This window comes from Actinomadura nitritigenes (genome assembly GCF_017573545.1).
In the GTDB taxonomy this organism is placed as follows: Bacteria; Actinomycetota; Actinomycetes; order Streptosporangiales; family Streptosporangiaceae; genus Spirillospora; species Spirillospora nitritigenes.
The window spans coordinates 56,819-169,537 of sequence record NZ_JAGEOK010000025.1; the positions used below are offsets into that span (position 1 = coordinate 56,819).

The following is a 112,719-nucleotide window of genomic DNA, read 5'->3' on the forward strand; positions in this document are numbered from 1 at the left end:
GGCCGACGGGTACGCCTGGCACATGACCGACCACCCGTACCCGGGGACCCCGAAGCACCAGGTGCTGATGCACGTCGCGTTCGGCGACCACCAGGTCGCGACCGTCGCCGCCGAGGTCGAGGCCCGCACGATCGGCGCCCGGATCCACGCCCCGACCGTCCGGGCCGGGCGCAGCCTCGACGTCGTCCCGTACTGGAACATCCCGGCGTTCGGCGCGTCCACCGGCGGGTCGGCGATGGTCGTGTGGGACAGCGGCTCCACCGCGCCACCGACCACGAACACGCCGCCGACCGAGGGCCGCGACCCCCACTCCGACCCGCGCAGCAACGTGGACGCGCGCAGGCAGAAGGCGATCTTCCTGACCACCGGGCAGACCGTCGACGTCTGCGGCGGAGGCCCCTGCGTGATAGCCCCCTGACGGGCGCTTGAGAGAATGGGGGGCATGCTCCAGGTCTGCCCGAACGGGAGCCGGGCGCAGGGCGTCCCGGTCACCCCGGACGAACTCGCGGCGGCCGTCCGCGCGGCGGTGGACGTCGGCGCGCAGGACGTCCACCTCCATCCCCGCGACGCCGCCGGCGCCGACACCATGGACCCCCGCCACGTCGCCGCCGCGCTCTCCGCGGTCCGCGCGGCCGCGCCGGGCGTGCCCGTCGGCGTCACCACCGGTGCCTGGACCGCCGAGGACCCCGCCGAGCGCGCCGCGCTGATCCGGGCCTGGACCGTCCTGCCCGACCACGCGTCGGTCAACTTCCACGAGGACGGCGCCGAACGGGTCGCCGAGACCCTCCTCGACCGCGGCGTCGCCGTCGAGGCCGGGATCTTCTCCGGCACCGAGGCCGCCGCGCGGTTCCTGCGCTGGCCGCGCGCCCGCGAGGTGCTGCGCGTCCTCGCCGAGGTCACCGACACCGACCCGGAGACGTCGACCGGCACCGCGAAGGACCTCCTGCACGCCGTCGGCACCGGCCACGAGCGGCCCGTGCTGCTGCACGGCGAGGACGGCGGCGCCTGGCCCGTCCTCCGCCTCGCCGTCCGGTTCAACCTCGACGTCCGCGTCGGCCTGGAGGACGTCCTCACCCTCCCGGACGGCACCGCCGCGGTCGACAACACCGCCCTCGTCCAGACCGCCGGGACGCTCCTCCAGGCATAACGGCCGGATCCGGCCCGGCCGCCGGGGGACGCGCGTGCGTATCCCCCAGCATGAACCGACGCCCCATCGCCGCCGCGGCCCTCGCCGCCGCGATGACGCTCACCGGCGCCTGCGAGTACACCGCCGCGGCCCGGACGGCCGGTCCCGCCGGTCCCGCCGCGAAGAGCCCCCGGGCCACCGGCTCGCCCACCGCCGCACCGCGGCAACCGGCACCGGCCCGCTCGTTCGACGAGACGGGATTCGAGGAGGACCTCCGCACCGCCACCGCGATCACCGACGGCTACTGGCGCCGGCACTGGACGCGGTTCTTCACCGGCTCCTACCGGTCGCCGCGCGTCGTCGGCCTCTACGACGGCTCCGACCCCGCCGCCACGCCCACCTGCGGCGGCGAGCCCCTCGAACGCGACAACGCCGAGTACTGCCCCGCCGGCGACTTCCTCGCGTGGGACGCGCACCTGATGCGGACCGGCTACGCGCACGGCGACGCCTGGGTGTACCTCGTCGTCGCCCACGAATGGGGCCACGCGGTCCAGAACCGCCTGCAGCGCCGCCTCGTCTCCGCCGCCGCCGAACTCCAGGCCGACTGCCTCGCCGGCGCCGTCCTCTACGGATCCGCCGCCGACGGCGACCTGAGGTTCGAGGCCGGCGACGCGCGGGAGATCGTCGACTCCTTCCAGGTCATCGGCGACCGCACGCCCTGGACGAGGCCCGGCGACCACGGCACCGCCTCGCAGCGGCTGCAGAGCTTCTCCCGCGGCGGCGCCCACGGCGTCCCCGCCTGCTTCACCTGACCGGACGGAACGGAACGAACAGGCCGATCCGGCCCGGCGGCCGGCCTCGACCCCGTCAGCCCTCGGACAGGTAGCGCTCGACGGACTCCACCTTCGCGTCCATCGCGCCCGTCACCCCCGGCCGCAGGTCCGCCTTCACCACCAGGCTCACCCGGGGCGCCCGCGCCGCCACCGCGTCCGTGGCGGCCTTCACCACCGCCATCACCTCGTCCCACTCCCCCTCCACCGTCGTGAACATCGCATCGGTGCGGTTCGGCAGGCCGCTGGCCCGCACCACCCGCACCGCCTCCGCGACAAGTTCACCGACGTCCTCCCCCGTCCCGAGCGGGGTCACCGAGAACGCAACGAGCACAACGCACCTCCTGGTCAGGGCTGCACGACCTGCCTGACCACGATCTCATCCAGCCGCCGCTCCACGATCGCCCCCACCGGCCAGTCGCGCACCAGGCAGCGCAGCAGCGCCGCGTCGTGCTCGGCGAACGACGGATCGCACCCCTGCTGCTCCAGGCTGGAGCGGATCGCCTCCACGTAGTCCTCATCGGTGAACCCCGGCACCTCCCGCACCATCGCCGTCGTCGTCGCACGGTGCGAGTTCAGCCCGGCGAACGAGCGGCCGCACCCGCAGCCGCCGTCCGGGTCGTCCCGGTCGCGGGCGCACACCACGCCGATGTGCACCAGTTCCCCCTCGACGCACCAGTCGAAGTCGTTGTCGCGCAAACCCTGGCTGGAGTTGGTGGCAGTGAGCAGCTTCAAGGCCATACCCCCTCGGCGTCCGTGGACGAGCCCACCGTACGACGAGGGTCTGACGTAACGTCAGGAGCATGAGCGAAAACACCGATGTCCTCGTCGAACGCGACGGCGCCTTCACCACCGTCACCATGAACCGCCCGCGCCGCCGCAACGCTCTGTCCCGCACCTTCCTGCTGCGGCTCACCGACGCGTTCACCGAGGTCGCGGACACCGACGCCCGCGGGGTGATCCTCGCCGCGAACGGGCCCGTCTTCTCCGCCGGGCACGACTTCGCCGACATGGCCGGCGCGTCCCACGCCGACGTCCGCGACCTGCTGCGCGTCTGCACCGACCTCATGCGGACGATCCAGTCCGTCCCGCAGGTGGTGATCGCCCGCGTGCACGGCCTCGCCACCGCCGCCGGCTGCCAGCTCGTCGCGTCCTGCGACCTCGCCGTCGCCGCCGAGAGCGCCGCGTTCGCCGCCCCCGGCGGCAAGGGCGGCTGGTTCTGCCACACCCCCCTCGTCGCGATCTCCCGCAACGTCGGCCGCAAACGCGCCGCCGAGATGGCCCTCACCGGCGACACCGTCGACGCCGCCACCGCGGCCGACTGGGGCCTCGTCAACTACGCCGTCCCCGACGACGACCTCGACAAGGCCACCCTCGCCCTCCTCCAGCGCGCCACCCAGGGCAGCCCGCGCAGCAAGGCCCTCGGCAAGCAGGCCATGTACGCCCAGCTCGACCGTCCCGAAGCCGACGCCTACGCCTACGCCGTCGAGGTCATGGCCGCCTCCAGCCAGACCCCCGAAGCCCAGGAGGGCATGCGGGCCTTCCTGGACAAGCGCCGCCCCACCTGGCCCGCCTGACCCCGCCCCGGCCGCTTCTCGCTGGCCCCCGCCGACGACCCGCCGCTAAGATGGCACCCGGCACGCCCCCGACCGCAGCGTCACGACGGGGCGCCGCCCCCGGGGTGGTAGCTCAGCTGGTCAGAGCAGGAGACTCATAATCTCCCGGTCGCGGGTTCGAGTCCCGCCCGCCCTACGAGCTCGGCTCACATGCTCATCGGCCTACGGCCGATTTCGCCCGGGCCGCCGTTTCTTCTGGGGGGCGACCCCCAGACCCCGGCCTGGGCTGTTCGGCGACCTTCGGTCGCCTTCCCGCCAGCGTGGTCTCCTTCTGGGGGGCGACCCCCAGACCCCCGGTGTAGGGGCTCCGCCCCCACGCCCCCTCCCGGTACAGGCTGGCGCACACCGACCGCTGCAGCCGCCGGTGAGCCGTCCTGCAAAGCGGCACACGCGCCTCGGGCGGTACGAGCACCGATCGGACCGCCCGCACGGGTGCGCTGCTTTGGCCCCGGCCACGCTGCGACCGGAACCGTCGCGATCGCGAGCGAAGCCGGATTCGAGCTTGCGAGAATCCGATCGCGCAGCGAGCCCCCAGGGCGAGTCGGAGCGATGCAGCGATCGCACGCATTGCCCGTTGAAGGGAGGGCCCCCAGGGCCCGACCGCCGAGGGCGGTGCAATCAACACAGCGATCGCCCGCATCGCCCGTTGAAGGGAGGGCCCCAGGGCCCGACCGCCGAGGGCGGTGCAATCAACACAGCGATCAACTCGTACCCGAGGACTACGGGAAGTCAGACCTGGTACCGAGTGACTGGCGGGGTGACCGGTCGGTAGGGTCCGCGTATGTCCAGACGATTCCTCGGTCTTGTCCCGCTGTCGCTCGTGCTGCTGGCCGGTGCGTGCGGGGGCGGCGGGTCCGGCAAGCCGGCGCCGAAGGCGGACTTCGACGGGGCGCAGACGCTGAAGCGGTCGGCCGGCGCCATGGCGGACCTGAAGAGCGTCGCGTTCACGGTGACGTCGGACGGCAAGACGCCGATCATGGTCAAGGGCGGCGACATGAAGCTGCTCCGGGACGGCGACGCGCAGGGGACGCTGACCCTGGAGCAGTCGGGCCAGAACGTCGAGGCGAAGGTCGTCGCGAAGGGCGACACGTTCTACCTGGACGCGGGGACGGGCGGCTGGCGGAAGCTGCCGAAGTCGATGGCGTCGGCGGTGTACGACCCGTCGGCGGTGCTGGACCCGAACCGGGGCATCGCCAAGCTGCTGGGCTCGCTGCAGGCGCCGAAGGCCGAGGCCGTGGAGAAGGTGGACGGCAAGGAGGCCTACCGGGTCGCGGCGACGCTGCCGCAGGACCAGGTCGGGGGGCTGATCCCGGGGATCGATGACGACCTCGCCGGGCAGGTGTGGGTGAGCAAGGCCGACGGGCGGCTGCTGAAGGTGCGGGGCGCGTTCCCGAAGGGGCAGGGCGCCGTCGTGATCACGTTCACCGACTTCAACGCCCCCTACAAGATCAGCGCACCGAAGTGACCGCGCGGCGCGGGATCGCGATCGGGGCCGGCGGCGCGGTGGTGCTGCTGGCCGCGCTGGACGCCTACGTCGTGACGACGATCCTGATGCCGGTGGTGAAGGACCTGGGCGTCCCGGTGAACCGGCTGGAGCGGATCACGCCGGTCCTCACCGGGTTCCTGCTCGGGTATGTGGCGGCGATGCCGCTGCTCGGGCAGCTGTCGGACCGGTTCGGGAGGCGGCCGCTGCTGCAGGCGTGCCTGGTGTTCTTCGCGGCCGGGTCGGTGGTGACGGCGCTGGCGCAGGACGTGCCGGTGCTGACGGCGGGACGGGTCGTGCAGGGCGTGGCGGGCGGTGCGCTGCTGCCGGTGACGATGGCGCTGGCCGGGGACCTGTGGGACGAGCGGCGCCGGCCGGTGGTGCTGGGCGCGGTGGGCGCGGCGCAGGAGCTGGGGAGCGTGCTCGGGCCGCTGTACGGGGCGGGGATCGCGGCGGCGCTGGAGTGGCGCGCGATCTTCTGGATCAACGTGCCGCTGGCGGTGCTCGCGATCGTGGCGGTGCAGGTCACGGTGCCGGGCGGGCGTCCGGAGGGGCCGCGCCCGGGGGTCGACGTGGTGGGCGGGCTGCTGCTGGCGGCGGGCCTGGCCCTGCTGGTCGTGGGGGTCTACAACCCGGATCCGGAGAGGTCGGCGCTGCCGTCGTGGGGGCTGCCCGTGATGGCCGCGGGCGCCGTGGTGCTCGTGGTGTTCGTGGTGTGGGAGGTCAGGGCCCGGACGAGGCTGCTGGACCTCGGCGGTGTGCGGCGCGGGCCGCTGCTGGCGACGCTGGGCGTGAGCTTCCTGTCGGGGGCGGCGCTGATGGTGACGCTGGTGGACGTGGTGCTGGTCGCGCAGACCGTCCTGAACAAGGACGAGACCGAGGGCGCGCTGCTGCTGACGCGGTTCCTGGTGGCGCTGCCGGTCGCGGCGGTGGCGGGCGGGATCGTCGCGCGGCGCGTCGGCGAGCGGTGGCCGATGGCGGCGGGGATGCTCGTCTCGGCGGTGGGGTACGTGCTGATCGCGGGATGGCCGGCGGACCTGGCGCACGCGTCGTACGGGCCGCTTCCGCGGATGGACGTCGACCTCGTCGTGACGGGGCTCGGGCTGGGCCTGGTGATCGCGCCGGTGTCGTCGGCGGTGCTGGCGTTCGTGCCGCCGGCGCGGCACGGGGTGGCGTCGGCGGCCGTGGTGGTCGCGCGGATGATGGGGATGCTGCTCGGGGTCTCGGCGCTGTCGGCGTGGGGTTTCCACCGGTTCCACGTGCTGACGGCGCATCTGCAGCCGCCGCTGCCGTTCCTGATGTCGAAGGCGGAGTTCGCGAAGGAGATGACCGCGTACAAGGCGGCGGTGCGGGACGCGCTGCGGGCGGAGTACCGGGAGATCTTCTGGATCACGGCGGGGATGTGCGTGCTGGGCGCCGTGCTGGCGCTCGTGGCGGGGGCGCGGCGGGCCGGCGCGGAGCCCGCGCCGGAACCGGCGGAGAGCCTGGCCGCCCGCTGACCTCGCGGTTCGCGCGAGAAGCAAGGGTCGGAGAAGAAATGGCCGGATCCGGCCATGCTCGGCTGCCACATCGCTCACACCGGCCCCATTCTCCCCGTGGTTCGCGCGGCGCCTGGTTAGCGTGGCGTGCCGCCGCCCGCGCGCCGCCCGGCCGGGCGGTGGCGCACATTCCCCCGACCCCGCGGAACCGCGGCAGAAAGACGGTGAGCCCGTGCATCGGATGAGCGGACTGGACGCCAGCTTCTACCTCCTGGAGGACGAGAACACGCCCCTGCACGTCGCGTCGGTGGTCGTCTTCGAGGGGCCCGCGCCCTCGTACGGCGACGTGGTGAGGACGATCGCCGCGAAGCTGCCGCTCGTCCCCCGGTACCGGCAGCGCGTGCGGGGCGTCCCCTTGCACCTCGGGCGGCCCGTCTGGGTGGACGATCCGCATTTCAACATCCTGTACCACGTCCGCCACACCGCCCTCCCGGCGCCGGGCAACGACGAGCAGCTGCGCAACCTGTCCGGCCGGGTCCTCGCGCAGCGCCTCGACCCGGCGAAGCCGCTGTGGGAGATCTGGCTGGTCGAGGGCCTGACCGGCGGGCGCTGGGCGCTGATCGCGAAGGTGCACCACTGCATGGTGGACGGCATCGCCGGCATGGACCTCGCGACCGTGCTGTTCGACCTGTCCCCCGAGTTCGAGCAGCCCCGCGAGGTCGAGCCGTGGGAGCCGGACGCCGAGCCGTCCGGCCTGGCGCTGCTCGCGGACGCCGCGCACCGCACCGTCACCCGCCCGCTGCGCCAGCTCACGGACGTGGCCCGCAGCGCGGGCGCGGTCCGGGAGGCGCACCGGCTGCGCGAGTTCGCGTCCGGACTGACCCGCGCGACCGCCCGGTTCGTCAGCCCGTCGGCGGGCTGCCTGAACGGGCCGATCGGCCCGCACCGGCGCTGGTGCTGGCAGCGGGTGCCGCTGGACGAGGTGAAGGCGGCCCGCAAGGCGCTCGGCGGGACGGTCAACGACATCGTGCTGACCGCGGTGTCCGCCGGGTACCGCGACCTGCTGAACGCGCGCGGGCGGCTGGAGGACGACACCGTCGTGCGGACGGCGGTGCCGGTGTCGCACCGCGGCGCGGACGAGCGCGGCGAGCTGAACAACCGGGTCGCGGCCGTGTTCGTGAACCTGCCGGTGGGCGTGGCGGACCCGCTCGAGCGGCTGCGCCGCGTCCGGGAGCAGACCGACGACGTCAAGCGCAGCAACCAGGCCGCCGGGACGCAGGCGATCACGCGGCTCACCGACACGGCCGTGGCGCCGGCGCTGCTGTCGCTGGCCGCGCGGATCCCGGTGCGGCTGCGCCAGGACCTCGTGCAGACGGTCACGACGAACGTGCCGGGCCCGGACTTCCCGCTGTACGTGATGGGGCGCCGCGTCCTGGAGATGCACCCGTACGTGCCGCTGACCGGCGGCATCCGGGTCGCGTCCGCGATCGTGTCCTACTGCGGGACGCTCCATTTCGGGATCACCGGGGACTTCGACGCGATGCCGGACCTGGACGTCCTGGCGAAGGGCGTGCAGGCCGGGCTGGACGAGCTGGTGCGGGCCGCGGACGGCGCCCGTCCCGCGGCGCCGCGGACCCGCTGAGGAACGGCGGGAGGGCCCGTCGATGGGGTGGCCGGATCCGGCCACCCCATCGACGGGCCGTGCCTCATCTGGGAAAGGATTCGGTGACCGGTCATGTGCCGATCTTCGAACTCGGGAATATCCTGGGGACGGAGGGTCCAGGACCCCCTGCCGGGTGGGCACGCCCCGGGGAGGTGACGTAGATGCGCGGGTCCCGCGCCGGACGTGGCGGCGGGCCGGCCGTCAGGCTGCGCCGCAGGCTCGGCCTGGAGCACAACGAGCTGCGCAGGCACATCGACCGCGTCCAGCGGACGATCGCGCTGGGGCTGCTCCTGCTCATGCTCGCGGTGGCGCCGCCGCTGGCGTTCTGGGCCGGAACGTGGTCGTACCACGCCGGCAGCGCCGCCGAGCGCGCCGAACGGGCGCAGCGGCACCAGGTGGTCGCCACCGTCGTCTCGACGGGCGGCATCGGCTCCTCCGGCGACCGCTACATCCACGAGACCGTGCAGGCGACCTGGCCCGGCGCCGGCGGCGCGACCCGCACCGGCACGCTGCCGAGCTGGAAGAACGCGAAGGTCGGCGCGCACCGGACGATCTGGATCGACGCCAAGGGCGATCCGACGGTCCGCCCGCGCCCGCACAGCCGGACGGTCACCGACGCGGCCTACGCCTCGACGGCCGCGGTCCTCGGTGTGGCGATGCCGATCCTGCTGGCGTACCTGCTGGTCCGCCGGCGCTGCGACCGCCGCCGCGACGAGATGTGGGAGGCGGACTGGGCCCGCATGGACGCGGCCGGCCAGCGGTGAGGACCGGCTACTCGTCCTCGACCAGCCGGGCGGCCACCCGGTCGAGGACGGCCAGCTCCTCCGGCGGGAGCTCGTAGAGGGCGGCCGGCGGGGTGCTGAGGATCCGCTCGGCCTCGGCGGCGACGGCGCGGCCGGCGTCGGTGACGGTCACGAGCTTGGAGCGCCGGTCGGCCGGGTTCGCGGCGCGCTCGACGAGGCCGCGCTCGACCAGGTCGTCCACCACGAGGGTGACGTAGGGCCGGTCTGAGAGGAGCCGGTCGGCGAGGCCGCGCAGGGTGAGCGGCTCGGGCGCGGCGGCCAGCCGGCGCAGCGCCTTGACCCGGAAGAAGCTCATGCCGAGCGCCTCGGTGACCTCGGCGCGCCGGTCGCTGCGCTCGTGCATCAGGGTGGAGAGGTTGCGCCAGGCGCGGGCGGCCAGGTCCGGCGGGCCGCCCGCCGCGGGGGCGGACGGTCTGCCGGACGCGGGGCCGGGCTGGTTCATCGGGTGCTCGCTCCCGTCACGTGGCGTCCGCCGGGGGCCGGCTCGGCGGTCTCGAACAGCGCGGCCGTCCGCTCCGCGCTGCGGGCCGCGCGGCGCCCGGTGGTGAGCACGCCGAGCACCAGCACGACGGCGGCGCAGCCGGCCAGCACCCAGTATGCCGGGCGGGCGGCCGCCACGAAGGCGGTGCCGTCGGAACGCGCGCCGGCGGTGCCGGCGGCGAGGATCGCGCCGATCACCGCGACGCCGAGGGCCTGGCCGACCTGCCGGCTGGTGGACGCGACGGCGGCGGCGACGCCGGCCTGCGCGCGCGGCATCCCGGACACCGCGGTGTTGGTGATCGGCGAGTTGACCATTCCGAACCCGATGCCGAACAGGACGTACGCGATGAACAGCGTGACGTCGTGGGTCTCGGCGTCGAACGCGGCGATGAGCACGGCGCTGGCGAGCGTGGCGGCGCCCGCGGCGACGAGCGACGGACGGGGCCCGCGGCTGCCGACGAGGCGTCCGGACAGCGGCGCGAACACCGCGCTCATCGCGGCCATCGGCAGCAGGTAGAGGCCGGCGTGCAGGGCCGACATCCCCCGCACGTCCTGCAGGTAGAGGGCGTTGAGGAACATGAACCCGCCGAGCGCGGCGAACTCCGACACCGCGATGACGGTCGCGCCGGCGAACGGGACGCTGCGGAAGAAGCGCAGGTCGATCAGCGGTTCGGGGGCGCGCAGCGCGTGCCGGACGAACCCGGCGAGGCTGAGCGCGGCGACGGCGGCGGCGCCGAGGACGGCGGGGTCGCCCCAGCCGCGGCCCGGCCCCTCGATGATCGCGTAGGTCAGGGTGGCGAGAAGCAGGATCATGAAGACCTGGCCGGCCGGGTCGGCGCGGCGCGGCCGCTCGGCGCGGGACTCCGGCACGTACAGCGCGGTCAGCGCGAGCGCGGCCAGCCCGATCGGCACGTTCAGCCAGAAGATGGACCGCCAGCCGACCGAGTCGACGAGGACGCCGCCGACGAGCGGTCCCATCGCCATGCTGAGCCCGACGACGGCGCCCCACACGCCGATGGCGCGGGCGCGCTCGCGGGGCTCGGTGAACACGTTGGTGATGATCGACATGGCGACCGGGTTGAGCATCGAGCCGCCGACGGCCTGCACGACCCGGGCGCCGACGAGCCAGCCGAGGGACGGGGCGAGGCTGCACAGCACCGAGCCGAGCACGAACAGCGCGAGCCCGGCCTGGAAGACGCGGCGGCGGCCGATCCGGTCGGCGGTGGAGCCGGCCAGGATGAGCAGTGAGGCGAGGACGATGAGGTAGGCGTCGATGGTCCACTGCAGGCCGGACACCGAGCTGTGGAACTCGCGCCGCAGCGTGGGCAGCGCGACGTTCAGGATGGTGTTGTCCAGGCTGACGATGAGCAGGCTCATGCAGCAGATGGCCAGCACCAGCATCCGGCGGCGGGGGGTGAGGTCGGTCAAGCGGACTCCAATCGTTGTACGCCTACAACCGTTATAAGAGTACAACTATTTCGGGATCCGGCGCCTGTGTCCCCCGTCACCCCGCGCGGGCCGCACGGGCGGCGCGCGCGGCCGGGACGACGAGCGGCGTCCCGGTCTCCGGGCACTCGATCACCCGGCACGGCAGCCGGAACACCTCCTCGACCAGCTCGGCCGTGACCACGGCCCCCGGCTCGCCCTCCGCCACGATCGCCCCGTCCCGCATCGCGATCATGTGGGTGGCGTACCGCGCGGCGTGGTTCAGGTCGTGCAGGACGGCGACGACGGTGCGGCCCTCCTCGTGCAGCCGCGCGCACAGGTCCAGCACCTCGATCTGGTGGGCGATGTCCAGGTAGGTGGTCGGCTCGTCCAGCAGCAGCAGCGGCGTCTGCTGCGCCAGCGCCATCGCGATCCACACCCGCTGCCGCTGGCCGCCGGACAGCTCGTCCACCGGGCGGTCCGCCAGCGCGGCGACGCCGGTCGCCTCCATCGACTCGGTGACGACCCGCTCGTCCTCGCGCGACCACTGCCGCAGCAGCCCCTGGTGGGGGTACCGGCCGCGCGAGACCAGGTCGGCGACCGTGATCCCCTCCGGCGCGATCGACGACTGCGGCAGCAGCCCGACGGTGCGGGCGAGCTTCTTGGCGGGCCAGGCCGCGATCGGCTCGCCGTCCAGGACGACGGTGCCGGACGCCGGCCTGAGGATGCGCGCGAGCGCCCGCAGCAGGGTCGACTTGCCGCACGCGTTCGGCCCGACGATCACGGTGAACGAGCCGTTCGGCACCGTGACGTCGAGGTCGCGCGTGATGGTGCGCCTGTCGTAGGCCAGGGTGAGGCCCGTGGCGTTCAGCCGCGCGTTCGCGTCCTTCATTCAGATCCGTCCCGTCTTGCGTTGGGTCACGAGGAGCCAGACCAGGTAGCCGCCGCCGAGCAGGCCGGTCACCACGCCGACCGGGAGCTGGTGGCCGGTGAACGCGCGCTGCGCGGCCCAGTCGGCCGCGACCAGCAGCGCCGCGCCCATGCACATGGACGGCAGCAGGTTCGGGCCGGGCGTGCGGGTCAGCCGGCGGGCGAGCTGCGGCGCGGTCAGCGCCACGAACGACACCGGCCCCGCGGCCGCCGCGGCGAACGAGGTGAGCAGCACGGCCGCGCCCAGCATGACCAGCCGCGCCCGCTCGATCGGGACGCCGAGGCCGTGCGCCGCGTCGTCGCCCATCTCCAGCATCCGCAGCGCGCGCCCGCAGCCGATCACCACCAGCGGCCCGAGGACGGCGAGGGCGACGAGGACGGGCGCCGCGTCGGACCAGTCCCGGCCGTCCAGGCTGCCGGTGAGCCACAGCACGGCGCGCGCCGCGTCGGTGATCTGCGCCTGGGTGAGCAGGTAGCCGTTCACGCCGGTGAGGATCGCGGCGACGCCGATGCCGACGAGGACCAGCCGCTGCCCGTGCGCGCCGTGCCGGCCGGCCACCGCGTACACGAGGGCGCCGGTGAGCAGCCCGCCGCCGGCGGCGCCCGCCGCGACGGCCGCGCTGCCGCCGCCGGTCAGCACGATCACGCCGAGCACGCCGGTCGCCGCGCCCTGGGTGAAGCCGAGCACGTCCGGGCTGCCGAGCGGGTTGCGGGTCAGCGACTGGAAGATCGCGCCGGCGAGCCCGAGCGCGGCGCCGACCGCGAGCCCGGCCGCCGCGCGGGGCAGCCGGATCTCGTTCACGATCAGGGAGTCGGCGGGCGTGCCGTTCCCCAGCAGCGTCCGGACGACGTCGGCGGGGCCCATCGGGAAGTCGCCGCTGCCGATCAGCAGCACGCTGACGCCCAGTGCGACGACCAGGCAGAGGACGGCGACCGCGAGCGCGCGCGGGCTGAAGCGCAGCGACAACCCGTTCGGCGTCCTGATGACGGCGGGCCTCATGCCGCGACCGCCTTGCTGCGCGGACGCCGGACGAGATAGAGGAACACCGGCCCGCCGGCGACCACCATCACGATCCCGACCTGGAGTTCGGACGGCCGGACGACGACGCGTCCGAGCACGTCCGCAGCCAGCATCAGCGCGGGCGAGAGAACCGCGCAGTACGGCAGCAGCCAGCGCAGGTCGGGCCCGGTCAGCGCGCGGACGAGGTGCGGGACCATCAGCCCGACGAAGATGATCGGCCCGCAGGCCGCGGTCGCGGCGCCGCACAGCAGCGTGACGGCGGCGATCCCCAGGATCTTGGCGCGTCCGGGGCGAGCGCCGAGCGCGCGCGCCGCGTCCTCACCCATCGCCATGGCGTTCAGCGGGCGGGCCAGCACCAGCGCCAGCACGAGGCCGACCGCGACGAACGGCGCGACCTTCTCGACCGTGGACGCCTGCGCGGCGGCGAGGGAGCCGACCGTCCAGAACCGCATCCGGTCGAGGGACGCGGTGTCGAGCAGCTGGACGGCGTTGACGTAGGAGTACAGCGCGGCGTTGAGCGCGGACCCGGCGAGCGCCAGCCGCGCGGGCGTCGCGCCGCGCCCGCCGCCGACCGCGTACAGCAGGACGGCCACCGCCCCGGCGCCCGCGAACGCGAACCACACGAACCCGGCGAACGACACGATGCCGAGGAACGAGATCGCGGAGACGACGGCGGCGGACGCGCCCGCGTTGATGCCGAGGAGGCCGGGGTCGGCGAGCGGGTTCCGGGTGAGCGCCTGCATCACCGCGCCGGCCAGTCCGAGCGCGATGCCGGCGAGCAGCCCGAGCAGGGTGCGCGGCAGCCGCATCTGGTGGACGACGGTGTAGGAGTCCGAGCCGCGGTGCAGGAGCCCGTCCCACGCCTGCCCGATCGACAGCGGTTTCGCGCCGACCGCGAGGCTCAGCACGAGGACGGCCAGAAGCAGCAGCACCGCCGCGACCAGCCCTGACGCGCGGGCGGATCGGCGGCGCGCCGGTGCCGGCGGGAGTGCGGCGGGCGCGGGCGCTGGGGCCGTCGGTGGCGCGGTTCTGGTCAACGGCACGGGCTGGCTCCGGGGGGGACGGACGGGGGCGACGACCCGCCCCCTGCCACTGGACAACGACTTAGGTTAGGTTAACCTAAGCGCCCATCGGGCCGGAATCCGGCCATAGCGTTCGATGAGAGATGAGCAGCCGAAAATGTGGACATCCCCCTCCCCCTCCCTCACCCGCCGCGGCCTTCTCGGCGCCGGGGGCGCCGTCGCCCTCGGCGCCCTGATCAGCGCGTGCGGCGGAGGCGGCGACGGGAAGAGCGCGGCGTCCCCGTCCGGCGGCGCCTGGACCTTCACCGACGACCGCGGCACCGCCGTGAGGCTCAAGTCGCGCCCGACGCGCGTCGTCGGCTACGTCGGCGTCCTCGCCGCCCTCTACGACTTCGGCGTGGACCGGCAGCTCGTCGGCGTCTACGGGCCGACGAAGCTGAAGGACGGCAAGCCCGACCCCCAGGCCGGGAACCTGCCCGTCGACCGGCTGACGATCATCGGCAACGCCTACGGCGAGTTCAACATCGAGAAGTACGCCTCGCTCCGCCCCGAGCTGCTCGTGGACAACATGTTCGTGCGGGACGAGCTGTTCTACGTCCCGGCCGAGAGCAAGGACAAGATCTACGCGCTGGCGCCGCAGGCCGCCATCTCCGCCGGCTCCGTCGCGCTGCCGAAGCCGATCGAGCGGACCGCCGCGCTCGCCGCCGCGCTCGGTGCCGACCTGAAGTCCGCCAAGGTCACCGCCGCCAAGGCCCGCTTCGACAAGGCCGTCGAGTCGCTGCGCGCCGCCGCGAAGGCCAACGCCGGGCTGAAGGTGCTCGCCGCGTCCGCCAGCCCCGACCTGTTCTACGCCTCCAGCCCGGGCAAGAACACCGACCTCATCTACTTCAAGGAACTCGGCGTCGACCTCGTCGTGCCGGACAAGCTCGGGCAGGACGGCTACTTCGAGGATCTGAGCTGGGAGAACGCCGGCAAGTACAAGGCCGACGTCATCATGCTCGACAGCCGCACGCAGGCCCTGCAGCCGAAGGACCTCGGCTCGAAGCCGTCCTGGAAGGACCTGCCCGCGGTGAAGGCGGGCCAGGTCATCGCCTGGCAGCCCGAGCCGCGCTTCTCCTACGAGGGCTGCGCGCCGATCATCGAGGCCCTCGCCCAGACCATCCGCACCGCGAAGAGGACCGGCTGACGCCGCGGCCGCGACCGCCGGCCCGCGTTCACCGAAAGGCACAGCGATGAGGACCCCCAGCCACCCGTACGCCTTCTTCGACCTGCACGTCCTGCGGTCCGCGCCGCTCGGGCCCTCGATGGTCCGCGTCACCTTCGGCGGCGCGTGCCTGGACGGCCGGCCCGGCGGCTTCGCCACCGGCGGGCGCGACCAGCGGTTCAAGATCTTCCTGCCGCACCCGCACCAGGACGCGCCCGTCATGCCGGACGCCCCGTCGGCCGAGACCTGGTTCGCCGACTGGCGCGCGCTCGACCCGGCCGAGCGCGGCATCATGCGGTCCTACACCGTGCGGGCGCAGCGCCCCGGCGAACTGGACGTCGACTTCGCGCTGCACCCCGGCGGGACGTCCGGCCCAGCGTCCCGCTGGGCGTCGGCCGCCGCCCCCGGCGACCGCGTCGTCGTGCTCGGCCCGACCGGGCCCGACAACGGCGGCTGCGACTTCCGCCCGCCGCCCGGGCGGCCCGTCGTCATCGCGGGCGACCTCACCGCGCTGCCCGCCATCGCCGGGAACCTCGCCTGGCTGCCCGCCGGGACGCCCGCGCGGGTGTTCGTCGAGACCCCCCACCCGGACGACCGGCAGGACCTGCCGAGCGACGCCGACGCGGAGATCGGCTGGGTCTCCGCGGGCGGCCTCCTCGACGCCGTGCGCGGCGCGTCCGTTCCGGACGGCGCGTACGCGTGGATCGCGGGCGAGTCCGCCACCGTGAAGGCGCTGCGCCGGCACCTGGTGAACGAGCGGGGCCTGCACCGCCGCGACGTCACCTTCACCGGCTACTGGCGGCGCGGCGCCACCGAGGAGGACCTGCTCGCCGAGGTCGTCGCGGGCGGCAGCCCCGCCACCGAGGAGTGACCCCGCTCCGGGTGACGGGGGTCAGGGCGGCGGCAGGACGCCCCGCTCGATCGCGGCCATCACCGCCGCCGTCCGGTCCGACACCCCGAGCTTGGCGAACACCCGCAGCAGGTGCGTCTTCACCGTCGCCTGCCCGATGAAGAGCCGCGCCCCGATCTCGGCGTTCGTCAGCCCCCGCGCGACCAGCGCGAGGACCTCCGTCTCCCGCGCCGACAGCACGGCGGGCGCGGACGCCGCGCTCGCCTCGCGCTCCTCGCCCGCCCGCACGGCGGCCAGCCGCGCCGACACCGACGGCGACAGCACCGTCCGGCCCGCCGCGACGTCCCGGATCGCGGCGGCCAGGTCCGTGCGGGACGCGTCCTTCAGCAGGTAGCCGGCCGCCCCCGACCGGACGGCGCGGACGATGTCCGCGTCGTCCTCGAACGTCGTCAGCACCAGCACCCGGTGCCCCGGACCGAGCCGCTCGATCGCGCTCACCCCGTCCCCGCCGGGCATTCGCAGGTCCATCAGGATCACGTCGGGCCGCACCCGCGCCGCCAGCACGACCGCCTCGTCCCCGCTCGCCGCCTCCGCCGCCACCTCCATCCCGGGCTCGGCCGCCAGCATCCGGCGCAGCCCCTCCCGGACGATCGGATGGTCGTCCACGATCATCACGCGGAGCACGGCAGCACCGCCTCGACCACGGCGCCCTCGCCGGCGCCGCTGCGCACGGCCAGGCCGCCGCCCGCCTGCTCGACCCGCCCGCGCATGCCGCGCAGCCCGAACCCGGACGCGACCGCCTCCGGGTCGAAGCCCCGGCCGTCGTCGGCGACCGTCAGCCGCGCCGCGTCCGGCCCGTACTCCAGCGACATCCACACCGACCGCGCGCCCGCGTGCTTGCGGACGTTCGCGAGCGACTCCTGCGCGACCCGCAGCAGCACCACCTCCGCCGCCGGGCCGAGCGGCCGCTGCTCCCCCTCCACGTCCAGGTCGACGGGCAGCGCGAAGTCCGCGGCCAGCCGCCGCAGCGCCTCCACCAGCGACCCCGCCGCCAGCGCGGGCGGCGCCAGCGCCGCGACCAGCCCCCGCGTCTCGGCGAGGTTCTCCCGCGCCGTCCGCGCCACCAGCTCCAGGTTCCGGTTCGGCCCGACCTCCGCCTCCGCCGCCTGCGCCAGCATCACGATGCTGGTGAACCCCTGCGCGATCGTGTCGTGGATGTCGCGGGCGAGCCGCTCCCGCTCGGCGAGCACGCCCGCCTCCCGGCTCACCTCCGCCAGCTCGTCCCGGGTGCGGTCCAGCTCGTCGATCAGCCGGGCCCGCTCCCGGTTCTGCGCGCTGAGCCGGCCGATGAACGTGGCGAGCAGTGCGCTGCACGCGATGGCCACCAGCATCATCACCAGCGTCAGCGTCACGCCCGCTCCGGACGCCACCATCGCCGACCCGATCGCCCCGGAGAACAGCACCACTATCAGCACGAAACCGCGGGCCGTGCCGTACAGCATGTAGACCTGCGGGGCCAGCGCGGCCAGCCCCGTCGACGTCACCGGCGCCAGCAGCGTCGCCGGCACGAACATCAGCAGCAGCGCCGCCGCGTACAGCCGGCGCCCGGGACGCCGCTCCTCCCGGGACCGCAGCGCCTTCCGCCCCACCGCGACGTACGCGGTGCTCAGCAGCACCAGCAGCACGATCGCCGCCGCCTGCCGGCCCGGCGGCAGCCCGTCCGCCGCCGTCGCCGCGATCGTGCCGACCAGCACCAGCGCGAAGTAGGCGTCCCAGAACGGGTACGACCGGTACCAGACGTTCTCCGCCCGCGCCACCGCCGGGTCGACACCGCTCATGACCTGTCCGCTCCCCCGGCGTGCCGCGCGGCCCGCTCTGTCCACCGACCGGTGGATAGTACTGCCGCGCCGCCGCCGGAAGCATTGCGGACATGAACAACAACCCGGTCCGGGCCGCCCTGTTCGCCCTCACGATCCTCTACGGGCTCCTCATCGCCCTCCTCGCCGTGCTCGACACCCCCGCCCTCGGCCTCGTCGCCGCGATCGGCGGCGTGCTGCTCGGCCTCGGCTGGGCGTTCTCCGGCCGCTTCACCCGCGGCCGCGCCTGACCGCGAGCCCGACGGCCCTCCGCGCGGACGCCATCGCAGGGGCGGCGTCCGCGCCGGTCAGGGCCACCGGCCCTCGGCGTACGCCCCGATCAGCGCCGCGTGCGACAGCGGCCTGGACAGGTCGTCCACGTCCCCGTTGACGGTGTAGTCGAGCAGCACCACCTCGCCGAGGCGCCGCACCTCCTCGACCAGGTCCGCGACCCTGTTCTCCAGGACCCACCGGTACGCGGGCAGGTAGATGTCCCGGCGCGCCCGCCCGTACGGCAGCAGCTCGTCCCCGCCGAGCCCCGCCCGGTGCCCGCGCACCGGCCCGTGCTTGCGGACCGTCCGCTTGATGCCCTTCATCGACGTGATCGCCAGCCGGGACGGGTCGACGTCGGTGCCCTCGAACACCTTGAGCGCCTGCCAGATCCCCTCGACCGACGCGCCCGTCTCCCCGTCCGAGAACGGCACCGGTATGCCGCCGTGCGGGTAGAACGGGCTGAACCGCACCCACGGCTGAGGGCCCCGCGACGTCACGTCCAGCACCACCGCCCCCGGCCACTCCGCCTCCACCGACGCCGGCGCGCGACGCCGGCTCGCCACATGAATCCCCACGCCCCGCAGGCTCCCACCCGCCACCGACATTCCCCGCCGGGCGCGGACGGACCCCCCGCTGGAACGCCGCCGACAGGCACGGGAGCCCGGACGGCCCGACGAGGGCGCATCCGGCCATAAACGGCCAGCTCCAGCGCCCAAGATCATCGCTACGCTCGGGGCGGGAGGTGCCGGTGGACCCGTTGAACAGCATCGTGGGCGCGGCGAAGATGGCGCAGGGACGGCTCTCCTTCTACGTCTCCCTGCAGCTCACCAGCGTTCTCGCACCGGGTGTGTGCATCGTCGCCGAGACCGCCTTCCTCGTCGCGCGGACGGCGGAGGTGAAGGTCGCCAAGGGTCTCGGCCAGTCCAACGTGATCGTCTCGCTGATCGTGGCCCTGGCGGTCCTCGCCGTCGGGTACGTGGTCGGCTACGTGTGCCGCGAACTGGGGTTCAAGGTCGTCGGCCTCCTCGAGAGGCTCCCTCCCCTCCGGCTGCGGGACGGCTCCTCCGCGGCGCTCGCGGAGCTGGTCGGCCCGGCCCGGTACGAGGAGTTCCTCGAAGCGCACCCCTACCTCGCGGCTCTCGAGGAGGAGGGCCGGCGGCTCGGCGAGCGCGGGGTGATCGGCGGCTACCACGGCTACTCGCTGCCCTACGAGCGCTTCGTCTACGCCAAGACGTGGCTCAGGAACCACGCCACCGGTTTCAGCGTCGACTCCGCCGAAGCAGAGATCAACATCTTGACCGCGACGCTGATCCCCATCGGGCTCGCCGCCGCGGACCTCACGGTCTCGGCCTCTCCCCGGGCCTGGCTCTTCGTGCTCGCGGCGCTGCTGGCCGCCGCCCTCTGGACGGTCGTCCTGGGCTCCGTCCTGAGGCTCCGCCGCTCCGAGCGCTTCGAGTCGCTGCGGAACCTGCTGCTCGACCACTCCATGCGCCGGGCGCTGGCGGGGTACGCGCCCCCGCCGGAGAACACCGGCACCGGTACCTCCGCCTGAGCTCCTACCGATGGTGCCCGAGATCCGGGAGCATCTGCGGATCGACCGGCCCGTCCAGCACGAAGAGCATGACGCGGACCTCCACGCCCGCCAGGCTCGCCGCGACGGCCCGGTGGGTGCCGTCGAGCAGCACGGCCTCGTCCCCGCCCACCGCATAGGCCGGCAGGACGAGCCGCACCGGCGCGTCCTCTCCGCGGAACGCCTCCGTGAACCGGAGGATCCGGCGCCGCCGGTCGGCCGGGAGGACGTCGATCGCGTCCGCGCACTCCGCCACTCTGAGGGGCCGGTCTCCGGGGTTCCGCCAGTCCCCGTCGGTGCCGTCCGCGCTCCGGTACCACACGGTGAACAGGCCGCCGAGGACGTCGGGCGACCGGCTGAACCGCTCGCGCACCACGCAACCGGCGGCCTCGAGAGCGTCCCAGGCGAGCCAGGCCCGGACACCGCCGTCCTTGAAGACGGTGATGAACTCGCCGATGTCCATCCCCGGACACTAACGGCACCGCCTTCGGACGGCCGAGTTCAGCCCGACCCGGACGGCGCGCGGCTGAGGTCGACGACGCAGAAGACGTTGCCGTCGGGGTCGGCGAGGACGACGAAGTCCGGGTCCGGCGGGTACAGGTCCCAGTCGACGCGGCTCGCGCCGAGCGCGACCAGCCGCTCGACCTCGGCCTCCTGCTCGGCGGCGCTGTCCACGAACAGGTCGAGGTGCAGGCGCGGGCGTGGCTCGGGGGGCGACTCGCTGCGCATCAGCCCGAGGGCCCGTCCCGACCCGTCCGCGTGGTCCAGCGTCCGCCAGTTCGGACTCTCCCAATCGGAAACGACCACGAGGTCCAGCGCCGCCGTCCAGAACGCAACGGCGCGCGCGAGGTCGGTCACACCGATCACCGGAAAGCCCAGACGCAGCATGAACGCGAGTCTAGGGCCGGTGCCGTGGCGCCGCCCGCCGCGGCGGTGTATGCATGAGGGCCAAATGGATATCGAGGATCTGTCGGACGCGGAACGAGCGCTCTGGGACGCGTTCCCGAACGCGGGCAAGGTCGATCTGACGGGTACCGGGGAGGCGGTGCGCGGCGAGGTCGTCTCGGCGCTGCTGCTGGGCGCCCGCCCGGCCGACGCGGGGCGGGTCCCGGCTTTGCGGCTCACCGGCGCGCGGATCACCGGCGTGCTCGACCTGTCCTTCGCCGAGGTCCGGTACGCGGTGCTGATGCGCGACTGCGTGTTCGACGAGCCGCCCGCCCTCTACGCGAGCCGGATACGGCAGTTCAGCCTGACCGGCTCCCGGCTGCCCGGCCTCTCCGCCTCGGACTCGCAGGTCGACGGCCTGCTGTGGCTGCGCGGCTGCCGCCTGGACGGCCCGCTGCAGCTCGTCGGCACCCGGATCGACGGGACGCTGTCGCTGCGCGCGGCCCGCCTCGCCGGCGTCGAGGCCTACGCGCTGACCGTCGCCCGCAACATCGACGCCACCGACGCGGAGATCACCGGCGAGCTGATGCTGCAGGGCGCGCACGTCAGCGGGACCTGCGTCCTCGACGGCGCGCGCCTGTCCAACCCCGGCGCGGTCGCGCTCGACGCCGAGGGGATCGAGCTGCCGTCCGGGCTGCACGCGCGGGGCCTCACCGCCGACGGCGAGGTGCGCCTGCCGGACGCGCGGATCGGCCGCCGTCTCGTCCTGACCGCCGCCCGGCTGTCCAACCCGGGCGGTACCGCCCTCGACGCCGACCGCGCCCGGATCGACGGGGCCGCCGTCCTGGACGGAGGGTTCCGCGCCGAGGGCAAGGTCGGTATGCGCTCCGCGGCGATCGGCGGCACCCTCCTGCTCAGCGGCGCCGACCTCGACGCCCCCGGCGGCACCGCGCTGAACGCGCGGCTCATCACCGTGGGCAGCAGCCTGCGCGCCGCGAACGGGTTCCGGACCCGCGGCCGGGTCTGCCTGGACTCGGCGACCGTCCAGGGCACGGCCGACTTCGCCGGCGCGCACCTCAGCGACCCCGGCGGCGAGGCGCTCAGCCTGTGCCGCGCCGAGGTCACCGGCGGCCTCGCCGGCGAGGGCCTGCGCGCCGAGGGCGAGATCCGCCTGATCGACACGGTGATCGGCGCGAGCGTCGAGCTGGACGGCGCGCAGCTGTCCAACCCCGGCGGACGGTCGCTCATCGGGTACGGCCTGACCATCAGCGGCGTCCTGAACTGCCGCGACGGGTTCACCGCGGCCGGGCGCATCTCCCTCGCCGGCGCCCGCGTCGGCGAGCTCGGCTTCGACGACGCGACGATCAGCGGCTACGGCGACCTCGCGCTCGGCCTCCGGCGCGTACGGGCGGAGATGCTGTGGCTCTCCCGCTGCACCCTCACCGAGGGGACGGTCGACCTGCGGCACGCCCGCATCAGCATCCTCCGCGACGACCCCGCCCACTGGCCCGCCCGCCCCCACCTCGACGGGTTCGTCTACGAGACCATCGACAAGCCCGGCCCGCTCGCCGCCCGCCTCGCCTGGCTGAACGCCGCCGACGGCTACCACCCTCAGCCGTACGAGCAGCTCGCAGCCGTCTTCCAGGGCATGGGCCGCGATGTCGAAGCCCGGACCGTCCGCCTGGCGAAGCAACGCCGCCGCCGGCACACCCTCCCGCCCATCGCCCGCGCCTGGGGCGTCGCCCAGGACTGGACCGTCGGCTACGGCTACCGTCCGCTCCGCGCTGGGATCCTCCTGGCCGCTCTCCTCGCGATCGGGACCGCGCTCTTCGCCGCTCACCACCCCGTCCCCCTCAAGAAGGACGAGGCGCCCGCCTTCAATCCGTTCCTCTACACCCTGGACCTGCTCCTGCCGATCATCAGTTTCGGCCAGGAGCCGGCCTTCAACCCGCGCGGCCCGTACCAGTGGCTGGCCGCCGCCCTGATCGCGTCGGGCTGGATCCTCGCCACCACGATCGCCGCCGGCATCACCCGAGTCCTCTCCCGCCAGTAACGAAAAAGACCCCGCCAAGGAGCAGAGCTCCTCGACAGGGCCTCCGACCGAACCGACCGCGACCGGGAGGGGGCGTGGGGGCGGAGCCCCCACATCGGGAGTCCGGGGGTCGCCCCCCGGGTGAACACAGCGGGCAAAGGCGAAGGTGGGCACAACCCACCGAGCAGCCCTCGCCACCTCGGCTCCCGCGATTGGACTCGAACCAATAACCTGCCGGTTAACAGCCGGCTGCTCTGCCGATTGAGCTACGCGGGATCGTGCGTCCGGCGGGGCCTCGGCCCCTGCCAGCGCGTCTAGGTTAGCGCATGTCCGGGGCTGTTCGCGCACGCGTTACGGGTGGCGGCGGCGTTCGCGGGTATAGGGGGTGGATCGAACGGCCCCGACAGGGAGTTGATCATGAAAGCGCGCATGATGTTCATGGCAGGCGCAGCGATCGGCTACGTCCTCGGGACGAAGGCCGGGCGGGAACGCTACGAGCAGATCAAGCGGGTCTCGCGGCAGGTGTCGGAGAACCCGAACGTGCAGGAGGCCGCGGGCATGCTGCGCGCCAAGGGCGGCGAGTTCGCCGGGGCGGCGCGCGGGAAGGCCGGCGAGATGGCCTCGACCGCGAAGGAGAAGGTGCCGCAGCAGAAGATGCCCGGCCGGCACCAGGCCGAGGACGAGCCGAAGGTCTACCCGGGCTAGAGGCCCGTCTGGCGGCGCAGGTCCTCGAGAACCTGCTCGGCCTGGGCGCGCAGGCCCGGGTCGTCGGGGTCGAGGCCGGCGTCGAAGACGAACGTCCAGCGCACGTCGCCGCCGGCGGCGGGGCGCCGGCCCGCGATGCGCACCTTCCCTCCGCCGGGCAGTCTCGCCTGGTGGGTGACCGCGATGGTGGCGGTGACGCGTTCCCGGACGGTCTCGGGGACGGAGCCGGGCTCGGTGAGGCGGACGTGGTGCTCCGCGCCGCCGGAGGTCTCCTCGACGTGCAGCCAGCCGTCCTTCCAGGTGGCCTGGTCGACGCGCTCCCACGGGACGCGGGTGAAGCCGCCGGACGGGGCCGGGACGTGCAGGGCGGCGGTGGTGGCGACCACGTGGGAGCCGCCGCGGGTGGGGGCGGACGCGAGGACGCGTTCGCCCCGCTCGATCGTGAGCGCGTCGCGGACCGCGGAGGGCAGGTGGCCCCGGAGTAGGCGCATGCCCCAACGGTAGGCGATCAGGCGGCCTGCGGCGCGCGGCGGGCCCCGAGCAGGTCCAGGACGAGGGCGGCGGACCATGAGTAGTCGTGGCTGCCGCGTCCGGTGCCGTCGAAGGGGTCGAAGAACTCGCGGAACCCGGACTGCCGGACGAGCCGCATCGTGGAGCCGTACAGCAGGTCGGCGACGACGGGCAGGCCGTGGGCGAGGGCGCCGTACCAGATCAGCCAGTTCGTGCTGATCCAGGTGGGGCCGCGCCAGTAGCCGCCGCGGTCGAAGGCGGGCGCCTGGATGTCGCAGGTGGGGACGGGGTATCCGGCGGCGCCCGCGAACCGGGCGGACAGCAGCAGGTCGACGAGGTTGCGGACGTGCGCGGCGGGCAGCTCGGGGTCGAGGAGGGGGCCGAAGGAGCCGGCGGTGATGACGGGGAGGAGCCGGTCGTCGCGCAGGTCGCGGGCGCGGAAGCAGCCGGTGTCGGCGTCCCAGAGGCGGTCGAGGAGGGCGGCGTGGACGCGCTGCGCGGACTCCAGGTGCGGGGCGGGGTCGGCGCCGACGATGCGGGCGACCTCGGCGAGGGCGTGGGCGGAGGCGAGGAAGGTGGCGTTGACGAGCGGGTCCTCGACCGCGAACGGGTGGGAGTCGCGCAGGTAGCCGGGCCGGTACCCGGCCTCGCGCATGAGGGCGACGAGCCGGACGTAGCGGTCGTAGTCCTCGCCGGTGGGCAGGGCGCGGGAGCGGTGGGCGGGCGCGTAGGCGCTCGGCGGGAGCTGGAGGGCGCCGAGGGGGCGGTCCCAGGCGGGGCTGTTGTCGAGGCCGGACTCCCACGGGTGGCAGATCGCGATGAGGCCGCTGGAGCCGAGGTCGCGGGCGGTGGTGAGGTAGCGGTGCTGGGCGGCGAGCATCGGGTAGAGGCGCGCGAGGAAGCCGCGGCTGCTCTCCCCGTCGGTGGCGCATTCGTGCAGGCGGAGGGCGACGAGGGCGTGCACGGGCGGCTGGGTGAGCCCGGAGGTCTGGACGCCGCGGGGCGCCGCGGGCTGCTCGGTGCTGCGCCACAGCTCCGGGCCGGGGAAGAAGGCGTGCCGGGCGAGGGAGGTGTTGAACACGATGTGCGGGAGCATGCCGTCGGACCACTGGCCGCGGAACAGCGACAGCAGCTCGGTCTGGGCGCGCTCGGGGCGGTGCCGGGCCAGGCCGAGGCTGATGAAGGCGGAGTCCCAGCTCCACTGGTGGGGGTAGAGGCCGGGCGACGCGGCGGTCGCGGTCCCGGTCCAGTTCGCGTCCAGAACGCGGGCCGCGGCCTTCCACAGGGCGGTCTCGTCGCCGGAGAGACGGGAGCTCATGCGGGCAGGGGTACCTCCTCGCGGCGGCGGGAGCGGGGTCCTAGTGTGATTGTGACCCGCGATCGCGGCCCCGGCGAGCCCCCGCGCGGCGTCGTTTCCCGACGGCCGGGTCCGGTCAGCGGTGATTTTCCGCCCGGTGCAGCAGCCAGTTCGTGATCTCCTGGCCGGCGGCGATGCCGCGGGACGCGGTGACGGCGGTGGCCGGGGACGTCCAGCCGGCGTCGTGGAGCTCGCCGTGCGCGGGACGGACCGACGCGCGGGCGGCTTCGAGGAGTTCGGCGTCCAGCAGCGAGTCGCCGGCGGCGAGCATCGCGGACGCGCCGGTGCGGCGGGCGACCTCGGCCGCGGCGGCGGCCTTGGTGAGGCAGGCGGGCAGGCAGTAGACCTTGCGGCCCTGCAGGGACGTCCGCCAGCCGCGTTCGGCGCACCAGCCGGCGAGGTCGTCGACCCAGCCGGGCGGGAGCGCGGCGCGGTCGACGACCGTGTAGGCGAACAGGTCGGACGCGGTACGCCTTTTCAGCACGAACTCCCCGCCGGTCCGGACGAGGCGGTCGTTGATCTCGGCGAGCGGCGCGCATCCGTCCGCGATGCGGGCCCGCACGGACGCCGACCATGACGGGTCGTCCTCGCCGTCCACGAGGAGGTGGCCGCCGTTCGCGCAGATCGCGTAGGCGGGCTGTTTCTCCAGCAGGTGGACGCGCCGGTACTGCTCCGGTGTCCGCGTCGTCGTGGGGACGAACACGGCGGACGCGGCGAGGGTCTCCAGTGTGCGCGCGGCCGCCTCCGTCATGTAGGAGAGGGGAGCGCCCTGGTAGAACTCGACGCAGACGAGGCGCGGCATGGCCTCGTCCGGGCCGTCCAACGCGAACGCGGCCTGCGAGTAGATGAGCGTACGGTCCAGGTCCGAGCACACCAGCACGGTCACTGGACGGCCCCCTTGCCGAAGCGCGGGTGGATGAGCCCCATGCACGCGTAGGGGAACGCGTCCGGCTCGACGTCCACGACGGGCACGCCGCGTTCGTTTGCCAGAAGCCTGATGTGCGCCAGTTCGGGGCCCGCGTCCGCGCGCGCGAGGACCTTCCATGGGACGCGGCGCAGCAGCACCCGTGTCGTCTCCCCGATGCCCGGCTTGACCAGGTTGAGGTCGTCGATGCCGTGCTCCGCCGCCACCCCGCGGACCGCCTCCCATCCCGACCAGTCCGGCTCGCGGTCGGACGCCCGCAGGTCCGGCGCGTCCTTCGCGACCCGCTCCGCCACGTCCGCGAAGCGCGCGCAGACGGTGTCGAGGAACAGAGCGGACACGTCGTCGGCGGCGAGATCGGCGTAGGACTTGGCGCCGTGGAAGTCGCCGGGGCCGATCAGCTCGGCGTTCAGGACGGTCCGGCTGACCAGCCCGGACACGGTGGAGTTCAGGCACGCGGACGGGATCAGGAAGTCGTCGCGGGTGCCGTACAGCGGGGTGCAGCGGCCGGGATCCGCGAGGACGGCCAGGTCGGCGGGGAACCCGGTCCCGTCGAGCGCCGCGGTCAGCTCGCGCGTGATGGCGCCCTTGCCCGTCCACCCGTCCACGAACATCACCGCGGACGGGTCGTGCCGGGCGGCCAGGTACCGCAGCGCGACGGTGTCGATGCCCCGGCCCCGGACGATGCTGATCGCGTAGTGCGGAAGGTCCAGCCCGTGCGCGAAACGGGCCCAGCGCCGCACCAGGATCCCGACGGGGGTGCCCGCGCGCGCGAGCGAGACCACGACGGCGTCCGGGCCGCGCTCGGCGATGATCTGCTCGGCGACCAGTCCGGTCGCGTAGGCGAGCCGTTCCGCGGACGCCTCCAGCGCCTCCTCGAACAGCCGCCGGTACTCGGGGCCCGGCTGGTACTCGACGGGCAGCGACTCGGCGTAGTGGGCGCGGCCCGCCTGGATCGCGGCCTCGCGCTCCTCCGTGGGCGCCTCCAGCCGCGCGTCCGACAGGTCCTTCAGCAGCCACGCGACGTCCTCCGCCCGGTAGCTGCCGAAGTCCGGCCCGTACAACGGCCTCACTTGTCACCCCTATGGGACGGGACGGTGACGACCACCACGGGCGCGAGCGCGCGCAGGCGCGCCACCAGACCACCGGCGAGCATCTGGGTGTCGCCCACGTCGTCCACCACGAACACGATGCGGTCGAACGGCGGGCGGGAGGCGGCCGGAGCGACGTTGTAGGCGTACCGCTCCCCCGGGCCGTCCGCCGGGTCGTCGTGCGCCGGGAACGCGAGCCGGGTGCGGATCGCGTACCCCGGGTCGTCCACGGCCAGGACGGGTGAGCGGGTCGTCGTGGAGTACCGGACGTCCAGGCCCGGGAACGCGTCGGCGAGCGCCTCCGCCAGCCGCAGCGGCGCGTACATCAGCTCCTCGAACCCCAGCACGAGCACGCGGGACGCGCCTTCCCCGAGTTCCGCGGCCACGGCGTCGGCCATGCGCGGCACGTCCTTCTCCAGGGCCGTGCGATGGCCGGGCAGGAACCCGTGGCGACCGCCGTCGGGCACGCCGCTCGGCCAATCGAGCCGGACGCGCGCGACACCGAGCGCCGCGTCCCCAACGGCCGGCACGGCGGCGGCGGACAGCTCGGAGACGATCCGCGTTCCCTTCTCCAGGACGCCGTCCGGCAGCTCCACCCGCCCCCCGGCAAGGGAGACGGCGTCGATGCGCGTGCCCAGCCGTGCGGCGAGCTCGTCCACGCGCGCGCGGTCGGACGCGCCGCGCAGGTCGACCAGGGCCGCCAGGACGTAGTGCCTCCGGGGGCGCAGCGCGTGCAGCGCGGAGATCGTGTTCAGGACCGTCTGCCCCGTGGAGAGCTCGTCGTCCACCAGCACGACCGGGACGTCCCGGTCGAGCGCCGCCGGGTCGGACGGCAGCAGCAGATGGCTCGTCGCGTGGCTGTGCTCCTCCTCGAACCCGCCGTACGCGGCGAAACCCGGCACCGGCCGGCGGGTGGAGTGCAGGTAGTAGGCGCCGCCCAGGGCGTCCGCCACCGAATGCCCCAGAGCCGTCGCGGTCTCGGCATAGCCGAGCACGATGGCGTCCACGGGCGGACGCGGCTCCCGCAACGCGTCGCGCAACGAAGCGGCCGCGCCAGGCGCGCCCGCCAAGGCGTCCTTGAGCGGACCCGACGGAACGGACGGCGCCTCGTCGCGCAGGCGCGCGCGCACGAGCTCGCCCAGCAGCAGCCCCGACCCGTACACCAGCCGGGGATCGGTCGGGACGTGCTTGCCGAGCACCGCGGAGACCAGCAGATGCGCACGCCGCGGGTTGCGGCGGACCGCGAGTCCCACCATCGACGCCAGCCCGGCCCCCACCGGACGGTCGCCGTCGACCAGACGCACGCCGAGCCGGGACGTCACCCACGCCCCCGGCCACACCGGAGGCTCGGACCGCACGGCGCCGACGCCCCTCACCGCCTCATCGAGCCGCTCCGTCATCGGCTGTCCGCCGCTTCCAGGAGCTCGACGAACGTCACGTCCCGCGCCGCGACGCCGAACACGCGCGCGCGCAGCATGAGCCGTTCCGCCCAGGCGCGATGCGGTTTCGCCTCGTTCATCTTGTTCGCGTACGAGCTGGCCATCGCGCCGCCGCCCGCGTACCCGAGGATGTCGGCGGCGTCGCAGTACTCCTCGTGCGTCACGACGGACAGGGCGTGCACGGCCGCCACGTGGGTCGGGTGGATGACCGTCTTGCCCGTCAGTCCGTTGGCCTTGTCCAGATGCACTTCGCGGATCAGCCCGTCCAGGTCGGAGGTGATGAGGCGCTGCCGCAGCGGCGCGGCCCGCAGCGCCTCGAACGGCGACTGCCGCAGCTGCGGCTTGAACATCCGCTCCCCCGCCGAGAAGTACTCCCAGACCGGGCCGGTCACCACGAAGCCGCTGCCGTCCGCGCGGCCGAGCACGTTGACGATGTCGGTGATCGCCGCGGCGACCGGCCGGATGTCGTAGATCGTCAGGTCCGGCGGGCGGCGCAGCCCGTACGCCGCCGACATGTCGGTCGCGCCGATCCGGACCGCGAGGACCCGGTCGCGGTGCTTGGCCAGCAGCCGCGCCACGTCGTGCAGCACCTCGGTGCGGCTCTCGCTGTGCACCGTCTCCGGGCTCTCGAGCACCGGCATCGCCAGCAGCGGCAGCCCGGTGCGGGCCGCCGCGTCCTCCAGCGCGTCGAGGAACGCTCCACCGGAGTGCGCCGTGAACTTCGGCAGCACGAACCCGCTGACCAAACCGGCCGCGGGCCCCAGCCGGGCGGCGATGTCGCCGATCTGCCGGGGATCGCGGACCCGCACGAACAGCAGCGGCACGCCGCCGACGGACCCGCCGCCGTCCCGCTCCCCGCGGCCGTCCGGGTCGTCCGCGCGCCGGGCGTGCAGGTCCCGCAGCTGCGCGACCAGGTTGGCCTCCGCCTCCGGGACCTCGTCGTCGCCGATCGCGTCCTCCAGGCACACGACCATGCTCATCACGCCGCGCCGCGCCGCCTTCTCGATGTCGCCCGCGAGCCCGGGACGCGTGGCGGGGCAGTACAGGGTCGCGCCGAGCGCCACCGCCAGCACCGCCGGGTCGTCGTGCCGGCCGAACGGCCGGGGATGCCGGTAGAACAGGTGCTTCCGGTAGGCGGCGTCGATGTGATCAAAGTGCCGCATACCGGCCCCACATCACCGCGAGCATCGCGTCATCGCGGCACCGCGGTCACAGGTGCCTCCCACGTCGCACAGGCCTTCCGGATCACAGATGCCGTCCAGATCACAGATGCCGTCCAGATCACAGATGAACCGACACGGCCGGCAGCAGGTGCTGGAAGGTGCGGCCCGACGCGGTCGCGCCGATCGCGGTCATCGTCCAGCCCTCGCCGTCCCGCGACACCTTCGCCATGATCTGCGCGTTGTGCTGCCCGGCGCCGCTCAGGTCGTACCGCGCGATCTCCTGCCCGGTCGCCTCGTCCACCAGCCGGCAGAACGCGTTCTCGATCTGCGAGAAGTCCTGCCCAGTGAAGGAGTTCACCGTGAACACCAGCTGGGTGACGTTGGCGGGGACGCTCTGCAGGTCGACGTTGATGACCTCGTCGTCGCCCTCGCCCGCGCCGGTCAGGTTGTCGCCGGTGTGCTGGACGGACCCGTCCTTGCTGCGCAGCTGCCGGAACCACACCGAGTCGGCGAGGTTGCCGCTCGCGTCGAACAGCAGGCAGGACGCGTCCAGGTCGATCGACTGGGCCTTGCCCTTGCCGAACAGCCCCTTCTTCGCGACGGCGTCCCAGCCCAGGCCCATCCTGACCCGGGTGAGGGTGCCGCCGCCGGGCTTGGCCAGCGAGACCTTCTGCCCCTTCTGCAGCGAAATCGTCATCGTCGGCTCCTTTGGTGATGATGAGCGGTCGTCGCGGGGTGCGGACGGTACGGGTGTGCGCACGGTACGGGTGCGGATACGTAAGGGTACGGACGGTGCGGCCGTGGTCGGGTCAGGGTGTCGGACGGTATGGGGGCCGGACGGTATGGGTGCGGACGGTGCACCGTGCGCGGGTGCACCGTCCGTCGGAACCCGGCCGGACGGGCCGGATCAGACCTTGCTGGAGTGCAGCGGCTTGTCGCCGCCCGCTGCGGCGGACGGGCCGTCCTCGGCCCGGTTCCGCACCACGGAGCTGATGAACGCGGCGATGATCAGGCCCGCGCCGACCCCGCCGGTGAGCCACTCGGGGACGTGCCGGCCGATGCTGACCAGCATGCACACCGCGAGCGCGCCGATCGCCCAGTGGGCACCGTGCTCCAGGTAGACGTACTCGTGCAGGGTGCCCTTGCGGACCAGGAACACCGTCAGCGACCGGATGTACATGGCGCCGATGCCGAGGCCCAGCGCGATGATGATCGGGTCGGTGCTGATCGCGAACGCGCCGATGACGCCGTCGAAGCTGAACGAGGCGTCCAGCACCTCCAGGTAGAGGAACAGGAAGAACCCGGCCTTGCCGGTGGCCAGCGCCAGCGAGCTCGGCCCGGACCGGGCCGGCGCCCGCTCCGCGGCGGGCTCGGCGCCGTCCCCGTCCTCGTCGTCCTCGTCCTCGGTCGCCTCGGAGAACAGCTCGCCGAGCCCGTTCACCAGGATGTAGGTGACCATGCCGAGCACGCCGGCGATCATGACCTGGCCGGGCTCGTCGGCGAACAGCCCCGCGGTGAACGCCAGCGCCCCGCCCGCGACGACCACCGAGAGCTGGTCGAGCTTGCCGATCCGCTGGAGCGGCGCCTCCAGCCACGGCAGCCACTTGTCGGCCCGCTCCTCGAACACGAAGTCCAGGAACAGCATCAGCAGGAACATCCCGCCGAACGCCGCGATCATCGGATACGCGTCGTTCATCAGGTGGTGGTACTTGTGCGGGTCGTTCAGCGCCAGGTCGAACGCCTCGAAGGGGTTCAGCTTGGCGGTGATGCCGACGATCAGCAGCGGGAAGATCAGCCGCATGCCGAACACCGCGATCGCGATGCCGACGGTCAGGAAGATCTTCTGCCAGAACGGGCTCATCCGGTCCAGCACCTTGGCGTTGACCACGGCGTTGTCGAACGACAGTGAGATTTCCAGCACTGCGAGGACGGCGACCAGGGCGAGCCCGGTCCCCCCGTCGTAGAGGGCGGCGACCAGAAGGCCGAGGACCGTGATGCCGAAGGCCCATCCGAAGGTGCGAAGAATCATGCGCGTATTTCTCTGAGAGTGGACGGCCGGCCCGGCCGGCCGTCCTGCGGGGCGGCGGCCGTCAGCCGACGTTGACGCCGAAGTCCATGGCGATGCCGGCGAGGCCCGAGGCGTAGCCCTGGCCGACGGCCCGGAACTTCCACTCGGCGCCGTGCCGGTACAGCTCGCCGAAGACCATGGCGGTCTCGGTGGAGGCGTCCTCGGTCAGGTCGAAGCGGGCGAGCTCGCTGCCGTCGGTCCGGTTGACGATCCGGATGAAGGCGTTGCGGACCTGCCCGAAGTTCTGCTGCCGGTTGTCGGCGTCGTAGATCGACACCGGGAACACGATCCGGTCGCAGTCCTGCGGCACGGCGGTCAGGTCGACGTTGATGGACTCGTCGTCGCCCTCGCCCTCGCCGGTCAGGTTGTCGCCGGTGTGCTCGACCGAGCCGTCGGGGCTCTTCAGGTTGTTGAAGAACACGAAGTGCTGGTCGGAGATCACCTTGCCGGACGGGCCGAGCATCAGCGCGGAGGCGTCCAGGTCGAAGTCGGCGCCGGTGGTGGCGCGCACGTCCCAGCCGAGGCCGACGGTGACGGCGGTCAGATTGGGCGCGGCCTTCGTCAGCGAGACGTTGCCGCCCTTGGCGAGTGAGACTCCCATGTTCGGGCCACTCCCTTCCCGGGGTTGAGGTCGTTCAGATGTTGACGCCGAAGTCCATCGCGATGCCCGCGAGGCCGGACGCGTAGCCCTGACCGACCGCGCGGAACTTCCAGTCCGCCCCGTTGCGGTACAGCTCGCCGAAGACCATCGCGGTCTCCATGGACGCGTCCTCGGTCAGGTCGTAGCGGGCCATCTCGGACCGGTCGCCCTGGTTGAGCACCCGGATGTAGGCGTTGCGGACCTGGCCGAAGTTCTGGCCGCGGCTGTCGGCGTCGTAGATCGACACGGCGAACGCGACCCGCTCGGCCTCCGCGGGCATCGCGCCGAAGTTCACGTTGATCTGCTCGTCGTCGCCCTCACCGGCGCCGGTGGTGTTGTCGCCGGTGTGCTCGACGCCGCCGTCCGGGGTCCGCAGGTTGTTGAAGAAGACGAAGTGCTGGTCGGTGAGGATCTTTCCGGAGGCGTCCAGCACCAGCGCGGACGCGTCGAGGTCGAAGTCGGTGCCCGTCGTGGTGCGCAGGTCCCAGCCGAGCCCGACCGTCACGGCCGACAGGCCGGGGGCCTGCTTCGTGAGCGAGACGTTGCCGCCCTTGCTGAGACTGACTCCCACGGCGTTCCTCCAAGATCGCATGACGTACCGGACGCCGGGCAGGCGTCTCGCTATATCGACGCAGCAGCGATGCTATCCGTTCCATCCGTTGTGAACCCATTACGCGAGAACTCCTGGACTGCGCGAGACTGGGCATGAGGACGAAGGGAGGCGGCGTTGCGGGGAACGGGCGACCAGCGGCGGCGCGGCAGGGGCGGTCAGGCCGCCGACGCGGCGATCCAGGCGCGCGAGGCGGCCGCCACCGCCTTCTACGACATGGACCAGGCGCAGAAGTTCCTCGACGGGCGCGTCACCGTCTTCGAGGATCTGGACGCGGCGGCCGCCGCGCCGGTCCGGCGGGAGTTCGCCGGGCTCTCGGAGGCCGCCGACGCCGCCTCCGTGGCCTACATCTCCGTCCTGGACGCCCACGACCTCGATGACCGGGAGCGGTCGCCCGCCGAGTACGACGCGGCCCGCAGGGCGTTCATGGCGTCCACGGAGCGGCTGCAGCAGATCACCCGGAACCTCAACGGGTTCGCCGAGCGGCTCGCGCAGCGGATGGCACGGCTGGAGGCGGCCCTCGACCAGCTTCCGCCGCGCCTCACCGCCGCCCGGGAGGCCGTCGCCGCCGCCGACGCCGCCGTGCAGGCCGCGCGGGCGGCCGGGATGGACGCCTCCGACCCCGAGGCGGAGCTGGCGCGGGCGAAGGAGGCCCTGGCGCTGCTCGGCTCGCAGGGGCTGGGCGGGCTCGGGCTGGACGGGGCGATGCGCAAGGCCGACGAGGTGCGAGTGATCGCCGAGAGCGCCCGCCTGGCGGCCGAGGAGCTGCCGAGGATGGCGGAGAAGGTCCGCAACTCGCTGGCGTCCGTCCGCACCCGCGTGGACGTCGTCGCGAACCGCGTCGGGCCCGTCCGGGAGGCGATGAAGGCGCTGCTGCGCGCCTACTCGCAGGCCTGCTGGCAGGACCTGCGGGGCGCGCCGGAGGCGATCGAGGCGGGCGTCGAGCGGGCGCGCGAGCGGCTGAACGAGGCGATGGCCCTCTCCCGCGCCGCCGAGTGGAAGCGGGCGCAGCAGGCGCTGACCGCCGCGCGGACCGAGCTGAACGGGGCCGACCGGCGCGCCGGGCAGGTCACCGGGCGGGTGACGGAGCTGGAGGCGGTCGCCGCCGACCCCGAAAAGCCGGTCGAGAGCGCCCGGTTCGCGGTGCGGGACGCGCAGCGGCTCGCCATGGCGCAGCCCGGCGGCGCCGCGCCGCACCATGCGCGCGCGCTGGACGCCCTGGTGGAACGGCTGGAGCACGCGCCGAAGCGCCTCACCGGCGCGCACCCGGACTACTGGGCCTACCTCCAGGAACTGGAGTCGATCAAGACGGCCGCCGGCGACGTGGTGACCCGCATCCGCTCCGAGCGCGCCGGAAGCGGCTCCTGAGAGCCGCCCCGGCGGACCGGCGGGCGTGCCGTCGGCGTCGTCAGCGGGCCCTGCGGCGACATCGGCGAACCCCTAAGCGAACAGGGTCTCGCCCCAGTAGCCGCCCTTCTTCACGCCGGGCGGGCAGGCGAAGATGCCCGATCCGACATGCTGGATGTACTCGTTCATCGCGTCGGACGCGAGCGACTCCTGGATCTTGATGAAGCCGGTGCGCGGGTCGCGCTGGAACGCGATGAAGAACAGCCCCGCCTCCAGGCGCCCCAGCCCGTCCGAGCCGTCGGTGAAGGAGTAGCCGCGCCGCAGGATCCGCGCTCCGCCGTTGGAGTCGGGATGCGCGAGGCGGACGTGCGCGTCCGGCTTCATCCGCGCCAGGACGGGCTTGTCGCGCTCCTTCTTCTCCCCCACCGGCGCGCCCTCGGCCTTGGTCCGGCCGAAGACGTCCTCCTGCTCGCGCAGGGACGTCCGGTCCCAGGTCTCGATGTGCATGCGGATACGGCGCGCCACCAGGTACGAGCCGCCCGCCATCCAGTCCGAGCCGTCGCCCTTGCCCGCCCAGACGTGCTCGTCGAGCAGCGCCGTGTCGCTGGTGCCGATGTTGTCCGTGCCGTCCTTGAACCCGAAGAGGTTCCGCGGCGTCTGCGCGTCGGGGGTCGTCGAGGACGTCTTGCCGAACCCGAGCTGCGACCAGCGGACGCCGACGACGCCCATCCCGATCCGGGCCAGGTTGCGGATGGCGTGCACCGCCACCTGCGGGTCGTCCGCGCAGGCCTGGACGCAGATGTCGCCGCCGCTGCGGTCGGGGTCGAGGTTCTCGCCGGAGAAGTGCGGCAGGTCCACCAGCGCCGCCGGGCGCTTCGCCTTGATCCCGAACCGGTCCGCGCCGTCCTTCTCGAACAGCGTGGGGCCGAACCCGATCGTCAGCGTCAGCCGGGACGCGGGCAGCCCGAGGGCCTCGCCGGTGTCGTCCGGCGGCGCCACCCCCACCTTCGGGATCGCGCCCTCGCCGATCGCCCGCCCCGCGGTCATGTCGGCCGCGGCCTCCGTCCAGTCCTTCAGCATCCGGACGAGCTTGCCGCGGTCGCCGGTGGTGACGTCGAACGCGGCGAAGTGCAGCCGGTCCTGGACGGCGGTGGCGATGCCCGCCTGGTGCGCGCCGTAGAACGGGACGGCGGCCGCCGTGCCGGCGTCGCCGGTGTCGGCGGAGGCGACCCGGTCCAGGCCGGCCCCCGCCGCGGCGCCGACCAGCAGGCTGGCGCCGGAGAAGCCGAGCATCCGGCGCCGGGACATCCCGGCGCGCGGCGCGTCCGGCGAGCGGGACCCGGGGTCCGACGGACGGGACTGCGTCATTTCGCCACGACCTCCGCGAGCTTGGACAGGGGCTCGCCCAGCGCGTTCACCGCGTCGGCGAGGTTCTTGCGGTCGTCCTTGCCGACCTTGTCGTAGGAGACGTAGCCGTCGCCCTCCTCGTGCTTCTTCAGCAGGGCGTAGACGGCGTCGAAGTTCTCGTCCAGGTCCTTGGCGAGCTGCGCGTCCTTCTCCTGGACGACCGGCTTGAGCAGCTCGTAGGCCTTCTTCGCGCCGTCCACGTTCGCCTTGAAGTCGACGAGGTCGGTGTGGCTGTAGGTCTCCTCCTCACCGGTGACCTTGCCGGTGGCGACCTCGTCCAGCAGGCCCTTCGCGCCCGCGGCCATGTCGTTCACCGGGTCGAGGGTGAGGCCCGGCAGCCGGCCCTTCAGCGTCTCCAGGTCCGCCACGAGCTGGTCGCCGTACTTCTCCTTGCCCTTGACGGAGCCGTCCTTGAACAGCGCCTTCTCCAGCAGGTGCCAGCCGGACCAGTCCTTCTTCTCGTCCGGCTTGAGGTCGGCCTCGCGGGTGTCGACCTTGCCGTCGATGTCGCTGAACTTCTCCGCGACGGACTCGATCGACTCCCAGCCGACGCGGGACGGCGCGTACAGCTTCTTCGCCTTCTCGACGTCGCCGGCCTTCACCGCCGCGACGAACGGCTTGGTCCTGGCGATCGTGTCGTCGAGCTGGGCGATCACGTACGCCTTGTAGTCGGTGGCGGCCTTGGTGAGCCGCGGGTCGGCGCCGCCGCCCTGGCCGGTGACCGTGATCTCCTGCGAGGGGCCCTTGCCGGTCTGCCCGGCGCTGCACAGCAGCTTGTACTTGCCCTCCGGCAGGTTCACCACGAAGTTCACGCTGGTGCCGGGGCCGATGTTCTCCCGCTCGGCGAGGATGCCGCCGTCCGCCTTGAGCACCTCGAACTCGTTGACCTCGGAGCCCTTGTTGGTCACCTTGAAGGAGTTCTTGCCGGCGGGCAGCTCGGTCTTGCCGACCTCGCACTTGTCCTTGGACGCCGTCACCGGGACGGCCCCGGCGGCGTCCGCCTTCCCGTCACCGCCGCACGCCGCGAGCAGGGACATCGACACGGCGGCCACGCCGGTGAGGGCGAGCACGGGGACAGGGCGCATGGGGACTCCAGGATGCAATGGTTAGGCTCACCTAAATTAGCCAAGGCTGCCCTCATCGCGTCAAGTCGCCCCCGCGACAGTGAGGCATCCCACGTGCCGCGCGGTCAGCGCGGACGGTCGTTGATGCCCATCGTGAGGTTCCGCGCGGCCATCGGCGGGCCCGACTGCGGGTCGCCGTACGGCGGCAGATGCCCCTGCTGGGGGTGCTGCAGGTGCTGCGGCGCCTGGTGGTGCGCCGGCTCGCGCGCCGCGGGCTCCGCCCACACGGCCGTGCCGTACGCGCACACCTCGTGGCCCCCGCCGGGCAGCACCGCGGTGTCGAACCGCATCCCGACCACGGTGTTCGCACCCTTGCGGCGCGCCTCCTCGCCGAGCCGGTCCACCGCCTCGCGGCGCGCGCCCGCCAGCCCGAGGGCCGGGCGGTCGCCCGTCACCCGGAACGTCGCGCTGCTCCCCGCGTGCCCGGGCTGCTGCATCCCGGCCTGATCGGTCTGGACGGCCGTCCCCAGGACCTCGCCGAGCACACTGCGGATCTCGTACCCGGCAACGCCATCAGTCGTCACGATCAGCATGGCCATTACGGTAATCCACCATCCGCCCGAAATGCGACGTCAGGCACCGAATCAACGGACCGCGCCGCGCACGGCGAGCGAACGGCGCGCACGGCGAGCGACCGCCCTCCGGACCGCTCGGGCCCGGAGGGCGGGCGCCCCCTGTCGCTCTCCCCCGCCCGATCCCCGGTCCGGGCGGGCGGGCCGCCGCTACTCGAGGTACTCCCGCAGCATCTGCGCGCGCGACGGATGCCGGAGCTTGGCCAGGGTCTTGGACTCGATCTGCCGGATCCGCTCCCTGGTCACGCCGAACTCCCGGCCGACCTCCTCCAGCGTGCGCGGATGCCCGTCGGTCAGGCCGAAGCGCAGCTGGATGATGCGCTGCTCCCGTTCCGACAGCGTGCCGAGGATGTCCTCGAGCTGGTCCTGCAGCAGGATGAACGCGGCCGCCTCGATCGGCACGACCGCGTCCGCGTCCTCGATGAAGTCGCCGAGGTCGGAGTCCTCCTCGCCGATCGGCGACTGCAGCGAGACCGGCTCCTGCGCGATCCGCTGGATCTCCACGACCCGGACGGGCGGCAGCCCCATCTCCAGGCCGATCTCCTCGGGGGTGGGTTCGCGGCCGAGGTCCTGGTGCATCTGCCGCTGCACGCGGACCAGCTTGTTGATCGTCTCCACCATGTGCACCGGGATCCGGATGGTTCTGGCCTGGTCGGCGATCGCGCGGGTGATCGCCTGCCGGATCCACCAGGTGGCGTAGGTGGAGAACTTGAACCCCTTCGTGTAGTCGAACTTCTCGACCGCACGGATGAGTCCGAGATTTCCCTCCTGGATGAGGTCGAGGAACAGCATTCCCCGGCCCACGTACCGTTTCGCGATCGAGACCACCAGCCGCAGGTTGGCCTCGATCAGCCGTTGCTTCGCCCGGACGCCGTCGCGGGAGAGCAGTTCGAGGTCGATCCGCTCGGCGTGGGAGAGGACGGCCGTGCGCGCCATCTTCTCCTCGGCGAACAGTCCCGCCTCGATCGATTTCGCCAGTTCTACTTCATCTTCTGCCGTGAGAAGCGGTACGCGCCCGATCTCTCTCAGATAGATCCGGACCAGGTCGCTCGTCGGCGCCCGCTTGCCGAGGTCTCCCTCATCCGCTCGCGCGACGTCCTCGGTCTCCTGCTGAGATTCGAGGACCTCTACCCCCTGCTCTGCGAGCATCCGGACGACCCTCTCCAGGGAGTCGTCCGGCAAGTCCGAGCGATCGAGAGCAGCGGCGACGTCTTCGACGGTCACACCGCCGCGCTCTCTGCCGCGTGCGACGAGGTCCGCCACCTGATCAACCGATGGCGCCTCGCTTGGCAGCACCGAAGGGCCCACGCAGACAGTCTGCGACAGATGCGGCCTAGATCACAGGACCCATTTCGCAGGGGAAACGGCTACTGGGATCCAAGCCCTCGCTCCCGCAACACCCGTCTCTGCTGCTCAAGCGCGACAAGATCGCCGAAGAGCCGGTTGTACTGTTCGGGGTCCTCGACCGGATTCAGCCGCTGGAGTTTAGATTTGGCGTCGGCGATCATGCGGGTGAGCTGGCGTTCCTGTATTCGGGCCAGCAGTTCCACGGCATAGCGGTCGTCCGATTCCTGCGCGGACCGTACCGGCTCGACTCCGAGCATCGTGATCAGATCCCTGACCTGCTCGTTCGGCGCCCTCTCCAGCAGCGTCACGGCCCACTCCGAGGCGTTGCCCGCCGCGGTCACGCCGCCCGCCTGCGCGATCACCGCGCGCACCGCGGCGTGCGGCGGCGCGATGAACGCACCCTCCGGGACCTCGTCGAACACCGGCCCGAGCATCGCCGGGCGCTGCACCGCCAGCTTCAGCAGCTCCCGCTCCCGCTGCACCTCCGGGTCGTTCGGGTCGTACGCCGGCCGCCGCGGCACCGCCCCGTTCCCGCCGCCGTTGCCGTTCCCGCCGTTGCCGTTCCCGCCGCCGTTCTGCGGGACGGAGCCGCGCCCGTTGCCGCGGCCGTTCCGCGCCTGCGCGTGCCGCCGGTTCGCCAGCTCGCGGACCCGGCGCAGCACGAACTGCTCGTCCATGATCCCGAGCCACCGGTCGAGGCTCACCGCGTACATCTGCCGCAGCGCCCGGTCCTTGATGGCCGCGACGACGGGCGCCGCCGCGTCCAGCGCGGCCAGCCGCCCCTCCGCGGTGTCCAGGTCGTGCTGCTGGATCGCGCTGCGCACCGCGAACTCGAACAGCGGCAGCCGCGACGCCACCAGGTCGCGCACCGCCGCGTCGCCGTGCCGGATCCGCAGGTCGCAGGGGTCCAGTCCGTCGGGCTGGACGGCCACGAACGTCTGCGTGACGAACTTCTGCTCGTCGGCGAACGCGCGCAGCGCCGCCTTCTGGCCGGCCGAGTCGCCGTCGAAGGTGAAGATCACCTCGCCGCGGAACTCGTCCTGGTCCATGAGCAGCCGGCGCAGGATCTTGATGTGGTCGTCGCCGAACGCCGTCCCGCAGGTGGCGATCGCCGTCTGCACCCCGGACAGGTGGCAGGCCATCACGTCGGTGTAGCCCTCGACCACCACGGCCTGCCGCCGCCGCGCGATCTCCTTCTTCGCCAGGTCCGCCCCGTACAGCACCGAGCTCTTGTGGAACAGCGGCGACTCGGGGGTGTTCAGGTACTTCGGTCCGTCGTCGTCCTCGTAGAGGCGGCGCGCGCCGAACCCGATGACGTCGCCGGACAGGTCGCGGATCGGCCACATCAGCCGGCCGCGGAACCGGTCCATGGGGCCGCGCCGCCCCTCCTTGGCCAGGCCGCCGGCGACGATGTCGCGGTCGGCGAACCCGCGCCCGCGCAGGTGCCGGACGAGCCCCTCCCACTCGCGCGGCGCGAACCCGACGCCGAAGTGCGCCGCGTCGGCGGCCTCGAACCCGCGCTCGGACAGGAACGTGCGGCCGATCGCGCCCTCCGGCGAGGCGAGCTGCTCGGCGTAGAACTCGGCCGCCGCCTTGTGCGCCTCCAGCAGCCGCGCGCGCTGCCCGGTGTCCTGGCGGGGGCCGCGCCCGCCGCCGTCCTCGTAGCGGAGCTGGATGCCGACCTGCGCAGCGAGCCGCTCCACCGCCTCGGAGAACGACAGGTGCTCGATCTCCTGGACGAACTTGATGACGTCGCCGCCCGCCTCGCAGCCGAAGCAGAAGTACAGCCCGCGCGAGGGGGTCACGTTGAACGACGGCGACTTCTCGTCGTGGAAGGGGCACAGGCCCTTGAGGTTGCCGCCGCCCGCGCTGCGCAGCTGCAGGTACTCGCCGATGACGTCGGCGATGGACGACCGCTCGCGTACGAGCGCGATGTCCTCATTGCGAATACGGCCTGCCACAGCGAAGGAGTCTACGGCGCCCCGGCGACATCCAAGGCATCACGCCTCAACCCCCTCTGCCCCCGGCTCCAGCCCGCCCCGCACCCGGTTCGGGCGCCGGGTGCGGCCGGCGCGACCACCGGGACGGGCGGGTCCCATGTGGCCGGACCTGGCCTTGTTAACGGCTGGTAACACTGCGCCAGCTATGGACAAACGGATTGTGACGCGATGAGATGGCGCACCGAGTTCCAGCCCCACCCCCCAGGCGGCCCCGATGACGGATGTTGTATTGGACGGCGTCGAGAAGGTCTATCCAGGCGGGCAGGTGGCCGTCCGAAAGGTCCGGCTGCGGATCAACGACGGCGAGCTGTTCGTGCTGCTCGGACCGTCCGGGTGCGGGAAGTCCACCCTCCTGCGGATGATCGCCGGGCTGGAGGAGATCACATCCGGCGACCTGTGGCTGAACGGGTCGGTCGCCAACGACCTGCCGCCGCGCGACCGGAACGTGGCGATGGTGTTCCAGGAGGGCGCGCTCTACCCGCACCGCACCGTCAAGGGGAACATGATGTTCCCGCTGGAGGTGTCGGGCGACGACCGCGCGGAGGCGTCCGCGAAGGTCGTCGAGCTGGCGCGCGCGCTCGGCCTCAACACGATGATCGACCGGCTGCCGGGCACGCTGTCGGGCGGCCAGCGGCAGCGCGCCGCGATCGGCCGGGCGCTGATCCGCCAGCCGTCGCTGTTCCTCATGGACGAGCCGCTGTCCAGCCTGGACGCCGGGCTGCGCACCGAGCTGCGGGTGGAGATCGCCGCGCTGGTGCGCTCCAGCCGCACCACCACCGTCTACGTCACGCACGACCAGATCGAGGCCATGACGATGGCCGACCGGATGGCGGTGCTGCGCGACGGCGTCCTGGAGGACGTCGGCACCCCCGAGCAGATCTACGAGGACCCGGCGACGGTGTTCGTCGCGGCGTTCCTCAGCTCCCCGCCGGTCAACCTGCTGCAGGCGACGCTGTGGGCGGTCGAGGGCGAGGGGCTGCTGCTCGACCTCGGCCCGCAGCGGCTGACGATCCCGTGGGACGACCCGCGCGCGTCCTCGCTGATCAGCCATCACGGGCAGATGGTGATCGTCGGGATCCGGCCCGACACGCTGATCCCGATCGCGCCGGGCTCGCCCGCGCGGCAGGGGACGGTGCTGTCCGGGCGGGTCCATTCGCTGGAGTTCCACGGCCACGAGTGGCTCGCCTACGCGCAGGCCGGCATCCCGACCGTGGACGCGAACGAGTTCGGGCGGCCCCGTCCCGCGCCGGCGCCCGCGGCCGCGCCGCCGGGCCTGCGCGACCGGCTGCGGGAGATGCTGGGCCGCCCGTCCCACGAGCCCGGCCGGGCCGAGGAGCACGAGGGCCACCACCGCCGCTCCGACCTGATCTTCCGCGCGAACCCGGGCCAGCGCCCGAACCGCGGCGACCACGTGGCGCTGACGGTGAACCTCGACCGGATGCTGCTGTTCGGCGCCGACGGCCGCCGCGTCACGCCCGTCCAGCGCTGACGCCCGTCCCGTGGCCGGGACGTGCCGGTCCCCAGGGCTCCTTTCCGGCGGCGCCGTCGAGGACGGCGGCGGTCAGGCGCCTCGGCCGACGACGCGCCGCAGCCGGCGCAGACCCTCGCCGATCTCCGGCAGCGTGACGGCGCCGTAGCCGAACACCAGCCCCGGCACCGCCGGACCGTCGACGGCGAACTCCGACAGCGCGAACAGCCCGACCCCCTCCGACAGCGCCTCGCGGACGACCGAGGCGTCGTCCGTCCCCTCCGGCAGCGTCGCGCTCAGATGCAGGCCCGCCGCCGACGGCACCACCTCCAGCCGCCCCGCGAACAGCGTTTCGAGCAGCCCCGCGACCCGCTCGTGCCGGGCCTGGTACTCCCGCCGCGACCTGCGGATGTGCCGCGCGAGCAGCCCCTCGTCGATGAACCGGGCGAGCGCCGCCTGCGTCGGCAGCTCCGCGTGCCACGACGACACGTACCGCGCCATCCGGAACGCGCGGTGCAGCGACGGCGGCGCGACGAGGAACCCGATCCGCAGCACCGGACGCATGATCTTGGAGAAGGTGCCCATGTAGAGCACGCGGCCCCCGTCGTCCAGGCTCTGCAGCGGCTCGATCGGCCGCCCCCCGTACCGGTACTCGGTGTCGTAGTCGTCCTCGACGATCACCACGTCCCGGCGCCGCGCCCACTCCAGCAGCGCGCGGCGGCGCGGCAGCGACATCGGCATCCCCAGCGGGAACTGGTGCGACGGCGTCACGTAGACGGCCCGCGCGTCGTCCGGCAGCGCGTCCACCCGCAGTCCCTCGGCGTCGACCGGGACGCCCCGCACCCGCATCCCCGCCGCGTGCAGCAGCATCCGTACCGGCGGGTACCCGGGATCCTCGACCGCCACCACGTCCCCCGGCTCCAGCAGCACCCGGACGACCAGGTCCAATGCCTGCTGGATCCCCGACGTCACCACCACGTCCGCCGCCGCCGCCCGCACCGACCGCGACACCCCGACGTGCCGGGCGATCGCCTCCCGCAGCTCCGTCTGGCCCGCCGGGTCCCCGGCCGCCGCCGGATCGCCGAGCGCGGACGGCCGCAGCCGCCCCGCCATGATCCGCCGCCACGACTCGTACGGGAACAGCCGCACGTCCGGCAGCCCGGCCCGGAAGTCCCAGGTGATGCCGGGCATCCGGTGCGGCCACACGCCCACCTCGTCCCAGACCCGGCGGGGCCGCAGCGGCGACGCCACCGGACGCTCCCGCTCCTGGAAACCGGCGTCCCGGACGAACGTCCCCGCCCCCACCCGGCTCTCCAGGAACCCCTCCGCCGCGAGCCGGTCGTAGGCGACCGCCACCGTGTTCCGCGAGATCGCCAGCCGCCGCGCCAGCTCCCGCGTCGGCGGCGCCGCCTCCCCCGCGCGCAGCCGCCCGTCCAGGATCGCGGCCCGCAGCTGCCGGTAGATCTGGCCCGCCAGGTCCTTGCGCCCGACGAGGCTCACGTGCAGGTCCACGCGTCCGACCCTAAACCGGCTCAGCCGTTTTCCGCGTTTTTGGCCCTGTACCTGAGCCACTCGCCGTTCCTACGGTGGCCATATGGACCTGCTGACCGAACTGCTCACCACCGACTTCCGGCCCCTGGACCGCCAGGCGGCCGACCTCTACCTCGCGGCCGTCGCCCAGGTGAAGCCCGACGCGCTCGCCCTGCCGACGCCCTGCCCCGACTGGACCCTGCACGGCCTGCTCCGCCACCAGGTCAGCCAGGACCAGGGCTTCGCGGCCGCCGCCCGCGGCGACGGCGCCCGCCTGTCCAACTGGCACGGCGGCGACCTCGGCGACGACCCCTACGCCGCCGCCGCGGCCTCCCTCGGCCTCGTCACCGAGGCGTTCGCCGGGACCGCCCTCGACGCCGGGCTCGTCCTCCCCGAGATCCGCGACGGCGGCCCCTTCCCCGCCTCGCTCGCGATCAGCTTCCACTTCGTCGACCTCGTCGTCCACGCCTGGGACGTCGCCGCGACGATCGGCGCGCCCTGGGAACCCGGCGACGACCTGGTCGCCGCGTCCCTCAAGGTCGCCGCGATCGTCCCCACCGGCGCCGACGACCGGGGCCCGGGGACGTCCTTCGCGCCCGTCGTCCCGTCCGCGGACGGCACATCCCCGCAGGACCGCCTCCTCGCCCTGCTCGGCCGTTCCCCCTCGTGGACCCGCTGAGGAGCTGGCGGCCGGGCCTCGCAGGCGGCCGCGGACCGGTGCTGGTGAGCGTCACCGACTTCACCTGCGCCCACCCGTCCGACCTCCCGAAGGTCTACCGGGCCGGCCTGACCCTGCGCCGGGCCTGGCCCGACCTCCAGGGCGCCGTCGGGCTCTGGCTGTGGACGAAGCCGCTGCAACTGCGCAGCGGCTCCGTCTCCGTCTGGGAGTCCCGAGAGGACCTGCACCGCTTCGTCGCCTGGCCCCCGCACGTCGCCATCATGCGCCGCTTCCGGGACCGCGGCACCGTCCGCGCCCACACCTGGACCGCGGACGGCTTCGACCCCGCCGAGACCTGGACGCGCGCCGCGCGCCTGCTGGGTCAGGCCGGGGAGCCCTCGCAGACCGCGCCGCGATAGAAGCCGATCTTGAACTTGACGTGCTCCTGCTGCTCCCGCAGCCGGGCGATCTGCTCCTCCACGCGGCGGTCGTGCGCCTGCAGCAGCTCAAGCCGCTCCCGCACGGTCTCCGCGCCGCCTCGCGCGAGCTCGGAGTACCGCAGCATCTCCGCGATCGGCATCCCCGTCTCGCGCAGGCACCGCAGCATCCCGAGCCACTGCAGGTCGCTGTCGCTGAACACGCGCCGCCCCGACGCGTTCCGCGCGATCCCCTCGAGCAGCCCGATCTTCTCGTAGTAACGCAACGTGTCGATGCTGAAACCGCTTTTCTCGGCGGTCTCGGCCGGAGAATAGGAGCTCACGCGCTCCAGGATCCCACCTGGAGCGCACTCCAGGTCAATCCCCGGCGGCTCCGGCCCGCCGCTCCAGGAACCCCGCCACGGTCTCGGTGAACCACCGGGGATCGTCCAGCCAGGGGAAATGCCCCGCCCCCGGCTGGGCGACCGCCGTCCCCTTCGGGAACATCCCCGCGATCTCGGCGGCGACCCGGGGCAGCGGCCCGCCGTCCAGCTCACCGGCCAGGACCAGAACCCGTGCCTCCAGCCCCGCAACGACCTCCCGCGCCGCCGCCGGCGCGAACGCCTCCGGGGACGCGTACAGCTCCGCGGCCTGCTCGTTCGTCTCCGCGACCTCCCGCGCCGCGTGCGCGCGCGCCGCCGCGTCCCAACGCCCATAGAAGAACGGCACCACCGCCCCCCACTCGGCTTCCGACGCGCTCCCCGCCCAGACCGCCTCGAACGCGTCACGCCCCGCCTCGAACCAGGGCTCGCCCTTCCGCAACGCCGCCGCCTCCCGGCGATGCTCAACCGTGAAGTCGACCCCCAGAGCACGGGCCCGCCCCGCCACCAGGACCAACGAGCGCACCCGGTACGGATGTGCCACCGCATACAGAATCGCGAGGTCGCCACCCGCCGAGTGCGCGAGCAGGTCAACACGCTCCAGGCCCAGATGCCGCCGCAGGGCCTCCACGTCGTCGACCTGCCGATCACACCGGTACGTCGCCGGATCGACGGGCCTGTCGGAACCGCCGGTGCCGCGCAGATCCAGCATGACGAGCCGGCGGCGTTCAGACAGCCCGCCGAGATCCCCGAGATAGGCAGAGGCCCGCATCGGCCCACCCGGAATGCACAGCAGCGGCTCTTCGCCGCCTTGGCCGTGGCCTTGGCCTTGGCCTTGGTAGTCGGTCTCGCTGGCCATGACGCTGTAGGCGAGGCGCGTACCGTCCCGACCCCTGAATTCCGGCATCTCGCGATACTCGCAGTCTTTCGCGGTTGTTGTTCGGCCTTGAGCTGTTCTCCTCTCGGGGTTCGGGTGGTGGGAGCTACTTGTGGCTCCTCGGGAGAGGTTCGACTGGTTCTCGGAGGTGGTGTTGTTCGTGGTCTTTGGGGGGCTCTTGCGCTTGGTGCTGGGGTGAAGGAGTGTTCGGGAGATTGGCAAGAGGGGTGTTCGGGTGGTGGGGTGGCGCTGGCGTACGGGGCCGCCCCTCCAAAGTCAAGGGCGCCTTCGGCGTCGCTTCGCGATGGACTTCGTCCACCCTTGACTTCGGAGCCTCTGCGGCCCCTGAGGCAGCGCTAGGGGCAGGCTCCGCCTGCCCCGCCCCGGTCGCGCCACCCCACCACCCCCTTCCGTAAGGAACCAAGCCCCCTTCTCGGCAGTCCACTCACCACCGTCACCAGGCCCGTAGATATGAGCCGCCCGTGATCCGGTGTTGGCGACGGCTCCGGCATTAAGGCCTGTAGAGGGCGGGCTGCGTTCACCGGGGCGGTCTCGGCCATTGCAGCGGTATCGCGCAGTCATGCGGGAAGGGCAGCTCGCCCGTCCTGCGGGTGGGTGCGAATGGACCGGCGCCGGGCATGGGCGGGCGTGGCTGGGCGTCGCCGGGTGTGGCGTTGTGGGGGGCGGGCTGGTTATGCGGTCCCTGTCCAGCGCGGTGTGAAGTGGGTCGGTGCTGCTGGGCGTTGTAGTGGCCGGGTGGGCTAGCGGTGGTGTGCACTGAGGTCTGGTGAGGTACGCACAGTCCGGTGTGTGGGTTGCCCGTCGCCTGTGGTGTGGGCATGCCGGGGCCGCCCGTCACCGGGGGTGGATGCGGACGGCGGACCGGCGCAGGGCATGACCGGGTGCGGTGTGGCGGGTGGGGTGGCTATGCGGCCCAATCGAGAGCGGGGTCGTCGGGCGGGCCGATGCTGCCTGGTGGTCCGGCCCCGGTTGCGGGTCCTCTGGCGTCGGCTGGTGGGAGTAGCCGGTAGACATGTCGCCCGTCGTGATCCTTGGTGATCTGGATCTGGTCGGGGTTGGTGTGCTTGAACCGGTTGTGCCACCCACAGGTCAGAGCGAGCTGGTCGATGTCGGTCGGCGACCGTCCGAGCGCCCAACCGTGCACGTGGTCCACTTCGCACAGTGTCCCGGGCACTTCACATCCGCGTACCGCGCAGGAGGGGTATAGCGTCTCAAGGACTTGCCGCTGTGCTGCGGAGGCGAATCGTTCGCGGTATCCCAGGTACAGCGGGGTGTTCCCGCGTCCGAGGAGCAGGGGCGATACCCCGGCGGCCAGGGCGATGCGGCGGGCTTGGGCGGCGGGGATGGGGGTGCCGTCGGTGAGGCGGGCCGGAGCGTTGCCGCCGGTCAGGGTGTCCAGGTCGCAGATCACGGTGACCTTGGAAGCCTTGTGCCCGCCTGACAGGACGCTGGACAGTGCCGCTGCGGTGCGTTCGGGGAGGTCGCGGCGGTCGTCGAGTCCGGCCGGCTTGGCCAGCGGTGCCAGGGTGCCGTCCCAGATCGCGGCGTCCTCAGGGTTCAGCCACCCCTTCACATACCGGCCGCCGTCCAGTGAACGGGTGGTGGTGAGCCACGACTTGTCGTAGCCGCGCCGAGAATCCTCATCGGGGGCGTCTTCGGTGTCGTCGCGGTCGGCGATGAGGTCACGGATACGGCGGCCGAACGCGGCGACCTTCCCGGCGGAGAACCCCTGGTCGACGAAACCGAGGAGTGTGGCCTCGGCCTCGGCGCAGTCGTGGTCGTCCAGGCGCGAGACCGAGTCAGCGACGGTGACGGCGTAACCGTAGGACAGCTCCCCGGCTGCGAGTTGCTCGGCCACCTGCGGGAGGCGACGCCGCTGCCGGGCGAGAGTGAGGCGCTCCTTGGCGCGGTTGTCGCGCATGCCCAAGCTCGACCGCAGCCATGCTTGGGTGGAGGGATATCCCCACCGGGCCTGCTCCCCGCAGGCGTCGACTCGGCCGATGAAACCGGCGAGCGCGCTTTCTTGCATATCGGATGCGGCTACGAGGGTTTCGGTGAGTTTCAGGCAGGCGGCTGCCGATTCGGGGGCTTCTCGCGAGGCGAGTTCAGTGGCGATGGTTGAGAGCGCGTTCACCAGTTCCATGGTGGACGCGGCCTCAAGCTCGACCGTCACTGATTGCATACGTAAATAGTACCCGCTGTGACCGACATTCATGGCCGTTCACGGCACATTCCGTCCAGTATTTTTCGGTGTGAAAGGTCGGTGGGCCCTTGCAGCCTTTGTTCTTTCGAACACCCCCCGATGGGGCCTGGCTCCTGACGGAAGGGGGTGGTGGGGTGGCGCGACCCGGGGCGGGGCAGGCGGAGCCTGCCCCTAACGCTGCCTCAGGGGCCGCAGAGGCTCCAAAGTCAAGGGTGGACGAAGTCCATCGCGAAGCGACGCCGAAGGCGCCCTTGACTTTGGAGGGGCGGCCCCGTACGCCAGCGCCACCCCACCACCCGAACACCCCTCTTGCCAATCTCCCGAACACCCCTTCGCCTCTCACCCATCCCCCTATCGCCCCCATCGCGAGAACACCCCAACGAAACCCGAACACCCCCCAACAGACTCACTCGAACTTCCACCCTGAATACCGCTGAACGCCTTCACGGCCGAGCGGTCCGTCACCCGCGCACCCACTCCCCCGATTCCGTCAAAACACACCAACAAAAAGCTCCTAGCAACCCGCTCACCACACGCTCCCCACCCCGCACCTCCCAACTCCTCCACCCCCAACTCCTCCACTCCAAATCCGATTACCATTCCAAGATGGACGGCACACTTGAAGTGATATGCCTTCGGCATGCGGAGTCTGAGAACGTCGTCGCCGGCGTCTCCGGGGCGTTGCCGGGCGCGCCGCTGACCGAGCGCGGACGTGTGCAGGCGGCCGCGATGGCATGCGCACTGACGCCGGTCGACCACGTCTACGCGAGCACGGCCGAGCGGGCGCGGCAGACGGCGGAGGCGATCAGCCACTCCCAAGGAGTGCCGGTCACCGCGATGCCCGGACTCGTTGAGGTGGGAATCGGCAGCCTGGAGGGCACGGCGGATCCCGCGACGCGGGCGCGAACCGCGGCAGTGCTGCGCGCATGGGTGGTGAACGGGGACCTGGACGAACGAGTCGGCGACGGCGAGACGGGCTACGCCGTGGTCACGCGGATCGCGGAGGCGTTCGAGACCATCGCAACCGCCCACCGGGACGGCGGCGCGGTCGCTGTGGTCGGGCATGTGGCGAGCCTCACCGCAGGGTTGAGCGCGCTGTGCGGGCTCGGCTCGGCGGTGTGGGGCGCGCCGCTGCCACATGCCGTCCCGTTCCGGGTTCTCCTCGACGACCGGACCTGGCGCTGCGTCACCTGGCCGGGCGCCTTACCGGAAACCACACCTGCAGCCTTACCAGGGGCCTGACCGCCGCCGATGCCAGGTCAGATGCGTAGGAAGCGCAGATCCGGAGGCCGCGACTGGCCCCATACGGGTTGGGTATGCAGCGAAGGTCGGACTTGACCTGGAGCGCGCTCCAGGTCGCAGAGTCATTAGCAGCGAGTTGGCAGGCAGCACGCCGGCATCAGACATCGACGAACGCGAGGAACCCGCTATGCGCATCGGACTCCAGGTGCCCAGCTTCACCTTTCCCGGCGGGCCGGAGCAGATCGGCCCGGCGTTCGCCCGCATCGCGAAGGAAGCGGACCAGGGCGGTCTGCACTCGCTGTGGGTGATGGACCACTTCTTCCAGATCAACATGGTGGGCCCGGCGGACGAGCCGATGCTGGAGGGCTACACGGCGCTCGCCTACGCGGCGGCGCTGACGGAGCGGATCACGCTCGGCACGCTGGTCACGGGCGTGACGTACCGGCATCCCGGCATCCTGGTGAAGACGGTGACGACGCTGGACGTCCTGTCCGGCGGGCGGGCCTGGCTCGGTATCGGCGCGGCCTGGAACGAGGAGGAGTCGCGCGGGCTCGGCGTGCGGTTCCCGCCGACGGCGGAGCGGTTCGAGCGGCTGGAGGAGACGCTGCGGATCGCGCACCAGATGTGGGACGGCGACGAGTCGGCGTTCGAGGGCGAGCACTACCAGCTGGAGCGTCCGCTGAACTCGCCGCCGGCGCTGCGGCGACCGCACCCGCGGATCCTGATCGGCGGCACGGGCGAGAAGAAGACGCTGCGGTTCGTCGCCAAGTACGCGGACGCCTGCAACATCTTCGACGGCGATGAACTGCCCCGGAAGCTGGAGGTGCTGCGCGAGCACTGCGAGAGGGAGGGCCGCGACTACGCCGAGATCGAGAAGACGTCGCTGACCTTCTTCACCGGGACGCCGTCGGTCGGCGCGGCGGTCGACACGGTCGGGCGGCTCGCCGAGCAGGGCGTGGACGAGGTGATCTTCTCGCAGGGCACGGGCCAGGACTTGACGGGCATCCTCGTGGAGGCGCTGGCGCAGACGGAGAAGATCGTCCCGGCGGGACGCTGAACCGCGGACCTGCACGGTTCAGTCCCGCACCGGCGGCCTGGGTTCCAGTGGGACAGCGAGCGGCGACGCATCGCGCCATACCTTCCAATGGTGGACGCGGTCCAAGAGCCCCTCAGGTGATGCGGGGGGGCGGACCGGCTCAGTCAGATGGGTTGCAATTGGCTCTTCGACTGGGCCGATCCGCCGGCCTAGGTTCGGCGGTATGACGACGACCCGAGACACGATGGTCAACGAGAAGGCGCGGCTGTTCCGCTCGTACCACGAGGGACTGCTGGTCCTGCCGAACGCCTGGGACGCGTGCAGCGCGGCGATGATCGAGCGGGCCGGGGCGTCCGCGATCGGGACGTCCAGCGCGGCGGTCTCCTGGGCGCTCGGCAGGCCGGACGGCGAGCATCTCGGCCGGGACGCAATGGCGGCGGCGGTCCACCGCATCGCGGGCGCGGTCGGCGTTCCGGTCTCCGCGGACGTCGAGGGCGGGTACGGTCCAGGCCCGGACGATGTGGCGGCGACGGTCGAGGCGGTGGTGGACGCGGGCGCGGCCGGGATCAACCTGGAGGATTCGCCGGGTCCGGCGGGCAGTCCGCTGCACTCGCCCGGCGCGCAGGCGGAGCGGATCGCGGCGGCCCGCGAGGCCGCGGCGGGCGCGGGCGCGCCCGATCTGGTGGTGAACGCGCGCACCGATGTCTTCTTCCACCAGGTCGGCGACCCGGCGGGGCGGCTGGACGAGGTGATCGCGCGGGCGGCCCTGTACGCGGAGGCGGGCGCGGACTGCCTGTTCGTCCCGGGCCTGCTCGACCTAAGCCTGCTGCGGACGCTGACGGCCGCGATCCCGATCCCGGTCAACGCGGGGTCGTTCTTCGCGGGCGGCCCGACGGTGGCGATGCTGGCGGAGGCGGGCGTCCGGCGCGTCAGCGTGGGAACGGCGCTGGCGGGAGCGGCCTATACGGCGGCGCTGCGGGCGGCCGAGGCGTTCCTGCGGGACGGCGATCTGGGCGCGACCGCCGGCAGCGTCTCGCCTCTCGAACTGGACGGCGCGATGCGCCGCACCGCCGCCGGCTGAAGGTGGAACAAGGCGCCTACAAGCCGAGGGCACCAACGGCGAGGCCGCGCCGCTCGTCCGCGACCGGGCGGGGCGGTCGCCGCGGTAGGGACGAAGGCGAGCCGCTGCCGCGCGGAGACGATGATCGGTCGGGTGCGCAGGACGCGGACGTGCTCGAGGGGTTCGCGGGCGATACCGGGCCCACGCGTCGTGGGGCCGGTCCGGGTCAGACGGCCGCCGTGGTGAAGACCCACTTCTTGTACGACCAGTAGCGGAACGCCGAGCCGAGCACCACGCCCGCGAGGAGGCCGAGGTTGTAGGCGATCCCGCCGTGCAGCCCGAGCGAGTAGTAGGTGAACCCGGTGCACAGGATCTGGATCGCGAGGCCGACGCCGTTCAGCGCGAAGAAGATCGCGACCTCGCGGCCGGAGCCGTCGCTGTCGCGGTGCCGGAACGTCCAGTAGCGGTTGAGCAGGTAGGAGCTCAGCGTGGAGACGACGGTCGGCACGGCGACGCTGGTCACCGGGCTGCCGCCGAGCCAGGCGCGCATCAGGTTGGCGCCGAAGATCATGATGAGGGTGCCGACGAACCCGACGAGTCCGAAGCTGACCAGCTCGCGGAGGAACGCCCGGTACGCGGGTGCGGACGAGACCGTTTTCGCCGGTCTAGACCGCTGCATGGTGCTCACTCGCCCAGACCTTACCTGAACGGTACATATAACGACGTCACAACCCGGCCAAATCGGCCCGCCCCCATCCGGCCCGCACCGGCCTCGGCGCGGGGTGCGCCGCTCAGCGTTCGGCGGTGGCGGCGGCCGGGGCCAGCAGGACGATCAGCCCCGCGAGCGCGGCCGGGACGGCCAGCGCCCACGCGAGCCCGACGCCCTGCGCGATGAATCCGATGACGGGCGGGCCGCCGAGCAGGCCGAGGTAGCCGACGCCGGTGACCCGGGAGATCCCGGCGGCGGCCGGGACGCCGGGGACGTTCCCGGCGGCGCTGAACGTGACGGGCGCCACGACGGCGACGCCGAGGCCGAAGAGCGTGAAACCGGACACGGCGGCCACCGGGTTCGCCAAAAGCAGCCCGAGGGCGAGCCCGGCCGCCGCGATCAGCGAGCCGGTCCGGAGCACGGTGACGGGGCCGAAGCGGGCGACGACGCGGTCGCCGGCGAGCCGGCCGGCGGTCATCGCGATCGCGCATCCGGCGTAGCCGAGCCCGGCGGCGCCGGGGCCGGTGCCGAGGCTCTCCCGCAGGTAGATGGCGCTCCAGTCGGCCATGGCGCCCTCGCCGACGAACGAGCAGAGCCCGATGACCCCGAGCATGATCAGCGGCCAGCGGGCGGCGCGGACGGCCGCGGACCCGCGCCGCTGGGAGTCCGCCCCGTCCGGTGCTCCGGAGGTTCCGTCGAGGGCGGGGCCCGCCGGGTCCGGGAGCACATCGATGGAACGGTCCAGAAGGTCGCGGCAACCGACCGCGAGCACCAGCACCAGCACCGCCGCCGCGACCGTCAGATGCACCGCGACCGGAACGCCCGCGTGCGCCGCCGCCGAGCCGACCAGCGCCGACAGCAGCGTCCCGATGCTGTACGCGCCGTGCAGGCCGGACATCAGCGGGCGCCCGTAGCCGCGCTCGACGGCGACGCCCTGGGCGTTCATCGCCACGTCCATCAGGCCGAGCGAGCCGCCCATCAGCACCAGGGAGAAGATCAGCGACCCGAGGTTCCACGACAGCCCCAGCGGGACGAGGGACAGCGCGCCCATCGTCCCGGCGGCGATCGTCGTGGCGCGGCTGCCCTGGCGGTGCACGATCCGGCCGGCGAACCGGACCGCCACGACCACGCCGACCGGCGCGCCGAGCAGCGCGAGGCCCATGGTGCCCGCGCTGAGCCCGAGATGCTCCTTGATCTGCGGGATGCGCGCCACCCACGCCGCGCCGAGCAGCCCGTGCGCCACGAACGCCACCGTCACCGCCAGGCGCGCCCGCACCGGCGCCGCGATCTCCTCCGTCACCACCCGGCCGACTGTACGTGCCTTACACCCCGGGTCGATACGGCCGGCCGGTGACAGAGATCGGAAGCGAGCGGTCAGGGCAGGAGGTCGGCGAGCGGCACCGCCGGGTCGGCCAGCCGGGCCTCGTCGACCGGGCGGCCGGAGCGGATCAGCGCCTGGACGTCCCCGGTCACGTCCCACACGTTGACGTTCATCCCGCCGACGACCCGGCCCTCGTGCAGCCAGAACGCGATGAACTCGCGGGCGGCAACGTCGCCGCGGTAGACGACCTTGTCGTACTCCCCCGGCGCGGCGACGCCCGACATCTCCATGCCGAGGTCGTACTGGTCGCTGAAGAAGTACGGGACGCGGTCGTACACGACGTCCTGGCCGAGCATGGCGCGCGCCGCGGCGGGCCCGCCGTTCAGCGCGTTCGCCCAGTGCTCCACCCGGATCCGGCGGCCGAGCAGCGGGTTGTAGGCGTTGGCGACGTCGCCCGCGGCGTAGACGTCGGGGTCGGAGGTGCGCAGCGACTGGTCGACGAGGATCCCGTCGGAGACCTCCAGGCCCGCCTTCTCGGCGAGCCGCGCGTTCGGCCGGACGCCGATGCCGACGACGACCACGTCCGCGGGCACCTCGGCGCCGCCGGAGGTGACCACGGCCGACACCTGACCCGCGCCCCAGAACCCGGCGACGCCCTGGTCGAGCCGCACGTCGACGCCGTGCTCGTGGTGCAGGTCGGCGAACAGGCGGCCGAGTTCGGGACCGAGCGCGGCGTGCAGCGGCGCCGGCTCCGGCTCGATGATCGTGACCTCGTTGCCGTAGGCGCGGGCGGCGGCGGCCGTCTCCAGCCCGATCCAGCCGGCCCCGGCGACGACGACGCGGCGGCCGCCGTGCGCGAACGCCTGCTTCAGCGCCGCCGAGTCGGCCATGGTGCGCAGGTAGTGGATGCCCTGGAGCTTGGAGCCGGGGACCTCCAGGCGGCGCGGGGACGCGCCGGTCGCGAGCAGCAGCCTGGTGTAGCGGATGGGCTCCTTGGTCGACAGCCGCACCTCGTGGGCGGCACGGTCGATCGCCGTGACCGAGACGCCGACGCGCAGTTCCACGTCGTGCTTGTCGTACCAGTCCGCCTCGTGCACGTGCGCCTTCTCGCGCGGCTCCTTGTCGAGCAGGAACCCCTTGGACAGCGGCGGGCGCTCGTACGGCCGCTCGATCTCCTCGCCGATCAGCAGCACGCGGCCCGCGAAGCCCTCCTCGCGGAGCGTCTCCGCCGCCTTGGCTCCGGCAAGGCCGGCACCGACGATGACGAACGTCTCCTCGGGCATGGCGACCTCCTGTAGATGACTTGTAGCTATCCCTACAGCGGCCTCCGTAACGAGACAAGGGCCATCGTTCGGCGCGTCGGGGCGGAATGCACGCACCCGGCCCCGCCCGCTGCTGCGGCCGCCGAGGCGCGTGGGCGGCTGGCGCCGCAGGTCCGGTGCGGCTGCCGCCGGGGGCCAGTGCGGGCGACCGCCGCGAGGCCAGTGCGGGGCTAGTGCGGGCGGCCGCCGAGGAGGCGGTGCCGCGCGATCGCCGACAGGTCGGTGAGGGAGGCGATCTGGTCGACGACGGCGCGCAGCCGGGCCGCGTCGTCCCCGGCGTCCAGGAACGCCTCGCGGAACCCGGGGTCGAGGGAGGCGGGCGCGCCCGCGAGCATCATCTCGGCCAGCTCGGTGATCAGGGTGCGCTGGCGGGCCCTGACCTCCTCGTGGCTGATCCACACGTAGTGCGCCGTGATGCCCTTGAGCAGCGCGTTCTCCAGTCGCTGCGGGCGCGGGACGATCAGCTCGGCGGCGTACCGGGTCAGCGGCCGGTCGCCGTGGGCGGCGCGGGTGGCCGTCTCGGCGGCCAGGCAGAACCGGCCGATCAGCGTGCTGGTGAGGTTCTTGAGCGCGGCGAGGCTGCGCGGCGTGCCGTCGTAGCGGTCCGGCCAGTAGGGCTCGGCGAGCAGCGCGGCGAACCGCTCCTCCAGCTCGTTCATGTCGGCGTCGGCGCAGTACAGCTTGGCGGCGGTGGCGGCGACGAGGCGGCGCTCGGCGGGGTCGGCGAGCAGCGCGAAGTCGACGTGCCCGGCGACGAGCGCGTCCTCCAGGTCGTGGACGGAGTAGGCGACGTCGTCGCTCCAGTCCATGACCTGGGCCTCGAAGCAGATCCGGCCGGGCGGGGCGTCCTCGCGGACCCAGCGGGCGACGGCCACGTCGTCGTCGTACACGCCGAACTTGCCGTTGACGGCGTCCTCCTGCGTCCACGGGTACTTCATCGCCGCGTCGAGGGCCGCGCGGGTCAGGTTGAGGCCGACGCTGCGGCCGTACAGGGGCGGGCCGTCCGGGGCGAACGACTTGGGCTCCAGCCGGGTCAGGACGCGCAGGCTCTGGGCGTTGCCCTCGAAGCCGCCGCAGTCGCGGGCGACGACGTCCAGCGCGGACTCGCCGTTGTGGCCGAACGGCGGGTGCCCGATGTCGTGGGACAGGCACGCCGCCTCGACCAGGTCGGGGTCGCAGCCGAGGGACTTGCCGAGCTCCCGGCCGACCTGCGCGCATTCCAGCGAGTGGGTGAGCCGGGTGCGCAGGCTCTGCACGGTGTCGGCGGCGGCGTCCGCTCCCGGCGAGGCGACCTGGGTCTTGGCGGCGAGCCGGCGGAGCGCGGCGCTGTGCAGCACCCGGGCGCGGTCGCGTTCGAAGGCCGTGCGGTCGCGGCGCTTGGGGGGCTCGGGCGCCCAGCGCAGCCTGTCGGTGCCGGAGTATCCGGACCCTTCCGAGCGTCCGGTGCGTGACGGATTCTGGGTCATGTGCTTCCAGGGTAAGCGGGCAAAGGGCGAGTAAGCAGGAGGAGCGGCCCCGGACTTCGACGGCGCGGCGTCCGGGGCGGCGTCCGGTCCCGTGGCGGCGCCGCGACTCAGCGGGTCGGCGGCCCGCCCGGCGTCGCGCCGGGCGTCGCGCCGGGCGACACCGTCGCGGTCGGATCACCGTGGATGATCTTGATGGTCTCGCTCGGCGTCTTCACGCTCTTGCCGAGCAGCACGTACGACAGGTACCCGCCGGTCTCCCGCACGATGTAGTGGAACTGGGTGTCGCGGGTCTGCACGCTGGGGCCGCTGTGGGTGGGCGACGCGGCCGCCTTGATCCCGCTGTCCTCGGCCATCCGCTTGGAGCGCAGCGCGTGCCACGGGTCGGTGACGATCACCCCGGACGTCCAGTGCCGCGCCTTGTAGACCTTGCCGACCGCCTTCATGCTCTGCAGCGTGTCGCGCCCGACCGGGACGGCGACGACCTTGGACGCGGGCATGCCGCCCTTCTCGATCAGCCACCGGCGCCCGGACTCCGCCTCGGTGTAGTTGTCGCCGGGCGCTCGGCCGCCGACGGTGACGATCGCGGGCGCGACCTTGGCGCGGTACAGGTCGAGGGCGTGCTGCAGGCGCCACCGCAGCGTCGGGGACGGCACCCCGTTGTACTGCGCGGCGCCGAGCACGATGATCGCGTCCGAGCGGGGCCGCTCGTCCTGCCGGGCCTGGTACCAGACGCGGGCGCCGACGGTCAGCGGGGTCAGCACGGCGATGGCGACGAGGCTGCACAGCACGGTCACCGGGATCGTGAACCAGAGCGGCCTCCGGCGCCGCCCGCTCCTCCTGCGGCCGCGCGGGTGCCCGCCGGTCTCCTCCGGCTCGTCCGGGTCGTGGTCCGGCAACTCGACTTCCAACGTCATCGCTCTGGACACGTTAGTGAGATGGTCCGGCGTGCGCCGGAGGTTCGCAGGTCCGGCGTGTTGCACGCCCCACATTTCCGGTTCCGGGCGGCCGGCCCGCGCGGGGACGGCCGCCCGGAGCGGGGTCAGCGGCTGTCGCTGCCTCCGGCGCCGGCCGCCTCGATCGCGGCGCGGCCCGCCTCCAGACGCGCGACCGGTACCCGGAACGGCGAGCAGGACACGTAGTCCAGGCCGATCTCGTGGCAGAAGTGCACCGAGTCGGGGTCGCCGCCGTGCTCGCCGCAGATCCCGAGCTTGATGCCCGGACGCGCCTTGCGGCCCTCCTCGGCGGCGATCCGGACGAGCCGCCCGACGCCCTCCCGGTCGAGGGTCTCGAACGGCGACACCCCGAAGATCCCGAGTTCGAGGTAGCGGGAGAAGAACGCCGCCTCGACGTCGTCGCGGGAGAAGCCCCACGTCGTCTGGGTGAGGTCGTTGGTGCCGAAGGAGAAGAACTCGGCGGCCTCGGCGATCTGCCCGGCGGTCAGCGCCGCCCGCGGCAGCTCGATCATGGTGCCGACCAGCGCCGGGACGTCCACGCCCGTGGACTCCCGCACCTCGTCGAGGATGCCGCGCGCCTCGTCGCGGACGGCCTCCAGCTCCTGCACGGCGCCGACGAGCGGGATCATGATCTCCGGGCGGGGGTCGCCCCCGGCGGCCCGGCGGGCCGCGGCGGCCTCGGCGATCGCGCGCACCTGCATCGCGAAGAGCCCCGGAATCACCAAACCCAGCCGCACGCCGCGCAACCCCAACATAGGGTTCTGCTCGTGCAGTCGGGTGACTGCTTCGAGCAGTCTCCGGTCCCTGGGGTCCGCGCCGTCGCCGGCGAGGGCCACCCTGACCGACAGCTCGGTGAGGTCGGGGAGGAACTCGTGCAGCGGCGGGTCGATGAGCCGGATCGTGACCGGCAGCCCGTCCATGGCCGTGAAGATGCCCTCGAAGTCCTGCTTCTGCAGCGGCTCCAGGGCGTCCAGCGCGGCCTGCCGCTCCTCGTCGCCCTCGGCGAGGATCAGCTGCTCGACGAGCCGCCGCCGGTCACCGAGGAACATGTGCTCGGTCCGGCACAGTCCGATGCCCCGCGCGCCGAACCGGCGGGCCCGCGCGGCGTCGTCGGGGTTGTCGGCGTTGGCGCGCACCGCCATCGCCGCCTTCGCGTCGGCGTGCTCCATGACGCGGTCCACCGCGACGACCAGTTCGTCGCCGTCCGCGGCGGACAGCTCGCCCTCGAAGTACCGGACGACCGGGGAGTCCTCGACCGGGACCTCACCGAGGTAGACGTCGCCGGACGTCCCGTCGATCGAGATGACGTCGCCCTCGCCGACGGTGACGCCGCCGGGCGCGGTGAACGACCCGGCCTTGACGTCGACGTCCAGTTCCTCGGCGCCGCACACGCAGGTCTTCCCCATGCCGCGGGCGACGACGGCGGCGTGCGAGGTCTTGCCTCCGCGCGAGGTCAGCACGCCCTTGGCGGCGACCATGCCGGACAGGTCGTCGGGGTTGGTCTCGCGGCGGACGAGGATGACGTCCTCGCCCCGCTCGGCCCACTCGACGGCCCGTTCGGAGGTGAACACGGCCTTGCCGACGGCGGCGCCGGGCGAGGCGTTCATCCCCTTGGTGATCTTCTTGACGCCGTCGACCCGGCTGGCGAACCGGGGGAACATCAGCTGCGCGAGCTGGTCGCCGGTCACGCGCCGGGCCGCCTCGTCGGCGTCGATGAGCCCCTGGTCGAGCAGCTGGCAGGCGATCCGGAACGCGGCGGCGGCGGTCCGCTTGCCGACCCGGGTCTGCAGCATCCACAGCTTGCCGCGCTCGATCGTGAACTCGATGTCGCACATGTCGCGGTAGTGGTTCTCGAGCGTCTCCATGATCTCGAGAAGCCGGTCGTAGGACGCCTTGTCGATCCGCTCCAGCTCCGTCAGCGGGACGGTGTTCCGGATGCCGGCGACGACGTCCTCGCCCTGCGCGTTCTGCAGGTAGTCGCCGTAGATGCCCTGCTGCCCGGACGCGGGGTCGCGGGTGAAGGCGACGCCGGTCCCCGAGTCCATCCCCATGTTGCCGAAGACCATCGAGCAGATGTTGACGGCGGTGCCGAGATCGACGGGGATGCGCTCCTGGCGGCGGTACAGGATCGCGCGGGGGGCGTTCCAGGACTCGAACACCGCCTGGACGGCGAGGTCCATCTGCTCGCGCGGGTCGGTCGGGAACTCCCGCCCGGCCTGCTCGCGGACGATCGCCTTGAACCGGTCGACCAGCCCCTTGAAGTCGTCGGCGGTGAGGTCCACGTCGTCGTCGATGCCGCGGGCCCGCTTGGCGTCCTCGACGGCGTCCTCGAACAGGTCGCCGTCCACGTCCAGGACCGTCTTGCCGAACATCTGGATCAGCCGGCGGTAGGAGTCCCAGGCGAACCGCTCGTCTCCGGCCTGGGCGGCGAGGCCGTGCACCGACTCGTCGTTGAGACCGACGTTCAGGACGGTCTCCATCATTCCGGGCATGCTGAACTTGGCTCCCGAGCGCACGCTGACCAGCAGCGGGTCGCCGGGCTGACCGAGCTTCTTGCCCATCGCCGTCTCCAGGGCGGTGAGGTGGGCGTTCACCTCCTCCGCCAGCCCCTCGGGCAGGGTCCCGTGCTCAAGGTAATGCCGGCAGGCCTCCGTGGTGATCGTGAACCCGGGAGGCACGGGCAGGCCGAGGTTGGTCATCTCGGCCAGGTTGGCGCCCTTGCCGCCCAGCAGATCCTTGAGGTCCTTGTTTCCCTCGGTGAAGTCGTACACGAACTTCGGCACGGGGAGCTCCTTCTCGCTCCGGTTCCACCCAGTGACAGTTCCGGCCCCCCGCGCCGGAGAGCGCGCGCCGTCGCGTTCTCCCAGGCTGCCGCGGGTCCGCTGCACTGTTTGCCGGGACTGTACCCGCGGATGACCGAGTCTCCCGGCACCCCATGCGCGGAGCGACGTTTCCGCAGCTCAAAGGCCCTTTAATGGTCTATTCCAAGTGGTCTATTCCACTACCGGGAGGGCCACGCCGCCCATAAGGCCGCACACCGCGCGCCCGGCGCCGGGGAAACATCCCGCGCTCCTGGCGCACCCATTGCTCTGGAGAGGGAATGATGGATCAAGGAGGTGAGGCTGTGAGGCCGAAGGTCGCCGGCGGCCGGGCAGGAGACCCGTTCGCCCCGATCGCCGATTTCGGGTTCCTGTCCGACTGCGAGACGACCGCGCTCGTCGCGCCCAGCGGGAACATCGAGTGGATGTGCCTGCCGAGGATGGACTCGCCCAGCGTCTTCGGGTCGATCCTGGACCGGGACGCCGGGTACTTCCGGGTCGGCCCCGCGGGCGTGGAGGTGCCCGCGGCGCAGCGCTACATCCCCGGCACGATGGTGATGGAGACCACCTGGTGGGTGCACGGGGGCTGGCTGGTGGTCACCGACGCCCTGCTCATGGGGCCGTGGCACCACGAGACGGAACGGTCCCACACGCACCGGCGCGCCCCCACCGACTACGACGCCGACCACGTCCTGCTGCGGATGGTCCGGTGCGTGAACGGCCAGGTCCAGGCGCGGCTCGACTGCATGCCGGTCTTCGACTACGGGCAGACGCCGGCCCGCTGGGAGCACACCGGCGCCGGGTACCACGAGGCGGTCGCCCGCGGCAACGGGGTCGGGCTGCGGCTCACCACCGACATGAACGTGGGCTTCGAGGGGTCGCTCGCCACGGCCCGGACGCTGCTGAAGCAGGGCGAGTCCCGGTTCGTCGCCCTGTCGTGGAGCGAGCACGCGGCGCCGTCGTCGTGGGAGGAGGCGCAGGAGCGGCTCGTCTGGACCGTCCACCACTGGCAGCACTGGCTGGACCGCGGCCGGTTCCCCGACCACCCGTGGCGCAGCCACCTGCAGCGCAGCGCCCTCACCCTCAAGGGGCTGACGTTCGCGCCGTCGGGGGCGGTCGCGGCGGCGGCGACGACGTCGCTGCCGGAGACGCCGGGCGGCGACCGGAACTGGGACTACCGCTACACCTGGATCCGCGACTCCACCATGGCGCTGTGGGCCTTCTACACCCTCGGTTACGACTGGGAGGCCAACGACTTCTTCTACTTCATCACCGACGTCGCCGAGGCGGCCGAGGGCAAGCTGCAGATCATGTACGGGCTGGACGGCCGGGAGGAGCTGCCCGAGTCCACGCTCGAGCACCTGACCGGCTACGACAACGCCCGCCCGGTGCGCATCGGCAACGAGGCGTACATGCAGGCCCAGCACGACGTGTGGGGCGCGATCATCGGGTCGATCTACCTGTTCGTGCGCAAGCGCGACCGGCTCGACGACCGGCTCTGGAAGATCGTCGTCAAGCAGGTGGAGGACGCGCTCGCCAACTGGCGCACCCCCGACTGCGGGATGTGGGAGGTGCGCGGCGAGCCGCAGCACTTCACCTCGTCCAAGGTGTTCTGCTGGGTCGCCGCCGACCGGGGGGCGCGGCTGGCCCGGGTCCGCGGCGACAAGGAGCGGGCGGAGCGCTGGCAGGCCGCCGCCGACGAGATCCACGCCGACGTGCTGGCGAACGCGCTCGACGAGCGCGGGGTGTTCACCGCGCACTACGGGGCGACCGCGCTGGACGCGTCGGCGCTGCTGATCCCGCTGCTCGGGTTCCTGCCGGCCGACGACAAGCGGGTCCGGGAGACGGTGCTCGCCATCGCGGACGAGCTGTCCGAGGACGACCTCGTCCTGCGGTACCGGGCGACCGAGACCGACGACGGGTTCGAGTCGGAGGAGGGCACCTTCACGATCTGCTCGTTCTGGCTGGTCAGCACGCTGGTGATGATCGGTGAGCTGGACCGGGCGCGGGCGCTGTGCGAGAAGCTGCTGTCGTACGCGAGCCCGCTGCAGCTGTACGCCGAGGAGATCGACCCGCACACCGGGCGGCACCTCGGCAACTTCCCGCAGGCGTTCACCCACCTCGCGCTGATCAACGCGGTGATGCAGGTGATCAACGCGGAGGGCGCTCGGGAGCAGCCGCCACTGGCCTGAGCCGGCGGGCGCCGTGGCCGGGGACGTCCCCGGCCACGGCGCGTCGCTTCTCACGGTTCAGCTCGCCGCCGGAGCGACCCGGTCGAGCGGCGCGGGCGCGATCTCCGGGTGCGCCTTCAGGTACGCCACGAACGCCTCGTGGTCGGGCAGGTCGTTGCGGTACGCGCCGGTGAACCCGGTGAACGCGGTGTAGCCGTCCGCGCCGATCAGCGTGTAGGCGAGCGCCGCCAGCCGGTACTTCCCGGCCGGGTCGAGCGGCCTCCCGTTGATCGTGACGTCCGCCGGGTCGACGCGGTCGCCGGCCGGCCGGGACGCGTCGTAGGAGTAGCGGACGTTCCCCGACACGGCGAACGGCGCGAACTTCGCGCCCTGCCACTGCTGCTCGAGCGCCTGATGGATCTGCTCGCCGGTCACCGTGACGGTGAGGATCGGGTTGCCGTACCCGTAGGCGCTCCACGCCTCGCCGAACGTCACCCGCCCGTCGGCGTCGCCGGCGCCGGTCCCCTTCGCGTACGGCAGATCCCGCGCGACCGCGTTCGAGCCGGTGACGGGCTTGGTGGCGACGAGCGCGAGATCGGCGCGGCCCTTGCGGGACGTCCCGGCCGCCCAGTACTGGACGTCGGCGGCGAGGTCGCCCATCGTGCTCTCGCCACGGGCGTTCTGCGTCCGGGTGAAGTCGCCGGTCTGCCGCGCCAGCGGCCGGGCGGCCAGCGCGTTCCCGCGCGCCGTCCAGTAGTCGGCGATCTTCTGCACGGCCGGGTCGGGCGCGATGTCGCGGGTCACCGGGTGGTTGACGGCCCTGGTCGCGCTCCGGACCACCTCGCCCCGGGCGTCCAGCCGCAGGTCGATCTCGCTGATCAGCCGGCCGTGGTTCAGGCCCTCGATCACCGGGCGGGGGTCCCCCGCCGGGTCGGCGATCGTGCAGTTGAACCCCGCGTGCCAGTGCCCGGTGAAGATCGCGTCGATGTCCGGCGACGCCTGCTTCGCGAAGTCGATGACGGGGCCGTGCGGGTCCTTGCAGCCGTCGAAGCCCGCGCCGTCCGCCGACCCGCCGTCGTGGACGTTCGCCACGATCGCCTTCACGCCGCGCCGCTTCAGCTCCGCCGCGTACCGGTTCGCCGTCTCCAGCAGCGGCAGCGACCGCAGGTCCGGCTGGTAGGAGGTGGAGCCGGTCGGGGTGTCCGGCACCGTCAGGTCGATGAACCCGACCGGGATCCTCCGGCCCCCGTCTCCGCGCACCCACTCGATGTTGTATGGCTTGAGGATCGGCCTGCCGGTCTTCGCGCTGACGATGTTGCCGATGTAGAAGGGGAAGTCCGCGCCCCGGAACCGGTGGCCCGCCGAGTCGGTGAAGCAGCTGTCGACGTCCACCTCCCCGAAGCAGCGGCCCTTCATCATGTGGTCCTTGAGGAACCCGGCGGAGACGTCCAGCTCGTGGTTGCCGACGGTCGAGAACCGGACGCCGAGCTCGTTGAGCACCTCGATCGTCGGCTCGTCGCGGAACGCGTCGACCTCGAACGGCCAGCCGCTGAAGTTGTCGCCGACCGAGAACAGGATCGAGTTCCGCTTTCCCTCCCGCAGCCGCTTCAGGTGCGCGGCGTTGTAGGCGGCGCCGCCGACCTTCAGGACCGTCCCGTCCGGCAGCTTCACCTGCCCGTTCGCGGCGTCGTTGGAGGGCTGCAGGTAGCCGTGGAAGTCGGTGATGGACAGCAGCTGCACGTCGACGGGGCCGGGCTGCCCGGCGTGCGCGGCGGGCACCGTCCCCGCCGTGAGGGCGGCGAGGGTGAGCGCGCCCCCGGCCAACCGTCGGGACATTCGAGACACGAGGCACCTTCCGCCGGGCCGGACCGATCGGCAGAAGATCATCAGGACCGGATGTCCGGCGGGCGAGAGGGAGATCATCGGCGGGTGAACGGCGCCCGAGCGTCCTGATCACAACTTGGCGACGGCCGCCGGACATGCGCCATTCGTGACCTTGATCCCGTACCTTCCCGCTGTGACAATGCCACCGGACGCTGACGACGTCGAGGAGACCCCCGGAGAACCGTCCTCCACGGACGCCTGGACCCCGCCGGACACCGGCGCCGCCGCGCCTCCACCGCCATCGGCCGGCCCACCGGGCCCGCCGCTCCCGGCCGACCCGTCGCCCGCGCCCGGGCGCCGCCGCACGAACCGGTTCGCGATCGCCGCGCTGGTCACCGGGCTCCTCGGCCTCGTCGTCCTCGCGATCGGCTTCGCCGTCACGGCGTTCGTCCAGGCAGGTCGCCGCGGCGAGAAGGGCCGTGCCCTCGCCGCCGCCGGCCTCGCCGCGTCCGCCGCCTGGATCACCGCCGCCGCCCTCGTCCTGGCCTCGGGCCTCCTGGACGACGCCGACGGGGGCGACGAGGAACCGGCCGCCAAGGGCGGCAAGCCGCGCGTCGCGACCCTGCTCGCCGGCGACTGCTTCACCGGGCTCGAAGAGGACCTCAACAGCGTCTACGTGACCAAGACGCCGTGCACCCAGCCCCACGAGGGCGAGATCGGCGCCGTCGTCACCCTGGCCGACCTCCCGTACCCCGGCGACGGCACGCTCGTCACCGAGGCGACGAAGGAGTGCAAGGACAGGACCCGGTTCCTGATGAACAACCGCTACTCCGACGACCTCGAACTGCACATCGACCGTCCCCGCCGCGCCGCCTGGGACAAGGGGCACCACGACGTCACCTGCGTCCTCCGCTACACCGGCCCCGAAAAGCTCACCGCGCCGCTGACCAGCGCGGAATGGGGAACGCGGGTATACACCCAACTGGTCGCCGGCGATTGCGTCGACGAATGGAAGGAACACTCGCTCCTCACCACCGTCGACTGCGAGAAGAAGCACCAGTTGCAGGTCATCGCGAAATACGACATGCGCGGCCACGAGTACCCGTCCGAGGAAACGATCCAGGCAAAGGCGACGCTGGAGTGCGCCAAGCGCACATTCAAGATCTTCGACGGGCGGCCTCTGCCCCGGCATGTCGTGCCGTGGTACCTCTATCCATCGAAAGAGGGCTGGAAGGAGGGCGACCGCAGGATCGTGTGCATGTTCAAGGCCGACGGCGCTCCCCTGACCCGCTCCCTGATGCCGAAATGAGCGGAAACGACGACGCCCTCGTCCAGACGCGGCGCCGCCGGAAAAGGGGCAGGGCCCTCGCCATCGGAGCCCTGACGGCCTCCGCCGTCTGGCTCGCCGCGCTCGCCGTGGCATTCGTCCTTGTGCTCGGCGGCAATGGCGACCGTGCGGCGTCGGACCCCGTCACCAAGGACGGCGAGCCGCGGGTCTCCACCTTCAAGGCCGGTGACTGCTTCACTGGATTCGTAGCCGGAATGACGAGGATCTTCGCCAGGGAAGCATCGTGCACCCAGCCTCACGGCGGCGAGATCGGAGCGCGGATCACGCTGCCGACGGCGCCATATCCGGGCGATGCGTCCCTGACCGCGACAGCCGTCGAACGGTGCCGGAACCGTGTCACGGCTCTCTACAAGGAAGGGCGCGGCGACGAGTTCACGATTCACGTCGATCGTCCTGACCGCCGGGCGTGGGAGCACGGCGACCACGCCGTGGTGTGTGCGCTCCGCTATCCGCAGGACATGGCCGATATCTTGCGGAAGCAGCCGAAGTACATCTCCTCGATAGTCCCCGGCGACTGCATCAGGACATGGGACGGCGGCGGGAACGAGGCCATCGTCGACTGCGACGAGAAGCACGAGGTCCAGGTCTACTCGGTCATCGAATTCCACTGCCTCGTCGCAGCGCGGCATGGCACGCTGACGCGTTCGGTGATGCCCAAGTGAGCGCACATCGTGAGGACGAGCCGGTGTCACCGGCGGGCGACAGCAGGCGGGCAACCGAGTGGGCTCCGCCTGATGCGGCGCTTGCCGACAATGCTTCCGGTGCCGCGCCCCAGGGCGTTTCCGTGGGCGGGGGCTGGGCGGCAGACGCTCCGGCGCCGATGGTCGAGGCGTCGCAGGGGCCGGGGCGGCGGGTCAGCGGGTGGGCCAAGGCGGCGCTCGTCGCCGGGCTCGTCGGGTTGGCGCCATTGGCCGTGGGGTTCGCCGTTGCGGCGTTCATGCAGGTCAGACGGCGTGGCGGCAGGTACCGGGGAATGGCGGTCGGCGGGCTCGTCGCGTCGGCGGTGTGGGTCGTCGTGGGCGCGGTCATCGCGGTGATGGTCTTCTCGCCGGGCGGCGGGGACTCGGGTGGGGACGGCAAGGGCCGCGAGACCGTCCTTTCCCGGCTCAAGGCCGGTGACTGTTTCGCCGGGTTCCGGAAGGACGCGATGGATGTGGCCGTCACGGCGTTGCCGTGCACGCGCCCGCATGACGGCGAGGTCGTCGCGCAAGCGGCGCTGCCGGACGACGACGCCTATCCCGGCGACAAGGGGTTGGCGGGTGAGGCGACCAAAGTGTGCACGGACCGGCTCGCGTTCCTGGTGAAGAGCCGGTACTACGAGGATCTCGACGTCTACCTCGACAAGCCCGACCAGGCGGCCTGGCGGGCCGGGGACCGGCACGTGACGTGCGTGATGCGCTACAGCGGCACCGGGACACTGGCGTCGCCGCTGGTCGCCACCCTCGACCCGGCCAGGAAGACCCTGCAGGAGTTCGAGGCCGGCGACTGCTTCACCGAGTGGAAGGGGGCGGAAGCGGCGGCGCGCGCCGTCCCGTGCACCGAGCCGCACAAGGTGCAGGTCTACGCCGCGTTCGACCTGCCGTGGGAGGGCCTGGCCACCTCCGGCGTCTCCTGGGCCTACCCGGGCAAGAAGATCATCGATGAGAACGCCTCGCGCGGGTGCCGCAAGCGGGCGGCGAAGGCGTTCACGACCCACGTACGCCCCGCCGGCGTGAGGACCGATTTCGTGGGGCCCTCCGCGAAGGCCTGGTACTTCGGGGTCCAGAAAGTGATCTGCCTCCTGCGGGCGGACAAGGGGACGCTGAAGAGGTCCGTGCTGGGGAAGTGAGCGGGAGGGCGTGCCGCCGGGGAAGCGGCGGCACGCCCTCCCGGGGGTCAGACGACGGCGCCGGAGTCGCCTGGGGTTCGGGCGGTGCGGGGCGCCGCGGGGCGGGGGCGTGGTGCCGGGCCGGCGAAGCGTTCCAGGACGACCGCCAGCGGCGTCGCGGTGAAGACGCTGGAGTACGTGCCGACGAGGATGCCCGCGAGGAGCGCGATCGCGAAGTCGGTCAGCGTGTCGCCGCCGAGCAGGGCGAGGGCGGCCAGGATGAACAGGGCTCCCATGCCGGTGTTGACGGTGCGGGGGACGGTCTGGAGCGCCCCCCGGTTCGCGACCTCGGCGAAGGGTGCGCGGGGGTCGGCCGTCCACAGTTCCCGGACGCGGTCGAACACCACGACGGAGTCGTTCACCGAGTAGCCGATGATGGTGAGCAGCGCGGCGAGGAAGACGCCGTCGACGGGCTTGCCGAGCCAGGCGAACAGGCCGGTGACGATCACGACGTCGTGCAGCATCGCCAGCACGGACCCGGCCGCGAACGTCCAGCGGAACCGGAACGTCAGGTAGCCGAGCTGCACCAGCAGGGCCACGCCGAGCGCGATCAGGGCCTTGGTGCGCATCTCGCCGCCGAGGCTCGGGCCGATCAGCTCGTCGCGCTGCTTGGTGGCGCCGCCGCCCTGCCGGGCGAGGGCGTCGCGGATGCGCTTCTCCTGCGCGTCGGTGAGCCCGGTGGTGCGGACGGCGATGCCGTCCTCGCCGGAGGTCTGGACGGTGGCCTGCGGGAACCCGGCGCGGGCGACGGCGGAGCGGGCGTCGCCGATGTCGACGGGACGGTCCGTGGTGTACGCGACGGCCCGCCCGCCGGTGAACTCGACGCCGAGGTCCAGGCCCCGGGCGACGATCCCGGTGAACGCGACGGCGACGGCGAGCCCGGAGATCGCGAGCCAGAGCGCGCGGCGCCGCATGAGGTCGGGCCGGCGGTGGTCGAGCCAGCGGCGGATCCGGCCGCCCGCTCCGAGGCCGCCGGCCTTGGAGCGGGCGAGGCGGGGCAGGCGGGCCAGGGCGGCGTCGGTGAGGACGCGGCTGAGCAGCATCGCCGACACCAGCGAGGCGAGCACGCCGATGCACAGGGTGACGCCGAACCCCTTGACCGGCCCGGACGCGAGGAAGAACAGCAGGCCGCCGGCGAGCAGCGTGGTCGCCGCCGAGTCGGCGATCGCCGACCACGCCTTGGTGAACCCGATGGCGAGGGCGTTGCGCGGGGACCGGCCGGGCGCGGCGGCGCGTTCCTCGCGGGCGCGTTCGAACGCCAGCACGTTCGCGTCGATCGCCATGCCGATCGCCAGGACGAACCCGGCGAGGCCGGGCAGGGTGAGGGTCGCGCCGGCGGCGACGAGCGCGGCGTAGGAGATCAGGGCGTAGCCGGCCAGCGCGACGGTGGCGAGGAGGCCGACGAGCCGGTAGACGGCGGCGATGAACAGGCCGGTCAGCGCGACGCCGATGACGGCGGCCCAGGCGCTGGCCTTGATCGCCTCCTCGCCGAGCGTGGGGCCGACGACCCGCTGCTCGACGATCTTCACCGGCACGGGCAGCGCGCCGCCCTGCACCAGCGCGGCGAGGTCCCTGGCCTCGTCGGCACCGAAGTCCCCGGTGATCCGGGTGGAGCCGCCGGTGATCCCGGTGCCGCACGCGACGTCCGTGCTGACCTGCGGTGACGAGATGACCTTCCCGTCCAGGACGAACGCGACGCGGCGCTCGTCCCCGGTGGCGCAGGCGGCCCGGGCGGTCGCCTTCTCCCAGGCCGCGCCGCCGCCCCCGCGGAACCTGATGCCGACGTCCCAGCCGCCGAGGCCCTCGGGGTCGAAGGACGCGGCGGCGGAGCCGATGCCGTCGCCGGTGAGGAGGGCGGGCCCGATGACGACCGGGCGGCCGCCCTCGTCCGGGATCTCCTTCTCGCCCGCGCCGGCCGGGCCGCCGGCGGCGCGGACGGGGTGGGCGGTGAGCTGCGCGGTCCGGCCGAGCAGCGCCGCGGCGTGCGACGGGTCCTGGACGTCGGGGAGTTCGACGATCAGCCGGCGGTCGCCGGACCGGGTGATGGACGCCTCGGCGACGCCGAGCGCGTCGACGCGGCGGTGGAGGACCTGGCGGGCGCGGTCGGTGGCGTCACGGCCGGCCTTCACCGACGGCGAGTCCCGGGTCTCGAGGACGATCTGGGTCCCGCCGCGCAGGTCGAGGCCCAGCCGGGCGGGTTCGGACAGGGCGAAGTAGAGCGATGCGGCGAGCACGGCGAACGCCAGGACCGCCCGCACCGCGTTGGCGCGAGTCAAGGGGAAACCTCCACACGGAGCGATGGCGCCGCCGCTTCGCAAGGCGCGGCGCCGCTGGACGGAACGTCAGATCCGTGTGGTGGGAGGGGCGCGTCCCCGCGGCCCGCCCGTCGCGGCGACGACGGGCTCGGTGAAGCCTGCGGCGGGACGGACGGTCCGGACGAGCACCGGGCGGACGTCCGGGCCGGCGGGCGCGAACGCAACCGGCGTGACCGGCGCGGACGGCCCGGCGTGGTGCCGCGCCGACCCCGCGACGGCGTGCGCCGGGCGGGGCGAGGACGCCCGTCCGATAGCGCGCTGACCAGCGCCGACGCGAACTGTGCCGACGCGAACGGTGCGGGCACCGGAGTCGGCGGTGGTGGCGACGGCGGCTCCGGACGGTCCCGCGAGGGCGCCCGCGCTGAGGGCGTCCGCGGCGGGCGCTCCGGCGAGGCCGAGCAGTCCGAGCGCGATGGCGAGCAGCCAGCGGGCGGCGGCGGGCGAGCGGCGCGGTTCGCGCATGGCCCTCCTCCGTCCCTCAGCCGTCGCGGGGCCGCTGGGGCGGCCATGATCCGCCCAATCTAGGCCACTTCGCGACCGGACGCGTTGGACCGCAACAAAGCGAGAAAGCATGGAGTCGGGACTCTGTCAACCAGGCTCCGCGCCACAGCCCCCTACCCGGCCCGCACCCATCCGGCGTTACCAGCAGACACTGGCTGGTGTCCCAATCCGGCCACGGCGCCTTCGGCGCGCGCCCATTGCCGGGCCGGGAAAGGCGAATTACTTTCGCGTTGCCCACCCCGAACCGGACAGAGGAGTTTCCGGTGGCACGAATCAGACAGACCGCGATCGTCGGGACCGCCGCGCTGGCCGTCCTCGCCGCGGGGATCGCCCCGGCCTCGGCCGCGGGCACCACCATCCGGAAGGGATCGGCCACCGCCGCCCCCTACTCCGGCAACGTGCAGGCCTCGCTGCTCGGCAACGCGACCGTCTCCACGTCGATCGGCAGCGGCTCCTGCAGCCAGTCGACGATGACGGGATCGATCAACTCCGACGGCACCGGCCTGAGCATCAGCGGCGCGAACTTCAGCAGCTGCACCGGCACCGCCTCCGTCGCCATCACCGCGCAGAACCTGCCGTGGACCGGCGGCAGCGTCGTCTACGACTCCGGCCACACCGCGAACCGCGACGCGGCGGTCACGATCGCCAACTTCAGCGTCAAGGCCGTCGTCGACCTGTTCGGCGGCATCACCTGCGTCTTCGGCGGCAACCTCACCGCCAACGGCTACAACCCCGACAACCCGAACCGCCCCGTCACCAGCAACAACCAGGCGCAGGTCGGCGTGAACGGCGCCACGGTGAACAAGCAGTCCGGCAGCAACTTCCTCTGCCCGTCCACCGCCACCGTCACCGCGACCTACCAGCTGCAGGGCGAGACCACCGCCGGGTCCGGCACCTACGACCAGACCCTGTACGTCACCAGCTGATCCCTCCGAGGGGTGCGCTCCCCCACGACGTGCTCCCGTGAGCGATCGCTCCCGAAAAGGAAGCGGGCCGCCCCCACGCGAAGGGGGCGGCCCGCGACCGCGTGCGCCGGGCCCGTCCGCGAGTCCGCGCCCGAGTCCGTCGTCGAGTCCGAGTCCCGCCGGGTCAGCAGCCGACGAGCTGGGCGGCCAGGAACGACTCGACCTGGCCGATCGCGATCCGCTCCTGGCTCATCGAGTCGCGCTCCCGGACGGTCACCGCGTCGTCCTCGAGGGTGTCGAAGTCGACGGTGACGCAGAACGGCGTGCCGATCTCGTCCTGCCGGCGGTAGCGGCGGCCGATCGCCCCCGCGTCGTCGAAGTCGACGTTCCAGTTGCGGCGCAGCTGCGCGGCCAGGTCGCGGGCCTTCGGCGACAGGTCGGCGTTGCGCGACAGCGGCAGCACCGCGACCTTGACCGGGGCGAGGCGCCGGTCGAGCCGCATCACGGTCCGCTTCTCCAGCTTGCCCTTGGCGTTCGGCGCCTCGTCCTCGGCGTAGGCGTCCATCATGAACGTGAGCGTGCAGCGGTCGACGCCGGCCGCGGGCTCGATCACGTACGGGGTGAAGCGCTCGCCGGACTCCTGGTCGAAGAACGACAGGTCCGCGCCGGACGCCTTGGAGTGCGTCGACAGGTCGTAGTCCGTCCGGTTGGCGATGCCCTCGAGCTCGCCCCACTCGCTGCCGACGAAGTCGAACTTGTACTCCACGTCGACGGTGCGCTTGGAGTAGTGCGACAGCTTCTCCCCCGGGTGCTCGTACAGCCGCAGGTTCTCCTTGCGGATGCCGAGGTCGACGTACCACTGCAGGCGCTCGTCGATCCAGTACTGGTGCCATTCCTCGTCGCTGCCGGGCTTGACGAAGAACTCCATCTCCATCTGCTCGAACTCGCGGGTCCGGAAGATGAAGTTGCCCGGGGTGATCTCGTTGCGGAACGACTTGCCGATCTGCCCGATGCCGAACGGCACCTTGCGGCGCGCGGACTGCTGGACGTTCAGGTAGTTGATGAAGATGCCCTGCGCGGTCTCGGGGCGCAGGTAGGCCAGCCCCGACTCGTCCTCGACGGGGCCGAGGTAGGTCTTGAGCAGGCCGTTGAACATCTTCGGCTCGGTGAACGAGCCCTTCACCCCGCAGTTGGGGCAGGTGATGTCGGCGAGCCCGTTCGCGGGCGGCCTGCCGTGCTTCTCCTCGTAGGCCTCCTCCAGGTGATCGGCCCGGAAGCGCTTGTGGCAGGACTGGCACTCGGTGAGCGGGTCGACGAACGCCTGGACGTGGCCGCTGGCCTCCCAGACCTCGCGCGCCAGGATGACGCACGAGTCCAGGCCGACGACGTCGTCGCGGCCCTGCACCATGGCCTTCCACCACTGGCGCTTGACGTTGTTCTTCAGCTCGACCCCGAGCGGCCCGTAGTCCCAGGAGGCGCGGAGCCCGCCGTAGATCTCGCTCGACGGGTAGACCAGGCCCCGCCGCTTGGCGAGGTTGACGATCGTGTCCAGCACATCGGAACGGCGTGCCATGAGTGTTCTCTCCATCCGGCTGGCGGTCGGCGGGTCAGTGCGAACGCCCCGGCCCCGGCGCGGACGGCGGGACGGCGGCGATGGTGATCCCCGGTGATGGTTCGCTGTGAGAGCGGTGAGGCGCGGTCTCCCCGGCGCCTCAGAGCATTCCCCAGCTTAGGGCACCGGAAAGGGTCCCCGGACGGCACCGCCGCGGAGCGTGTCGGGCGGTCCGGCGGCGGCCCCGGGAGGCCGGCCGGTCGCGGGCGCCGGAGGCTCCGATGCGGGGACGGGAGCGCCGGCCGGGGCCGGTGGTCAGTAGGCGCGGCCGTCGGCGAGGCTGCTGTCGATGTTGAGGGTGACGCCGCCGTGCCGCTCCCTGTGCGCGCCCCGGTACTGCTTGATGCGGCGGTGCGGCGGCCACCAGTCGTCCGGCAGGAACCGGTCGCCGTACACGCGGGCCTTGCCGTCCCAGTTGGCGAACCAGATCCCGACGGGCCTGGCGACCCCCTTGGCGGCGCCCACGTCGTGGACGCCTGAGCTCGCGCTGCCGTAGAGGCAGGGCTTGTAGTGCTTCTGCTTGACCTTCTTGACCCAGGCGTTCACGAAGCGCAGCACGGCCGCCTTGCAGGAGGCGTTCTTGCTCTTGTACGCCTCCAGGTCGAGGTAGATGGGCTTGTCGACGGGGATGCCGAGCGCCTTGGCCTTCGCCACGGCGTCCGCGGCGGTCTTCTTGCCCTTGGACGCGGCGTTCCTCACGGTGAATTTCTGCGGGCGCGTCCCGCACGGCGGCTGGAGGCCGACGTACGTGGGCAGGATCCGGTACCCCATCTTGCGGACCTTCTTCACCCACGCGGCGGTGAGGTTCGGCTGCTCGCAGCCGCGCGCTGCGCCGCCGATGTAGATGTTGGTGACGTCGAACGAGGAGCGCCACGCCTTCATCGTGGAGAGCGACGGGGCGGTGCACGTGTCGAAGCCCTTGCCGGACGCGTAGTCCAGCCGGTCCGGCGGCGGGTCCGCCGGGGCTCTGCGCTGGGCGGCCGGCCCCGGGGGCGCCGCGGCGGGCTTCATCGTGTCCTGCGGCTGCGCGTCCGCAGGCGTCTGTGGTTGCGCATGGGGCTTCGCGTGCGCATGGGGCTTCGCGGTCACCCGGGTGCCGCGCAGGATCCGCTGGAGCGCCGCCGGATCGGTCCCGTACACGCCGGTGATGCCCATGCCGGCCTCCGGCAGCGCCAGGCTCGTCTCGTGCCCGACGGACGGCCTGACGGTGAACGAGCCGAGCTTGTCGGCGTGCACGACCGTGCGGGACGCCGCGACGTCGTGCAGCGGCTGGACGTGGACGGCCTCGGTACGGCCGACGACCCGCGCCGGGCAGTCCGGCTGGGGCCCGGGGCGGCCCAGGTAGACGGCGTGCCGGTCGTAGCGGACGCAGGCGGACGGGTCCTCGTCGAGCCGGACGACCGCCCAGCCCGCGGGGACGGGAACGCGCACGCCCTGGTAGGTGACCGAGTGCGGCCTCGCCTCGGCGGGCGCCGCCCGAGGCGCGCCACGAGGTGCGCTACGGGGCGCGCCGAGGATCAGCGTGGTGGCCTCGTGGGCTGAGGACCGCGTGGGGGCCGCCGCGTGGAAGGCGCCGACGCCCGCGACGGCGGCCGTCCCGGTGGCCGTGCTGAGCAGGACGACAGCGGTCTGCGAGACGACACGGCGCATCACTTCTCCCCCGAGGCGGGCCGGCCCCGCCGGGGCCGTCTCCCCCGCGGGCCGTCGGCATGATCATGACCAGGCGAAGATGACCTTGCGGGGCGGGGCCGAAACCGGGTCCCGCCGCTTCTTGCCCCGGTATTTCCCGCTTCGTTGATCAGCGATCAGCCTGGCCGCCGACCGGCTTGACCTTCGGCCGGACCGGCCCCGGTCGGCCGGGCGCGGGCTCCGGCCTCGGTCGGCCGGGCGCGGGCTCCGGCCTCGGTCGGCCGGGCGCGGGCTCCGGCCTCGGTCGGCCGGTGAGACCGGCCGGGCGGGGGCCGCGGTCGGGCGGAGGGCCGCGGTCAGGCGGAGGGCCGCGGTCAGGCGGAGGGCCGCGGTCAGGCGGGGGGCCGCGGTCAGGCGGGGGGCCGCGGTCAGGCGGGGGGCCGCGGTCAGGCGGGGGGCCGCGGTCAGGCGGAGCTGACGATCTCGTAGGCGCCGGGTTCGTCCACGGCGAGCGCCGCCAGCGGCATGAACTCCAGCCGCACCTCGTAGGAGCCGAGGGCGCGGCGGTAGTGGCCGGCGCCGTCCCATTCGGTGACCAGCGCCCACAGGCCGGGCTCGTCGACGGTCCTGGCGAGCCGTCCGGACCGGAATCCGGTGCTCCGGGACAGCGCGGTGAGCACCGCGGTCATGCGGTCGGCGAAGCCGTCGGCGTCCGCGGCGGGCACACGGTACCGGGTTATCGCGATCATCCGCCCATCCTCGCAGTACGTTGGCCCCGTGGAGACTCGGAGCGGACGGGACCGGCCGGCGGGCGGCGTGCGGGCGGCGGTCGAGCGGTGGAGCGCGGCGCCGGTGGTTTTCCTGCACCGGCTGCCGCGCGGGGTGCTGCTCGTCGCGGTGTTCGCGCTGCTGGTGATCGGCATGGCGGGGACGGGCTGGGTGGCGGCGGCGGGGCTGCTGGTGCTGGCGGCGGCGCTGGCCTGGTTCGCGTTCCTGAACTGGCCGGAACTGGAGGCGCAGGGCCGGGTGCTGCGGATCGCGGCGCTGGTGGTGCTGGTCGGTTTCGCCCTGGGGCGGGGCATTGGGCGGTTTTGACAACCGTTTTCATCTTCGTCCATAATCGGAGCATGCCCCGACCCCGCATCCGGTTCCGCACCGTCCCCGCCGCGGCCCTCGCCGCCGCCGGGCTCGGCGCGGCGCTGGCGGGCTGCGGCAGCGCGGTCGCGGACGTCCCGCCCGGCAGGACGGCCGTCGTGGCGTCCTTCTACCCCGCCGCCTGGCTCGCCGAGCGCGTCGGCGGCGGCGACGTGTACGTCCGGACGCTGACCAGGCCCGGCGCCGAGCCGCACGACCTGGAGCTGACGGCCCGGCAGGTCGCCCAGGTCGAGAAGGCCGACCTCGCCGTGTACGTGAAGGGCGTCCAGCCCGCCGTCGACGACGCGGTCCGCGAGCACGCCAAGGACCGGTCGCTGGACGCCGCGAGCCTGGTGACGACGCTCCCGCCACCGTCCGGCGACGAGAGCGAGATCGAGGAGCACGACGGCGACCGGGGGCACGCCGACGTCGGCTACGACCCGCACGTCTGGCTCGACCCCGTCCGGATGGCCACCGTCGCGACCGCCCTCGGCGACCGGCTCGCCCGGGCCGACGGCGCCCACGCGGCCGCCTACCGGCAGCGCGCCGGGGCCGTCGCGGCCGAGCTGTCCGGCCTCGACCGGCGGTTCCGCGACGGCCTGGAGGACTGCGCCCGCCGCGACATCGTCACCGCGCACGCCGCGTTCGGCTACCTCGCCGAGCGGTACGGGCTGCGGCAGGTGTCGGTCGCGGGCATCGACGCGTCGATGGAGCCGTCGCCGAAACGGCTGGCCGCGCTGACCCGCGAGGTACGGTCGGCGGGCGCGACGACGATCTTCACCGAGCGGCTCGTCAGCTCGAAGGTCGCCGACTCGCTGGCCCGGGAGGCGGGCGTGCGGACGGCCGTGCTCGACCCGGTGGAGGGCGTCGAGAAGGGCTCCTCCGACGACTACATGTCCATCATGGACCGGAACCTGCGGACCCTGCGGACCGCCCTGGAGTGCTCATGACCGACGGCGTGCCCGCGACGGACCGCGGCGGGGCGGCGCCGCCCTTCGCGATGACCGGCGGCGTCGTCCGGCGGGACGGCCGCGAGGTGCTGTCCGGCGTCGACCTGCGGGTCGGCGCGGGCGACGTGCTGGCGATCCTCGGGCCGAACGGGGCGGGCAAGTCCACGCTGGTCAAGGCGCTGCTCGGGCTCGTCCCGCTGGCCGCCGGGCGGACCGAGATCTACGGCGAGCCGCCCGCCCGGTTCCGCGACTGGCGGCGCGTCGGGTACGTCCCGCAGCGGCTGCCGATGGGCGGCGGCGTCCCGTCGACGGTCCGCGAGGTCGTGGCGTCCGGGCGGATCGCGCGCCGGTCGCGCTGGCTGCCCGCGCTGGTCACCGACCGGGCCGCCGACCGCGCCGCGGTGAACCGCGCGCTGGAGGCCGTCGGCCTCGCCGACCGGGCCCGCGACTCGGCGCACCTGCTGTCCGGCGGGCAGCAGCAGCGGGTACTGATCGCCCGCGCGCTGGCCGGCGAGCCGGAGGCGTTCGTGATGGACGAGCCGACCGCGGGCGTGGACGCGGCGAGCCAGGCGGCGCTGGCGGCGACGCTGCGCGGCCTGGCGGAGGCGGGCCGGACGGTGGTGCTGGTCGCCCACGAGCTCGGCCCGATGGAACCGCTCATCACCCGCACGGTCGAGCTGGAGCACGGCCGGGTGGCGCGCGAGAGCGCAGGGAGCATGGCGAGCGGCCGGACGGGGAGCGCGGCGTGACGGAGATGCTGCAGTTCGACTTCATGCGCATCGCGCTGGTGATGGCGGTGCTGATCGGCCTGACGGCGCCGGCGGTGGGGACGTTCATCGTGCAGCGGCGGCTGTCGCTGCTCGGCGACGGCGTCGGGCACGTCGCGCTGACCGGCATCGGGCTCGGGCTGCTCACCGGGTCGTCGCCCGTGCTGGGCGCGCTGGTGGTGGCGGTGCTCGGCGCGGTGGCGATCGAGGTGGTGCGCGCCCGCAGCCGCAGCGGCGCGGACGTGGCGCTGGCGCTGCTGTTCTACGGCGGGCTGGCGGGCGGCGTGATCCTCACCAACGCGCAGGGCGGCGGGGCGAGCCTGCAGTCGTACCTGTTCGGATCGATCAGCAGCGTGTCGGCGTCCGACCTGTACGTGGTCGCGGCGCTCGCGGTCGTCGTGCTCGGGATCGTCGCGGTGTTCGGCCGGGAGCTGTTCCTGCTGTGCCAGGACGAGGACGTGGCGCGGGCGGCGGGGCTGCCCGTCCGGTTCCTCAGCGCGCTGATCGCGGTGACCGCCGCGGTGACCGTGGTGATCGCGATGCGGGCGATCGGGCTGCTGCTGGTGAGCGCGCTGATGGTCGTTCCGGTGGCGGCGGCGCAGCAGGTCACGCGGGGCTTCCGGAGCACGATGCTGCTGGCGATGGGGGTCGGTGTACTGTCGGCGGTGTCGGGTCTCGCGGGCTCCTTCCAGTACGATCTTCCCCCGGGTCCCTCGATCGTGCTGCTGGCGCTGGCGCTCTTCCTGGCGGCGGCCGCCGGGGGGACCGTGGTGCGCCGCAGGCGCGCCCGCCGGGCCGGGAACGTCCTCCCGGGTGCGGCCGGGCCGGGCGAGCGACCGCGGGTGGAGGCCGAGGCGGAGGTGATCAAGGGATGACGACGGCCCGCCGCGACGCGGTGCGGCAGGTCCTGGCCGGCTGCGAGGGCTTCCGCAGCGCCCAGGACATCTACGCCGACCTCCGCGCGGACGGCTCCAAGATCGGCCTGACGACGGTGTACCGGGCGCTGCAGGCGCTCAGCGACTCCGGCGAGGTCGACGTGCTGCGCACCGACGAGGGCGAGGCGGTGTACCGCGCCTGCCGGACCGAGCAGCACCACCACCACCTGGTCTGCCGCGCGTGCGGCCGGACGGTCGAGGTCGAGGGCCCGGCCGTGGAGCGCTGGGCGGACGCGATCGCCGCCGAGCACGGGTTCGCCGAGATCACGCACACCGTCGAGGTGTTCGGGACGTGCGCGGACTGCCGGTCCGCGTCCCGCTGATCGAGACGCGCGCCCTGGTACGTTCCCGGGCGCGCTTCCGTCCCGTGCGCCCGGCGCCCGGTTCCGCAGGCGCGGCGCAAGGCGCGTAGTTCACACGCTGCGTATCGGTCTTTTGGCTGTTTGTAACAGGTACAACTAAATCCTCGTATGTCATAAATGTCCCATTGCCACGGTGGGCCCGACGGCGGGCCTCTCGGGGGGCCATGGCGCTCCGCACGAGAGGGCGTTCATGACAAGACGGGCGATCACCAGCCGGCGGACCGCGCTCCTGGCGTCGGCGACCCTGCTCGCGACGGCCGGCACCGCGCTGCCGGCGTCCGCGCGGCAGGCCCCGCCTCCCCCCGACCCGCGGACCGCCGCCGCGCACGCGCTCAAGGCGCTGCCCGCGCACGGCGCGCAGACCCGCGACGGCGGCGGCCAGTCGTTCACGGTCGTCGGGGTCGCGGTGGACCGGGACGGCACGTCCCACACCCGGATGACCCGGACCTACGACGGGCTCCCGGTCCTGGGCGGCGACATCGTCGTCCACCAGTCCGCCGGAGGGACGTGGCGCGGCAGCAGCCTGACCCTCGCCAAGGCGCCGGCCGACGCCAGCCCCGAGCTCCCCGCCAAGACGGCCACCCGGAAGGCCCTGACCAAGGGCCACAGGACGCAGGGCGCCGCGCAGCTCGTCGTCGAGGCGCGCACCGCCGACCATCAGCCGCGCCTCGCCTGGCGCGTCCAGACCGCCGGCAGGCAGGCCGACGGCACGCCCAGCCGCCTCCTCACCACCGTCGACGCGGCGACCGGCAAGGTCCTGCTGCGCGAGGAGACGATCCGCACCGACGCCGGCGACGGCCGCTCCCTCTACACCGGGACCGTCCCGCTGGAGACCACGAATTCCGGCGGCGCCTACCAGCTGAAGGACCCCACCCGCGGCGGCACCTACACCGGCGACGCGCAGAACCAGACGGACTTCTGCTTCCTGTCGTTCTGCCTTTACCGGGCCCCGGCGACGATCTTCACCGACGCCGACGATCACTGGGGGAACGGGACGACGTCCGACCGGGCGACCGTCGCCGTGGACGCCCAGTTCGGCACCAACGAGACCTGGGACTTCTACAAGAACGTGTTCGGCCGCCTCGGCATCAACGGCGACGGCAAGGGCTCGTTCAACCGCGTCCACTACGACAACGGCTACGCCAACGCGTTCTGGGACGACTCCTGCTTCTGCATGACGTACGGCGACGGCGACGGCACCCAGCTCGGCCCGCTCACCGCCCTGGACGTCACCGCCCACGAGATGACCCACGGCGTCACGTCCGCGACCGCGAACCTCACCTACTCCGGCGAGTCCGGCGGGCTGAACGAGGCGACGTCCGACATCATGGCCGCCGCCGTCGAGTTCTACGCGAACAACTCCGCCGACCTCGGCGACTACCTCGTCGGGGAGAAGGTCGTCCTGCCCGGCTTCGGCAAGGCGGCGCTCCGCTTCATGGACAGGCCCAGCAAGGACGGCACGTCGCCGGACGCCTGGTCGTCCACCACCAAGAACCTCGACGTGCACTACTCGTCGGGCGTCGCCAACCACTTCTACTACCTGCTGTCGGAGGGCAGCGGCGCCAAGACGATCAACGGCGTCTCCTACGACAGCCCGACGTCCAACGGCTCCACGGTCACCGGCATCGGACGCGACGCCGCCACGAAGATCTGGTACCGCGCCCTCACCACGTACATGACGTCCTCGACCGACTACAAGGCCGCCCGCACGGCGACCCTGAACGCGGCCAAGGACCTGTACGGCACGGGCAGCACCCAGTACAACGCCGTCGCGGCCGCCTGGTCCGCGGTGAACGTGAACTGACGCCCGTCCGCACGTGGCGGAGGCCCCCGCGCCGCCCGCGGCGCGGGGGCCTCGACGCCGGCCGGACCGGCGTGGGAGACAATCGGATCATGGCTACGACACGCACCGCCAACGCGCACTGGGAAGGGCCGCTCCTCAGCGGCCAGGGCACGGTCTCGCTGGACTCCTCCAAGGTCGGCACGTTCGACGTGACGTGGGCGTCGCGCAGCGAGGAGCCGAACGGCCGCACGAGCCCGGAGGAGCTGATCGCCGCGGCCCACTCGACCTGCTACTCGATGGCGCTCTCGCACGGCCTGGCCGGCGCCGGGAACCCGCCGGAGAAGGTGGACACCAAGGCGGAGGTCACCTTCCAGCCCGGCGAGGGCATCACCGGCATCCACCTGACGGTCCGGGCGAGCGTCCCGGGCCTGTCCGCGGACGCCTTCGAGAAGGCGGCGCAGGACGCCAAGGAGAACTGCCCGGTCAGCCAGGCGCTCAAGGGCACCACGATCACCCTCGACGCGGCCCTGGTCTGAGCCGGGCCCGCGTCAGCCGGTCGCGGCGGTGGGCTCCACCGGATTGGGGAGCGCGCCGCCGTACCGGCGGTCCCGGCTGGCGTACAGCTCGCACGCGTGCCAGAGGTGCCGGCGGTCGAAGTCCGGCCACAGCGTGTCGAGGAAGACCATCTCCGCGTACGCCGACTGCCAGAGCAGGAAGTTGGAGGTGCGCTGCTCCCCCGACGACCGCAGGAACAGGTCGACGTCCGGGATGCCCGGCTCGTCGAGGTAGCGGGCGAACACCTTCTCGGTGATCTTGTCGGGGTTCAGCCGGCCGTCCCGGACGTCCCGGGCGATCGCGGCGGCGGCGTCGGCGATCTCGGCGCGGCCGCCGTAGTTCACGCAGAACTGCAGGGTGAGCACGTCGTTGTCGCGCGTCATCTCCTCGGCCGTCTCCAGCTCCTTGATGACGCTGCGCCACAGCCGGGGGCGGCGGCCCGCCCAGCGGACCCGCACGCCCATGGAGTGCAGCTGGTCGCGGCGGCGGCGGATCACGTCCCGGTTGAAGCCCATGAGGAAGCGGACCTCGTCCGGCGAGCGCCGCCAGTTCTCGGTGGAGAACGCGTACGCCGACAGGTACGGCACGCCCAGCTCGATCGCGCCCATGATCACGTCGAAGAGCGAGTCCTCGCCGCGCTTGTGCCCCTCGGTGCGCGGCAGCCCGCGCTCCTTGGCCCAGCGGCCGTTGCCGTCCATGACGATGGCGACGTGCCGCGGCACCAGGTCCGCGGGGATCGGCGGCGGCGTCGCGCCGCCCCGATGCGGTTCCGGGGGCAGAACGGCCCTTCTCACACTCTCTCCCTGTTGGTGTCGTCGCTGCGGCCCGCGCCGTCCGGCGGGTCGCCGGCGCCCTCGCGCTCGACGTGCCGCAGCGAGCGGATCCCGTGTTCCAGATGCCACTGCAGGTAGGCGGCGACGAGGCCGCTGCTCTCCACCCGGTGGCGGGGCTCGCTGGCGTCGGCGTACTCCCAGTCGCCGCGCAGCAGGGCCAGCATCAGCGCGAACGTCGGCGGCGCCGGCGTCGCGGCGCCGGGCTGCCGGCAGTTCGCGCAGACCGCGCCGCCCGCCGCGATCGCGAACCCGCGCAGCCCGCCGCGGGTGCCGCACCGGCAGCACTCGTCCAGCGCCGGGGCCCACCCGGCGACCGACAGCGAGCGCAGCAGGAAGGCGTCCAGGACGAGCCGCGGGTCGTGGCCGCGCTCGGCGAGCGTGCGCAGCCCCCCGACCAGCAGCAGGAACTGCCGCAGCGCGGGCTCGCCCTCCTCGCCGGCCAGCTTGTCGGCGGTCTCCAGCATCGCCGTCCCCGCGGTGTAGCGGGGATAGTCGGTGACCAGCGCCTCCCCGTACGGGCGCAGCGTCTCGGCCTGGGTGATCAGGTCGAGCGAGCGGCGCTCGTACAGCTGGAGGTCGACGTGCGTGAACGGCTCCAGCCGCGCGCCGAAACGGGACTTGGTCTTGCGGACCCCCTTCGCCGCGGCGCGGATCCGGCCGCTGCGCCGGGTCAGCACCGTCACGATGCGGTCGGCCTCGCCCAGCTTCTGGGTGCGCAGGACGATGCCTTCGTCGCGGTAGAGGGTCACCCGTTCATTCTCGCGCACGCGCCCGGGTGCCTCGTTGCGCCGCCCCGGCATCTCCGCAGGATCTTCACAAGTCCCCTGGATTCACCGCCCGTCCGGGATCCGGTCACGCTTTGTGACCGGTTTCGGCCGCGCGGTGACGGACGAAGGTGTGGCCTGCCCCACGGGGAGCTGTCAGCGTTGGACGCATGAGATGCCACATCGTGCCGCCGCACATGCTGGAGCGGATCGCCCGCAACGCCGACGACCCGGCGCTGCGCGCGCGGGCCCGCGCTACCCTGGCCCTCACCTCCGCCCACGCCACCGAACGCCGCCTGGCGACCCGCGCCGCAGCCCCCGCCCCGGCCGGTCCCGCCGCCCCCGACCGGATGATCGCCGACGCCGGGCACAAGGAGGAGCTGCCCGGCAGGACCGTCCGCGCCGAGGGCGCCGCGCCCACCGGCGACAAGACCTGCGACCAGGCCTACGACTGGCTGGGCGCGACCTTCGGGTTCTACGAGGCCGCCTACGGCCGCAACTCCATCGACGGCGCCGGCCTCAAGATGATCTCGACCGTCCACTACGGCGAACGGTACGACAACGCCTTCTGGAACGGCGAGCAGATGGTGTACGGCGACGGCGACGGGAGGATCTTCACCGACTTCACCGGAGCGCTCGACGTCACCGGGCACGAGCTGACCCACGGCGTCACGCAGTACACCGCCGACCTCGACTACTCGGGGCAGTCCGGCGCGCTCAACGAGTCGGTCTCCGACGTCTTCGGCTCCCTGATCAAGCAGTGGCACCTCGGCCAGACCGCCGACCAGGCCGACTGGCTCATCGGGCAGGGGCTGCTCGCGGCCGGCGTGCACGGCGTGGCGCTGCGCTCGATGAAGGAGCCCGGCACCGCCTACGACGACCCGCAGCTCGGCAAGGACCCGCAGCCCGCCCACATGAGCGGCTACGTCCACACCTACGAGGACAACGGCGGCGTCCACACCAACTCCGGCATCCCGAACCGCGCGTTCTACCTCGCGGCCTCGGCGATCGGCGGGCACGCCTGGGAGAAGGCCGGGCGCGTCTGGTACGAGACCCTCACCGGCGGGTCGCTGGCGAGCGCCGTCGACTTCGCGGGCTTCGCCGCGGCGACCGTGCAGACCGCGACCCGGCTCTACGGCGCGGACTCCGCCGAGACGACCGCGGTGGCCAACGCATGGAAAGGGGTAGGCGTCACCGGCGCTTGAGGGTCCAACGCTCGTGGAGCAAGTCGATTGCACGTTCGAATGGAGTGACTTAGGGTGTCCGCCATGTCGCCCTCCGCCTCCGGTCATGGGCCTGCCGCCTCCTTCGCCGCGCAGTTCGTGGCGCCGGGCCCGTCGGGGACAGCGATCCGTGACCGGCTCAGGGGCCTGACCGCCCAGGACGAGCAGGTGCTGCGGTCGGTCGGCGCGCGCCTGGGGGCGCTGGCCGGCCGCGATCTGAGAACTCGCTGTGCTGATGGCCTGAGCCACGACGCCAATCGGTGGGCGATGCGCAAGCGGGAGTTGACGGGCGAGTCTTCGGCGCGATGGGCCGGCTCGATCACCAAGGCCACGCACGACCAGTGGGCGCCGGCGCGACGAGGCAGGCTCGCGCACATGCGGTCTCTGGAGGCCGGTGTGCGGACGCTGGAACACCGCTTGTCGCTGCCGATCGGCGAGCCGGGGACCAAGCGGGCCCCGGGCGGCTACAGGTCCAGAGGGGAATGGTTCGTCAAGTCACGCCGCCTGGAGGCGCTGAAAGACCGGCTCGCCGCCGAGCGGGCCGACTGGGATGCCGGGCGTGTGCGGGTGGTGCGGGGCGGCCGCGGGCTCCTCAACGCCCGCCACCATCTCGACGAGACCCGGCTCACCGAGAACGAGTGGCGGCAGCGGTGGGAGGCCGAACGCTGGTTCCTGCAGGCCGACGGTGAGGCGGGTAAGCGGTACGGCAACGAGACCATCCGCGTCACCCCCGGCGGGGAGGTCTCGATCCGGCTTCCGGCGCCGTTGGCGTACCTGGCCAACGCGCCGCGCCGCCGGTACGTGCTGACGGCCCGTGTCGCCTTCCCCCACCGGGGCACCGAGTGGGCGGACCGCGTCGAGGGAAACCGCGCGGTCTCCTACCGCATCCACCTGGACGTCGAGCGGGGCCGCTGGTACCTGACCGCGTCTTGGCGTCGCGCCACCGTCCCCACGGTCCCCCTGGAGGCCGCGCGCATCAAGGGCGTGATCGGTGTGGACACCAACGCCGACCACTTCGCCGCCTGGCATCTGGACCGGCACGGCAACCCCGTCGGCCGGCCGCGCTGCTTCGACTACGACCTGTCCGGATCGTCCGCCCATCGCGACGCGCAGGTCCGGCACGCCATCACCCGGCTGCTGCACTGGGCGGCCTCCTGCGGAGTCGCAGCGATCGGCATCGAAGACCTGGACTTCGCGGCCGAGAAGACCCGAGAGCGACACGGCCGCCGCAAGCGGTTCCGGCAACTGATCTCCGGCATGCCCACAGGCAGGCTGAAGGACAGATTGGTGGCGATGGCCGCCGAGGCGGGCCTGGCCATCGTGGCCGTGGATCCGGCTTACACCTCCAAGTGGGGTGCGCAGCATTGGCGCGAGCCGATGAGCACCCCGAACCGCAGGATTTCCCGGCACGATGCGGCGAGCATCGCGGTCAGGCGACGCGCCCTCGGGCACCCGATCCGGCGACGGACGGCACCGCCCCGCCACCACCAGAGCGATGACGGCGGGCATCGGACCGTCCAGGCCGACCTCGGTGACCGGGGGCGCGAGGGATCCCGCCACCACGTCACGGAACGCGCACCTGATGCACGGCCCCGGACGCGGGCGAGGAGAACGCGGGCGACCAGCGTGTCCGACACCGTTCGGGACGCGTGCAGAACCGGGACCCGGGTACGAATTCCACTCCCGGACACTGTTGAGGAACGGTAGGCGTCACACAGTGACAGGGTCGGCTGACGAGGGCGTGGGGCGGTGACGGTGCGGTGAGGGTGACAGTCGTCCGCAGCGGCGGGTTCGCCGGGATCCGGCGGCGGGCCGAGGCCGACAGTGCGACCGACCCGGTGCTGGCGCGGCTCGTCGGCCGGGTCGACCTGGCGGCGGTGCCGCCGCCCGGTCGGATCCCCGACCAGTTCGTGTACGACATCGACATCGACGGCCGGCACGCCACCGTCGGCGAGGCGCAGCTCAGCGGCCCGCTCCGCGAGCTCGTCCACCACGTCCTCGCCCACGCGGAGTGATGCGTGCCCGCCCCCGGCCAGGGCCGGGGGCGGGCACTCGGGAGACGCGGGCGCCTCCCAACACTGCGCTCCCGGTTCCCCGGGTCAGGGGTTCCCGGTGATGGTGAATGTGGTCGTGGTGTTCCTGATGTCCTCCGCGTTGTCGTGCAGGGTCAGGCCGTTGAAGGCGGCGGAGCCGACCGCCGGGCCCTGGCCGGGTTCGGGCATCTCGTTGACCCAGATCCCGAATCCGGACTTGGCGTCGAACGCGTCACCGCTCCTGCGGGCGCCGGAGACGGTGACGTCCGTCAGGACCGTGTCGGTGATCGGCTTGAGCGGCTGCCCTCCGGAGTACTTCGTCTGGAACATGATCCCCGAGTAGGTCGGGTCGACGATGTCGACGTCGTTGATGCGGATGCCCTGGAACGGGAACTCGCCCGAGTACAGCCAGAGGGCGGGGAAGGTCTGGTTCCCCCAGAAATGCCCGCCGGCCCGGATCAGCGAGATGTTCTCGAACGTCGTCTTCGGGTCCGATTCGAAGCCGAGGGCGGGAATGCCGCCGAACTGCAGCGTCCCGATCGTGATCCCGGAGTAGACGAGGGTGTCGGCGATGTGGATGTCGCGGAAGGTGTTGCCGCCGCCTCCGTAGACCGCGAGCCCGGCCGCGCGCCAGGTCAGCAGCGAGGTGAGGTCCTCGAAGACGTTCCCGGTCTCCTGCTCGCCGTGGTCGTCGGTGGCGGGGAACAGCGCGAAACCGTCGTCGCCCGTGCTGCGGGTCTCGACGTTCGCGACATGGTTCCCGGAGCTTCCGTTGGTGAGGTTGACGCCGTCCGCCCACGTGTCGCGGATCCGGGAATTCTCGATCGTGGAATGGTCGACGTTCGTCCCCCAGAAGAGGCAGACGACGTGCTCGGCCCAGACGTCGTCGATCGTCATGTCGCCGACGTTCGAGAAGTCGAACACCTTTCCGGGGCCGTCGATCCGGGACGTGTAATTGCCGAAGAACCCGAACCCGGAGAACGTCGAGCCATCGGCGGTCGCGTCCGCGCGGAATCCGGCGTCGGTGTTCTGCTGGTCCGGCGGCGTCCGGAACCGGGTGAACCAGGGGCCCGCTCCGACGACCTTGATCGCCTTGCCGTAGACCTGGAACTTCTGTGCGGTGTCGTAGGTGCCCGGCGGCAGGTAGACGCCGGTGAGGGACGGGTCCTGCCGCACCTTGTCGAGGGCGTTCTGGACGTCCTGGTGGGTGAACCCGGCGGGCTCGGCGTACGTGGCCGGGTCGGGGTTCGGCTTGGCCGTCGCCAGTTCGGTGTTGATGAAGTCGATGGCGTAGGTGGTGGTGTTGGCGGCGTCCTTCTGAAGCCTGATCCTGTGGCCGGCCGGCACCGTCGTGCCGAGCATCAGGTTCGCCTCGTCGTAGATGTGGCGGGGAGGTCCGGCGCCCGGCGAGTCGCTCGGGCCCGCCTCGTTCCCGTACACCCACGTGTACCGGGAGGTGAGGTCGATGGCCTTGAGGAACGTCCCGTCGACGTAGACGTCGAGTGTCGAGTCGATGCCGCCGCCGCCCGCCGCGTCCGGGATGGAGTACCGGGTGACGAGGGTGTTGGTGGGCGCCTTGGTGGTGAGCTCGACGCTGCTGCCGGTGGAGTTCAGCGTCACGGCGCGGCGGCCGGACGCCTCACCGGCGAGGTCGCCGATCGTGCGGTTCGGGCCGACGACCGCCGCGCCGCCGCCGAGCGCACCGTCCTCGGCCTCGTACATGTCGAACGGCAGGTGCGCGCCGCGCCCGACGAACAGGGGCTGCGTTGAGGTGTTGTTCTGGCGCTTGACCGGCACCTCGTTGGCGTCGTCCTCGACGGTGGTTCTGATCGTGTAGCGGCCGTTCGCCGCCGTCCAGGTGCCGAGGTCGACGGGCGCGGCGGCGGCGCCTGGCGCGAGCGAGCCGCTGAAGGAGCCGGTGAGCGTCTTCACCGCGGTGCCGCCGTCGAGGATCGTCAGCGTGACGCCGTGGGACCCGCCGGCGGTGGCCTGGGTGCCGTCGTTGCGCAGCGTCGCCGAGAACCTGACCGCGTCGCCGGCCTGCGGGTTGCCGGGGCTCCAGGTGACGGTCTGCGCCACCAGGTCGGAGCTCGGCACCTGCGCGATCGTCAGCGTCGCGCTCGCGGTGTTGTCGGTCTCGTTCAGCTCGACGTCGTCGTCGCCCGCGTCGGCCGTGGCGGCGACCGTGTGGCCGCCGGCCTCGTGCGTCCCGATCGAGGCGGAGACGGTGCTGGACGCGCCCGCTGCCAGCTCGCCGACCTGCGCGGACGCCGCCTTCGTCCCGTCGACCAGGAAGTCGAGCGTGCTCGGGTCCGCGGTGCCCGTCCCGATGTTCTCGACTGTCGCGTGGAGCGTGACGCCGTCGGTCTCGTCCGGGGCGGCGGGGGCCCAGGCCAGGTTCGTGACGGTCAGGTTCGGAGCCGGCGCCGGGGTGCCGATGACCTGGAACTCGGCGGCCTGGCCGCCCGGCGCACCGGAGTCGGCGGTGAACCGGAGCCGCACCTGGGCCGCGTTCGCGGTGACGGGGATCGTCACGGTGTTCCCGGTGGACGGGTCGAACGTGTACGCGGCGGCGGGCGTGATGGTCGTGAACGGGTCCTTCGGACCGCCGCGACCGAGCACCTCGAACGTCTGGGTGCGTCTCGCCCACGCCGCGTCGGGGTTCAGCTTCACCACCACGAAGGTGAGATCGGCCTTCGCGCCGAGGTCGACGGTCAGCGTGGCCGGGTAGGCGCCGGGGGCGGACTCCCAGTAGGTCGCGGGGTCGTTGTCGTTGGCGTTGCCCTCGGCGAACGAGGAGGCGTGCGACGACGCGGTGATCGGCTTGCCTGCGGCGAGGTTCGTCCCGCCGCCCTGCCCCTGCCGGGTCACGACGTTGCTGTCGCCCGAGACGTTGCCGGCCGCGTCCCGCGCGCGCACGAAGTAGGAGACGGTCGCGGTCGCGGGCTGGTCGTCGGTGTAGGTGAAGACGTCGCCGGCGACGCTCGCGCGCTTCTCGCCGTTGGCGTAGACGTCGTATCCGGTGACGCCGACCGCGTCGGACGCGGCGGTCCAGGTCAGCTTGATCTTCCCGGCGGACGGTTCGGAGAACGCGAGCCCGGACGGAGCGGTCGGCGCCGTCTGGTCTCCGGTGGCCGGTCCGTAGATCTCCAGCTCGGACAGCTGCGCGGCCGGCCAGCCGGTGTTGGCCGTGATCCGGACGCGCAGGTAGCGGGTCGGCTCGGCGTCGTAGGTCAGCGTCACGGTTTCGTCCGCGGCGGGGTCGAAGACCCGGCCGCCGGAGCCGACGAGGTCGGTGTAGGTCGTCCCGTCCGTGCTGCCCTGCACGGACAGCGTCTGGGTGCGAGCGCCCCAGTTCGCCGTCGGGAGCTTCAGGACGACCTCGTCGGTGTCGACGGAGGCGCCGAGATCGACCTGGATCCACTGCGGGAAGGCGTCACCGGCGCTCTCCCAGTAGGTCGCCTGGTTCCGGTCGTTGACGTTCGCGGCGGTGTACTGGCCGTTGGAGCTGCTAGCGGACACGATCTTGCCCGCGGCCAGGTTCGTTCCGGCCGCCGCCGCGGGCGCCGCCGCCGGGCCGGTGAGCCCGGCGGCGGCGAGCACCGCGGCGGCCGCCGCGGCCAGCAGGGTGCGGAGGGACTTCTGTCTCATCGCTGGTTCTGCTCCCTGTTCGGTGATGCGGGGGTGGGACACCTGCCTGGGAGGAGCGGCAGAAGATCGGCGGCCGGGCGCCGGTGCGAGGAGACCGGTCAGCGCGTCCAGACGGCGGTGTCGGGCGGCAGGAGGCCGTCCGGCAGGGGGCCGCTCGCCAGCAGGACCTCGCCGGACGGGAGCGGGACGGGCGCCGGGCCGAGATTGACCGCGCAGGTCAGGCCCGAGTCGCGGGTGAACGCGAGCACGTTCTCCTCCGACGGCAGCCACGTCATCCCGCCGTCGCCGAGGTGCTCGCGGCGGAGCGCGAGCGCGGCGCGGTAGAGGTTCAGCATCGAGCCGGGATCGGGCTCCTGCGCCTCGACGGTCAGGTCCTTCCAGTCGGCGGGCTGCGGCAGCCACGGGTCGCCGCCGAACCCGAACGGCGGCCGGTCGCCCGACCACGGCAGCGGGACGCGGCACCCGTCGCGGCCCGGGTCGGTGTGCCCGGACCGGTGCCAGATCGGGTCCTGGCGCAGCTCGTCCGGGAGGTCCTCGACCTCGGGGAGCCCGAGCTCCTCGCCCTGGTAGATGTAGACGGCGCCGGGCAGCGCCATCGCCAGCAGCGCCGCCGCGCGCGCCCGCCGCACCCCGAGCGCCCGGTCGGTCGGCGCGCCGTGCCGGCGGTCCTGCAGGTCGAACGAGGTGTCGGCGCGGCCGTAGCGGGTGACGGGCCGGACGACGTCGTGGTTCGCCAGCACCCAGGTCGGGGGTGCGCCGAGCGGGGCGTGCGTGGCGAGCGTCGTGTCGATCACCTTGCGGAGCGCGTGCGGCTCGAACGCGCAGTTCAGGAAGTCGAAGTTGAACGCGGTGTGCATCTCGTCGGGCCGCAGGTAGCGGGCGAAGCGCTCCTGGTCGGGCAGCCAGACCTCGCCGACGAGCATCCGGCCGGGGTACTCGTCGGTGACCTTCCGCCAGCCCCGGTAGATGTCGTGGACGCCGTCGCGGTCGGTGTAGGGGTCGCTGCCGTCCGGTTCGGCGTCCGGGTCCTTGACCAGCAGGGCCGCCGAGTCGATCCGGATGCCGTCCACGCCGCGGTCGTACCAGAACCGCAGCACGTCGTGGAACTCGCGGACGACGTCGGGGCTGTTCCAGTTGAAGTCGGGCTGCTCGGGGGCGAACAGGTGCAGGTACCACTCGCCGTCCGGGACGCGGGTCCAGGCGGGGCCGCCGAAGATGGAGCGCCAGTCGTTCGGCGGCCCGTCGCCGCGTCCGGGACGGAACCAGAAACGCTCCCGCTCGGGCGAGCCGGGCCCGGCGGCCAGCGCCTCCCGGAACCAGGCCGACCGGTCCGAGGCGTGGTTGGGCACCACGTCCAGGATGATCCGCAGGCCCGCGCCGTGCGCCTCGCCGATGAACGCCTCGGCCTCGGCGAGCGTGCCGAGCACCGCCTCGACGTCCCGGTAGTCGGCGACGTCGTAGCCGCCGTCCGCCATCGGGGACGGGTACCACGGGTTCAGCCACAGCGCGTCGACACCGAGCCCGGCGAGGTACGGCAGCCGGTCGCGCAGCCCGGCGAGGTCGCCGACGCCGTCGCCGTTCCCGTCGGCGAAGCTGCGCGGGTACACCTGGTAGATCGCCGCGCCACGCCACCATGATTCGGGCATGCGAGTACTCCTTGCTCGTGAGGAAAGGGGACGGCCGGAGGGGGTCAGCCCTTCAGCCCGCCCGCCGTGAGGCCGGCCATGATGTGCCGCTGGAAGACGAAGAAGACGACGATGGTGGGCACGCTGGCGATCACCAGCGAGCCGATCAGCACGTTCTGCGGCACCTGCACCGCCAGCGACGAGATCGCGACGCTGATCGTCTTGCGGTGCGAGTCGGGCAGCACCAGCAGCGGCCAGACGAAGTCGCGCCACACGTTGACGATCGTGAAGATCGACACGACGCCGAGGATCGGCCGCGACACCGGCAGCACCACCGACCAGAGGATGCGCGCGGGCGAGGCGCCGTCCACCTCCGCCGCCTGGAGCAGCTCGGTGGGGATCGAGTCGAAGAACCGCTTGAGCAGGAAGATGTTGAACGCGTTCGCGGCGGCCGGCAGCCAGATCGCCCACGGGGTGTTCAGCAGGTCGACGTGCAGGAGCGGCAGGTCCTTCACGGTCAGGTAGGCGGGCAGCAGGATCACCATCGGCGGGACCATCAGCGTCGCCAGCATGAGCCCGAGCACGGCCCTGCCGAACATCGGCCGCAGCTTCGACAGCGCGTACGCGGCGGTGACGTCGACGCCCATCGTGAACAGCCAGGCGCCGAGCGCGTAGACGAGCGTGTTGCGCAGGTACAGGCCGAGGTCGAGCTGCCGCCACGCCTCCCGGTATCCGGACAGGTCGACATGGTGCGGGAAGACGCCCGGCGGGACGTCGGCCAGCTCGTCCGGCGACTTCATCGCGCCGGTGACCATCCAGTACAGCGGGAACACGAACACGAACGTGAAGACCACGACGATCGAGACGAGGGTCGTCCAGTAGATCGCCCTGCCGCGCCGGGTGCCGAGCGTGTGCGGCGAGACGAGGGTGCGCGTCTCCGCCATGGCTACCTCGCCTCCTCGCGCGAGACGCGCAGGTAGACGGCGGAGAACACCATCAGGACGAGCATCAGCATCAGGCCGAGCGCGCCGCCGCCGCCGAAATTGGTGAAGTTGAACGCGTACTGGTACATCAGGTACGCGACGGTGACGGTGGAGCCCTCGGGGCCGCCGCCGGTCAGCAGGTACGGCTCGATGAACACCTGCATCGTCGCGATGATCTGCAGGAGCAGCATCACCAGCAGGATCAGCCGGGTCTGCGGGATCGTGATGTGCCGGATCCGGCGGAACAGCCCGGCCCCGTCCAGCTCCGCCGCCTCGTACAGCTCGCCGGGGATGCTCTGCAGCGCGGCCAGGTAGATCAGCGTCCCGCTGCCGAGGTTCATCCACGTCGACACGATCACCAGCGAGATCAGCGCGGTGCCGGTCGAGTCGAGCCAGCTCAGCCCCGGCAGGTGGGCGGCGTGCAGGATCTGGTTGAACAGGCCGGGCCCGGGGTCGTAGAACCACTTGAACAGCAGCACCGCGACCGCCGGGGGCAGCATCACCGGCAGGTACACGACGAACCGCAGGTAGGCGCGGGCGTGCTTCAGCTCGTTCAGGACGATCGCGATGGCGAACGGGACCACGTACCCGACGATCAGTGCGAGCAGGGTGAACTCCGCCGTGTTGACCCACGCGTCCACGAACCCGGGGTCGGCGAGCACGGTGCGGAAGTTGTCGAACCCGACCCAGCGCGCCTCGCCGACGAAGTTCGTCTTCTGGAAGCTGAGCAGCACCTCGCGGACGATCGGGCACCAGGAGAAGAACGCGAAGCAGATCAGCGCCCCGCACAGGAACCCGTACGCGGTCAGGTTGCGCTTCACGGTGCGCCGGGTGCGCGAGGGGCGCCGCCGCGACCGGGCGGCGGCGGGGCGGACGAGCGTCCGCGCTGTGGTCATCTGTCACTCCAGGTGTGGGACGGCGGGTCCGGGGCGTCGGCGCGGTGCGCGCACCGGCGCCCCGGAGGTGCGGGCGTCAGCTTCCCGATCGCGCGAGCGCGGCGTCGGCCTTCTTCCGCGCGTCCGCGAGGAGCTGGTCGATGTTCGCGTCACGCCTGGTCAGCACGGCCTGGACGACCGAGTCGAGGATCGTGTAGAGCTGCTGGGCCTGCGGCGGCTCCAGCTTCCCGGGCACCCTGGCGTAGGCGTCCTCGTACGGCTTGAAGTTCGCGACGGGCAGGTTCGCGGCGTCCGCGCGCAGCCGCCGGTCCTTCTCCCCCGTCGCGTTCTGGCCGAACAGCTTCGGCTGCGGGATGCCGACGGGCCGGCCGTCCTTGGCGGCCCGCGCGTAGTTCAGTTGGCCCTGGCCGGGGGTGAGCGCGTAGTAGTCGAGCCACATCAGCCCGGCCTTGATCTTCTCCGGGGACGCCTTGGGGCTGAACAGGTAGCCGTCGCCGCCCATCAGCGTGCCGGCCGAGCCGGGGATCGGCGCCATCCCGTAGTCCTCGTACTCGCCCTTGAACTGGTCGACCAGCGCGGTCGCGTTGTCGGGGGCGCCGAGGTACATGCCGAGCTTCCCGGCCGCCATCATCCGCTGCACGTCGGCGTCGACGAGCAGCTGCTTGCTGCCCATCGAGTCGTCCGTCCAGCGCATGTCCTTGAGGTTCTGCAGGACGGCCTTGCCCTGCGGGCTGTCGAACGCCGTCTTCTTGCCGTCGGCGGTGACCATGTCGCCGCCCTGGCTGTAGATCGAGGTGGCGAAGTGCCAGCCGCCCTGGTTCTTGGCGCTGAACTCGGCGTACCCCACGGTTCCGTCGCCGAGAGCGCTGATCCTCTTGGCGTCCTCGCGGACCTCCGCCCACGTCGCGGGCGGCCGGTCGGGGTCGAGACCGGCCTTCTTGAACAGGGTCCGGTTGTAGAACAGGCCCATCGAGTAGTTCTGCCGGGGCAGGCCGTAGACCTTGCCGCCGTCCTTGAAGACCTTCTCGACGGCCGGGTCGACGTTCGGGTACTGCTTGGACTGCCCGATGTACGGGGTGATGTCGGCGGCCTGGCCGTTGGCGATGATGCCGCGCACGTCGGTGAAGTAGACGTAGTAGACGTCCTCCATCTGCCCGCCCGCCAGCTTCGCCTGGAAGGTGTTCGGGTCGATGCAGGGGAAGGCGTCCTTGCCGACGACCGTGATGTTGGGATGCAGCTTCTGGAACGCGGCGACGTCCTCCAGCCACTCCTTGCGCTGCGCGGCCTGGCTCTTGGCCGGCATGCAGCCGACCGTGATCGACACCTTGGTGCCGGCGTCCAGGGGCGAGGTGTCCTTGCCACCGGAGCCGTTCCCGCCGCAGCCGGCGACGGTGGCGCCGAGGGCCGCGGCGAGCGCGGTGGCGAGAATCCGGGATCTCATGGGGGTTCCCTCCTGGGCCGTTGGGTCGGCCGATTGCGAGGAACATACAGAGACCAACATCACAGTGCAATAGATGAATGAATATTCGCAAGAAGTCGACAAGACCAAGAATTCAACGCGAAAGCGCCCGCAGAACGACGAAAGCCGCCCTGCGCGAGGGCGGCTTTCGGACAGTCCGGATGGGGCGCGGATCAGGCGTGCGCGGTCCTGACCCGCGCGGTGGACGCGCGCACGACCAGCTCGGGCTCGTAGAGCAGTTCCTCCGCCGCGACCGGCCCGCCCTCCACCTGGCTCACCAGCAGCGTCACGGCGGCGCGCCCGATCGACTCGATGGGCTGCCGGACGGTGGTGAGCGGCGGGTTCACGCAATTCATGAACGCCGAGTCGTCATAGCCCACGACCGAAACGTCGTCCGGCACCGCCATGCCGAGCCGCCGCACGGCGCGGATGACGCCGAGCGCGAGGGGGTCGCTGGCGCAGATGACGCCGGTGACGCCGTCGCGGATCAGCCGTCCGGTGACGGCCTGGCCGCCTTCCAGGGAGAACATGCTGCGCCGCACCCACGCGCCGGGCAGGTCGACGCCGGCGCGCTCGGCCGCGGCGCGGGCGGCGGCGAGCTTGCGGTTGGACGGCACGTGGTCCTCGGGCCCGAGGACCATGCCGATGCGCTCGTGGCCGAGCGACAGCAGGTGCGCGAACGCCTGCTCGGCGGCGACGGCGTCGTCCGTCGACGCCTGCGGGAAGCTGAGCTTCTCGCTGGCCGCGTTGACCAGCACGACGGGCAGCCGCACGTCCTGCAGCCGGTGGTAGTGATCGTGCGGGGCGTCCGCCTCGGCGTACAGCCCGCCCGCGAAGATCACCCCGGACGCCTGCTGCTGCAGGAGCATCTCCACGTAGTCGGCCTCCGACAGGCCGCCCGGCGTCAGCGTGCACAGCACCGGTGTGAACCCGCGCTGGGCGAGCGCGCCGCCGACCACCTCGGCCAGCGCGGGGAAGATCGGGTTGCCGAGCTCCGGGAGGACCAGGCCGACCAGCCGGGCCCGCTCGCCGCGCAGCTGCGTCGGGCGCTCGTAGCCCAGCACGTCCAGCGCGGTCAGCACGGCGGCGCGGGTCGCGTCGGAGACGCCCGGCTTGTCGTTCAGGACCCGGCTGACGGTGGCCTCGCTGACCCCGACCTTCTTGGCGACCTCGGCCAGTCGACGTGTCATGCCGCAACTATACGACGCCACCTTGCAAACCGCTTGCGTTTCTTGCGGCCCGCCCTCCGCATTCCGACACGGTCGCGCCCCTGCTCTCTCAAGCCGCCCTGGAGGTGGAACCCGGCTGAAAAAGCCGCGGAAGGCCAGACCTCAACCACAGGCCACGGGCAGGCACGCGGAGCGAGCGCCAGCGAGCGGAGCGAGCGCCAGCGAGCGCAGCGGGCATGCCCGACGGCCGGCAGGCTGTTTCGCGCGGAGCTCCTGCGGAGCGCGAAACAGCCTGCCGGCCGTGACGGGGGTTCCAGGGGGTCGCCCCCTGGGGCTAGCCGCGCGCTACTCGGTTGACGGCGGAGAGCATGGCCTTCAGGGAGGCGGTGACGATGTTGCCGTCGATGCCGACGCCCCACACCGTCGTGCCGTTGACGTCGCACTCGACGTACGCGGCGGCGCGCGCGTCGCCGCCCGCGCTCATCGCGTGCTCGGCGTAGTCCAGCACCCGCACGCCGATCCCGACGGACGCGAGCGCGTCCTCGAACGCCGACACCGGGCCGTTCCCGACGCCCTCGATCTCGCGGATCTCGCCGTCCACGCGGACGTCGCAGCTGAGCACGTCCTTCTCGTCGACGCGGGACGTGGCGCGGTGCGCCAGCAGCCCGGCGCGCGGGCCGTTGGCGAGGAACTCCTCCTCGAAGATCTCCCACATCCGCTCGGGCGTGACCTCGCCGCCCTGGTCGTCGGTGTGCTCCTGCACCACGCGGGAGAACTCGATCTGCAGCCGGCGCGGCAGCTCCAGCGAGTGCTCGGTCTTCATGATGTAGGCGACGCCGCCCTTGCCGGACTGGCTGTTGACCCGGATGACGGCCTCGTAGGTGCGGCCGACGTCGTGCGGGTCGATCGGCAGGTACGGGACCTCCCAGCGGTAGTCGTCCACCGGTGTCCCGGCGGCCTCGGCGTCCCGCTTGAGGTGGTCGAAGCCCTTGTTGATGGCGTCCTGGTGCGAGCCGGAGAAGGCGGTGTAGACCAGGTCGCCGCCGTAGGGGTGCCGCTCGTGCACGGGCAGCTGGTTGCAGTACTCGACCGTCCGGCGGATCTCATCGATGTCGGAGAAGTCGATCTGCGGGTCGACGCCCTGGGTGAACAGGTTCAGGCCGAGGGTGACCAGGCACACGTTGCCGGTGCGCTCGCCGTTGCCGAACAGGCAGCCCTCGATGCGGTCGGCGCCCGCCATGTAGCCGAGCTCGGCGGCGGCGACGGCCGTGCCGCGGTCGTTGTGCGGGTGCAGCGACAGGACGACCGAGTCCCGGTAGGCCAGGTTCCGGTTCATCCACTCGATCTGGTCGGCGTAGATGTTCGGCGTCGCCATCTCCACCGTCGCCGGCAGGTTGACGATGACCTTCCTGTCCGGCGTCGGCTTCCACACGTCGTTGACGGCGTTGCAGACCTCGACCGCGTACTCCAGCTCGGTGCCGGTGAACGACTCCGGCGAGTACTCGAAGTAGATCTCGGTGTCGCCCATGTCCTCGGCGAGCTTCGCGCACAGCTTCGCGCCCTCGACCGCGATGGCGGTGATGCCGTCCTTGTCCTGCCCGAACACCACGCGGCGCTGCAGCGTGCTGGTCGAGTTGTACAGGTGGACGATCGCCTGCTTGGCGCCGCGCACCGCCTCGAAGGTCCGCTCGATCAGCTCGGGGCGCGCCTGCGTCAGGACCTGGATCACCACGTCGCCGGGGATCCGGTCCTCTTCGATGATCTGCCGGACGAAGTCGTAGTCGGTCTGGCTGGCCGCCGGGAAGCCGACCTCGATCTCCTTGTAGCCCATCCGTACCAGCAGCTCGAACATCTTGAGCTTGCGGTGCGCGTCCATCGGGTCGATCAGTGCCTGGTTGCCGTCCCGCAGGTCGACCGCGCACCAGCGGGGCGCCTCGGTGATGACCTTGTCCGGCCAGGTCCGGTCCGTCAGCTTGACCGGAGTGAACGGCCGGTAGCGCTCGAACGGCATGCCGGAAGACTGCTGTCGCGGATACATCCGATGTGATCCCTCTGCTCGAACCTCACGGCCGACGTCCATAACGAAGTCCCGCAGCGAGGGAGCCGACCTTGTTACAGGCCCCCGCTGCGGCCGCTAAGGAGGAGCAGCTCACGCAACACGTCTGTCAACGTAACAGACGACGTCCCAGTTACGGAAACCATCGTCCGCATACTGAGACACCAAGGGCCCCTGACGTCTCCTCCAACGACGCCCGGCCCACCGCGCATTCCCGGCAGCCGTGTCAGGGGACGAGCACGGACAGGCAGGTCACGCAGCCCTCCAGCGCCTCGAACTCGCTGATGTCGACGCTGGTCACCCGCAGCCCGTCCGCGGCGAACTGCGCCGCCGTGCGCGGCGCGGACGCCGCCATCAGCACGTGGTCGGGGCCGAGCAGCACCACGTGCGCGCCCGCCGGCTCCGGGACGACCCGGATGAACGGCAGCACCGAGGTGTCCACCATCTCCGGCACCCCGACGAGGCTGCCGTCGGGCAGCGCCGTCATCGCGGACTTCAAGTGCAGGCACCCCCGGGTGTCGACGGGCACCACCCGCCGCCCGCCCAGCAGGTGGGCGAGCTGGCAGATGCCCTCCTCGTTGGTGCGCGCGCCGCGCCCGACGTACACGGTGTCGCCGACGCACAGCACGTCCCCGCCGTCCAGGGTGCCCGGCGCCTTGATCCGCTCGACCCGCAGCCCGAGCTCGCGCACCGCCTGCTCGGTGCCGGCCGTCTCGCCGCGCCGGAGCGTCTCCCCCGACCTGCCGAGCACCGCCAGGTCGCCGCACACCACCACCGTGTCCTCGACGAACACCGCGTCCGGATGGTCGTCGGCCGGCGGCACCGCCCGCACGTGCCGCCCGGACGCCCGCAGCGCCGCGACGTACGCCTCGTGCTGCCGCGCGGCGAGCGCCGTGTCGACCGGCCGGCGCCCGATGTGCGTGACGATCCCCTCGGCGAGGCGCGGCCCCGGCGGCCGCACGAGGGCCGTGCCGGGACCGGGCAGGGTATCGGCGGGCTCCATGTCAGCGGGACGCCCCCTCGGTGGTGACGATCACGCCCAGCGCGTACGCGCGGGACATGCCGAGCAGCTCGGCGACGGCGTGCAGCGCCTGCCGCTCCCCCTCGTCGAGCGGGCCGTCCGCCAGCGCGATGCGGACGGCCTCGGCGAGGAACCACTCCTTCGCCTCCACGGCGAGATGGGCGCCCGCCCGCTCGACCTCCTGGCCCAGGAACACCGGCGCCACCACCAGATCGGCGTCGATGGCGTCGTCGTCGTAGCCGGGCTCTCCGTAGCGGGTGACGGTCTCGATCGCGCGGGCGCGGGCCGCCTCGTCCTGCGGCGCGCCCGAGCGCAGCACCAGCGCCGCGGCGGCGCGCATGCCGGCGGGCAGCGCCGCCGCCATCTGCTGCGCGGTCGGCGCCCGCAGCACCGACACCGGGAAGCGGCCGCGGCACGAGCGGCACTCCACCGCGTGCCCGAGCCGCCACAGCGGGATCAGCGGCACGAAGAACGGGCTGAACCAGCGCCGCGCGGCCCGCCTCCGATAGGCGCGGTCGCCACCGCACTGCGGGCAGTGGAACGTGCCCTCGCCCACCGTGCGGAAGACGACCGTCAGCCCGAAAACGAGCAACACCGGGGCTCTCCTCCCAAAACGGACTTCGCTCCAAAGTACCGACCCGGCGCCGCCGACGTGGCCGTCCCGGCGAACCGGGCCGCTCCGTTTACGCTGGGTTCATGACCGGTGACCTGGGTTCCGACGCCGGCCGCGCGCGGCCGCGGCCGTCCTTCCTGCCGCCCGAGGGGGCCCCGCCGGACGCGGTGCCCGCCGATCCCGGCCCGCCGCCGGCGCCGCCCGCGCCGCCGCGCCGCGCCGGCTGGGACCTCGCCGTGATCGCCGCCTCCGCCGTCCTGGTGGTGTCGGCGTTCCTGCCGTGGGCGCACGCCCAGACCGTCCTCGACCTGTTCGGCCGGTCCCTCGTCCGCGACCAGGGCAGCGTGGCCGGTATCGACGCCGACAACCTCGTCCTCGCGGTCCCCGTGCTGGCGGTGGTGGCGATCGTGATGGCGTTCTGGAACCTGGTCTCCCGGGACCCGCGGATCGGCGCGCTCGCCGCCGTCCCGGCCGTGCTGTCGCTGGTCACCTGCGGCATCTTCGTGCTGCGGCTCGGCCACGTGCCCGACCGCATGCCGAACTACGGCCTGAACCTCACCTACCAGGTCAGCCTCCGCTACGGCTGGTTCCTGGCGGTCGCGATGAGCCTGCTGCTGGCCGTCTTCAGCCTCGTCCGCCCCATTTCCGACCGGCTGGCGGGCAGGGACGGGCAGGGGCAGGAGTACGCGGCGCAGCAGTACGCGGCGGCGCAGCAGTACGCGGAGCAGCAGCGGTACTGGGCCGAGCAGGGCGCCGCGTGGCCCGAGGAGGGACATGCCTGGGGCCAGGCCCCTGAGGAAGCGCGGTCCTGGGGGCAGAGCCACGAGGAGCCGCAGGCATGGGGCCAGGGGGAAGCGCAGGGCCAGGGGGACGCGCAGGGTCCCGAGGACGCGCAGGTCCGGGAGCGCGACGCCGATGAGCCGCACCCCGACCAGCGGCCCTCCGGCGCACCCGTCCGCCCGTCGCCGCAGCCGGAACAGGAGTGAGCACCGCACCGGTCAGTCGTAGAAGCCCAGCCGCCGCAGCTGCTTCGGGTCGCGCTGCCAGTCCTTGAGCACGCTGACCCGCAGGTCGAGGAAGACCTTCGTGCCGAGAAGCGCCTCGATCTGCCGGCGCGCCGCCGCGCCCACCTCGCGCAGCCGGGCGCCCTTGTGCCCGATGATGATGCCCTTCTGGCTGGACCGCTCGACGAACAGGTGCGCGTAGACGTCGATCAGGTCGTCGCGGCCCTCGCGCGGGTTCATCTCGTCCACGACGACGGCGATCGAGTGCGGCAGTTCGTCGCGGACGCCCTCCAGCGCGGCCTCGCGGATCAGCTCGCCGATGAGGACCTGCTCGGGCTCGTCGGTGAGGTCGCCCTCCGGGTACAGCGGCATGCCCTCGGGCAGCCGCGAGATCAGCAGGTCGCCGACGAGGCCGACCTGGAAGCCGTCCGCCGCCGAGCACGGCACGATGTCGGCGAACTCGCCGAGCCGCCCCACCGCGAGGAGCTGCTCGGCGACCTGCTCCGGCGCGGCCAGGTCGGTCTTGGTGACGATCGCCACCACCGGTGTCCGCTTCACCGCCGCCAGCTCCCGCGCGATGTACTTGTCACCGGGGCCGACGGGCTGGTCCGCCGGGACGCAGAACCCGATCACGTCCACCTCGGTCAGCGTGGACCGGACGAGGCTGTCCAGCCGCTCCCCCAGCAGCGTCCGGGGCTTGTGCAGGCCCGGCGTGTCGACCACGACGAGCTGCGCGTCCGGCCGGTGCACGATCCCGCGGATCGCCCGCCGGGTCGTCTGCGGCCGGCTGCTGGTGATCGCCACCTTGGTGCCGACCAGCGCGTTCATCAGGGTCGACTTCCCCACGTTGGGCCGCCCGATGAAGCAGGCGAACCCCGCCCGGTACCCCTCGGGCGCGGCCCCGCCCATCACGTCTCCGCTGCTCGTCACCCCCCAATTGTCGCCCACACCGAACGACCCCACGACCATCCGGAATATGGGGCCCTGGACCGGGACCGCCGGCGGCACCGTGGACCCGGCGAAGATCACCGACTGCCGCGGGGGCTCCCGGCGGCGCCCGCGAGGCCGCTGCCCTGCCGTCCGCACGCAGGCCGTACGCTGTGCTCGTGAGCGAGCTGAACCCCGAGGACGCGAAGATCATCACTCTCGCCCGGTCCGCCCGGGCGCGCGCGGGCGCCGCCGAGGGCGCCGCCGTCCGGGACGAGACGGGCCGTACCTACTCCGCCACGAGCGTGGACCTGCCGTCGCTGAAGCTGTCGGCCCTCAAGGTCGCGGTCGCGATGGCCGTCTCCAGCGGCGCCGAGGACCTCGAGGCCGCCGCCGTCGTCACCGCCGCCGAGACCGCCGACCCCGCCGACGTGGCCGCCGTCCGCGACCTCGGCCCCAAGGCCCCCGTCCTCGTGGCGGCCCCCAACGGCGACCTCCGCACCACCATCTGACCCCGCCCCCCGGTCCTCAGCTTCAGCCTGCGGCAGGCGGACGCCGTCCCGCAGCCGCAGCGTATGCCCAGCCCCCAGGCCGAAGCCCGGCCCTCCGCTGGGCCTCAGCCCGCGCTAAGACGGCCGCTGCGGCCCGCGCCAGCACTAGCCCTTGGGCTCCGGCGCCGTGCACCCCGGCCCCGGCAGTCTGAGCCTCAGCCACCGCTAGCGGGCATGTCCGTCGCAACGGGGGTTCCAGGGGGGCGCCCCTGGGTCAACCGAGCCGGCGTACCAGGACGGTGCCCACGCGGTTGCGGCGGCCCGCGATCGTCTCGGCCTTGAGGGACAGGACGGGGGCGTCGCCGTCGGCGGGGCCGACCTCGGCGGTGGAGCCCTCGATCGGGACGCGGCCGAGGGCGTGCGCGAGGAGGCCGCCGACCGTCTCGACCTCCTCGGCGTCCAGCTCGACGTCGAACAGCTCGGCGAGGTCCTCGACGGGGAGCCGGGCGGTGACGCGGGCGGCGCCGTCGTCGAGCCAGGTCACCGGCGGGATCTCCCGGTCGTACTCGTCGGTGATCTCCCCGACGATCTCCTCCAGGATGTCCTCGATGGTGACGAGGCCGGCGGTGCCGCCGTACTCGTCGATCACCACGGCGAGGTGGATCTGGCGGGCCTGCATCTCGCGGAGCAGCTCGTCGATCGGCTTGCTGTCGGGGACGTACGTCGCGTCCCGCATGATCGAGCCGACGGTCTCGACCGCCTCGCCGCCGGGGTTCTCCTGGCTGCGGCGGACGACGTCCTTCAGGTAGGCGATGCCGACGACGTCGTCCTCGTTCTCGCCGACGACGGGGATGCGGGAGAAGCCGCTGCGGAGCGCCAGCGACATCGCCTGCCGCAGGGTCTTGCCGCGCTCGATGAACACGATGTCGGTGCGGGGCACCATGACCTCGCGGACCAGGGTGTCGCCCAGCTCGAACACCGAGTGGATCATCTGCCGCTCGTCCGGTTCGATCAGGCTGCGCTGCTCGGCGAGATCGACGAGGTCCCGCAGTTCGGCCTCGGACGCGAACGGGCCCTCGCGGAAGCCGCGGCCGGGGGTGAGGGCGTTGCCGAGCGCGATCAGCAGGCGGGGCAGCGGCCCGAGCACCCGGGTGACGGGGTGGATCACCGCGGCCCCGGCGAGCGCGATGCGGCCGGCGTGCTGGATGCCGAGCGTGCGCGGCCCCACCCCGATCACGACGTAGCTGACCACGATCATGATCGCGGCGGCGACCACGTAGGCGCGCCAGGTCTCGTCCAGCCAGGAGATGCACAGGTCCGCGACGATGACGGTGGCGACCAGCTCGCAGCCGATCCGCAGCAGCAGGACCATGTTCACGTAGCGGGCCGGGTCGGCGACGACCTCGGCGAGCTTGGTGGCGCCGCGACGGTTCTCGCGGACGAGTTCCTCGACGGTGACCCGCGAGACGCGGGCGAGCGCGGTCTCGGCGCCGGCCAGCAGGCCCGCCATCAGGACCAGGCCCACCGCCAGGGCGGTCAGCCACCCCTGCGCGGTGCTCATCAGCGGCCGCGTTCCTCCCGCCAGGAGGCGAGCAGGCCGGCCTGCAGGCCGAACATCTCCTTGTGCTCCTCCGGCTCGGCGTGGTCGTAGCCGAGGAGGTGCAGGATGCCGTGCGTGCACAGCAGTTCCAGCTCGTCCTCGGTGGAGTGCCCGGCCTCCCTCGCCTGCTTCTCGGCGACCGACGGGCACAGCACGACGTCCCCGAGCAGGCCCGGGTCGGTCTCGCCGTCCTCGTCGGCTCCGCCGGACATGTGGCCGGGGCGCAGCTCGTCCATGGGGAACGACAGCACGTCCGTGGGGCCGGGCTCGTCCATCCACTTCTCGTGCAGCTCGGTCATCGCGGCCTCGTCGACGAACAGGATCGACAGCTCGGCGAGGGGGTGGACGCGCATGCCGTCCAGGACGTGCCGGGCGAGCGCGGCGATGCCCTTCTCGTCGACCGCGGCGCCCGACTCGTTCAGCACCTCGATGCTCACTGCCGCCCCCGCTTGCGCGGCGCGCCGCGGCCGTTCGCGCCCTGCTTGAACTCCGGCACCCGCGACTCGTCATACCGGTTGTAGGCGTCGACGATGTCGGTCACCAGCTTGTGCCGGACGACGTCGCGGCTGTCCAGCCGGGAGAAGTGGATGTCCTCGACGCCCTCCAGGATGTCCTGGACGACGCGGAGCCCGCTCAGCTGCCCGTTCGGCAGGTCGACCTGGGTGACGTCGCCGGTCACCACGACCTTCGACCCGAACCCGAGCCGGGTGAGGAACATCTTCATCTGCTCGGGCGAGGTGTTCTGCGCCTCGTCGAGGATGATGAACGAGTCGTTCAGGGTGCGGCCCCGCATGTAGGCGAGGGGCGCGACCTCGATGGTGCCGGCGGCCATCAGCCGCGGGATCGAGTCGGGGTCGACCATGTCGTGCAGCGCGTCGTAGAGCGGCCGCAGGTAGGGGTCGATCTTCTCGTAGAGCGTCCCCGGCAGGAAGCCGAGCCGCTCGCCCGCCTCGACCGCCGGGCGCGTCAGGATGATCCGGTTGACCTTCTTGTCCTGCAGCGCGCGGACGGCCTTGGCCATCGCCAGGTACGTCTTGCCGGTGCCCGCCGGGCCGATGCCGAAGACGATCGTGTGCTTGTCGATCGCGTCGACGTAATGGCGCTGGTTCAGCGTCTTCGGGCGGATGGTGCGGCCCCGGCTGGACAGCACGTCCAGGGTGAGGACCTCCGCCGGGCGCTCGCCGCCCTCGCCGCGCAGCATCGCGAGGCTGCGCTCGACCGCGTCGGGGGTGAGCTGGGCGCCGTTCCTGAGCAGCTCCAGCATCTCCGTGAACAGCCGGGACGCGAGACCGGTCTCGCTCTCGGGGCCGGTCACCGTGATCTCGTTGCCGCGGACGTGCACGTCGACGGCGCTGCCGAACGCGCGCTCGACCGCGTGCAGGAGCTCGTCCCGGGAGCCGAGAAGGCTCACCATCGAATGGTCGTCCGGCACCACGATCTTTATCTGGGAGCGTGCGCCGTCGTCACGCCCCGTCCGAGTTGACCTCGTGTGAGTTGATTCGACCATCAGCCGGGCCTTGCGGCCTCTCCGACCTGCCTTCTGTTCGCTCCGGGTGTCCTGGGTTGCGTTTCCATGGTACTGGGCGGCCCCGACGGAACGCCGCCGCTTTTACCCGCACCCGATCACGCGCCCCCGGGCCGGCTGTCCGGCCGCCCCCGGCCGGACAGCTCCGGGCGATCAGCTCCGGGCGGTCAGCCGGGCGGCCAGTTCAGGCCACGCCCGCCGAGCACGTGCGCGTGCACGTGGAAGACCGTCTGGCCGGCCTGCGCGCCGGTGTTGAAGACGATCCGGTAGCCGGTGCCGTCGATGCCCTCGTCCACGGCGACCCGGTGGGCCTCGCCCAGGACCTCGGACAGCAGCGCCGGGTCGGCGGCGGCCAGCTCGGCGGCCGTGGGGTGGTGGATCTTGGGGATGACCAGCACGTGCGTGGGCGCCTGCGGGTTGATGTCGCGGAAGGCCAGCACGCGCTCGGAGTCCCGGACGACCTTCGCGGGCACGTCCCCGGAAACGATCTTGCAGAACAGGCAGTCGGTCATCTGTCTCCCCTCACGGCGGCCGGAACCGCGTCCCGAGATCCTATCGAGACCGGTCCGGGGATGGTCCGCGGCGCCCCAAGATCGCTAAGGTTTCCGGCGTCGATCTCCGGTTGTCGAGCCGCATTCCGACCGGCCACTGGTTAAGGTTGTCAACTCAGGGCGTACCCCCCGGTCCGAGGGCGTTGCCGCGTCTTCGCGCGGGTGGGGACACCTGGTTCGATGCCGGTCCGAAAGGTCCGTCCGAAAGGCGGCCGGGGGGCGGTGAAGGCGGCGGATAGGTGACCGAGGTCCTCAGGAAAATGCCCTTTCGTAAACCCAACGGCCAGGGTGCGCGTCCCACTGACGTGACCGAGACCCTCGTGGCCAGGGGAACGGCGGGGGCCGTGGCCGTCGCCTGGGACGCCGATCAGGCGGTGACCGCGCTCTACAGCGCCAACTACCGCTCGCTCGTGCGTCTCGCCGCCATGCTCGTGCGCGACTCGGGGACGGCCGAAGAGGTCGTCCAGGACGCGTTCGTGGCGATGCACGGCGGCTGGCGCCGCCTGCGCGATCCCGACAAGGCCCTGTCGTACCTGCGCCAGTCCGTGGTCAACCGGTCGCGATCGGTGCTGCGGCACCGCGCCGTCGTCGAGAAGTACGCCCCGAAGGGGCTGCCGGACGCGCCGAGCGCGGAGGCCGGGGCGATCGGCGAACTGGAACGCTCGGCGGTGATCGACGCGCTCTCCCGGCTTCCCGCACGCCAGCGGGAGGCGCTCGTCCTCCGCTACTACGCCGATCTGTCCGAAGCGGAGATCGCCAACGCGATGGGGATCTCCCGAGGCGCCGTGAAGAGCCATACGGCGCGCGGCATGACCGCGCTACGCAACGTCCTGGAGCAGTTCTCATGACCACCGACCCCCACGACGAGCACGGCGAGATCCTGCGCCGCGCCCTGCACGCGGAGGCGGACTCGGTCACACCCGCCGACGACGGCCTGGAGCGCATCCGGGCCCGGATAGCCGACCCGCGCCGCCGGCGCTGGTTCGGCCTGGAACGGTTCGGCACCGCCTGGTACGGGCTGGACCGGTTCGCCCTCACCTGGGCGCGGCCCGCGCTCGCCGTGGCCGCGGCCGTGGCGATCGCCGGCCTCGGCGTGACCGCGCCGCAGACGATCGACCTCATCCAGCACTCGGTCGGAAGCAACGGCCCGTCCGGCGGTGACCACGGCGACCACACCGGCGACCACGTCGACTCGCAGGGCCGTCCGGTGCTCCCCGGCTCGCCGACGCCGTCGCAGCCCGGCACGTCCGGGTCCGCCTCCGCGTCGGCGCCGACGTCCCCGCCGGTCTCGTCCAGCCCCACGCCGTGCGGGTCCGCCGGGGCCGGCGGCGCCAAGGCGTCCACGTCGTCCGGGGCGCCGAAGCAGCACGTCAAGGCGTCCACCTCGCCGTGCCCGAGCGGCAGCCCCACCACGAGCCCGACGCCGACGGAGACCCCGACGACTCCGCCGCCGTCGACGCCCACGCAGACGACCGAGCAGCCGACGCCGCCCCCCACCAGCGCCCCCGCCGTCACCACCGACCAGGGCACCGGCGCCTCCGCGCCGTAGCCGCGGCCCTCCGGCCCGCCTCCCGGCCTCGCCGGGGGCGGGTCACCAGCGGCCGGTGGCGGCCAGCAGCACGGACGCGGCGGCCACCCCGGCCGTCGAGGTCCGCAGCACCGTCGGGCCGAGCCGGGTGGGACGCCCGCCCGCCGCGGCGAAGCGCTCCAGTTCCTCGTCGGCGATCCCGCCCTCGGGGCCGACCACCAGGACGATGTCCCCGTCCTCGGGCGGCTGGACGGCGCTGAGCGGCTCCCGGGCGTCCTCGTGCAGGACGAGCGCGAGCGACGCGGCCGCGATCCGGTCGGCGACGTCGCCGGTGGACGCCAGCTCCGGCACCTCCGGCAGGCGGCTGCGGCGGGCCTGCTTCGCCGCCTCCCGCGCGGCGCCGCGCCACCGCCCGAGGGCCTTCTCGCGGCGCTCCGGGCGCCACTGCGTCACGCACCGGGCCGCCGCCCACGGGACGATCTCGTCGACGCCGGCCTCGGTCATGGTCTCCACGGCCAGCTCGCCCCGGTCGCCCTTCGGCAGCGCCTGGACGACCACGAGGCGCGGCGCGGGCGCCGGGTCCGTGCGGCGGGACAGCACGTCCAGGGTCAGGGACGCCTTGTCGGCCGCCGCGACCACGCACTCGGCGAGCAGCCCGGCGCCGTCGGTCAGGTCGACCCGCTCACCGGGCCGCAACCGCCGCACGGTCGCGGCGTGCCGCCCCTCGGCGCCGTCCAGGACGACCCGGTCGGCGCGCAGCCGCCCCGGGTCGGCGAGGAACACCGGCGGACTCATCGCCCTCCCCCCGGGCCGCCGGCGGCGGGCCCGCCCGGAGCCGGCGGCGTGCCGTCGCGGCCCTCGCGGTAGCCCGCCACGGTGGCTCTTCAGTGCTGGTTGAAAACGTCCTTGAGGCGGGAGAACATGCCGCGCTGCCCCGGCGCGAACTTGCCGGGCGGGCGCTCCTCGCCGCGCAGCGCGGCGAGCCGGCGCAGCAGCTCCTCCTGCTCCTCGTCGAGCTTGCCCGGCGTCTCCACGTTCACGTGGATCATCAGGTCGCCGCGGCCGCTCTCGTTGAGGTGCCGCACGCCCCGGTTGTAGAGCGTGATCACCTGGCCGGACTGGGTACCGGGCTTGATGTCCACCTCCTCGGCGGCGTCCAGCGTCTCGATCGTGACGCTGGTGCCGAGCGCGGCGGCGGTCATCGGGATCTCGACCGTGCAGTGCAGGTCGTCGCCCTCCCGCTCGAAGATCGGGTGCGGCTTCTCGGCGATCTCCAGGAACAGGTCGCCGGGCGGGCCGCCGCCGGGGCCGACCTCGCCCTCGCCGGCGAGCTGGATGTGGATGCCGTTCTCCACGCCCGCCGGGATCTTGACCTTGACGGTGCGCCGGGTGCGGACCCGGCCGTCGCCGGAGCACTCGGTGCACGGGTGCCGGATCACCGAGCCGAACCCGCCGCAGGCGGGGCACGGCCGGGCCGTCATGACCTGCCCGAGGAAGGAGCGCTGCACCTGCTGGACCTCGCCGCGGCCGTGGCAGGTCTCGCAGGTCTCCGGGTGGGTGCCGGGCGCGCAGCCCGTCCCCTCGCAGGTCGTGCAGGCGACCGCGGTGTCGATCGACAGCTCGCGGGTCGTGCCGAACGCGGTCTCCGCCAGGTCCAGCTCGACGCGCAGCGTCGCGTTGCGGCCCCGGCGCGCGCGCGAACGGGGACCGCGGGAGGTCGCGGTGCCGAAGAAGGCGTCCATGATGTCGCTGAACGGGAACCCGGCGCCGCCGAAACCGCCGGCGCCCGCGCCCGCGCCGCCCGGCGCGAACGGATCCGCGCCGAGGTCGTACATCTCGCGCTTCTTCGGGTCGGAGAGCACCTCGTAGGCCTGGGTGATCTCCTTGAACTTCTCCTGCGTCTCCGGGTCCGGGTTGACGTCCGGGTGCAGCTCGCGCGCGAGCCGCCGGTACGCCTTCTTGACCTCGTCGGCGCTGGCGTCCCGGCGGACGCCGAGGGTCGCGTAGTAGTCGTTGGCCACTTACGACCCCGCCAGGATCTGTCCCACGTAGCGTGCCACTGCCCGTACCGCTCCCATCGTGCCGGGGTAATCCATGCGTGTCGGCCCGAGCACACCCAGCCGGGCCAGCGTGAGGTCGCCGACGCCGTAGTCGGCTGCGACGACCGAGGTCGAACGGAGCCCCTCATCGGGGTTCTCGGTGCCGATCCGCACCGTAAGCGTAGAGGAGTCGCCGGTCTCGCCGAGCAGCCGCATGAGGACCACCTGCTCCTCAAGCGCCACCAGCACCTCCCGCAGGCTCTGCGAGAAGTCGACGGCGGCCAGGTTCGCCGCGCCGGCGAAGACGATCTTCTCCTCGTGGTTCTCGACGAGGGTCTCCAGCAGGACCGACAGGACCGCGGCCGCCACCGGCCGCTCGTCCGGGCCCACCTTGTCCGGCAGGTCCGCGACGGCGGACGGCACGTCGCCGAAGCCCAGCCCGTCCAGGCACGTATTGAGCAACGCCCGCAGGTGCCCCACGGATTCCTCGGAGATCTTCCCCGTCTCGATGACGCGCTGCTCGACCCGCCCGGTGTTGGTGATCAGCACCAGCAGCAGCCGGCCCTCGGCGACCGGGACCAGCTCCACGTGCCGCACCGACGAGCGCGTCAGCGACGGGTACTGCACGACCGCGACCTGCCGGGTCAGCTGCGCGAGCAGCCGGACGGTGCGGCCGACGACGTCGTCGAGGTCGTAGGCGCCGGAGAGGAACGTCTCGATCGCGCGGCGCTCGGCGACCGACAGCGGCTTGATCGTGGACAGCCGGTCGACGAACAGCCGGTATCCCTTGTCGGTGGGGATCCGCCCCGCGCTCGTGTGCGGCTGGGCGATGTACCCCTGCTCCTCCAGCACCGCCATGTCGTTGCGGATCGTCGCGGAAGAGACGCCGAGGTTGTGCCGGTCCACCAGGGCCTTGGAGCCCACCGGCTCGTTCGTGGAGACATAGTCCTCGACTATGGCGCGCAGCACCGCGAGTTTCCGGTCGTCCAGCACCTGGTCACCTCCTTCTGCACCTTCCACAGTCCTCACGTCCAGATATACCGCCGACAGGGCCTTGCTGGCACTCCGTAGTTCCGAGTGCCAAGTGTACGGCCCGGCGGGGACGTTCCGGGGGGCGCGGCCCGCCACGGAGCCGCGCGCGGCTGCGTGATCTTATCCCGGCCGTTAGTGTGCGGAACCGTGCGGAGCAAGAACTACGGAGACGACGTGCTCGCCGGCGACTGGCGCCGCCCCCGCAAGGGGCGGATCCCGGAGGTCCCGGCCGAGCCGGGCCTGGTCGCCGAGGACCCCGACAGCGGTTTCTGCGGCGCCGTCGTCGGCTGCGACAAGTTCGGCGTCACGCTGGAGGACCGCTTCGGCAAGCGCCGGGTGTTCCCCCTCACCAAGGCCGGCTTCCTGATCGACGGCAAGCCGGTCACCCTCGTCCGGCCCGCCCCGGGACCCGCCGCCCCGGCCCGCTCGGCGTCCGGGTCCATCGCGGTCCAGGGGCTGCGCGCCCGGGTCGCCAAGGAGAGCCGCATCTACGTGGAAGGCGTCCACGACGCCGAGCTGGTCGAGAAGATCTGGGGGCACGACCTGCGCGTCGAAGGCGTCGTCGTCGAGTACCTCGAGGGCGTGGACGACCTGCCCGCGATCGTCGAGGAGTTCGCCCCGGACGAGGGCCGCCGCCTCGGCGTGCTGGTCGACCACCTCGTGGAGGGCTCCAAGGAGAGCCGGATCGCCGCGCAGGTGTCGTCCCCGCACGTCCTCGTCACCGGCCACCCCTTCATCGACATCTGGGAAGCCGTCAAACCCGCCGCCGTCGGCATCCCCGCATGGCCCCGCATCCCCCGCGGCGTCCCATGGAAGGAGGGCGTCCTCGCCGCCCTCGGCTGGGACGACGACGTCCGCGCCGGCTGGAAGCGCATCCTCGGCTCCGTCACCACCTACACCGACCTCGAACCGGCCCTCCTCGGCCGCGTCGAGGAACTCATCGACTTCGTGTGCGGCTAGTGTTTTCCCAGGGGGGCGACCCCCTGGAACCCCCGTCACGGTCGTGAGGCCGTTTCCCCGCTCCGCTAGAGCTCCGCGTGAAACGGCCTCACGACCGGCGGGCATGCCCGCTGCGCTCGCCGGCGCTCGCTCCGCGTGCCTGCCCGTGAGGTGGCTGAGGTCCAACCTGCCGGGCTGGCGTTCAACCTGCCGGGCTGGGCTTCAATCCACCCGGGCGGGGTTCAACCTGCCGGGGCTGGGGTTCAACCTGCCAGGGCTGGGGTTGAACCTGCCGGGGCGGGTTGAACCTGCCGGGGCTGGGGTTTGGATCGCGCGGGGTCTGACCGTGGACTGGGGATCGAGGTTCTGGTCGCGGCGGGCCGGTCAGGTCAGGTCAGGTCGCGGGTCACGGCGTCGGCCAGGAGGCGGCCCCGGCGGGTGAGGACGGCGCGGCCGCGCTCGTACGGGCCCGGGTCGATCAGGCCGTCGGCGACGGCGCGGCGGACGGCGGCGGCGTCGAGGAGATCGGCGGGGCAGCCGTCCGCGAGGCGGAGCTCCAGCATGATCCGCTCGATGCGGCGGTCGTCGGCGGCGAGGACCTCGCGCGCGTACGCGGGCGTCGTGCCCTCGGCGAGGCGGGCGGCGTACGCGGCGGGGTGCTTGACGTTCCACCAGCGGGTGCCGCCGACGTGGCTGTGGGCGCCGGGGCCGACGCCCCACCAGTCCGCGCCCGTCCAGTACAGGAGGTTGTGGCGGCAGGCGGCCTCCGGGGACGAGGCCCAGTTCGAGATCTCGTACCAGTGCAGGCCGTGCGCACCGAGAAGATCGTCGGCGATCAGGTAGCGGTCGGCCATGGCGTCGTCGTCGGGGGCGGTGAGCTCCCCGCGCCGCACCTGCGCCGCCAGGCGGGTGCCCTCCTCGACGATGAGCGCGTACGCGGACACGTGGTCGGGCTCGCAGGCGAGAGCGGCCTCCAGGGACGCGCGCCAGTCATCGTCGGTCTCGCCCGGCGTGCCGTAGATGAGGTCGAGGTTGATGTGCTCGAAGCCCGCCTTGCGCGTCCACTCGACGACCTGGGGGACGCGGCCGGGCGTGTGGGTCCGCTCCAGGACGGCCAGGACGTGCTCGCGCGCGCTCTGCATGCCGTAGGAGACGCGCGTGAAACCGACTTCGCGGAGCTTCGCCACGTAGGCCTCGTCCACCGACTCGGGGTTGGCCTCGGTGGTGACCTCGGCGCCCGATGCGAGGCCGAACTCGGCGTCGATGGCCGCCAGGACGCGTCCCAGATCGTCGGGCGCGAGGAGGGTCGGTGTGCCGCCGCCCACGAAGACCGTCTGGACGGGGAGGTCCGCGTCGCCGAGCACCCTGCGGGCCATGCGGACCTCGGCGACGGCGGTGTCGGCGTAGGAGTCGCGGCTCGCGCCCGGCCCGAGCTCGGTGGCCGTGTAGGTGTTGAAGTCGCAGTAGCCGCACCGGGTCACGCAGAAGGGCACGTGCACATAGAACGCGAACGGCCGCGTGCCCAGGCCCTCCAGCGCGCTGCCGGGCAGCGCGCCGTCGGCGGGTACGGGATCACCGTCGGGCAGCGTAGAGGGCACCCCTACAGTCTGCCGCCCGCGGCGGGATGGTCCGGCCCGCTAGGTGTTCTGTCTATGGAGGTTGTGAACGCGGGGACACGGTCGGATGATCTTGGAATGAGGGAGGGCCTCCGGGTTCGGTGTGGATTGCGACATCTACGCCGACACCGCAGGAGGCCCTCATGCCCCACC

General features: G+C 72.8%; 104 protein-coding genes and 2 tRNA genes (1 of these 106 running past the window's edge). 42 read left to right on the forward strand and 64 right to left on the reverse strand.

Annotated features, from left to right (window positions below):
- The 3 genes in view from J4557_RS33065 to J4557_RS33075 are tightly spaced (at most 50 nt apart) and all read left to right on the forward strand, a layout consistent with a single transcriptional unit that may run on beyond the window.
- A protein-coding gene (locus J4557_RS33065; protein WP_243776728.1) for a hypothetical protein crosses the window boundary here: on the forward strand, nt 1-418 show its final stretch. 1,562 nt of this gene lie to the left of the window's left edge; 418 of the gene's 1,980 nt are visible here — the last part of the coding sequence; the start codon falls outside the window, past its left edge; the stop codon is at nt 416-418.
- 24 nt (nt 419-442) lie between these two features.
- Nucleotides 443-1,147, forward strand: coding sequence for a 3-keto-5-aminohexanoate cleavage protein (locus J4557_RS33070; RefSeq protein WP_208270703.1), 705 nt, complete (start codon nt 443-445; stop codon nt 1,145-1,147).
- A gap of 50 nt (nt 1,148-1,197) precedes the next feature.
- Nucleotides 1,198-1,938, forward strand: a complete 741-nt coding sequence (locus J4557_RS33075) for a neutral zinc metallopeptidase (protein ID WP_208270704.1) — start codon at nt 1,198-1,200, stop codon at nt 1,936-1,938.
- A gap of 55 nt (nt 1,939-1,993) precedes the next feature.
- Here the strand turns inward: J4557_RS33075 and J4557_RS33080 are convergent, their stop codons facing one another.
- Nucleotides 1,994-2,290 carry an MTH1187 family thiamine-binding protein gene (locus tag J4557_RS33080; RefSeq protein WP_208270705.1) on the reverse strand — a complete coding sequence of 99 codons (297 nt, stop codon included), beginning with the start codon at nt 2,288-2,290 and terminating at the stop codon, nt 1,994-1,996.
- A 14-nt stretch (nt 2,291-2,304) separates the two neighbouring features.
- Nucleotides 2,305-2,691, reverse strand: coding sequence for a DUF7715 family protein (locus J4557_RS33085; RefSeq protein WP_208270706.1), 387 nt, complete (start codon nt 2,689-2,691; stop codon nt 2,305-2,307).
- 68 nt (nt 2,692-2,759) lie between these two features.
- Here J4557_RS33085 and J4557_RS33090 point away from each other — a divergent pair, with 68 nt between their 5' ends.
- From J4557_RS33090 to J4557_RS33115, 6 genes are all read left to right on the forward strand, one after another.
- Nucleotides 2,760-3,533: an enoyl-CoA hydratase-related protein gene (locus tag J4557_RS33090; protein WP_208270707.1), complete on the forward strand. Its 774-nt coding sequence runs from the start codon at nt 2,760-2,762 to the stop codon at nt 3,531-3,533.
- A gap of 101 nt (nt 3,534-3,634) precedes the next feature.
- A tRNA-Ile gene (locus J4557_RS33095) sits at nt 3,635-3,708 on the forward strand.
- 645 nt (nt 3,709-4,353) lie between these two features.
- Nucleotides 4,354-5,037, forward strand: a complete 684-nt coding sequence (locus tag J4557_RS33100) for an LppX_LprAFG lipoprotein (RefSeq protein ID WP_208270708.1) — start codon at nt 4,354-4,356, stop codon at nt 5,035-5,037.
- Nucleotides 5,034-6,554: an MFS transporter gene (locus tag J4557_RS33105; RefSeq protein ID WP_208270709.1), complete on the forward strand. Its 1,521-nt coding sequence runs from the start codon at nt 5,034-5,036 to the stop codon at nt 6,552-6,554. The genes J4557_RS33100 and J4557_RS33105 overlap by 4 nt, the downstream gene beginning before the upstream one ends.
- 220 nt (nt 6,555-6,774) lie before the next feature.
- The gene (locus J4557_RS33110) at nt 6,775-8,175 is read left to right on the forward strand and encodes a WS/DGAT/MGAT family O-acyltransferase (RefSeq protein ID WP_208270710.1); all 1,401 of its coding nucleotides are present in this window, start codon (nt 6,775-6,777) and stop codon (nt 8,173-8,175) included.
- 182 nt (nt 8,176-8,357) lie between these two features.
- The gene (locus J4557_RS33115; protein WP_208270711.1) at nt 8,358-8,960 is read left to right on the forward strand and encodes an Rv1733c family protein; all 603 of its coding nucleotides are present in this window, start codon (nt 8,358-8,360) and stop codon (nt 8,958-8,960) included.
- Nucleotides 8,961-8,967: 7 nt separating this feature from the next.
- Here the strand turns inward: J4557_RS33115 and J4557_RS33120 are convergent, their stop codons facing one another.
- From J4557_RS33120 to J4557_RS33140, 5 genes are all read right to left on the reverse strand, one after another.
- Entirely contained in the window at nt 8,968-9,441 is a 474-nt protein-coding gene (locus J4557_RS33120) for a MarR family winged helix-turn-helix transcriptional regulator (protein ID WP_208270712.1), read from the reverse strand.
- On the reverse strand, nt 9,438-10,907 hold the full coding sequence (locus tag J4557_RS33125) for an MFS transporter (protein WP_208270713.1): 1,470 nt from the start codon (nt 10,905-10,907) through the stop codon (nt 9,438-9,440). The genes J4557_RS33120 and J4557_RS33125 overlap by 4 nt, the downstream gene beginning before the upstream one ends.
- Nucleotides 10,908-10,983: 76 nt before the next feature.
- Nucleotides 10,984-11,796, reverse strand: coding sequence for an ABC transporter ATP-binding protein (locus J4557_RS33130; protein ID WP_208270714.1), 813 nt, complete (start codon nt 11,794-11,796; stop codon nt 10,984-10,986).
- Complete coding sequence (locus J4557_RS33135; protein ID WP_208270715.1) at nt 11,797-12,834, reverse strand: FecCD family ABC transporter permease; 1,038 nt, start codon at nt 12,832-12,834, stop codon at nt 11,797-11,799.
- Entirely contained in the window at nt 12,831-13,787 is a 957-nt protein-coding gene (locus J4557_RS33140) for a FecCD family ABC transporter permease (RefSeq protein ID WP_307800352.1), read from the reverse strand. Before J4557_RS33140 ends, J4557_RS33135 begins: the two co-directional genes overlap by 4 nt.
- Before the next feature lie 247 nt (nt 13,788-14,034).
- On the opposite strand from J4557_RS33140, the gene J4557_RS33145 reads away from it, so the two are divergent.
- Nucleotides 14,035-15,063 carry an ABC transporter substrate-binding protein gene (locus J4557_RS33145; protein ID WP_208270716.1) on the forward strand — a complete coding sequence of 343 codons (1,029 nt, stop codon included), beginning with the start codon at nt 14,035-14,037 and terminating at the stop codon, nt 15,061-15,063.
- A gap of 46 nt (nt 15,064-15,109) precedes the next feature.
- Nucleotides 15,110-15,952, forward strand: a complete 843-nt coding sequence (locus J4557_RS33150; RefSeq protein WP_208270717.1) for a siderophore-interacting protein — start codon at nt 15,110-15,112, stop codon at nt 15,950-15,952.
- Nucleotides 15,953-15,973: 21 nt separating this feature from the next.
- Here the strand turns inward: J4557_RS33150 and J4557_RS33155 are convergent, their stop codons facing one another.
- On the reverse strand, nt 15,974-16,615 hold the full coding sequence (locus J4557_RS33155) for a response regulator (protein ID WP_208270718.1): 642 nt from the start codon (nt 16,613-16,615) through the stop codon (nt 15,974-15,976).
- Nucleotides 16,603-17,769 (reverse strand): sensor histidine kinase, encoded by a 1,167-nt coding sequence (locus J4557_RS33160; RefSeq protein WP_208270719.1) that lies wholly within the window; start codon nt 17,767-17,769, stop codon nt 16,603-16,605. Before J4557_RS33160 ends, J4557_RS33155 begins: the two co-directional genes overlap by 13 nt.
- Nucleotides 17,770-17,861: 92 nt before the next feature.
- Between J4557_RS33160 and J4557_RS33165 the strand changes: the two genes are divergently transcribed.
- Entirely contained in the window at nt 17,862-18,038 is a 177-nt protein-coding gene (locus tag J4557_RS33165; RefSeq protein WP_208270720.1) for a hypothetical protein, read from the forward strand.
- Nucleotides 18,039-18,095: 57 nt separating this feature from the next.
- On the opposite strand, the gene J4557_RS33170 is transcribed toward J4557_RS33165, so the two are convergent.
- Nucleotides 18,096-18,635 carry a DUF6939 family protein gene (locus J4557_RS33170; RefSeq protein WP_208270721.1) on the reverse strand — a complete coding sequence of 180 codons (540 nt, stop codon included), beginning with the start codon at nt 18,633-18,635 and terminating at the stop codon, nt 18,096-18,098.
- Between the two features lie 173 nt (nt 18,636-18,808).
- Here J4557_RS33170 and J4557_RS33175 point away from each other — a divergent pair, with 173 nt between their 5' ends.
- The gene (locus J4557_RS33175; RefSeq protein ID WP_208270722.1) at nt 18,809-19,612 is read left to right on the forward strand and encodes a hypothetical protein; all 804 of its coding nucleotides are present in this window, start codon (nt 18,809-18,811) and stop codon (nt 19,610-19,612) included.
- Between the two features lie 4 nt (nt 19,613-19,616).
- Here the strand turns inward: J4557_RS33175 and J4557_RS33180 are convergent, their stop codons facing one another.
- Nucleotides 19,617-20,093: a hypothetical protein gene (locus tag J4557_RS33180; protein ID WP_208270723.1), complete on the reverse strand. Its 477-nt coding sequence runs from the start codon at nt 20,091-20,093 to the stop codon at nt 19,617-19,619.
- Nucleotides 20,094-20,131: 38 nt separating this feature from the next.
- Nucleotides 20,132-20,518: a VOC family protein gene (locus J4557_RS33185; protein WP_208270724.1), complete on the reverse strand. Its 387-nt coding sequence runs from the start codon at nt 20,516-20,518 to the stop codon at nt 20,132-20,134.
- 64 nt (nt 20,519-20,582) lie between these two features.
- On the opposite strand from J4557_RS33185, the gene J4557_RS50015 reads away from it, so the two are divergent.
- Nucleotides 20,583-22,568 carry a hypothetical protein gene (locus J4557_RS50015; RefSeq protein WP_243776730.1) on the forward strand — a complete coding sequence of 662 codons (1,986 nt, stop codon included), beginning with the start codon at nt 20,583-20,585 and terminating at the stop codon, nt 22,566-22,568.
- A gap of 182 nt (nt 22,569-22,750) precedes the next feature.
- Here J4557_RS50015 and J4557_RS33195 read toward each other — a convergent pair.
- Nucleotides 22,751-22,823: transfer RNA gene (locus J4557_RS33195), tRNA-Asn, on the reverse strand.
- Between the two features lie 141 nt (nt 22,824-22,964).
- Here J4557_RS33195 and J4557_RS33200 point away from each other — a divergent pair.
- Nucleotides 22,965-23,252, forward strand: coding sequence for a YtxH domain-containing protein (locus J4557_RS33200; RefSeq protein ID WP_208270725.1), 288 nt, complete (start codon nt 22,965-22,967; stop codon nt 23,250-23,252).
- Here J4557_RS33200 and J4557_RS33205 read toward each other — a convergent pair.
- From J4557_RS33205 to J4557_RS33250, 10 genes are all read right to left on the reverse strand, one after another.
- A complete protein-coding gene (locus tag J4557_RS33205; RefSeq protein ID WP_208270726.1) occupies nt 23,249-23,743 on the reverse strand; it encodes a hypothetical protein in 495 nt (164 codons plus the stop codon). The two genes, J4557_RS33200 and J4557_RS33205, sit on opposite strands and share 4 nt — an antisense overlap.
- 17 nt (nt 23,744-23,760) lie before the next feature.
- Complete coding sequence (locus J4557_RS51175) at nt 23,761-25,080, reverse strand: MGH1-like glycoside hydrolase domain-containing protein (RefSeq protein ID WP_208270727.1); 1,320 nt, start codon at nt 25,078-25,080, stop codon at nt 23,761-23,763.
- Between the two features lie 115 nt (nt 25,081-25,195).
- Complete coding sequence (locus tag J4557_RS33215; protein ID WP_208270728.1) at nt 25,196-26,005, reverse strand: HAD family hydrolase; 810 nt, start codon at nt 26,003-26,005, stop codon at nt 25,196-25,198.
- Nucleotides 26,002-27,114 carry a cysteine protease StiP family protein gene (locus J4557_RS33220; RefSeq protein ID WP_208270729.1) on the reverse strand — a complete coding sequence of 371 codons (1,113 nt, stop codon included), beginning with the start codon at nt 27,112-27,114 and terminating at the stop codon, nt 26,002-26,004. The genes J4557_RS33215 and J4557_RS33220 overlap by 4 nt, the downstream gene beginning before the upstream one ends.
- Nucleotides 27,111-28,532, reverse strand: coding sequence for a phosphoribosyltransferase family protein (locus tag J4557_RS33225; RefSeq protein WP_208270730.1), 1,422 nt, complete (start codon nt 28,530-28,532; stop codon nt 27,111-27,113). The genes J4557_RS33220 and J4557_RS33225 overlap by 4 nt, the downstream gene beginning before the upstream one ends.
- Nucleotides 28,529-29,734, reverse strand: coding sequence for an HpcH/HpaI aldolase/citrate lyase family protein (locus J4557_RS33230; protein ID WP_208270731.1), 1,206 nt, complete (start codon nt 29,732-29,734; stop codon nt 28,529-28,531). The genes J4557_RS33225 and J4557_RS33230 overlap by 4 nt, the downstream gene beginning before the upstream one ends.
- A 118-nt stretch (nt 29,735-29,852) precedes the next feature.
- Nucleotides 29,853-30,431, reverse strand: a complete 579-nt coding sequence (locus J4557_RS33235) for a TerD family protein (protein ID WP_208270732.1) — start codon at nt 30,429-30,431, stop codon at nt 29,853-29,855.
- A 210-nt stretch (nt 30,432-30,641) separates the two neighbouring features.
- Nucleotides 30,642-31,763, reverse strand: coding sequence for a DUF475 domain-containing protein (locus tag J4557_RS33240; RefSeq protein ID WP_208270733.1), 1,122 nt, complete (start codon nt 31,761-31,763; stop codon nt 30,642-30,644).
- Nucleotides 31,764-31,824: 61 nt separating this feature from the next.
- Nucleotides 31,825-32,403 carry a TerD family protein gene (locus J4557_RS33245; protein WP_190867757.1) on the reverse strand — a complete coding sequence of 193 codons (579 nt, stop codon included), beginning with the start codon at nt 32,401-32,403 and terminating at the stop codon, nt 31,825-31,827.
- A 34-nt stretch (nt 32,404-32,437) separates the two neighbouring features.
- The gene (locus J4557_RS33250; protein ID WP_208270734.1) at nt 32,438-33,013 is read right to left on the reverse strand and encodes a TerD family protein; all 576 of its coding nucleotides are present in this window, start codon (nt 33,011-33,013) and stop codon (nt 32,438-32,440) included.
- Between the two features lie 156 nt (nt 33,014-33,169).
- Between J4557_RS33250 and J4557_RS33255 the strand changes: the two genes are divergently transcribed.
- Nucleotides 33,170-34,420 (forward strand): molecular chaperone DnaJ, encoded by a 1,251-nt coding sequence (locus J4557_RS33255; RefSeq protein ID WP_208270735.1) that lies wholly within the window; start codon nt 33,170-33,172, stop codon nt 34,418-34,420.
- Between the two features lie 72 nt (nt 34,421-34,492).
- Here the strand turns inward: J4557_RS33255 and efeB are convergent, their stop codons facing one another.
- The 5 genes from efeB to dnaG form a co-directional block, all read right to left on the reverse strand.
- Nucleotides 34,493-35,767, reverse strand: coding sequence for an iron uptake transporter deferrochelatase/peroxidase subunit (gene efeB, locus J4557_RS33260; protein WP_243776732.1), 1,275 nt, complete (start codon nt 35,765-35,767; stop codon nt 34,493-34,495).
- A complete protein-coding gene (gene efeO / locus J4557_RS33265) occupies nt 35,764-36,891 on the reverse strand; it encodes an iron uptake system protein EfeO (protein WP_208270736.1) in 1,128 nt (375 codons plus the stop codon). Before efeO ends, efeB begins: the two co-directional genes overlap by 4 nt.
- A 104-nt stretch (nt 36,892-36,995) precedes the next feature.
- Nucleotides 36,996-37,463 carry a YbjQ family protein gene (locus J4557_RS33270; RefSeq protein WP_208270737.1) on the reverse strand — a complete coding sequence of 156 codons (468 nt, stop codon included), beginning with the start codon at nt 37,461-37,463 and terminating at the stop codon, nt 36,996-36,998.
- A 189-nt stretch (nt 37,464-37,652) separates the two neighbouring features.
- Complete coding sequence (gene rpoD, locus J4557_RS33275) at nt 37,653-38,798, reverse strand: RNA polymerase sigma factor RpoD (RefSeq protein WP_208270801.1); 1,146 nt, start codon at nt 38,796-38,798, stop codon at nt 37,653-37,655.
- A gap of 71 nt (nt 38,799-38,869) precedes the next feature.
- Nucleotides 38,870-40,810, reverse strand: coding sequence for a DNA primase (gene dnaG, locus J4557_RS33280; protein WP_208270738.1), 1,941 nt, complete (start codon nt 40,808-40,810; stop codon nt 38,870-38,872).
- Between the two features lie 253 nt (nt 40,811-41,063).
- On the opposite strand from dnaG, the gene J4557_RS33285 reads away from it, so the two are divergent.
- Nucleotides 41,064-42,338 (forward strand): ABC transporter ATP-binding protein, encoded by a 1,275-nt coding sequence (locus J4557_RS33285; RefSeq protein ID WP_208270739.1) that lies wholly within the window; start codon nt 41,064-41,066, stop codon nt 42,336-42,338.
- A gap of 72 nt (nt 42,339-42,410) precedes the next feature.
- Here J4557_RS33285 and pdxR read toward each other — a convergent pair whose 3' ends face one another.
- Complete coding sequence (pdxR, locus tag J4557_RS33290; RefSeq protein WP_208270740.1) at nt 42,411-43,829, reverse strand: MocR-like pyridoxine biosynthesis transcription factor PdxR; 1,419 nt, start codon at nt 43,827-43,829, stop codon at nt 42,411-42,413.
- Nucleotides 43,830-43,911: 82 nt separating this feature from the next.
- Between pdxR and J4557_RS33295 the strand changes: the two genes are divergently transcribed.
- On the forward strand, nt 43,912-44,526 hold the full coding sequence (locus J4557_RS33295; RefSeq protein ID WP_208270741.1) for a TIGR03086 family metal-binding protein: 615 nt from the start codon (nt 43,912-43,914) through the stop codon (nt 44,524-44,526).
- Nucleotides 44,514-44,924, forward strand: coding sequence for a hypothetical protein (locus tag J4557_RS33300; protein WP_208270742.1), 411 nt, complete (start codon nt 44,514-44,516; stop codon nt 44,922-44,924). The genes J4557_RS33295 and J4557_RS33300 overlap by 13 nt, the downstream gene beginning before the upstream one ends.
- On the opposite strand, the gene J4557_RS33305 is transcribed toward J4557_RS33300, so the two are convergent.
- The 3 genes from J4557_RS33305 to J4557_RS33315 form a co-directional block, all read right to left on the reverse strand.
- Nucleotides 44,888-45,265 (reverse strand): MerR family transcriptional regulator, encoded by a 378-nt coding sequence (locus J4557_RS33305; protein ID WP_190867785.1) that lies wholly within the window; start codon nt 45,263-45,265, stop codon nt 44,888-44,890. The genes J4557_RS33300 and J4557_RS33305 overlap by 37 nt on opposite strands.
- A 34-nt stretch (nt 45,266-45,299) precedes the next feature.
- Nucleotides 45,300-46,208, reverse strand: coding sequence for an alpha/beta fold hydrolase (locus J4557_RS33310; RefSeq protein WP_208270743.1), 909 nt, complete (start codon nt 46,206-46,208; stop codon nt 45,300-45,302).
- 895 nt (nt 46,209-47,103) lie between these two features.
- Nucleotides 47,104-48,342 (reverse strand): HNH endonuclease signature motif containing protein, encoded by a 1,239-nt coding sequence (locus J4557_RS33315; protein WP_208270744.1) that lies wholly within the window; start codon nt 48,340-48,342, stop codon nt 47,104-47,106.
- 666 nt (nt 48,343-49,008) lie between these two features.
- Here J4557_RS33315 and J4557_RS33320 point away from each other — a divergent pair.
- From J4557_RS33320 to J4557_RS33330, 3 genes are all read left to right on the forward strand, one after another.
- Nucleotides 49,009-49,644 (forward strand): histidine phosphatase family protein, encoded by a 636-nt coding sequence (locus tag J4557_RS33320; protein ID WP_208270745.1) that lies wholly within the window; start codon nt 49,009-49,011, stop codon nt 49,642-49,644.
- A gap of 187 nt (nt 49,645-49,831) precedes the next feature.
- Nucleotides 49,832-50,701 (forward strand): LLM class F420-dependent oxidoreductase, encoded by an 870-nt coding sequence (locus tag J4557_RS33325; protein WP_208270746.1) that lies wholly within the window; start codon nt 49,832-49,834, stop codon nt 50,699-50,701.
- A gap of 202 nt (nt 50,702-50,903) precedes the next feature.
- On the forward strand, nt 50,904-51,761 hold the full coding sequence (locus tag J4557_RS33330; RefSeq protein ID WP_243776733.1) for an isocitrate lyase/PEP mutase family protein: 858 nt from the start codon (nt 50,904-50,906) through the stop codon (nt 51,759-51,761).
- Between the two features lie 205 nt (nt 51,762-51,966).
- Here J4557_RS33330 and J4557_RS33335 read toward each other — a convergent pair whose 3' ends face one another.
- The 6 genes from J4557_RS33335 to ppdK all read right to left on the reverse strand — a co-directional run bounded on the left by J4557_RS33335 (nt 51,967) and on the right by ppdK (nt 60,294).
- The gene (locus J4557_RS33335) at nt 51,967-52,419 is read right to left on the reverse strand and encodes a GtrA family protein (protein WP_243776752.1); all 453 of its coding nucleotides are present in this window, start codon (nt 52,417-52,419) and stop codon (nt 51,967-51,969) included.
- Nucleotides 52,420-52,531: 112 nt separating this feature from the next.
- Nucleotides 52,532-53,752, reverse strand: coding sequence for an MFS transporter (locus tag J4557_RS33340; protein ID WP_208270748.1), 1,221 nt, complete (start codon nt 53,750-53,752; stop codon nt 52,532-52,534).
- A 71-nt stretch (nt 53,753-53,823) separates the two neighbouring features.
- Nucleotides 53,824-55,053, reverse strand: coding sequence for an NAD(P)/FAD-dependent oxidoreductase (locus J4557_RS33345; RefSeq protein WP_208270749.1), 1,230 nt, complete (start codon nt 55,051-55,053; stop codon nt 53,824-53,826).
- A gap of 209 nt (nt 55,054-55,262) precedes the next feature.
- Entirely contained in the window at nt 55,263-56,558 is a 1,296-nt protein-coding gene (locus J4557_RS33350) for a deoxyguanosinetriphosphate triphosphohydrolase (protein WP_208270750.1), read from the reverse strand.
- Between the two features lie 107 nt (nt 56,559-56,665).
- Nucleotides 56,666-57,472 (reverse strand): YdcF family protein, encoded by an 807-nt coding sequence (locus tag J4557_RS33355; protein ID WP_208270751.1) that lies wholly within the window; start codon nt 57,470-57,472, stop codon nt 56,666-56,668.
- 125 nt (nt 57,473-57,597) lie between these two features.
- Nucleotides 57,598-60,294: a pyruvate, phosphate dikinase gene (ppdK, locus tag J4557_RS33360; protein WP_208270752.1), complete on the reverse strand. Its 2,697-nt coding sequence runs from the start codon at nt 60,292-60,294 to the stop codon at nt 57,598-57,600.
- A gap of 341 nt (nt 60,295-60,635) precedes the next feature.
- On the opposite strand from ppdK, the gene J4557_RS33365 reads away from it, so the two are divergent.
- Nucleotides 60,636-62,522: a glycoside hydrolase family 15 protein gene (locus tag J4557_RS33365; protein WP_307800354.1), complete on the forward strand. Its 1,887-nt coding sequence runs from the start codon at nt 60,636-60,638 to the stop codon at nt 62,520-62,522.
- Nucleotides 62,523-62,579: 57 nt separating this feature from the next.
- Here the strand turns inward: J4557_RS33365 and J4557_RS33370 are convergent, their stop codons facing one another.
- Entirely contained in the window at nt 62,580-64,337 is a 1,758-nt protein-coding gene (locus tag J4557_RS33370) for a bifunctional metallophosphatase/5'-nucleotidase (protein ID WP_208270753.1), read from the reverse strand.
- A gap of 187 nt (nt 64,338-64,524) precedes the next feature.
- On the opposite strand from J4557_RS33370, the gene J4557_RS33375 reads away from it, so the two are divergent.
- The 3 genes from J4557_RS33375 (at nt 64,525) to J4557_RS33385 (ending at nt 67,501) form a co-directional block, all read left to right on the forward strand.
- Entirely contained in the window at nt 64,525-65,634 is a 1,110-nt protein-coding gene (locus J4557_RS33375) for a DUF4190 domain-containing protein (protein ID WP_243776756.1), read from the forward strand.
- Complete coding sequence (locus J4557_RS33380) at nt 65,631-66,335, forward strand: septum formation family protein (protein ID WP_208270755.1); 705 nt, start codon at nt 65,631-65,633, stop codon at nt 66,333-66,335. The genes J4557_RS33375 and J4557_RS33380 overlap by 4 nt, the downstream gene beginning before the upstream one ends.
- Before the next feature lie 158 nt (nt 66,336-66,493).
- The gene (locus J4557_RS33385; RefSeq protein ID WP_208270756.1) at nt 66,494-67,501 is read left to right on the forward strand and encodes a septum formation family protein; all 1,008 of its coding nucleotides are present in this window, start codon (nt 66,494-66,496) and stop codon (nt 67,499-67,501) included.
- Between the two features lie 47 nt (nt 67,502-67,548).
- On the opposite strand, the gene secD is transcribed toward J4557_RS33385, so the two are convergent.
- Both secD and J4557_RS33395 read right to left on the reverse strand, forming a co-directional pair.
- Nucleotides 67,549-69,816, reverse strand: a complete 2,268-nt coding sequence (gene secD / locus J4557_RS33390; RefSeq protein WP_208270757.1) for a protein translocase subunit SecD — start codon at nt 69,814-69,816, stop codon at nt 67,549-67,551.
- A 66-nt stretch (nt 69,817-69,882) separates the two neighbouring features.
- Entirely contained in the window at nt 69,883-70,317 is a 435-nt protein-coding gene (locus tag J4557_RS33395; RefSeq protein WP_208270758.1) for a hypothetical protein, read from the reverse strand.
- A gap of 302 nt (nt 70,318-70,619) precedes the next feature.
- Here J4557_RS33395 and J4557_RS33400 point away from each other — a divergent pair, with 302 nt between their 5' ends.
- Nucleotides 70,620-71,282, forward strand: coding sequence for a hypothetical protein (locus J4557_RS33400; protein ID WP_208270759.1), 663 nt, complete (start codon nt 70,620-70,622; stop codon nt 71,280-71,282).
- Nucleotides 71,283-71,445: 163 nt separating this feature from the next.
- Here J4557_RS33400 and J4557_RS33405 read toward each other — a convergent pair whose 3' ends face one another.
- The 3 genes from J4557_RS33405 to J4557_RS33415 form a co-directional block, all read right to left on the reverse strand.
- Complete coding sequence (locus tag J4557_RS33405) at nt 71,446-72,834, reverse strand: glycine--tRNA ligase (RefSeq protein ID WP_208270760.1); 1,389 nt, start codon at nt 72,832-72,834, stop codon at nt 71,446-71,448.
- A gap of 294 nt (nt 72,835-73,128) precedes the next feature.
- A complete protein-coding gene (locus tag J4557_RS33410) occupies nt 73,129-74,523 on the reverse strand; it encodes a glycoside hydrolase domain-containing protein (protein WP_208270761.1) in 1,395 nt (464 codons plus the stop codon).
- 443 nt (nt 74,524-74,966) lie between these two features.
- A complete protein-coding gene (locus tag J4557_RS33415) occupies nt 74,967-75,251 on the reverse strand; it encodes an antibiotic biosynthesis monooxygenase family protein (protein WP_190856165.1) in 285 nt (94 codons plus the stop codon).
- Nucleotides 75,252-75,279: 28 nt separating this feature from the next.
- Here J4557_RS33415 and J4557_RS33420 point away from each other — a divergent pair, with 28 nt between their 5' ends.
- The 7 genes from J4557_RS33420 (at nt 75,280) to J4557_RS33450 (ending at nt 80,969) form a co-directional block, all read left to right on the forward strand.
- Nucleotides 75,280-75,597 carry a DUF6703 family protein gene (locus J4557_RS33420; protein WP_208270762.1) on the forward strand — a complete coding sequence of 106 codons (318 nt, stop codon included), beginning with the start codon at nt 75,280-75,282 and terminating at the stop codon, nt 75,595-75,597.
- Nucleotides 75,598-75,629: 32 nt separating this feature from the next.
- Nucleotides 75,630-76,586 (forward strand): metal ABC transporter substrate-binding protein, encoded by a 957-nt coding sequence (locus J4557_RS33425; RefSeq protein WP_208270763.1) that lies wholly within the window; start codon nt 75,630-75,632, stop codon nt 76,584-76,586.
- Nucleotides 76,583-77,335 (forward strand): metal ABC transporter ATP-binding protein, encoded by a 753-nt coding sequence (locus J4557_RS33430; RefSeq protein WP_372442558.1) that lies wholly within the window; start codon nt 76,583-76,585, stop codon nt 77,333-77,335. Before J4557_RS33425 ends, J4557_RS33430 begins: the two co-directional genes overlap by 4 nt.
- Nucleotides 77,332-78,228 carry a metal ABC transporter permease gene (locus J4557_RS33435; RefSeq protein ID WP_208270764.1) on the forward strand — a complete coding sequence of 299 codons (897 nt, stop codon included), beginning with the start codon at nt 77,332-77,334 and terminating at the stop codon, nt 78,226-78,228. The genes J4557_RS33430 and J4557_RS33435 overlap by 4 nt, the downstream gene beginning before the upstream one ends.
- Complete coding sequence (locus tag J4557_RS33440) at nt 78,225-78,611, forward strand: Fur family transcriptional regulator (RefSeq protein ID WP_151539109.1); 387 nt, start codon at nt 78,225-78,227, stop codon at nt 78,609-78,611. The genes J4557_RS33435 and J4557_RS33440 overlap by 4 nt, the downstream gene beginning before the upstream one ends.
- A 229-nt stretch (nt 78,612-78,840) precedes the next feature.
- On the forward strand, nt 78,841-80,454 hold the full coding sequence (locus J4557_RS33445; RefSeq protein WP_208270765.1) for a M4 family metallopeptidase: 1,614 nt from the start codon (nt 78,841-78,843) through the stop codon (nt 80,452-80,454).
- Between the two features lie 89 nt (nt 80,455-80,543).
- Nucleotides 80,544-80,969, forward strand: coding sequence for an OsmC family protein (locus J4557_RS33450; RefSeq protein WP_190856170.1), 426 nt, complete (start codon nt 80,544-80,546; stop codon nt 80,967-80,969).
- 12 nt (nt 80,970-80,981) lie between these two features.
- Here the strand turns inward: J4557_RS33450 and J4557_RS33455 are convergent, their stop codons facing one another.
- Nucleotides 80,982-81,782, reverse strand: a complete 801-nt coding sequence (locus J4557_RS33455; protein WP_208270766.1) for an isoprenyl transferase — start codon at nt 81,780-81,782, stop codon at nt 80,982-80,984.
- The gene (gene recO / locus J4557_RS33460; protein ID WP_307800355.1) at nt 81,779-82,570 is read right to left on the reverse strand and encodes a DNA repair protein RecO; all 792 of its coding nucleotides are present in this window, start codon (nt 82,568-82,570) and stop codon (nt 81,779-81,781) included. Before recO ends, J4557_RS33455 begins: the two co-directional genes overlap by 4 nt.
- Nucleotides 82,571-82,755: 185 nt before the next feature.
- On the opposite strand from recO, the gene J4557_RS33465 reads away from it, so the two are divergent.
- From J4557_RS33465 to J4557_RS33475, 3 genes are all read left to right on the forward strand, one after another.
- Nucleotides 82,756-83,790 carry a M4 family metallopeptidase gene (locus J4557_RS33465; protein WP_208270767.1) on the forward strand — a complete coding sequence of 345 codons (1,035 nt, stop codon included), beginning with the start codon at nt 82,756-82,758 and terminating at the stop codon, nt 83,788-83,790.
- Between the two features lie 63 nt (nt 83,791-83,853).
- Nucleotides 83,854-85,515: a transposase gene (locus tag J4557_RS33470; RefSeq protein WP_208270768.1), complete on the forward strand. Its 1,662-nt coding sequence runs from the start codon at nt 83,854-83,856 to the stop codon at nt 85,513-85,515.
- Between the two features lie 53 nt (nt 85,516-85,568).
- On the forward strand, nt 85,569-85,823 hold the full coding sequence (locus J4557_RS33475) for a protealysin inhibitor emfourin (RefSeq protein ID WP_208270769.1): 255 nt from the start codon (nt 85,569-85,571) through the stop codon (nt 85,821-85,823).
- An 84-nt stretch (nt 85,824-85,907) separates the two neighbouring features.
- On the opposite strand, the gene J4557_RS33480 is transcribed toward J4557_RS33475, so the two are convergent.
- The 9 genes from J4557_RS33480 to J4557_RS33520 form a co-directional block, all read right to left on the reverse strand.
- Nucleotides 85,908-89,492 carry a discoidin domain-containing protein gene (locus J4557_RS33480; RefSeq protein ID WP_208270770.1) on the reverse strand — a complete coding sequence of 1,195 codons (3,585 nt, stop codon included), beginning with the start codon at nt 89,490-89,492 and terminating at the stop codon, nt 85,908-85,910.
- Nucleotides 89,493-89,590: 98 nt separating this feature from the next.
- The gene (locus J4557_RS33485) at nt 89,591-91,138 is read right to left on the reverse strand and encodes a glycoside hydrolase family 13 protein (protein ID WP_208270771.1); all 1,548 of its coding nucleotides are present in this window, start codon (nt 91,136-91,138) and stop codon (nt 89,591-89,593) included.
- A gap of 44 nt (nt 91,139-91,182) precedes the next feature.
- Nucleotides 91,183-92,061 carry a carbohydrate ABC transporter permease gene (locus J4557_RS33490; protein WP_208270772.1) on the reverse strand — a complete coding sequence of 293 codons (879 nt, stop codon included), beginning with the start codon at nt 92,059-92,061 and terminating at the stop codon, nt 91,183-91,185.
- 2 nt (nt 92,062-92,063) lie between these two features.
- Nucleotides 92,064-92,996: a carbohydrate ABC transporter permease gene (locus J4557_RS33495; RefSeq protein ID WP_208270773.1), complete on the reverse strand. Its 933-nt coding sequence runs from the start codon at nt 92,994-92,996 to the stop codon at nt 92,064-92,066.
- A gap of 76 nt (nt 92,997-93,072) precedes the next feature.
- Nucleotides 93,073-94,437 carry an ABC transporter substrate-binding protein gene (locus tag J4557_RS33500; RefSeq protein WP_208270774.1) on the reverse strand — a complete coding sequence of 455 codons (1,365 nt, stop codon included), beginning with the start codon at nt 94,435-94,437 and terminating at the stop codon, nt 93,073-93,075.
- 191 nt (nt 94,438-94,628) lie between these two features.
- A complete protein-coding gene (locus J4557_RS33505) occupies nt 94,629-95,645 on the reverse strand; it encodes a LacI family DNA-binding transcriptional regulator (protein ID WP_208270775.1) in 1,017 nt (338 codons plus the stop codon).
- 313 nt (nt 95,646-95,958) lie between these two features.
- On the reverse strand, nt 95,959-97,662 hold the full coding sequence (gene leuA, locus J4557_RS33510; protein WP_208270776.1) for a 2-isopropylmalate synthase: 1,704 nt from the start codon (nt 97,660-97,662) through the stop codon (nt 95,959-95,961).
- 244 nt (nt 97,663-97,906) lie between these two features.
- A complete protein-coding gene (ddaH, locus tag J4557_RS33515) occupies nt 97,907-98,683 on the reverse strand; it encodes a dimethylargininase (protein ID WP_208270777.1) in 777 nt (258 codons plus the stop codon).
- A 1-nt stretch (nt 98,684) separates the two neighbouring features.
- A complete protein-coding gene (locus tag J4557_RS33520; protein ID WP_208270778.1) occupies nt 98,685-99,296 on the reverse strand; it encodes a tellurite resistance TerB family protein in 612 nt (203 codons plus the stop codon).
- Nucleotides 99,297-99,397: 101 nt separating this feature from the next.
- Here J4557_RS33520 and J4557_RS33525 point away from each other — a divergent pair, with 101 nt between their 5' ends.
- On the forward strand, nt 99,398-100,300 hold the full coding sequence (locus tag J4557_RS33525; RefSeq protein WP_208270779.1) for a hypothetical protein: 903 nt from the start codon (nt 99,398-99,400) through the stop codon (nt 100,298-100,300).
- 12 nt (nt 100,301-100,312) lie between these two features.
- On the opposite strand, the gene era is transcribed toward J4557_RS33525, so the two are convergent.
- Nucleotides 100,313-101,227, reverse strand: coding sequence for a GTPase Era (era, locus tag J4557_RS33530; RefSeq protein WP_208270805.1), 915 nt, complete (start codon nt 101,225-101,227; stop codon nt 100,313-100,315).
- A 197-nt stretch (nt 101,228-101,424) separates the two neighbouring features.
- Between era and J4557_RS33535 the strand changes: the two genes are divergently transcribed.
- On the forward strand, nt 101,425-101,757 hold the full coding sequence (locus tag J4557_RS33535; RefSeq protein WP_208270780.1) for a cytidine deaminase-like protein: 333 nt from the start codon (nt 101,425-101,427) through the stop codon (nt 101,755-101,757).
- Between the two features lie 253 nt (nt 101,758-102,010).
- Here the strand turns inward: J4557_RS33535 and J4557_RS33540 are convergent, their stop codons facing one another.
- The 4 genes from J4557_RS33540 to J4557_RS33555 form a co-directional block, all read right to left on the reverse strand.
- Nucleotides 102,011-103,297, reverse strand: coding sequence for a hemolysin family protein (locus J4557_RS33540; protein WP_208270781.1), 1,287 nt, complete (start codon nt 103,295-103,297; stop codon nt 102,011-102,013).
- Nucleotides 103,297-103,773 (reverse strand): rRNA maturation RNase YbeY, encoded by a 477-nt coding sequence (ybeY, locus tag J4557_RS33545; protein WP_208270782.1) that lies wholly within the window; start codon nt 103,771-103,773, stop codon nt 103,297-103,299. Before ybeY ends, J4557_RS33540 begins: the two co-directional genes overlap by 1 nt.
- A complete protein-coding gene (locus J4557_RS33550) occupies nt 103,770-104,843 on the reverse strand; it encodes a PhoH family protein (RefSeq protein WP_208270783.1) in 1,074 nt (357 codons plus the stop codon). The genes ybeY and J4557_RS33550 overlap by 4 nt, the downstream gene beginning before the upstream one ends.
- A 185-nt stretch (nt 104,844-105,028) precedes the next feature.
- Entirely contained in the window at nt 105,029-105,373 is a 345-nt protein-coding gene (locus J4557_RS33555; RefSeq protein WP_208270784.1) for a histidine triad nucleotide-binding protein, read from the reverse strand.
- 299 nt (nt 105,374-105,672) lie between these two features.
- Between J4557_RS33555 and J4557_RS33560 the strand changes: the two genes are divergently transcribed.
- Nucleotides 105,673-106,260: a SigE family RNA polymerase sigma factor gene (locus J4557_RS33560; RefSeq protein ID WP_208270806.1), complete on the forward strand. Its 588-nt coding sequence runs from the start codon at nt 105,673-105,675 to the stop codon at nt 106,258-106,260.
- Complete coding sequence (locus J4557_RS33565) at nt 106,257-106,961, forward strand: hypothetical protein (protein WP_208270785.1); 705 nt, start codon at nt 106,257-106,259, stop codon at nt 106,959-106,961. The genes J4557_RS33560 and J4557_RS33565 overlap by 4 nt, the downstream gene beginning before the upstream one ends.
- Nucleotides 106,962-107,003: 42 nt before the next feature.
- Here J4557_RS33565 and J4557_RS33570 read toward each other — a convergent pair whose 3' ends face one another.
- From J4557_RS33570 to hrcA, 3 genes are all read right to left on the reverse strand, one after another.
- Nucleotides 107,004-107,735 carry a 16S rRNA (uracil(1498)-N(3))-methyltransferase gene (locus J4557_RS33570; protein ID WP_208270786.1) on the reverse strand — a complete coding sequence of 244 codons (732 nt, stop codon included), beginning with the start codon at nt 107,733-107,735 and terminating at the stop codon, nt 107,004-107,006.
- Between the two features lie 89 nt (nt 107,736-107,824).
- A complete protein-coding gene (dnaJ, locus tag J4557_RS33575; protein ID WP_208270787.1) occupies nt 107,825-108,961 on the reverse strand; it encodes a molecular chaperone DnaJ in 1,137 nt (378 codons plus the stop codon).
- The gene (gene hrcA / locus J4557_RS33580) at nt 108,962-109,972 is read right to left on the reverse strand and encodes a heat-inducible transcriptional repressor HrcA (RefSeq protein ID WP_208270788.1); all 1,011 of its coding nucleotides are present in this window, start codon (nt 109,970-109,972) and stop codon (nt 108,962-108,964) included. It abuts the gene before it with no gap.
- A gap of 186 nt (nt 109,973-110,158) precedes the next feature.
- Between hrcA and J4557_RS33585 the strand changes: the two genes are divergently transcribed.
- Entirely contained in the window at nt 110,159-110,971 is an 813-nt protein-coding gene (locus tag J4557_RS33585; RefSeq protein WP_208270789.1) for a DUF3097 domain-containing protein, read from the forward strand.
- A gap of 368 nt (nt 110,972-111,339) precedes the next feature.
- On the opposite strand, the gene hemW is transcribed toward J4557_RS33585, so the two are convergent.
- Nucleotides 111,340-112,548, reverse strand: coding sequence for a radical SAM family heme chaperone HemW (hemW, locus tag J4557_RS33590; RefSeq protein WP_208270790.1), 1,209 nt, complete (start codon nt 112,546-112,548; stop codon nt 111,340-111,342).
- Nucleotides 112,549-112,719: the final 171 nt, after the last annotated feature.

What these genes read in the sequence shown, in the direction of transcription:
- J4557_RS33075 (WP_208270704.1), top strand. Translation starts at nt 1,198, where the DNA reads ATGAACCGACGCCCCATCGCCGCCGCGGCCCTCGCCGCCGCGATGACG.
- J4557_RS33285 (WP_208270739.1), top strand. Translation starts at nt 41,064, where the DNA reads ATGACGGATGTTGTATTGGACGGCGTCGAGAAGGTCTATCCAGGCGGG.
- J4557_RS33070 (WP_208270703.1), top strand. Translation starts at nt 443, where the DNA reads ATGCTCCAGGTCTGCCCGAACGGGAGCCGGGCGCAGGGCGTCCCGGTC.
- J4557_RS33560 (WP_208270806.1), top strand. Translation starts at nt 105,673, where the DNA reads ATGCCCTTTCGTAAACCCAACGGCCAGGGTGCGCGTCCCACTGACGTG.
- J4557_RS33205 (WP_208270726.1), bottom strand. Translation starts at nt 23,743, where the DNA reads ATGCGCCTACTCCGGGGCCACCTGCCCTCCGCGGTCCGCGACGCGCTC.
- J4557_RS33245 (WP_190867757.1), bottom strand. Translation starts at nt 32,403, where the DNA reads ATGGGAGTCTCACTCGCCAAGGGCGGCAACGTCTCGCTGACGAAGGCC.
- J4557_RS33120 (WP_208270712.1), bottom strand. Translation starts at nt 9,441, where the DNA reads ATGAACCAGCCCGGCCCCGCGTCCGGCAGACCGTCCGCCCCCGCGGCG.
- J4557_RS33540 (WP_208270781.1), bottom strand. Translation starts at nt 103,297, where the DNA reads ATGAGCACCGCGCAGGGGTGGCTGACCGCCCTGGCGGTGGGCCTGGTC.
- J4557_RS33395 (WP_208270758.1), bottom strand. Translation starts at nt 70,317, where the DNA reads ATGCGCGAACCGCGCCGCTCGCCCGCCGCCGCCCGCTGGCTGCTCGCC.
- J4557_RS33450 (WP_190856170.1), top strand. Translation starts at nt 80,544, where the DNA reads ATGGCTACGACACGCACCGCCAACGCGCACTGGGAAGGGCCGCTCCTC.
- J4557_RS33430 (WP_372442558.1), top strand. Translation starts at nt 76,583, where the DNA reads ATGACCGACGGCGTGCCCGCGACGGACCGCGGCGGGGCGGCGCCGCCC.
- J4557_RS33375 (WP_243776756.1), top strand. Translation starts at nt 64,525, where the DNA reads ATGCCACCGGACGCTGACGACGTCGAGGAGACCCCCGGAGAACCGTCC.
- J4557_RS33165 (WP_208270720.1), top strand. Translation starts at nt 17,862, where the DNA reads ATGAACAACAACCCGGTCCGGGCCGCCCTGTTCGCCCTCACGATCCTC.
- J4557_RS33415 (WP_190856165.1), bottom strand. Translation starts at nt 75,251, where the DNA reads ATGATCGCGATAACCCGGTACCGTGTGCCCGCCGCGGACGCCGACGGC.
- J4557_RS33500 (WP_208270774.1), bottom strand. Translation starts at nt 94,437, where the DNA reads ATGAGATCCCGGATTCTCGCCACCGCGCTCGCCGCGGCCCTCGGCGCC.
- J4557_RS33480 (WP_208270770.1), bottom strand. Translation starts at nt 89,492, where the DNA reads ATGAGACAGAAGTCCCTCCGCACCCTGCTGGCCGCGGCGGCCGCCGCG.
- J4557_RS33490 (WP_208270772.1), bottom strand. Translation starts at nt 92,061, where the DNA reads ATGGCGGAGACGCGCACCCTCGTCTCGCCGCACACGCTCGGCACCCGG.
- J4557_RS33565 (WP_208270785.1), top strand. Translation starts at nt 106,257, where the DNA reads ATGACCACCGACCCCCACGACGAGCACGGCGAGATCCTGCGCCGCGCC.
- J4557_RS33570 (WP_208270786.1), bottom strand. Translation starts at nt 107,735, where the DNA reads ATGAGTCCGCCGGTGTTCCTCGCCGACCCGGGGCGGCTGCGCGCCGAC.
- J4557_RS33180 (WP_208270723.1), bottom strand. Translation starts at nt 20,093, where the DNA reads ATGGACATCGGCGAGTTCATCACCGTCTTCAAGGACGGCGGTGTCCGG.
- J4557_RS33495 (WP_208270773.1), bottom strand. Translation starts at nt 92,996, where the DNA reads ATGACCACAGCGCGGACGCTCGTCCGCCCCGCCGCCGCCCGGTCGCGG.
- J4557_RS33385 (WP_208270756.1), top strand. Translation starts at nt 66,494, where the DNA reads ATGGTCGAGGCGTCGCAGGGGCCGGGGCGGCGGGTCAGCGGGTGGGCC.
- J4557_RS33330 (WP_243776733.1), top strand. Translation starts at nt 50,904, where the DNA reads ATGACGACGACCCGAGACACGATGGTCAACGAGAAGGCGCGGCTGTTC.
- J4557_RS33110 (WP_208270710.1), top strand. Translation starts at nt 6,775, where the DNA reads ATGAGCGGACTGGACGCCAGCTTCTACCTCCTGGAGGACGAGAACACG.
- J4557_RS33440 (WP_151539109.1), top strand. Translation starts at nt 78,225, where the DNA reads ATGACGACGGCCCGCCGCGACGCGGTGCGGCAGGTCCTGGCCGGCTGC.
- J4557_RS33550 (WP_208270783.1), bottom strand. Translation starts at nt 104,843, where the DNA reads ATGGTCGAATCAACTCACACGAGGTCAACTCGGACGGGGCGTGACGAC.
- J4557_RS33235 (WP_208270732.1), bottom strand. Translation starts at nt 30,431, where the DNA reads ATGACGATTTCGCTGCAGAAGGGGCAGAAGGTCTCGCTGGCCAAGCCC.
- J4557_RS33100 (WP_208270708.1), top strand. Translation starts at nt 4,354, where the DNA reads ATGTCCAGACGATTCCTCGGTCTTGTCCCGCTGTCGCTCGTGCTGCTG.
- J4557_RS33405 (WP_208270760.1), bottom strand. Translation starts at nt 72,834, where the DNA reads ATGGCACGCCGTTCCGATGTGCTGGACACGATCGTCAACCTCGCCAAG.
- J4557_RS33240 (WP_208270733.1), bottom strand. Translation starts at nt 31,763, where the DNA reads ATGATTCTTCGCACCTTCGGATGGGCCTTCGGCATCACGGTCCTCGGC.
- J4557_RS33320 (WP_208270745.1), top strand. Translation starts at nt 49,009, where the DNA reads ATGGACGGCACACTTGAAGTGATATGCCTTCGGCATGCGGAGTCTGAG.
- J4557_RS33230 (WP_208270731.1), bottom strand. Translation starts at nt 29,734, where the DNA reads ATGCGGCACTTTGATCACATCGACGCCGCCTACCGGAAGCACCTGTTC.
- J4557_RS33555 (WP_208270784.1), bottom strand. Translation starts at nt 105,373, where the DNA reads ATGACCGACTGCCTGTTCTGCAAGATCGTTTCCGGGGACGTGCCCGCG.
- J4557_RS33150 (WP_208270717.1), top strand. Translation starts at nt 15,110, where the DNA reads ATGAGGACCCCCAGCCACCCGTACGCCTTCTTCGACCTGCACGTCCTG.
- J4557_RS50015 (WP_243776730.1), top strand. Translation starts at nt 20,583, where the DNA reads ATGGATATCGAGGATCTGTCGGACGCGGAACGAGCGCTCTGGGACGCG.
- J4557_RS33410 (WP_208270761.1), bottom strand. Translation starts at nt 74,523, where the DNA reads ATGCGCCGTGTCGTCTCGCAGACCGCTGTCGTCCTGCTCAGCACGGCC.
- J4557_RS33470 (WP_208270768.1), top strand. Translation starts at nt 83,854, where the DNA reads ATGTCGCCCTCCGCCTCCGGTCATGGGCCTGCCGCCTCCTTCGCCGCG.
- J4557_RS33315 (WP_208270744.1), bottom strand. Translation starts at nt 48,342, where the DNA reads ATGGAACTGGTGAACGCGCTCTCAACCATCGCCACTGAACTCGCCTCG.
- J4557_RS33350 (WP_208270750.1), bottom strand. Translation starts at nt 56,558, where the DNA reads ATGACCCAGAATCCGTCACGCACCGGACGCTCGGAAGGGTCCGGATAC.
- J4557_RS33425 (WP_208270763.1), top strand. Translation starts at nt 75,630, where the DNA reads ATGCCCCGACCCCGCATCCGGTTCCGCACCGTCCCCGCCGCGGCCCTC.
- J4557_RS33270 (WP_208270737.1), bottom strand. Translation starts at nt 37,463, where the DNA reads ATGCTGATCGTGACGACTGATGGCGTTGCCGGGTACGAGATCCGCAGT.
- J4557_RS33345 (WP_208270749.1), bottom strand. Translation starts at nt 55,053, where the DNA reads ATGCCCGAGGAGACGTTCGTCATCGTCGGTGCCGGCCTTGCCGGAGCC.
- J4557_RS33445 (WP_208270765.1), top strand. Translation starts at nt 78,841, where the DNA reads ATGACAAGACGGGCGATCACCAGCCGGCGGACCGCGCTCCTGGCGTCG.
- J4557_RS33185 (WP_208270724.1), bottom strand. Translation starts at nt 20,518, where the DNA reads ATGCTGCGTCTGGGCTTTCCGGTGATCGGTGTGACCGACCTCGCGCGC.
- ddaH (WP_208270777.1), bottom strand. Translation starts at nt 98,683, where the DNA reads ATGGAGCCCGCCGATACCCTGCCCGGTCCCGGCACGGCCCTCGTGCGG.
- J4557_RS33335 (WP_243776752.1), bottom strand. Translation starts at nt 52,419, where the DNA reads ATGCAGCGGTCTAGACCGGCGAAAACGGTCTCGTCCGCACCCGCGTAC.
- J4557_RS33130 (WP_208270714.1), bottom strand. Translation starts at nt 11,796, where the DNA reads ATGAAGGACGCGAACGCGCGGCTGAACGCCACGGGCCTCACCCTGGCC.
- efeO (WP_208270736.1), bottom strand. Translation starts at nt 36,891, where the DNA reads ATGCGCCCTGTCCCCGTGCTCGCCCTCACCGGCGTGGCCGCCGTGTCG.
- J4557_RS33485 (WP_208270771.1), bottom strand. Translation starts at nt 91,138, where the DNA reads ATGCCCGAATCATGGTGGCGTGGCGCGGCGATCTACCAGGTGTACCCG.
- J4557_RS33135 (WP_208270715.1), bottom strand. Translation starts at nt 12,834, where the DNA reads ATGAGGCCCGCCGTCATCAGGACGCCGAACGGGTTGTCGCTGCGCTTC.
- leuA (WP_208270776.1), bottom strand. Translation starts at nt 97,662, where the DNA reads ATGTATCCGCGACAGCAGTCTTCCGGCATGCCGTTCGAGCGCTACCGG.
- J4557_RS51175 (WP_208270727.1), bottom strand. Translation starts at nt 25,080, where the DNA reads ATGAGCTCCCGTCTCTCCGGCGACGAGACCGCCCTGTGGAAGGCCGCG.
- J4557_RS33200 (WP_208270725.1), top strand. Translation starts at nt 22,965, where the DNA reads ATGAAAGCGCGCATGATGTTCATGGCAGGCGCAGCGATCGGCTACGTC.
- J4557_RS33355 (WP_208270751.1), bottom strand. Translation starts at nt 57,472, where the DNA reads ATGACGTTGGAAGTCGAGTTGCCGGACCACGACCCGGACGAGCCGGAG.
- J4557_RS33145 (WP_208270716.1), top strand. Translation starts at nt 14,035, where the DNA reads ATGTGGACATCCCCCTCCCCCTCCCTCACCCGCCGCGGCCTTCTCGGC.
- J4557_RS33160 (WP_208270719.1), bottom strand. Translation starts at nt 17,769, where the DNA reads ATGAGCGGTGTCGACCCGGCGGTGGCGCGGGCGGAGAACGTCTGGTAC.
- J4557_RS33225 (WP_208270730.1), bottom strand. Translation starts at nt 28,532, where the DNA reads ATGACGGAGCGGCTCGATGAGGCGGTGAGGGGCGTCGGCGCCGTGCGG.
- J4557_RS33380 (WP_208270755.1), top strand. Translation starts at nt 65,631, where the DNA reads ATGAGCGGAAACGACGACGCCCTCGTCCAGACGCGGCGCCGCCGGAAA.
- era (WP_208270805.1), bottom strand. Translation starts at nt 101,227, where the DNA reads ATGGGCGGGGCCGCGCCCGAGGGGTACCGGGCGGGGTTCGCCTGCTTC.
- J4557_RS33115 (WP_208270711.1), top strand. Translation starts at nt 8,358, where the DNA reads ATGCGCGGGTCCCGCGCCGGACGTGGCGGCGGGCCGGCCGTCAGGCTG.
- J4557_RS33295 (WP_208270741.1), top strand. Translation starts at nt 43,912, where the DNA reads ATGGACCTGCTGACCGAACTGCTCACCACCGACTTCCGGCCCCTGGAC.
- J4557_RS33310 (WP_208270743.1), bottom strand. Translation starts at nt 46,208, where the DNA reads ATGCCGGAATTCAGGGGTCGGGACGGTACGCGCCTCGCCTACAGCGTC.
- J4557_RS33525 (WP_208270779.1), top strand. Translation starts at nt 99,398, where the DNA reads ATGACCGGTGACCTGGGTTCCGACGCCGGCCGCGCGCGGCCGCGGCCG.
- J4557_RS33325 (WP_208270746.1), top strand. Translation starts at nt 49,832, where the DNA reads ATGCGCATCGGACTCCAGGTGCCCAGCTTCACCTTTCCCGGCGGGCCG.
- J4557_RS33465 (WP_208270767.1), top strand. Translation starts at nt 82,756, where the DNA reads ATGAGATGCCACATCGTGCCGCCGCACATGCTGGAGCGGATCGCCCGC.
- efeB (WP_243776732.1), bottom strand. Translation starts at nt 35,767, where the DNA reads ATGACGCAGTCCCGTCCGTCGGACCCCGGGTCCCGCTCGCCGGACGCG.
- J4557_RS33505 (WP_208270775.1), bottom strand. Translation starts at nt 95,645, where the DNA reads ATGACACGTCGACTGGCCGAGGTCGCCAAGAAGGTCGGGGTCAGCGAG.
- J4557_RS33370 (WP_208270753.1), bottom strand. Translation starts at nt 64,337, where the DNA reads ATGTCCCGACGGTTGGCCGGGGGCGCGCTCACCCTCGCCGCCCTCACG.
- J4557_RS33090 (WP_208270707.1), top strand. Translation starts at nt 2,760, where the DNA reads ATGAGCGAAAACACCGATGTCCTCGTCGAACGCGACGGCGCCTTCACC.